The 115,343-nt window shown below is 48.3% G+C and carries 116 protein-coding genes and 1 riboswitch (2 of these 117 only partly in view); of the genes, 100 read left to right on the top strand and 16 right to left on the bottom strand.

The window, feature by feature from the left end:
- The 12 genes from coaBC to spoVM form a co-directional block, all read left to right on the top strand.
- Window positions 1-1,146, top strand: the 3' portion of a protein-coding gene (coaBC, locus tag AC1TPC_RS04355) for a bifunctional phosphopantothenoylcysteine decarboxylase/phosphopantothenate--cysteine ligase CoaBC (protein ID WP_482065626.1). Its footprint begins 69 nt before the window's first position; the window shows 1,146 of its 1,215 coding nt (coding positions 70-1,215); its start codon lies off the left edge, out of view; the stop codon is at window positions 1,144-1,146.
- Window positions 1,143-3,635 carry a primosomal protein N' gene (priA, locus tag AC1TPC_RS04350; protein ID WP_482065625.1) on the top strand — a complete coding sequence of 831 codons (2,493 nt, stop codon included), beginning with the start codon at window positions 1,143-1,145 and terminating at the stop codon, window positions 3,633-3,635. Before coaBC ends, priA begins: the two co-directional genes overlap by 4 nt.
- Window positions 3,636-3,677: 42 nt before the next feature.
- Complete coding sequence (gene def / locus AC1TPC_RS04345; protein ID WP_169083152.1) at window positions 3,678-4,163, top strand: peptide deformylase; 486 nt, start codon at window positions 3,678-3,680, stop codon at window positions 4,161-4,163.
- A gap of 4 nt (window positions 4,164-4,167) precedes the next feature.
- Window positions 4,168-5,121 carry a methionyl-tRNA formyltransferase gene (fmt, locus tag AC1TPC_RS04340; protein ID WP_482065624.1) on the top strand — a complete coding sequence of 318 codons (954 nt, stop codon included), beginning with the start codon at window positions 4,168-4,170 and terminating at the stop codon, window positions 5,119-5,121.
- A complete protein-coding gene (gene rsmB / locus AC1TPC_RS04335; protein WP_482065623.1) occupies window positions 5,118-6,635 on the top strand; it encodes a 16S rRNA (cytosine(967)-C(5))-methyltransferase RsmB in 1,518 nt (505 codons plus the stop codon). The genes fmt and rsmB overlap by 4 nt, the downstream gene beginning before the upstream one ends.
- Window positions 6,636-6,735: 100 nt before the next feature.
- Entirely contained in the window at window positions 6,736-7,782 is a 1,047-nt protein-coding gene (gene rlmN / locus AC1TPC_RS04330) for a dual-specificity RNA methyltransferase RlmN (protein ID WP_482065622.1), read from the top strand.
- 7 nt (window positions 7,783-7,789) lie between these two features.
- Window positions 7,790-8,551 (top strand): Stp1/IreP family PP2C-type Ser/Thr phosphatase, encoded by a 762-nt coding sequence (locus AC1TPC_RS04325; protein ID WP_482065621.1) that lies wholly within the window; start codon window positions 7,790-7,792, stop codon window positions 8,549-8,551.
- 5 nt (window positions 8,552-8,556) lie between these two features.
- The gene (gene pknB / locus AC1TPC_RS04320) at window positions 8,557-10,653 is read left to right on the top strand and encodes a Stk1 family PASTA domain-containing Ser/Thr kinase (RefSeq protein WP_482065620.1); all 2,097 of its coding nucleotides are present in this window, start codon (window positions 8,557-8,559) and stop codon (window positions 10,651-10,653) included.
- Window positions 10,613-11,578, top strand: coding sequence for a ribosome small subunit-dependent GTPase A (rsgA, locus tag AC1TPC_RS04315; protein WP_482065619.1), 966 nt, complete (start codon window positions 10,613-10,615; stop codon window positions 11,576-11,578). Before pknB ends, rsgA begins: the two co-directional genes overlap by 41 nt.
- Window positions 11,579-11,583: 5 nt before the next feature.
- The gene (rpe, locus tag AC1TPC_RS04310; RefSeq protein ID WP_482065618.1) at window positions 11,584-12,228 is read left to right on the top strand and encodes a ribulose-phosphate 3-epimerase; all 645 of its coding nucleotides are present in this window, start codon (window positions 11,584-11,586) and stop codon (window positions 12,226-12,228) included.
- An 11-nt stretch (window positions 12,229-12,239) separates the two neighbouring features.
- Window positions 12,240-12,503, top strand: coding sequence for a hypothetical protein (locus tag AC1TPC_RS04305; RefSeq protein ID WP_482065617.1), 264 nt, complete (start codon window positions 12,240-12,242; stop codon window positions 12,501-12,503).
- A 132-nt stretch (window positions 12,504-12,635) separates the two neighbouring features.
- On the top strand, window positions 12,636-12,716 hold the full coding sequence (gene spoVM / locus AC1TPC_RS04300) for a stage V sporulation protein SpoVM (RefSeq protein ID WP_010345573.1): 81 nt from the start codon (window positions 12,636-12,638) through the stop codon (window positions 12,714-12,716).
- 96 nt (window positions 12,717-12,812) lie between these two features.
- Here the strand turns inward: spoVM and rpmB are convergent, their stop codons facing one another.
- Complete coding sequence (gene rpmB, locus AC1TPC_RS04295) at window positions 12,813-13,001, bottom strand: 50S ribosomal protein L28 (RefSeq protein ID WP_053375639.1); 189 nt, start codon at window positions 12,999-13,001, stop codon at window positions 12,813-12,815.
- A 293-nt stretch (window positions 13,002-13,294) separates the two neighbouring features.
- On the opposite strand from rpmB, the gene AC1TPC_RS04290 reads away from it, so the two are divergent.
- From AC1TPC_RS04290 to AC1TPC_RS04270, 5 genes are all read left to right on the top strand, one after another.
- Entirely contained in the window at window positions 13,295-13,654 is a 360-nt protein-coding gene (locus tag AC1TPC_RS04290) for an Asp23/Gls24 family envelope stress response protein (RefSeq protein WP_482065616.1), read from the top strand.
- 56 nt (window positions 13,655-13,710) lie between these two features.
- Window positions 13,711-15,441, top strand: coding sequence for a DAK2 domain-containing protein (locus AC1TPC_RS04285; protein WP_482065666.1), 1,731 nt, complete (start codon window positions 13,711-13,713; stop codon window positions 15,439-15,441).
- 33 nt (window positions 15,442-15,474) lie between these two features.
- Window positions 15,475-16,329, top strand: a complete 855-nt coding sequence (locus AC1TPC_RS04280; protein WP_482065615.1) for a DegV family protein — start codon at window positions 15,475-15,477, stop codon at window positions 16,327-16,329.
- Window positions 16,330-16,336: 7 nt separating this feature from the next.
- Window positions 16,337-18,388 carry an ATP-dependent DNA helicase RecG gene (gene recG / locus AC1TPC_RS04275; protein ID WP_482065665.1) on the top strand — a complete coding sequence of 684 codons (2,052 nt, stop codon included), beginning with the start codon at window positions 16,337-16,339 and terminating at the stop codon, window positions 18,386-18,388.
- A gap of 70 nt (window positions 18,389-18,458) precedes the next feature.
- A complete protein-coding gene (locus AC1TPC_RS04270; protein ID WP_053375644.1) occupies window positions 18,459-18,746 on the top strand; it encodes a stage VI sporulation protein F in 288 nt (95 codons plus the stop codon).
- Window positions 18,747-18,807: 61 nt separating this feature from the next.
- Here AC1TPC_RS04270 and AC1TPC_RS04265 read toward each other — a convergent pair whose 3' ends face one another.
- On the bottom strand, window positions 18,808-19,503 hold the full coding sequence (locus tag AC1TPC_RS04265) for an SOS response-associated peptidase (protein ID WP_482065614.1): 696 nt from the start codon (window positions 19,501-19,503) through the stop codon (window positions 18,808-18,810).
- A gap of 174 nt (window positions 19,504-19,677) precedes the next feature.
- On the opposite strand from AC1TPC_RS04265, the gene AC1TPC_RS04260 reads away from it, so the two are divergent.
- The 5 genes from AC1TPC_RS04260 to AC1TPC_RS04240 all read left to right on the top strand — a co-directional run bounded on the left by AC1TPC_RS04260 (window position 19,678) and on the right by AC1TPC_RS04240 (window position 26,351).
- Window positions 19,678-20,982 (top strand): DUF2515 domain-containing protein, encoded by a 1,305-nt coding sequence (locus AC1TPC_RS04260; RefSeq protein ID WP_482065613.1) that lies wholly within the window; start codon window positions 19,678-19,680, stop codon window positions 20,980-20,982.
- A 119-nt stretch (window positions 20,983-21,101) separates the two neighbouring features.
- Window positions 21,102-21,833 (top strand): ABC transporter ATP-binding protein, encoded by a 732-nt coding sequence (locus AC1TPC_RS04255; protein ID WP_482065612.1) that lies wholly within the window; start codon window positions 21,102-21,104, stop codon window positions 21,831-21,833.
- On the top strand, window positions 21,790-24,312 hold the full coding sequence (locus AC1TPC_RS04250; protein ID WP_482065611.1) for an ABC transporter permease: 2,523 nt from the start codon (window positions 21,790-21,792) through the stop codon (window positions 24,310-24,312). The genes AC1TPC_RS04255 and AC1TPC_RS04250 overlap by 44 nt, the downstream gene beginning before the upstream one ends.
- Before the next feature lie 18 nt (window positions 24,313-24,330).
- Window positions 24,331-24,843, top strand: a complete 513-nt coding sequence (locus tag AC1TPC_RS04245; RefSeq protein ID WP_482065610.1) for a PadR family transcriptional regulator — start codon at window positions 24,331-24,333, stop codon at window positions 24,841-24,843.
- A gap of 188 nt (window positions 24,844-25,031) precedes the next feature.
- Window positions 25,032-26,351 carry an extracellular solute-binding protein gene (locus tag AC1TPC_RS04240; protein ID WP_482065609.1) on the top strand — a complete coding sequence of 440 codons (1,320 nt, stop codon included), beginning with the start codon at window positions 25,032-25,034 and terminating at the stop codon, window positions 26,349-26,351.
- Between the two features lie 138 nt (window positions 26,352-26,489).
- On the opposite strand, the gene AC1TPC_RS04235 is transcribed toward AC1TPC_RS04240, so the two are convergent.
- Genes AC1TPC_RS04235 through AC1TPC_RS04225 form a run of 3 tightly spaced genes read right to left on the bottom strand, consistent with a single transcriptional unit; the run spans window position 26,490 to window position 28,277 of the window.
- Window positions 26,490-26,816: a YolD-like family protein gene (locus AC1TPC_RS04235; protein WP_482065608.1), complete on the bottom strand. Its 327-nt coding sequence runs from the start codon at window positions 26,814-26,816 to the stop codon at window positions 26,490-26,492.
- Complete coding sequence (locus AC1TPC_RS04230; RefSeq protein ID WP_482065607.1) at window positions 26,813-28,078, bottom strand: DNA polymerase IV; 1,266 nt, start codon at window positions 28,076-28,078, stop codon at window positions 26,813-26,815. The genes AC1TPC_RS04235 and AC1TPC_RS04230 overlap by 4 nt, the downstream gene beginning before the upstream one ends.
- A complete protein-coding gene (locus AC1TPC_RS04225) occupies window positions 28,068-28,277 on the bottom strand; it encodes a hypothetical protein (protein ID WP_482065606.1) in 210 nt (69 codons plus the stop codon). The genes AC1TPC_RS04230 and AC1TPC_RS04225 overlap by 11 nt, the downstream gene beginning before the upstream one ends.
- 259 nt (window positions 28,278-28,536) lie before the next feature.
- Between AC1TPC_RS04225 and AC1TPC_RS04220 the strand changes: the two genes are divergently transcribed.
- From AC1TPC_RS04220 to AC1TPC_RS04175, 10 genes are all read left to right on the top strand, one after another.
- Window positions 28,537-30,105 carry a spore germination protein gene (locus AC1TPC_RS04220; RefSeq protein WP_482065605.1) on the top strand — a complete coding sequence of 523 codons (1,569 nt, stop codon included), beginning with the start codon at window positions 28,537-28,539 and terminating at the stop codon, window positions 30,103-30,105.
- Window positions 30,106-30,135: 30 nt separating this feature from the next.
- Entirely contained in the window at window positions 30,136-31,380 is a 1,245-nt protein-coding gene (locus tag AC1TPC_RS04215) for a Ger(x)C family spore germination protein (protein ID WP_482065604.1), read from the top strand.
- A 16-nt stretch (window positions 31,381-31,396) separates the two neighbouring features.
- Window positions 31,397-32,479, top strand: coding sequence for a GerAB/ArcD/ProY family transporter (locus AC1TPC_RS04210; RefSeq protein WP_482065603.1), 1,083 nt, complete (start codon window positions 31,397-31,399; stop codon window positions 32,477-32,479).
- A gap of 173 nt (window positions 32,480-32,652) precedes the next feature.
- On the top strand, window positions 32,653-34,269 hold the full coding sequence (locus AC1TPC_RS04205; protein ID WP_482065602.1) for a glycosyltransferase: 1,617 nt from the start codon (window positions 32,653-32,655) through the stop codon (window positions 34,267-34,269).
- A 72-nt stretch (window positions 34,270-34,341) separates the two neighbouring features.
- A riboswitch (TPP riboswitch) is annotated at window positions 34,342-34,454 on the top strand.
- Window positions 34,455-34,625: 171 nt separating this feature from the next.
- Window positions 34,626-35,672: an ABC transporter substrate-binding protein gene (locus AC1TPC_RS04200; RefSeq protein ID WP_482065601.1), complete on the top strand. Its 1,047-nt coding sequence runs from the start codon at window positions 34,626-34,628 to the stop codon at window positions 35,670-35,672.
- 75 nt (window positions 35,673-35,747) lie between these two features.
- On the top strand, window positions 35,748-36,050 hold the full coding sequence (locus tag AC1TPC_RS04195; protein ID WP_169083133.1) for a thiamine-binding protein: 303 nt from the start codon (window positions 35,748-35,750) through the stop codon (window positions 36,048-36,050).
- Window positions 36,040-36,813, top strand: a complete 774-nt coding sequence (locus AC1TPC_RS04190) for an ABC transporter permease (RefSeq protein ID WP_482065600.1) — start codon at window positions 36,040-36,042, stop codon at window positions 36,811-36,813. The genes AC1TPC_RS04195 and AC1TPC_RS04190 overlap by 11 nt, the downstream gene beginning before the upstream one ends.
- Before the next feature lie 3 nt (window positions 36,814-36,816).
- Window positions 36,817-37,611 (top strand): ABC transporter ATP-binding protein, encoded by a 795-nt coding sequence (locus AC1TPC_RS04185; protein WP_482065599.1) that lies wholly within the window; start codon window positions 36,817-36,819, stop codon window positions 37,609-37,611.
- A gap of 35 nt (window positions 37,612-37,646) precedes the next feature.
- Window positions 37,647-38,471: a TatD family hydrolase gene (locus tag AC1TPC_RS04180; RefSeq protein ID WP_482065664.1), complete on the top strand. Its 825-nt coding sequence runs from the start codon at window positions 37,647-37,649 to the stop codon at window positions 38,469-38,471.
- Between the two features lie 169 nt (window positions 38,472-38,640).
- Window positions 38,641-39,420: a glucosaminidase domain-containing protein gene (locus tag AC1TPC_RS04175; protein WP_482065598.1), complete on the top strand. Its 780-nt coding sequence runs from the start codon at window positions 38,641-38,643 to the stop codon at window positions 39,418-39,420.
- A gap of 54 nt (window positions 39,421-39,474) precedes the next feature.
- Here the strand turns inward: AC1TPC_RS04175 and AC1TPC_RS04170 are convergent, their stop codons facing one another.
- Together AC1TPC_RS04170 and AC1TPC_RS04165 are read right to left on the bottom strand one after the other, a co-directional pair.
- The gene (locus tag AC1TPC_RS04170) at window positions 39,475-40,065 is read right to left on the bottom strand and encodes a nucleotidyltransferase family protein (RefSeq protein WP_482065597.1); all 591 of its coding nucleotides are present in this window, start codon (window positions 40,063-40,065) and stop codon (window positions 39,475-39,477) included.
- A 117-nt stretch (window positions 40,066-40,182) separates the two neighbouring features.
- Window positions 40,183-40,341: a hypothetical protein gene (locus AC1TPC_RS04165; protein ID WP_197286097.1), complete on the bottom strand. Its 159-nt coding sequence runs from the start codon at window positions 40,339-40,341 to the stop codon at window positions 40,183-40,185.
- Window positions 40,342-40,773: 432 nt separating this feature from the next.
- On the opposite strand from AC1TPC_RS04165, the gene AC1TPC_RS04160 reads away from it, so the two are divergent.
- Window positions 40,774-41,076, top strand: coding sequence for a WGxxGxxG family protein (locus tag AC1TPC_RS04160; protein ID WP_482065596.1), 303 nt, complete (start codon window positions 40,774-40,776; stop codon window positions 41,074-41,076).
- Window positions 41,077-41,181: 105 nt separating this feature from the next.
- Here the strand turns inward: AC1TPC_RS04160 and AC1TPC_RS04155 are convergent, their stop codons facing one another.
- Window positions 41,182-42,039 carry an MBL fold metallo-hydrolase gene (locus AC1TPC_RS04155; RefSeq protein WP_482065595.1) on the bottom strand — a complete coding sequence of 286 codons (858 nt, stop codon included), beginning with the start codon at window positions 42,037-42,039 and terminating at the stop codon, window positions 41,182-41,184.
- Window positions 42,040-42,189: 150 nt separating this feature from the next.
- Between AC1TPC_RS04155 and AC1TPC_RS04150 the strand changes: the two genes are divergently transcribed.
- From AC1TPC_RS04150 to AC1TPC_RS04140, 3 genes are all read left to right on the top strand, one after another.
- Window positions 42,190-43,722 carry an FAD-dependent oxidoreductase gene (locus AC1TPC_RS04150; RefSeq protein ID WP_482065594.1) on the top strand — a complete coding sequence of 511 codons (1,533 nt, stop codon included), beginning with the start codon at window positions 42,190-42,192 and terminating at the stop codon, window positions 43,720-43,722.
- Between the two features lie 62 nt (window positions 43,723-43,784).
- Window positions 43,785-44,981 carry an MFS transporter gene (locus tag AC1TPC_RS04145; protein ID WP_482065593.1) on the top strand — a complete coding sequence of 399 codons (1,197 nt, stop codon included), beginning with the start codon at window positions 43,785-43,787 and terminating at the stop codon, window positions 44,979-44,981.
- A gap of 885 nt (window positions 44,982-45,866) precedes the next feature.
- On the top strand, window positions 45,867-46,496 hold the full coding sequence (locus AC1TPC_RS04140; RefSeq protein WP_482065592.1) for an HAD family hydrolase: 630 nt from the start codon (window positions 45,867-45,869) through the stop codon (window positions 46,494-46,496).
- Window positions 46,497-46,612: 116 nt separating this feature from the next.
- Here the strand turns inward: AC1TPC_RS04140 and AC1TPC_RS04135 are convergent, their stop codons facing one another.
- Window positions 46,613-46,723 carry a YjcZ family sporulation protein gene (locus AC1TPC_RS04135; RefSeq protein ID WP_482065591.1) on the bottom strand — a complete coding sequence of 37 codons (111 nt, stop codon included), beginning with the start codon at window positions 46,721-46,723 and terminating at the stop codon, window positions 46,613-46,615.
- A 201-nt stretch (window positions 46,724-46,924) separates the two neighbouring features.
- Window positions 46,925-47,083: a hypothetical protein gene (locus AC1TPC_RS04130; protein WP_053375666.1), complete on the bottom strand. Its 159-nt coding sequence runs from the start codon at window positions 47,081-47,083 to the stop codon at window positions 46,925-46,927.
- Window positions 47,084-48,348: 1,265 nt separating this feature from the next.
- On the opposite strand from AC1TPC_RS04130, the gene AC1TPC_RS04125 reads away from it, so the two are divergent.
- The 3 genes from AC1TPC_RS04125 (at window position 48,349) to AC1TPC_RS04115 (ending at window position 50,336) form a co-directional block, all read left to right on the top strand.
- Window positions 48,349-48,636 carry a hypothetical protein gene (locus AC1TPC_RS04125; protein WP_482065590.1) on the top strand — a complete coding sequence of 96 codons (288 nt, stop codon included), beginning with the start codon at window positions 48,349-48,351 and terminating at the stop codon, window positions 48,634-48,636.
- 525 nt (window positions 48,637-49,161) lie between these two features.
- Window positions 49,162-49,794, top strand: a complete 633-nt coding sequence (locus AC1TPC_RS04120; RefSeq protein ID WP_482065589.1) for a RecX family transcriptional regulator — start codon at window positions 49,162-49,164, stop codon at window positions 49,792-49,794.
- Window positions 49,795-49,964: 170 nt separating this feature from the next.
- Entirely contained in the window at window positions 49,965-50,336 is a 372-nt protein-coding gene (locus tag AC1TPC_RS04115; protein WP_482065588.1) for a VOC family protein, read from the top strand.
- A 291-nt stretch (window positions 50,337-50,627) separates the two neighbouring features.
- Here the strand turns inward: AC1TPC_RS04115 and AC1TPC_RS04110 are convergent, their stop codons facing one another.
- The gene (locus AC1TPC_RS04110) at window positions 50,628-51,461 is read right to left on the bottom strand and encodes a copper amine oxidase N-terminal domain-containing protein (protein WP_482065587.1); all 834 of its coding nucleotides are present in this window, start codon (window positions 51,459-51,461) and stop codon (window positions 50,628-50,630) included.
- Between the two features lie 86 nt (window positions 51,462-51,547).
- Complete coding sequence (locus tag AC1TPC_RS04105) at window positions 51,548-52,657, bottom strand: hypothetical protein (RefSeq protein ID WP_482065586.1); 1,110 nt, start codon at window positions 52,655-52,657, stop codon at window positions 51,548-51,550.
- Window positions 52,658-53,564: 907 nt separating this feature from the next.
- Here AC1TPC_RS04105 and AC1TPC_RS04100 point away from each other — a divergent pair.
- From AC1TPC_RS04100 to coaD, 3 genes are all read left to right on the top strand, one after another.
- Entirely contained in the window at window positions 53,565-53,816 is a 252-nt protein-coding gene (locus tag AC1TPC_RS04100) for a YolD-like family protein (protein WP_482065585.1), read from the top strand.
- Between the two features lie 693 nt (window positions 53,817-54,509).
- On the top strand, window positions 54,510-55,103 hold the full coding sequence (gene rsmD / locus AC1TPC_RS04095) for a 16S rRNA (guanine(966)-N(2))-methyltransferase RsmD (protein WP_482065584.1): 594 nt from the start codon (window positions 54,510-54,512) through the stop codon (window positions 55,101-55,103).
- Window positions 55,090-55,593, top strand: a complete 504-nt coding sequence (gene coaD, locus AC1TPC_RS04090) for a pantetheine-phosphate adenylyltransferase (RefSeq protein WP_482065583.1) — start codon at window positions 55,090-55,092, stop codon at window positions 55,591-55,593. Before rsmD ends, coaD begins: the two co-directional genes overlap by 14 nt.
- Window positions 55,594-55,623: 30 nt before the next feature.
- On the opposite strand, the gene AC1TPC_RS04085 is transcribed toward coaD, so the two are convergent.
- Complete coding sequence (locus AC1TPC_RS04085) at window positions 55,624-56,856, bottom strand: nucleoside recognition domain-containing protein (protein ID WP_482065582.1); 1,233 nt, start codon at window positions 56,854-56,856, stop codon at window positions 55,624-55,626.
- 211 nt (window positions 56,857-57,067) lie between these two features.
- Between AC1TPC_RS04085 and AC1TPC_RS04080 the strand changes: the two genes are divergently transcribed.
- Window positions 57,068-58,123: a S16 family serine protease gene (locus AC1TPC_RS04080; RefSeq protein WP_482065581.1), complete on the top strand. Its 1,056-nt coding sequence runs from the start codon at window positions 57,068-57,070 to the stop codon at window positions 58,121-58,123.
- Between the two features lie 16 nt (window positions 58,124-58,139).
- On the opposite strand, the gene AC1TPC_RS04075 is transcribed toward AC1TPC_RS04080, so the two are convergent.
- The gene (locus AC1TPC_RS04075; protein ID WP_482065580.1) at window positions 58,140-59,387 is read right to left on the bottom strand and encodes a nucleotidyltransferase; all 1,248 of its coding nucleotides are present in this window, start codon (window positions 59,385-59,387) and stop codon (window positions 58,140-58,142) included.
- A gap of 162 nt (window positions 59,388-59,549) precedes the next feature.
- Between AC1TPC_RS04075 and AC1TPC_RS04070 the strand changes: the two genes are divergently transcribed.
- The 18 genes from AC1TPC_RS04070 to trmD all read left to right on the top strand — a co-directional run bounded on the left by AC1TPC_RS04070 (window position 59,550) and on the right by trmD (window position 76,239).
- Window positions 59,550-60,071, top strand: a complete 522-nt coding sequence (locus AC1TPC_RS04070; protein WP_482065579.1) for a YceD family protein — start codon at window positions 59,550-59,552, stop codon at window positions 60,069-60,071.
- 38 nt (window positions 60,072-60,109) lie between these two features.
- On the top strand, window positions 60,110-60,283 hold the full coding sequence (gene rpmF, locus AC1TPC_RS04065) for a 50S ribosomal protein L32 (RefSeq protein ID WP_006036546.1): 174 nt from the start codon (window positions 60,110-60,112) through the stop codon (window positions 60,281-60,283).
- Between the two features lie 270 nt (window positions 60,284-60,553).
- On the top strand, window positions 60,554-61,150 hold the full coding sequence (gene fapR / locus AC1TPC_RS04060; protein WP_482065578.1) for a transcription factor FapR: 597 nt from the start codon (window positions 60,554-60,556) through the stop codon (window positions 61,148-61,150).
- Window positions 61,134-62,123 (top strand): phosphate acyltransferase PlsX, encoded by a 990-nt coding sequence (plsX, locus tag AC1TPC_RS04055; RefSeq protein WP_482065577.1) that lies wholly within the window; start codon window positions 61,134-61,136, stop codon window positions 62,121-62,123. The genes fapR and plsX overlap by 17 nt, the downstream gene beginning before the upstream one ends.
- Before the next feature lie 9 nt (window positions 62,124-62,132).
- Entirely contained in the window at window positions 62,133-63,119 is a 987-nt protein-coding gene (locus AC1TPC_RS04050; RefSeq protein ID WP_482065576.1) for a beta-ketoacyl-ACP synthase III, read from the top strand.
- Window positions 63,120-63,255: 136 nt separating this feature from the next.
- Window positions 63,256-64,179 carry an ACP S-malonyltransferase gene (fabD, locus tag AC1TPC_RS04045; protein WP_482065575.1) on the top strand — a complete coding sequence of 308 codons (924 nt, stop codon included), beginning with the start codon at window positions 63,256-63,258 and terminating at the stop codon, window positions 64,177-64,179.
- A gap of 30 nt (window positions 64,180-64,209) precedes the next feature.
- Window positions 64,210-64,959, top strand: a complete 750-nt coding sequence (gene fabG / locus AC1TPC_RS04040; RefSeq protein WP_482065574.1) for a 3-oxoacyl-[acyl-carrier-protein] reductase — start codon at window positions 64,210-64,212, stop codon at window positions 64,957-64,959.
- A 91-nt stretch (window positions 64,960-65,050) separates the two neighbouring features.
- Complete coding sequence (locus tag AC1TPC_RS04035; RefSeq protein ID WP_053375686.1) at window positions 65,051-65,284, top strand: acyl carrier protein; 234 nt, start codon at window positions 65,051-65,053, stop codon at window positions 65,282-65,284.
- Between the two features lie 272 nt (window positions 65,285-65,556).
- A complete protein-coding gene (gene fabF, locus AC1TPC_RS04030; RefSeq protein ID WP_482065573.1) occupies window positions 65,557-66,798 on the top strand; it encodes a beta-ketoacyl-ACP synthase II in 1,242 nt (413 codons plus the stop codon).
- Entirely contained in the window at window positions 66,788-67,492 is a 705-nt protein-coding gene (gene rnc, locus AC1TPC_RS04025; protein WP_482065572.1) for a ribonuclease III, read from the top strand. Before fabF ends, rnc begins: the two co-directional genes overlap by 11 nt.
- 179 nt (window positions 67,493-67,671) lie before the next feature.
- Entirely contained in the window at window positions 67,672-71,250 is a 3,579-nt protein-coding gene (smc, locus tag AC1TPC_RS04020; RefSeq protein WP_482065571.1) for a chromosome segregation protein SMC, read from the top strand.
- A 41-nt stretch (window positions 71,251-71,291) separates the two neighbouring features.
- Window positions 71,292-72,299, top strand: a complete 1,008-nt coding sequence (gene ftsY, locus AC1TPC_RS04015; protein WP_482065570.1) for a signal recognition particle-docking protein FtsY — start codon at window positions 71,292-71,294, stop codon at window positions 72,297-72,299.
- Between the two features lie 166 nt (window positions 72,300-72,465).
- Entirely contained in the window at window positions 72,466-72,819 is a 354-nt protein-coding gene (locus tag AC1TPC_RS04010) for a putative DNA-binding protein (protein WP_482065569.1), read from the top strand.
- 34 nt (window positions 72,820-72,853) lie between these two features.
- Window positions 72,854-74,230, top strand: coding sequence for a signal recognition particle protein (ffh, locus tag AC1TPC_RS04005; protein WP_482065568.1), 1,377 nt, complete (start codon window positions 72,854-72,856; stop codon window positions 74,228-74,230).
- 33 nt (window positions 74,231-74,263) lie between these two features.
- Entirely contained in the window at window positions 74,264-74,536 is a 273-nt protein-coding gene (gene rpsP / locus AC1TPC_RS04000) for a 30S ribosomal protein S16 (protein WP_053375694.1), read from the top strand.
- A 25-nt stretch (window positions 74,537-74,561) separates the two neighbouring features.
- Window positions 74,562-74,792, top strand: a complete 231-nt coding sequence (locus tag AC1TPC_RS03995) for a KH domain-containing protein (protein ID WP_482065567.1) — start codon at window positions 74,562-74,564, stop codon at window positions 74,790-74,792.
- A 166-nt stretch (window positions 74,793-74,958) separates the two neighbouring features.
- Window positions 74,959-75,483 carry a ribosome maturation factor RimM gene (gene rimM / locus AC1TPC_RS03990; RefSeq protein WP_482065566.1) on the top strand — a complete coding sequence of 175 codons (525 nt, stop codon included), beginning with the start codon at window positions 74,959-74,961 and terminating at the stop codon, window positions 75,481-75,483.
- Window positions 75,484-75,486: 3 nt separating this feature from the next.
- The gene (gene trmD / locus AC1TPC_RS03985; RefSeq protein ID WP_482065565.1) at window positions 75,487-76,239 is read left to right on the top strand and encodes a tRNA (guanosine(37)-N1)-methyltransferase TrmD; all 753 of its coding nucleotides are present in this window, start codon (window positions 75,487-75,489) and stop codon (window positions 76,237-76,239) included.
- Between the two features lie 69 nt (window positions 76,240-76,308).
- On the opposite strand, the gene AC1TPC_RS03980 is transcribed toward trmD, so the two are convergent.
- Complete coding sequence (locus tag AC1TPC_RS03980; protein ID WP_482065564.1) at window positions 76,309-77,721, bottom strand: CAP-associated domain-containing protein; 1,413 nt, start codon at window positions 77,719-77,721, stop codon at window positions 76,309-76,311.
- 203 nt (window positions 77,722-77,924) lie between these two features.
- On the opposite strand from AC1TPC_RS03980, the gene rplS reads away from it, so the two are divergent.
- From rplS to AC1TPC_RS03945, 7 genes are all read left to right on the top strand, one after another.
- On the top strand, window positions 77,925-78,266 hold the full coding sequence (gene rplS / locus AC1TPC_RS03975; protein ID WP_053375699.1) for a 50S ribosomal protein L19: 342 nt from the start codon (window positions 77,925-77,927) through the stop codon (window positions 78,264-78,266).
- A 201-nt stretch (window positions 78,267-78,467) separates the two neighbouring features.
- A complete protein-coding gene (gene lepB, locus AC1TPC_RS03970; protein ID WP_482065663.1) occupies window positions 78,468-79,073 on the top strand; it encodes a signal peptidase I in 606 nt (201 codons plus the stop codon).
- A 9-nt stretch (window positions 79,074-79,082) separates the two neighbouring features.
- Entirely contained in the window at window positions 79,083-79,949 is an 867-nt protein-coding gene (ylqF, locus tag AC1TPC_RS03965; RefSeq protein ID WP_482065563.1) for a ribosome biogenesis GTPase YlqF, read from the top strand.
- A 21-nt stretch (window positions 79,950-79,970) separates the two neighbouring features.
- Window positions 79,971-80,585 (top strand): ribonuclease HII, encoded by a 615-nt coding sequence (locus tag AC1TPC_RS03960; RefSeq protein ID WP_482065562.1) that lies wholly within the window; start codon window positions 79,971-79,973, stop codon window positions 80,583-80,585.
- Between the two features lie 252 nt (window positions 80,586-80,837).
- Window positions 80,838-82,679 carry a hypothetical protein gene (locus AC1TPC_RS03955; RefSeq protein ID WP_482065561.1) on the top strand — a complete coding sequence of 614 codons (1,842 nt, stop codon included), beginning with the start codon at window positions 80,838-80,840 and terminating at the stop codon, window positions 82,677-82,679.
- Complete coding sequence (locus AC1TPC_RS03950) at window positions 82,676-82,984, top strand: EscU/YscU/HrcU family type III secretion system export apparatus switch protein (protein WP_482065560.1); 309 nt, start codon at window positions 82,676-82,678, stop codon at window positions 82,982-82,984. Before AC1TPC_RS03955 ends, AC1TPC_RS03950 begins: the two co-directional genes overlap by 4 nt.
- Window positions 82,977-83,393, top strand: a complete 417-nt coding sequence (locus AC1TPC_RS03945; protein ID WP_482065559.1) for a YraN family protein — start codon at window positions 82,977-82,979, stop codon at window positions 83,391-83,393. Before AC1TPC_RS03950 ends, AC1TPC_RS03945 begins: the two co-directional genes overlap by 8 nt.
- A 63-nt stretch (window positions 83,394-83,456) precedes the next feature.
- Here AC1TPC_RS03945 and AC1TPC_RS03940 read toward each other — a convergent pair whose 3' ends face one another.
- Window positions 83,457-85,025, bottom strand: a complete 1,569-nt coding sequence (locus tag AC1TPC_RS03940; RefSeq protein WP_482065558.1) for a YifB family Mg chelatase-like AAA ATPase — start codon at window positions 85,023-85,025, stop codon at window positions 83,457-83,459.
- Window positions 85,026-85,373: 348 nt separating this feature from the next.
- Here AC1TPC_RS03940 and sucC point away from each other — a divergent pair, with 348 nt between their 5' ends.
- From sucC to flhA, 32 genes are all read left to right on the top strand, one after another.
- Window positions 85,374-86,534, top strand: coding sequence for an ADP-forming succinate--CoA ligase subunit beta (sucC, locus tag AC1TPC_RS03935; protein WP_482065557.1), 1,161 nt, complete (start codon window positions 85,374-85,376; stop codon window positions 86,532-86,534).
- A 58-nt stretch (window positions 86,535-86,592) separates the two neighbouring features.
- Window positions 86,593-87,525 (top strand): succinate--CoA ligase subunit alpha, encoded by a 933-nt coding sequence (sucD, locus tag AC1TPC_RS03930; RefSeq protein WP_482065556.1) that lies wholly within the window; start codon window positions 86,593-86,595, stop codon window positions 87,523-87,525.
- 176 nt (window positions 87,526-87,701) lie between these two features.
- Window positions 87,702-88,835: a DNA-processing protein DprA gene (gene dprA / locus AC1TPC_RS03925; RefSeq protein ID WP_482065555.1), complete on the top strand. Its 1,134-nt coding sequence runs from the start codon at window positions 87,702-87,704 to the stop codon at window positions 88,833-88,835.
- Window positions 88,836-88,863: 28 nt separating this feature from the next.
- Complete coding sequence (topA, locus tag AC1TPC_RS03920) at window positions 88,864-90,969, top strand: type I DNA topoisomerase (RefSeq protein WP_482065554.1); 2,106 nt, start codon at window positions 88,864-88,866, stop codon at window positions 90,967-90,969.
- A gap of 360 nt (window positions 90,970-91,329) precedes the next feature.
- Window positions 91,330-92,649: an FADH(2)-oxidizing methylenetetrahydrofolate--tRNA-(uracil(54)-C(5))-methyltransferase TrmFO gene (gene trmFO / locus AC1TPC_RS03915; protein ID WP_482065553.1), complete on the top strand. Its 1,320-nt coding sequence runs from the start codon at window positions 91,330-91,332 to the stop codon at window positions 92,647-92,649.
- A 60-nt stretch (window positions 92,650-92,709) separates the two neighbouring features.
- Window positions 92,710-93,255, top strand: coding sequence for an ATP-dependent protease subunit HslV (hslV, locus tag AC1TPC_RS03910; protein ID WP_482065552.1), 546 nt, complete (start codon window positions 92,710-92,712; stop codon window positions 93,253-93,255).
- A gap of 100 nt (window positions 93,256-93,355) precedes the next feature.
- A complete protein-coding gene (gene hslU, locus AC1TPC_RS03905; RefSeq protein WP_482065551.1) occupies window positions 93,356-94,756 on the top strand; it encodes an ATP-dependent protease ATPase subunit HslU in 1,401 nt (466 codons plus the stop codon).
- Window positions 94,757-94,783: 27 nt separating this feature from the next.
- Complete coding sequence (codY, locus tag AC1TPC_RS03900) at window positions 94,784-95,554, top strand: GTP-sensing pleiotropic transcriptional regulator CodY (RefSeq protein WP_482065550.1); 771 nt, start codon at window positions 94,784-94,786, stop codon at window positions 95,552-95,554.
- Window positions 95,555-95,771: 217 nt separating this feature from the next.
- Window positions 95,772-96,185 (top strand): flagellar basal body rod protein FlgB, encoded by a 414-nt coding sequence (gene flgB / locus AC1TPC_RS03895; RefSeq protein WP_482065549.1) that lies wholly within the window; start codon window positions 95,772-95,774, stop codon window positions 96,183-96,185.
- A 3-nt stretch (window positions 96,186-96,188) separates the two neighbouring features.
- Window positions 96,189-96,638: a flagellar basal body rod protein FlgC gene (gene flgC, locus AC1TPC_RS03890; protein ID WP_482065548.1), complete on the top strand. Its 450-nt coding sequence runs from the start codon at window positions 96,189-96,191 to the stop codon at window positions 96,636-96,638.
- A gap of 39 nt (window positions 96,639-96,677) precedes the next feature.
- Entirely contained in the window at window positions 96,678-96,983 is a 306-nt protein-coding gene (gene fliE, locus AC1TPC_RS03885) for a flagellar hook-basal body complex protein FliE (protein ID WP_482065662.1), read from the top strand.
- Window positions 96,984-97,025: 42 nt separating this feature from the next.
- Window positions 97,026-98,600: a flagellar basal-body MS-ring/collar protein FliF gene (gene fliF, locus AC1TPC_RS03880; RefSeq protein ID WP_482065547.1), complete on the top strand. Its 1,575-nt coding sequence runs from the start codon at window positions 97,026-97,028 to the stop codon at window positions 98,598-98,600.
- A 23-nt stretch (window positions 98,601-98,623) separates the two neighbouring features.
- On the top strand, window positions 98,624-99,625 hold the full coding sequence (gene fliG / locus AC1TPC_RS03875; protein WP_482065661.1) for a flagellar motor switch protein FliG: 1,002 nt from the start codon (window positions 98,624-98,626) through the stop codon (window positions 99,623-99,625).
- The gene (locus AC1TPC_RS03870) at window positions 99,618-100,457 is read left to right on the top strand and encodes a FliH/SctL family protein (RefSeq protein ID WP_482065546.1); all 840 of its coding nucleotides are present in this window, start codon (window positions 99,618-99,620) and stop codon (window positions 100,455-100,457) included. Before fliG ends, AC1TPC_RS03870 begins: the two co-directional genes overlap by 8 nt.
- Window positions 100,444-101,769 carry a flagellar protein export ATPase FliI gene (gene fliI / locus AC1TPC_RS03865; RefSeq protein ID WP_482065545.1) on the top strand — a complete coding sequence of 442 codons (1,326 nt, stop codon included), beginning with the start codon at window positions 100,444-100,446 and terminating at the stop codon, window positions 101,767-101,769. The genes AC1TPC_RS03870 and fliI overlap by 14 nt, the downstream gene beginning before the upstream one ends.
- A gap of 8 nt (window positions 101,770-101,777) precedes the next feature.
- Entirely contained in the window at window positions 101,778-102,224 is a 447-nt protein-coding gene (gene fliJ / locus AC1TPC_RS03860; protein WP_482065544.1) for a flagellar export protein FliJ, read from the top strand.
- 37 nt (window positions 102,225-102,261) lie between these two features.
- The gene (locus AC1TPC_RS03855; RefSeq protein ID WP_482065543.1) at window positions 102,262-103,167 is read left to right on the top strand and encodes a magnesium transporter MgtE N-terminal domain-containing protein; all 906 of its coding nucleotides are present in this window, start codon (window positions 102,262-102,264) and stop codon (window positions 103,165-103,167) included.
- A gap of 55 nt (window positions 103,168-103,222) precedes the next feature.
- On the top strand, window positions 103,223-104,590 hold the full coding sequence (locus AC1TPC_RS03850) for a flagellar hook-length control protein FliK (RefSeq protein WP_482065542.1): 1,368 nt from the start codon (window positions 103,223-103,225) through the stop codon (window positions 104,588-104,590).
- A 41-nt stretch (window positions 104,591-104,631) separates the two neighbouring features.
- Window positions 104,632-105,144, top strand: a complete 513-nt coding sequence (locus tag AC1TPC_RS03845; protein WP_482065541.1) for a flagellar hook capping FlgD N-terminal domain-containing protein — start codon at window positions 104,632-104,634, stop codon at window positions 105,142-105,144.
- A complete protein-coding gene (locus tag AC1TPC_RS03840; protein WP_482065540.1) occupies window positions 105,144-105,521 on the top strand; it encodes a TIGR02530 family flagellar biosynthesis protein in 378 nt (125 codons plus the stop codon). Before AC1TPC_RS03845 ends, AC1TPC_RS03840 begins: the two co-directional genes overlap by 1 nt.
- 117 nt (window positions 105,522-105,638) lie before the next feature.
- Window positions 105,639-106,457, top strand: a complete 819-nt coding sequence (flgG, locus tag AC1TPC_RS03835) for a flagellar basal body rod protein FlgG (protein ID WP_482065539.1) — start codon at window positions 105,639-105,641, stop codon at window positions 106,455-106,457.
- A gap of 56 nt (window positions 106,458-106,513) precedes the next feature.
- Window positions 106,514-106,741, top strand: a complete 228-nt coding sequence (locus tag AC1TPC_RS03830) for a flagellar FlbD family protein (protein WP_482065538.1) — start codon at window positions 106,514-106,516, stop codon at window positions 106,739-106,741.
- Window positions 106,738-107,202, top strand: a complete 465-nt coding sequence (locus AC1TPC_RS03825) for a flagellar basal body-associated FliL family protein (RefSeq protein WP_482065537.1) — start codon at window positions 106,738-106,740, stop codon at window positions 107,200-107,202. Before AC1TPC_RS03830 ends, AC1TPC_RS03825 begins: the two co-directional genes overlap by 4 nt.
- 37 nt (window positions 107,203-107,239) lie before the next feature.
- Window positions 107,240-108,241, top strand: coding sequence for a flagellar motor switch protein FliM (gene fliM / locus AC1TPC_RS03820; RefSeq protein ID WP_482065536.1), 1,002 nt, complete (start codon window positions 107,240-107,242; stop codon window positions 108,239-108,241).
- Window positions 108,231-109,496: a flagellar motor switch phosphatase FliY gene (gene fliY / locus AC1TPC_RS03815; RefSeq protein WP_482065535.1), complete on the top strand. Its 1,266-nt coding sequence runs from the start codon at window positions 108,231-108,233 to the stop codon at window positions 109,494-109,496. The genes fliM and fliY overlap by 11 nt, the downstream gene beginning before the upstream one ends.
- A gap of 20 nt (window positions 109,497-109,516) precedes the next feature.
- Window positions 109,517-109,879 (top strand): response regulator, encoded by a 363-nt coding sequence (locus AC1TPC_RS03810; RefSeq protein WP_056637129.1) that lies wholly within the window; start codon window positions 109,517-109,519, stop codon window positions 109,877-109,879.
- 57 nt (window positions 109,880-109,936) lie between these two features.
- The gene (locus AC1TPC_RS03805; RefSeq protein WP_482065534.1) at window positions 109,937-110,536 is read left to right on the top strand and encodes a flagellar biosynthetic protein FliO; all 600 of its coding nucleotides are present in this window, start codon (window positions 109,937-109,939) and stop codon (window positions 110,534-110,536) included.
- Window positions 110,526-111,281, top strand: coding sequence for a flagellar type III secretion system pore protein FliP (fliP, locus tag AC1TPC_RS03800; RefSeq protein WP_482065660.1), 756 nt, complete (start codon window positions 110,526-110,528; stop codon window positions 111,279-111,281). Before AC1TPC_RS03805 ends, fliP begins: the two co-directional genes overlap by 11 nt.
- A 22-nt stretch (window positions 111,282-111,303) precedes the next feature.
- On the top strand, window positions 111,304-111,573 hold the full coding sequence (gene fliQ / locus AC1TPC_RS03795; protein ID WP_424765780.1) for a flagellar biosynthesis protein FliQ: 270 nt from the start codon (window positions 111,304-111,306) through the stop codon (window positions 111,571-111,573).
- A gap of 11 nt (window positions 111,574-111,584) precedes the next feature.
- A complete protein-coding gene (gene fliR / locus AC1TPC_RS03790; protein WP_482065533.1) occupies window positions 111,585-112,382 on the top strand; it encodes a flagellar biosynthetic protein FliR in 798 nt (265 codons plus the stop codon).
- Between the two features lie 13 nt (window positions 112,383-112,395).
- Window positions 112,396-113,493: a flagellar biosynthesis protein FlhB gene (flhB, locus tag AC1TPC_RS03785; RefSeq protein WP_482065532.1), complete on the top strand. Its 1,098-nt coding sequence runs from the start codon at window positions 112,396-112,398 to the stop codon at window positions 113,491-113,493.
- Window positions 113,494-113,515: 22 nt separating this feature from the next.
- A protein-coding gene (gene flhA, locus AC1TPC_RS03780) for a flagellar biosynthesis protein FlhA (protein ID WP_482065531.1) crosses the window boundary here: on the top strand, window positions 113,516-115,343 show its 5' portion. The gene runs 203 nt beyond the window's last position; only the first 1,828 of its 2,031 coding nucleotides appear in the window; the start codon lies at window positions 113,516-113,518; the stop codon falls past the right edge of the window.

The raw sequence follows: 115,343 nt of genomic DNA, 5'->3' as shown, positions 1-115,343 counted from the left end.
TGCAGCAAGCTGGTGCAGGCGGGCGCGGTTGTACATGTTATTATGACGGAATCAGCGACAAAGTTTATTACGCCGCTTACTTTGCAAACGTTATCGCGAAACCCGGTCTATACCGATACATTCGATGAGCGAGATCCCTCGGTCGTATCGCATATTCATTTGGCTGACCATGCGGATTTGATTGTTATTGCTCCGGCTACTGCCAATGCGATTGCGAAGCTGGCCGGAGGCCATGCCGATGACATGCTCAGCACGACGCTGCTGGCAGCAACTTGTCCGGTATTAATCGCTCCGGCAATGAATGTGCATATGTATGAGCATCCAGCCGTTGTGAGCAATCTGGAGCTGCTGGCAGCACGCGGCGTTATGTTCGTGGAGCCTGGCACAGGCCAGCTTGCCTGCGGATACGTCGCTAAAGGGCGTCTTGCGGAGCCTGAGGACATCGTTATGGCGATTGATTCTTGGTTCGGCAAAGGCGGCAAGCTGAAAGGCAAACAGGTGCTGGTAACTGCAGGCGGCACGATGGAGCGGCTTGATCCTGTAAGGTATTTGACGAATGATTCATCCGGCAAAATGGGATTTGCGATTGCAGAGGCAGCTCGTCTGATGGGCGCTGATGTGACGCTTGTCGCAGGCCGTACCTCGCTCGCTCCGCCTGCCGGCGTAAAGGTCATCCGAGTAGCGTCCGCGCAGCAAATGCTGGAGGCGGTAACGAGCGTCTATGACGAGATGGACATCGTAGTGAAGTCGGCAGCGGTGGCTGATTACCGGGCAGTAAACGTCAGCGATCAGAAGATTAAAAAGAGCGGCGAGAAGCTGGTGCTGGAGCTCGAGCGGACAACTGATATTTTGGAGACGCTTGGACAGCGAAAGAAGCATCAGTTTCTTGTTGGCTTTGCGGCAGAAACAGAGCAGATTGAGCATTATGCGATGGACAAGCTGCGAAGGAAGCATTGCGACCTCATTGTAGCTAACGATGTAAGCAAGGATGGGGCAGGCTTTAACGGCGATACGAATATCGTTAAAGTGTTTGCTTCAGAGGGACTTGTTGAGTCGATGCCGCTCTTGTCTAAGCGCGAGGTTGCCTCTCGTTTGCTGGAGTTGATTGCTGCGCGTCTTCCTTCCTCTGGAGGGAGAGGCGAATGATTGCTAAAGTCATTGTAGACGTGCCGAGCCGCCAGACGGATCGGCCGTTTGATTATGAGGTGCCTGCGGCGCTTGAAGACTGGATCGAGGTCGGAAGCCGCGTCGGCGTTCCGTTCGGACCGCGTGTATTGCAGGGATTCGTCACACATCTTGCAGAGACAACGGACGTAGACATGAAACGGCTGAGGCCCATATCGGAGCTGCTCGATCACGTTCCGCCGCTGCTGCCCGATCTCATCGAGCTTGCGAAATGGATGAGCGAGAAGTATTGCTGCTCTTGGACAACGGCGCTGCAAGCGATGATCCCGGCTGCTTTGAAGGGGAAGGCTGAGCGCCTTGTCGGCATTCAGGACGAGGAAGCGGCGAAGGAGGACCTCCCAGCAGCTATGACGGAATGGATAGGAGCGAGCGGACAGCTCGTAAAGCTGGAGGTGCTGCTGGAGCGATTTCCAGAGCATGCGAAAGCAGTGAAGGCTGCGCTTCGGGAGGGCGTGCTGGTAGAACAAACCTCGATCAAAGATCGGCTTGCGATCCGCAAGGTTCTAACCGTATTCGTACCTGATGATGCGGAGGAAGTCCGCAGGCAAATGGAGGCTTTGCCGGCAAGAGTGGCGAAGCAGCGCGAATTGCTGGCTTATATGCTTGATCACGGCGGCCCATTGCCAATGCAGCAGCTGCTCGCAGAGGCAGGGGGCTCAGCGGCAAGCGTACGCTCCTTGGCGGAGAAAGGGCTTCTTGTCATAGAGGAGATCGAGCAGCAGCGCGATCCTTATGCAGGGCGTTTATTCGAGAGAACGACGCCGCTCGAGCTAACTGAAGGCCAGAAAGACGTATTTGATCGGATTGCGAGAGCCGTTCATGCAGGCGAGCCGCAGACGATGCTTCTTCACGGCGTAACGGGCAGCGGCAAAACAGAGGTATATTTGCAATCGATTCAGTTCTGCTTGGAGCAGGAGAAGCAAGCGATCGTGCTCGTCCCGGAAATTTCACTTACCCCGCAAATGGTTGAGCGCTTTAAAGGACGATTCGGAGATGCGGTCGCGGTGCTGCACAGCAGGCTCTCGAACGGCGAGCGCTATGACGAGTGGCGCAAAATTCGCAGCCGCCAGGTGCAGGTAGCGATTGGCGCGCGTTCGGCGATTTTTGCACCGTTTGAACGGCTTGGGCTTATTATAATCGATGAAGAGCATGAATCGTCCTATAAGCAGGAGGAAAGCCCGAAATACCACGCGCGAGATGTGGCTGTGCGGAGGGCGAAGCAGCATGGCGCCGCGGTTGTGCTAGGTTCGGCGACACCTTCGCTTGAGTCGTTTGCGGCAGCGAGCAGACCGTTAACGGCCCGTGATGAGGGCCGCGAGCCCGCGCTGCTGCCAATGCCAATCCGCGTGGGCGGCAGGCCGCTGCCTCCCGTTGCGGTTATCGATATGCGCGAGGAGCTGAGAGAAGGCAATCGCTCTATGTTCAGCCGCTTGCTTCACAGCTCGCTTGCCGAGCGGCTTGAGCGCGGCGAGCAGTCGGTGCTGCTGCTTAACAGGCGCGGATACTCGACTTTCGTCATGTGCCGCTCCTGCGGCTATACGGCGGCTTGCCCGCACTGCGATATTTCACTTACGTACCATCAGAAATCGCGCGCGCTCCGCTGTCACTATTGCGGCCATGCCGAGCAGGCGCCAACGACCTGTCCTTCCTGCCAAAGCGAGCATATCCGTTATTTTGGCACAGGGACGCAGCGGGTTGAGGAGGAGCTCTCGAAGCTGTTTCCGGGCATTCGGGTGATCCGGATGGATGTGGATACGACGACGGAGAAAAACTCGCATGAGAAGCTGCTGAAGCAGTTCGGAGAGCGAAAAGCAGATGTGCTGCTAGGCACGCAAATGGTAGCGAAGGGACTCGATTTTCCTTACGTTACGTTAGTCGGGGTCATCGCGGCGGATACTTCGCTTAATTTGCCTGATTTTCGCGCAGCCGAACGAACATTCCAATTGCTTACGCAGGTTGCGGGGCGCGCCGGCAGACATCATTTGCCGGGAGAGGTCGTTATTCAGACCTATGCGCCTGAGCATTATGCGGTCGTAACGGCGCAGCAGCATGATTACGCGGCTTTTGTAAGCGAGGAGCTGCGGCATCGGAGCGCCATGGGTTATCCGCCTTATTGCAGGCTGATCCTCGTTACGATGTCTCATGAGCAGCTGCCGCTTCTATCATCGATCAGCGAACGATTTGCTGCGGATCTGCGCGAGTTGGCCGAGAATGAAGGCGTACTGCTTCCGCTGAACAGCGGATTTAGTAGAGCGCTCGAGGTGCTTGGGCCTGTTGCATCGCCCATTTCGAGAATGAAGGATCGCTACCGTTTTCAATGTGTGATAAAATATCGGGGGAACATCGATGCTTCGGCTCTCGTTCGCAAGGCGCTCACGTCATTCACGGACGGACCGCCGCAGCGTCAGGTGCAGTTCAGTATTGACGTAGATCCGCAAGTTATATTATAAATAGCTATTACTATTTTAATGAACGTAAAGGAAGGGAATACTATGAGTATCCGTATAATTGTGAAAGAACCAGACCCGGTTTTGCGGGAAGTAGCTAAGGAAGTAACGAAATTCAACTCTAATTTGGAAAAGCTGGTAAAAGATATGGCGGAGACGATGTATGACGCTGATGGCGTAGGCCTTGCAGCGCCGCAAATCGGTATTTCGAAGCGGGTTATCGTGGTTGATGTAGGCGATGACAACGGACTGATCGCAATGGTTAACCCTGTTATCGTTGAGCAGGATGGCGAGCAGCTTGGTCCTGAGGGCTGCTTGAGCATTCCAAACCTAAACGGTGATGTTCTCCGTGCGGACCGTATAGTCGTGACAGGTCAGCACATTGACGGCGAGTCGTTTACGCTTGAAGCACAGGGTTACTTTGCTCGCGCTTTTCAGCATGAGATCGATCATTTGAACGGCATTTTGTTTACCGATTTGGCGGAGAACATCTACGACATTTCGGAAAGAGCTAGAAAAGGCGGCGAATAGCTTCATGCGTATTGTGTTTATGGGAACGCCGGAATTTGCCGTTCCCTCTTTGAAGCTGCTCCTTGAGCAGCAGTACAATGTTGTCGCTGTTGTAACACAGCCTGATCGGCCGAAGGGCCGCAAAAAAACGCTGACGCCGCCGCCTGTTAAGGAAGCGGCGTTGTCGCTTGGCCTGCCTGTGCTGCAGCCAGAGCGGATGCGGAACAGCGAGGCCGTTGCAGCGGTGGCGGAGTTTGCGCCGGATCTAATCGTAACGGCTGCCTACGGCCAAATTTTGCCAAAAGCGCTCCTCGAAATTCCGCGGCTTGGCTGCATTAACGTGCATGGCTCCTTACTGCCGAAATATCGCGGCGGAGCTCCTATTCAGCGCTCGATTATCAATGGAGAGAGCAAGGCGGGCGTGACGATTATGTACATGGCGGAAGGACTGGACACAGGCGATATGATTAGTGTTGCAGAGCTCCCGATTACGGACGAGGATACGTCGGGAACGATGTTTGAGAAGCTGAGCATCACCGGTGCGGAGCTGCTTGGCAAAACACTGCCGTCTATCATCGCTGGGGAAGCGAAGGCAGTGCCGCAGCAGGACGAGCAGGCGACTTATGCGCCGAACTTGACTCGCGAGGATGAGCGAATCGATTGGACGAAGTCCGCTCGCGCCATATTCAATCAAGTTCGCGGCTTGTCGCCGATGGCGGGGGCTTTCACGTACTTGAATGGCGAGATTTTCAAAGTATGGCAATGTGCTGTGCCTTCGGCAGCTTCGATAGCAGCAGCTTCTGCCCCTGGGACTGTCCTAGCTGCAGACAGCAGCGGCATATCAATTCAAACTGGTGATGGCGTTCTGGTGCTGGAGCAAATTCAGCCAGCAGGCAAAAAAGCGATGAACGCATCGGATTGGCTGAAAGGTGCGCGTCTTGAAGCGGGCACCCTGTTTGGCGACGGAGGTGCTGTATGACGGAGAGCACGCAGAAGCCTAGCGCCAATCGCAACGGCAGCAATGGCGGCAAAGGAAAGCCTAAAGCTGGACATGGCCATAAACGCCCTGTCGGCGGCAGCAAGCCTGCCGGGGCCTCGCAACAGCAGCAGCCTGGTTCTCGCAAAGCGAAATCACCGCGCGAGCTGGCGATGGATACGCTGGTGAAGGTTGCGGGGACCGGCGCTTACAGCAATTTGCAGCTTAATCGGACCTTGCAGGATGCTGGTCTTCAGCGGGCTGATGCCGGACTTGTGACCGAGCTCGTATATGGCACGATTCAGCGGCAAGCGACGCTGGATTACTGGCTGAGCCGATTCGTTTCCAAGGGGCTGCATAAGCTTGAGCCATGGGTTCATCAGCTGCTTCGAATGAGCGCTTATCAGCTGCTGTACTTGGATCGCATCCCAGCGCATGCAGCGGTGAATGAAGCGGTCACGATTGCGAAGAAGCGAGGCCATTCCGGCATCTCCGGCATGGTCAACGGCGTGCTTCGCAGCATCGACCGCGGTCGCGGAGAGCTGTTGGCTTCCGAGATTAAGCATGCGGATCCTATCGTGCAAATCGCGCTTCGCCATTCCTATCCGGAGTGGCTCGTAAGCCGGTGGGTTGCCGCATATGGGGCTGAAACGGCCGAGGCCATCTGCGCTGCGGGCAACGATCATCCGCATTCCAGCGTTCGCGCGAATACGCTTCGCGGAACACGCGAAGCGGCAATAGAGCTTCTGAGGGAAGCTGGCTATGATGCAGAGCCGTCCGTGATCGCGCCTGCGGGCATAGCGATAAATCGAGGCGGCAATCTTGCCGATACGGACGGATTCCGTGACGGAATGTGGACGGTACAGGACGAGAGCTCCATGCTGGTCGCGGAGGTCGTAGCGCCAAAAGCAGGCATGCAGGTGCTCGATTGCTGCGCTGCCCCTGGCGGCAAAAGCACGCATCTGGCTGAGCTTATGGACGGCAAGGGCAAAGTATGGGCGAATGATCTGCATGCTCATAAGCGGGATTTGATCGTAACGCAGACCGAGCGTTTGAAGCTTCGCAACGTCGAGGCCATTACCGAGGATGCGCTTAAGCTGGCAGAAAGGTTCAAGCCGCAATCGATGGATGCCGTCCTGCTGGATGCGCCATGCTCTGGATTTGGCGTTATTAGGCGGAAGCCGGAAATCAAATGGACCAAAACCGCAGGCGATGTATCCGAGATTGCAGCCGTTCAGCAGCGTCTGCTTGGCGCAGTGTGTGATTTGGTTCGCCCTGGCGGCGTGCTCGTATACAGTACTTGCACCATCGAGAAGGACGAGAACGAGCGGCAAGTCGCGACCTTTTTGAAGGAGCATCCTGAATTTGAATTGGATCGCAATTGGCCCGAGGCCGTTGTAGATCAGCTCAAGAAAGCTGGCGCAATCGACGAGAAATTCGATGGACAAGCGCAGCTGCTGCCGCAGCATTTTGACAGTGACGGTTTCTATATTGCAAGGATGGTAAAGCGTCCATAACCTGCGCTTATGGCTGAACATGGGCGTTTGTGGTAAAATAAATCGATGGCGGCGACCGGAACGGTTTAGCCGCCCTACTATAAGGTACAGGTGTGATGAAATGAAACCATGCGTATATGACTACACGCTCGAGCAGCTTCAGCAATGGATGATAGACAACGGCGAGCCGGCATTTCGCGGCGGACAGCTGTTTGATTGGTTGTATGTGAAGCGAGTGAAGAGCTTTGAAGATATGTCCAACCTATCTAAGGGGCTTAGAGAAAAGCTTGAGGAAAGCTTTCAAATTATAACGTTAAACGAAATTACGAAGTTTGAATCGAAGGACGGGACTGTTAAGTTTCTGTTCGGCCTTCACGACGCGCATGCGATCGAAACGGTTATCATGCGCCATAACTACGGCAACAGCATTTGCGTCACCACGCAGGTCGGCTGCCGAATCGGCTGTACGTTTTGCGCATCGACGCTTGGCGGCTTGAAGCGGAACCTGACTGCGGGCGAGATCGTCGCTCAGGTCGTGACTGCGCAGCAAATGCTTGACGCTACTGGAGAGCGTGTTTCCAGTATCGTTATTATGGGCTCTGGCGAGCCGTTCGAGAACTATGACGCTACGATGGCATTCCTTCGCATCATGATTCATGAGAAGGGTCTAAACATTGGACAACGTCATATAACTGTATCAACTAGCGGTATTGTGCCAAGCATGTATAAGTTCGCGGAGGAAAATACACAAATCAACTTGGCGATATCGATCCACGCGCCAAATGATGCGCTTCGCTCGAAGCTGATGCCGGTTAACCGCCGCTTCCCATTTGATGATGTAATGGCTGCTTGCCATAACTATATTGCGAAGACCGGCCGAAGAATTACGTTTGAGTATGCCTTGATCGGCGGCGTCAATGACCGTGCGGAGCATGCGCAAGAGCTTGCGGACGTGCTTCAGGGAATGCTGTGCCACGTCAACTTGATTCCTGTAAACCATGTGCCAGAACGGAATTATGTCCGTACGCCGCGCGAGGATATCTTTGAATTCCAACGCGTGCTCGAGAAAAATAAAGTGAGCGTAACGATTCGCAGGGAGCAAGGGCATGACATTGCGGCTGCATGCGGCCAATTAAGAGCGAAACATATGGAGTCTCAGGCGAGGTGATGACTGATTGTTAACGGCAAACCGCAGTGACATCGGACGGGTTCGTCATGTCAATGAAGATCAATCTTGGGTAAGTCAATTGCATAACGGGATCACTCTTGCCATCGTAGCTGATGGCATGGGTGGACATCAGGCTGGAGACGTAGCCAGCCAGAAAGCGGTGGACGCGTTCCGCAGCATGCTGGAGCAAAGCGCAGCCAAGTCTGACCTGTCTCTTCAAGAAGGTAAAATGCTCATTAGGCAAGCCATTTCGCAAGCAAATGAGGCTGTTTTTGAATTGGCCTCGCGCAATGAGCAATATCACAATATGGGCACTACGATTGTCGCTGCTTTGGTTAAGCAGAATAATGCGATCATAGGACATGTTGGCGACAGCCGCGCCTACAAAATTACCGAAGGCGTCATCACGCAAATTACGAATGATCATACGCTGGTCAATGAATTGGTCAAATCCGGCCAGCTCAGCATAGAGGAGGCCGCGCACCATCCGCGCCGCAATGTGCTCACCCGTGCAATAGGCACGGATTCACATGTCGATATTGAAGTGCAATCGGTGGAGCTCTCTCCGCAAGACGTGCTGCTCCTGTGCAGCGATGGATTAACGAATATGGTGAGCGAGCAGGAAATGCTGCTAACGGTCACCACTGAGCAGCTGGAGCTGGAAGCTAAAGCTGATCATCTCATTCAGCTTGCGCTGCATGCTGGCGGAGACGACAATATTACGGTCGTTCTCCTGCAAGAAGCGGCTGGCACGAATCGAGAGGGGTGACAAGGATGATCGGACAGGATTTAGGCGGACGTTATGAGATTTTAACACGTATCGGCGGCGGCGGAATGGCGCTTGTATATAAAGCCCATGATGTGCTGCTTAACAGAAAGGTCGCAGTGAAGGTGCTGCGGCAGCAATTTGTGCATGACGAGGAATTCATACGCCGTTTCCGTCGTGAAGCCCAGTCAGCAGCTGCGCTGTCTCATCCGAATGTCGTCAGCATTTATGATGTAGGGCAAGAAGAGGACACGCATTATATCGTTATGGAATACATTGAAGGCCACAATTTGAATGAAATCATACAAGAGCGTGCGCCGTTGCAAACAGATGAAGCGGTGCGTATTGCCATGCAAATTGCAGATGCGCTTGATCACGCGCATCAGAACCATATTATTCACCGAGATATTAAACCTCATAATATATTAATTGGCAAAAACGGGCGTGTTAAAGTTACCGACTTCGGTATCGCGCGCGCGGTTACATCGTCAACAATTACACAGACCGGCTCTGTCATGGGCTCAGTTCATTATTTTTCTCCGGAGCATGCGAAAGGCATTAATACGGGAGAAAAGTCTGATTTGTATTCGCTTGGCATCGTGCTTTATCAAATGCTGACCGCACAGCTTCCGTTTCTCGGCGAAAGTCCGATTAGCATTGCTTTGAAGCATTTGCAGGAAAATTTCGAGGAGCCGCGTATCGTTAATCCGCATATTCCGCAAAGCGTGGAGAATGTCGTTCTTAAAGCGATGCGCAAAAATCCGAGCGAGCGTTACAACTCCGCGCATGAAATGCTGGTCGATCTGGATACTTGCATGCGTCCAGAGCGATTGAAGGAGCCAAAAATTACGTTTACGCATGTTAACGATCTGGAAGAGACACGCGTGATGCCTGCTATCCGCGGGGATATCGGACCTGTAGCTTCCCAGGAGCGAGAGCGGCCGATCAACGCGAAGAAGGAAGAGCAAATCCAAGATAAGGAGCTTGCTTCTAAGTCAAAGGGCTGGAGGAAACCGCTAACTGTCGTTGGTGTCACGCTAGCTGTGCTGGGTCTGATCATCTGGGGCTTTATCTCGCTGCTCGGCTTCATTGATGTAGCGGAGGTAGAGGTGCCTTATGTCGTAGGCAAGTCGGAAACCGTGGCGCGGCAAATGATTGAGGCCAAAGGTCTTAAGGTGGAAGAGCCGGTCCTTCACGAGCATAACAAGGAAATTCCGAAGGATCAGGTACTTGATCAGACTAAGTCGAACATGAAAGTGAAGGAAGGCTCCTTTATTCAAATTACAGTCAGCGACGGACCGGAGCTTGAGGAGCTTGGCAACTATGTAGGCAAGCCGCTGCAGGCTGCGATTGATGAGCTTGGCGCTTTAGGCATCATAATAGAGGATCAGATCGAAATTGAATCGGTGTTCAGCGAGGAGGCTGCGGATACGATAATTCAGCAGTCGCCAAAGCCAGGGGAGCAATATAATCCGGAATCGGTTGAATTTTATTTCATGGTCAGCAAAGGCCGCGAGACCGTTCCAATGCCGAATTTAATTGGCAAGAGCCTCGCCGAAGCCAAAGATCTGATCAAGGCGAATGAGCTGACGCTGGATGACGCCGATATTTTGTACGAACCTAGCTTTTTGCATCAGAAGGATTTTGTCATTAGCCAACACCCGCACAAACCGAAGGATCATGTATCCAAAGGGGCAAAAATTTCGATCCGAGTAAGCTCAGGGCCGCCTGCGGATGCAAAGGAGCATCAATTCAACATTACGATCTCGCCGGCTGTAGCTGGAAAGACAAGCGAGATCAAAATTGTATATTCCGATGCGCGCGGTGAAAATACCGAGTGGGATAAACGGCAAATTACGAGTACCCAAACATTCCCGGTTACCGTTCTTTTAGCGCCTGATACAGAAGCTAGAGTGACGGTTTACCGCGATAACCAGTTTATCGACACCAAAACGATTACGTACGATGAATTATTGCAGGGTTCGAATTCATCCACCTTGACCATTCCGGGTGAAGAAGTGCCGGCGACGGATGTTCCGGCACAAACGGAGGTTACCGAAAGCGATGAGCCAGTTGAAGAAGAGCAACAGCAACAGCAGCCATAACAGCAAAGAAGGTCATCTCAAAGGGACAATTGTAAAAGCGCTCAGCGGCTATTACTATGTGCGAGCGGAAAATACGGCATCGGACTCTATAACGGTCCAATGCCGTGCTCGCGGCGTGTTTAAGAACAGGGGCCTAACACCGCTCGTTGGCGACGTAGTTATGTACAGCTTAACGGAGAATGGGGAGGGAACCGTTGAGGAGCTCTTGCCTCGAACGTCGGAGCTTATCCGTCCTCCTGTAGCTAATATCGACCTGGCGATTCTTGTATTCTCCGTTACGGAGCCGGCACTGAATTTGCAGCTGCTCGATAAGTTTCTTGTCCATATCGAGCATGCGGGCATCCCGGCGGTATTATGCTTGAGCAAACAGGATTTGGAGAATGACGGTTTGGAGACAGAGGAGGCGCAGGCTGCAGCCTCCTCTGTTAATCGTATATACAGGTCCCTTGGTTACGAGGTATTTGGGACAAGCTCGCTGCTTGGCGAAGGGATTGCGCCGTTTCAAGAGAGGCTGAAGGGCCATTTGGCGGTTTTCGCTGGCCAATCGGGCGTAGGAAAGTCTTCGCTGCTAAATGCGATCGTGCCTGGTTTAGAGCTGGAGACGAATGCAATCAGCAACAGGCTAGGGCGAGGGAAGCATACAACTAGGCATGTCGAGCTCATTGAGATCGGCGGCGGCTTAGTAGCGGATACTCCAGGTTTTAGCCAGCTGGATTTTCAGGAGTTAGGGATTGAGGATTTGGGCTATTGCTTTATCGAGATGCGTGAGCTTTCTCCTAATTGCAAGTTTAGGGGCTGCACGCATGTGCATGAGCCAGGCTGTGCGGTGCTCGCAGCGGTTGAGAGCGGCGCAATCGAGAAAAGCAGACATGATCACTACCTCCTGTTTCTAGCTGAGATGAAAGAGAAAAAACGGAGGTACTAAACACAATGACTATTATTGCGCCTTCCATATTATCAGCAGATTTTGCAAGACTAGGTGAAGAAATTAAGGCCGTGGATGCGGCTGGAGCGGATTGGATTCACATTGACGTGATGGACGGACATTTTGTTCCCAATCTTACCTTTGGACCGCCTGTCATTTCTGCCATTCGTCCAGCGACAAAGCTGCCATTTGATGTTCATCTCATGATCGAGCGTCCAGAGCTTTCTATAGCAGACTATATAGCCGCTGGAGCTGACCGCATTACAATCCATGCCGAAGCGTGCGTGCATTTGCATAGAACGGTACATTATATTAAAGAAAAGGGGCTTCCGGTTGGCGTAGCCATTAATCCAGCAACGCCGGTTTCCGTGCTCGAGCCTATTTTGCATGATCTTGATCTTGTCCTCATTATGACGGTAAATCCAGGATACGGTGGACAAAAGTTCATTCCTTATTCGCTGGTGAAGCTGCGCCAGCTGCGCGCTATGCTGGAGGAGCAGGGCTTAGATGAGGTGCATGTCCAGGTTGACGGAGGCGTTAACAAGTCGACGGCAGCGGTCATCCGCGAGGCTGGTGCTAATGTGCTAGTTGCGGGGAATGCCGTATTTGCAGAAAATGATCTTGCCGCGGCAATCGCGGTACTGCGTTAGGGGCGGGCGCAATGAACGAGAAGTTGAAAACAACGTTTTGGCTGCTCGGCTACACCTTTCTAGCAGGTCTGATGCTGGCTCTTTTCTCGATGTTGACGGAAATTTATCGGTATCTATTCTCGTTGCTGGCCCTATACATAGGCATACGCTTCTTTCGGAGGTATGAGACGATCGGACTGCGAATTGCATTCTTCGTTCTTGCGATCATATTTTATTTGCTAATCGCTGTTGTTGCTGCTGCTATTATCTTTTTGAGAGATAATCCGGCACAATAATGGGCATGTCGTTCCCTCTCTTCACTAGCTCACGATGGAATAGGACGAACTGATAACGCATAGGATGGTTACATGAGCGTAGTAATTTTGTCACGGATTAATTCGATGAGCGTGTCTGAGGAGGGATGAGGCATGAAATTTTATACAATCAAACTGCCTAAATTTTTGGGCGGGTTCGTAAAGGCGATTTTGAATACCTTCCAAAAAAATTAGGTCAGATGCTGCAGGGCACCCTTCGGCCGTGATCGTGGAAAAGTAAAGAAAAGCACCTGAGCGCTCAGGTGCTTTTGTCTATGGCCAAAGCCATCATTATACGCGGGTAACTTTACCAGCTTTCAGTGCGCGAGTGCTGACATAAACACGTTTTGGCTTACCGTCAACCAAGATGCGAACCTTTTGCACGTTTACGCCCCAAGAACGACGTGTTTTGTTGTTTGCGTGGGATACGTTGTTACCTTTACCAGGTGCTTTACCTGTAAGAAAACATTTGCGGGACATGACTACACCTCCTTTAAGTCTTGCTAGAGCAAAACTGATTCCATTAACAATGGCTTCGTTATGCGTGAGGAAAACTTCATTCGTAAGCGAAATAACATTTAAACACACTTGAATATCGTATCATAAACATTGATTCTGTTCAACCTAAATATAAGGACAACATGGTTGTACATCGCTTTCAAAGCTAGAAATGACGCAGAAATACTGGATTTATTGAACGGACTTCTATAAAGGTCCCGTTTATAGTACAATGAACGTAGTCCATAATATATACAGTAAGGGAGTGTATTGCCATGCCTCTGCAGCTAAGCAACGAATTAGGTTCCATACATGTCTCAGACCATTGCATTGCCATTATTGCCGGCTCTGCTGCCATGGATTGTTATGGACTTGTCGGAATGGCTTCCCGCAAACAGTTGAAGGACGGAATTGCCGAGCTGCTCGGACGGGACAATTTGACCCGCGGCGTCGAAGTTAGACGCGAAAATGAAAAGCTGCATATTGACCTCTACATCATCGTGAGCTACGGAACGAAAATTTCCGAAGTAGCGCATAACATTCAATCCAAGGTGAAATATGTGCTGAATGACGTAATCGGTCTACAAGTGGAAGAAGTCCATATAATTGTGCAAGATGTCAGGGTACTCAAGTAACAGGGAGGGAAATTTCGTTGAGTAAGCGCTTTATAAACGGATCTGATTTTGCCGCAATGGCACTGCTCGGCGCGGATTATTTACAGCGCAACGCAGAGCACGTTAACGCATTAAATGTGTTCCCGGTGCCGGATGGCGACACGGGAACAAACATGAACTTAACGATGTCCTCTGGTGTTAGCGAACTCCGCAGCAAGCCGTCAAGCAGCATCGGAAAAGCGACGGAAGCATTATCGAAGGGGCTGCTGATGGGCGCAAGGGGCAACTCTGGCGTTATTTTGTCTCAGTTGTTCAGAGGCTTTTCCAGATCGCTTGCCGGTCTTGAAGAGGCGGGAACTGTGCAGCTTGCCGCTGCTTTGCAATACGGTGTTGACCTCGCTTATAAAGCTGTCGTGAAGCCAGTTGAAGGAACGATTCTTACGGTTGCGAAGGAAGCTGCCAAGCATGCGGTTCAATATGCCCGCAGAACGAATGATGTCGTTGAATTGATGCGCGAGGTGCATCAGAAGGCACATGAAGCTTTGCAGCGCACGCCTGACTTACTGCCTGTGTTAAAGCAGGTAGGCGTAGTTGATTCCGGCGGACAAGGCCTCGTATTTATTTATGAAGGCTTCGTACGCAGCCTTTCGGAACTAGACGGCAATTTGGATTCAGATTCGATGGGTTCAGAGGCGGCTCCTCCGGAAGAGGTCGCAGTGCCGAACACTGCTCCTCCAATCATCCGTAAGCAAGAGCTGTCATCGGCGCAATCACGCTTATCAACGGAAGCGATTGAGTTTTTATATGATATGGAATTTTTTATCAATCGCAAGCTAGCCGGGCATACAGGAGCGTTTTTTGATGAATCCGCTTACAAACGAGCGCTTGGAAAAGATGGAGACTCCATATTGGTTATTACGGAAGACGATATTATTAAAGTGCATGTTCACTCGCGCAAGCCTGGCGACGTGCTAAATCTTTCCCTTCCTTACGGTGAATTAACGGATATTCATATCCTCAACATGCGTGAGCAGCATCGTGATTTGCTGGAGCATGAGCAAGACAACTCTGCTGTTGCAGACTTTTCAGCGGCTGAGCTGCTCGCTGGGCAGGACGTAGAGGTTATTCCGCCGGGTCAAGTGTTCGAGAAGGCACCATTTGGCATCATTGCCGTTGCATTAGGCGAGGGTATCACGGACATTTTTCTAGAAAATGAAGTCGATACGGTATTGTCCGGCGGGCAGACGATGAATCCAAGCACGGAGGATTTCGTGAAAGCAATCGAGGCTTTGTCCGCGGAGCATATTTATATTCTCCCGAATAACGGAAATATTATTTTGGCGGCGGAGCAGGCAGCCGAGCTAAGCGAGCGCAGCGTCACAGTCATTCCGACACGCACGATACCGCAGGGGTTAGCGGCAGTGCTCGCTTTCAAGGAAGACGAAACGGCTGAGCGGAATAGCGCATGGATGAAAAACGCGGCGGAGCAGGTGATATCTGGACAAGTAACGAAGGCTGTGCGTGATACGACGATTGAAGGCGTTGATATACGCGCGGGCCATTTTATCGGGATCAAGGAAAAAACGATTGTCGTGTCTCATGCTGATCTGCTTGCGGCTTGCCAATCGCTTATTGCAAGCATGCTGAGCTCAGGCGGAGATTTGCTGACGATTCTTACAGGCGAGGAAGCTGATGCAGCAGAGACGGCATCGCTATGCGAGTGGACCTTGGAGCAGTATCCTGAACTGGAGCTGGAAGTGCAAAAGGGCGGACAGCCGCTGTATCCTTATGTTTTTGCATTGGAGTAAATTGCAATCGTTTTAATGCTGGGAGGGGTAACGTTGGGGAAGGTCAGAATAGTAACGGATAGCACGTCGGACGTTCCAAAAGAAATTAGAGAACGGTTGGGAATCACAGTAGTCCCTCTTAAAGTACTCTTCGGTGAAGAAACGTTTCTAGATGCCGTGACGATTACATCTGAGGAGTTCTATGAGAAGCTGGCACATTCTTCTGCGCTTCCGACGACATCGCAGCCATCGCCAATGGAATTCTCAGACGTATACGAGCGTCTGCTTGCGGAAGACGCTGAGTCGCCTATTATTTCGCTTCATCTCTCTGCGGCGCTCAGCGGTACGTATCAATCGGCTGTTATTGCGCAGTCTATGCTGGGTGGAGAGTCGGATATTACGGTATTGGACTCGAGATCAGCTTCCTTTGGCTTTGGGATGCGCGTCATAAAAGCGGCTGAAATGGCACAGGCAGGCGAATCGAAGGAACGGATTATCGAGGCTATTGAGCAATTAGAGCGCGATACGAATTTATATTTTCTCGTCGATACACTCGAGTATTTGCAGAAGGGCGGAAGGATTGGCAAAGCTTCCGCGCTAATTGGTTCGATTCTAAACATAAAGCCTATCCTGTCCTTGGACAAGGATGGCGTTGTGCTTGCGGTAGATAAGGTGCGCGGCTCAAAGAAGGCGATGGCGCGTATCGTCGAGCTGCTGAAGCAGTCGTACGGCGATGAGCCGGTTGGTCTCACAATGGCTTATTCTTTCCGCAAGGATGGGGCAGAGGAGCTGCTAGAGCTTCTGAAGAGCCAGTTCAATGTGCAAGCCATTGGCTGGACGACAATAGGCGCGGTTGTTGGCACCCATACGGGACCTGGCGCATCGGCCGTGTTTATGTACAGGATGTGATTGGATGATGACGCTGGACCAAATTTCTGTTCGGCAAATCAAAGGCGTGAGCGCTCCTAAGGAAGAGGAGCTTCACGCCTTTGGCGTGAGAACAGTTGCGGATTTGCTGGATTATTTTCCGTTTCGGTATGAGGATTACCGCATTCGCGAGCTCACCGACGTGAAGGAAGGCGAGAAGGTCACGGTGCTGGGTCATGTTCGGGGCGTTCCCCTCCTGCAGCGCTACGGGAAGAGCAAGTCGAGACTGACGTGCAAGGTGGAGGTTGGACAATGGCTGGTTACCGCCGTATGGTTCAATCGTCATTTCCTGCAGGATCAGCTTGTAATCGGACGGGAAATTATGCTCACGGGCAAATGGGAGCAGCAGCGGCTGCAAATGACGATATCAGACTCGGAATTTCCAGGAAGCGGCGGAGCAGCGAAGTCAGGAACGCTGCAGCCGGTTTATTCGGTCGGCGGAAGCATTACGCAGCCGTGGATGCGTAAGACGGTTCGTCAGGCGCTGACGCAGTACGGATCGATGATTGAAGAGATGCTGCCGCATGAGCTGGTTCGCCAGCATGATCTGATGGCAAGGCGCGATGCGGTGCATCGCATTCATTTGCCGGATGATACAAAGGAAGGACAAGCAGCCCGCAATCGGCTTGTGTATGAAGAGCTGTTTCTTTTTCAACTGAAGCTGCAGGCCTATCGGGCGCTTAATCGCAAGCGCAATGACGGCATTGCGCATCAGATTGAGAGCGAGACGATACGCAAGTTCGCTGCTACGCTTCCGTTTGAGCTGACCGATGCCCAGAAGAAGGTCGTTAATGAGATTTGCGTGGATATGAGAAGGCCGTCTTGCATGAATCGTCTGCTGCAGGGCGATGTTGGCTCCGGCAAAACGGTTGTTGCAGCCATCGCTTTGTACGTTGCGGTCAAATCAGGCCATCAAGGCGCGCTAATGGTGCCGACTGAAATATTGGCGGATCAGCATATGCGCTCGCTAACTAGAATGTTTGCTGAACTGGGCATCCAGGTCGCGTTGCTGACGGGGAGCCTGACGGAGAAGAAGCGGAGAGATGTGCTTGCCGGTCTTCAGATGGGAATCATCGATATCGTAGTCGGAACGCATGCTCTTATCCAAGAGGATGTTTTCTTTCGAAGTCTGGGGCTCGTTGTTGTCGATGAACAGCATCGCTTCGGCGTAAACCAGCGGAGCGTGCTGCGCCGCAAGGGAATGAATCCGGATGTGCTCACGATGACGGCAACGCCTATCCCAAGAACGATGGCGATTACGGCGTTCGGAGATATGGATGTATCGACGATTCGCGAGCGGCCGCATGGACGCAAGCCGATCAAGTCGTATTGGGTGAAGCACAGCATGATGGAGCGCGTGCTTGGCTTTATTCGCAAAGAAGTTAGCAAGGGGCGTCAAGCGTATATTATTTGTCCGCTGATTGAAGAATCAGAGAAGCTCGATGTGCAAAATGCAATTGACCTGTACGTGCAAACGCAGCAATCGTTTCCGGATTTGCGGGTAGGCCTGCTGCATGGCCGGCTTTCTGCTGCCGAGAAGGAAACGGTAATGGGCGCTTTCGGTGCGAACGAGACGCATGTGCTTGTCGCGACGACGGTTGTCGAGGTTGGTGTCGACGTTCCGAATGCGACGCTCATGATCATTATGGATGCTGAACGATTTGGCTTGTCTCAACTGCATCAGCTTAGAGGCCGGGTTGGCCGGGGCGAGCATCAATCGCATTGTATTCTCGTTGCCGATCCGAAATCGGAAACCGGTAAAGAGCGGATGAAGGTTATGACGGATACGGATGACGGCTTTGAGGTATCGCGGCGCGATCTTGAAATTCGCGGCCCAGGCGACTTCTTTGGCACAAAGCAGAGCGGGCTTCCGGAGTTCCGATTGGCGGATATGGTAGCCGATTACGAGGTGCTTGAGCTTGCAAGGGACGATGCCGCGGAGCTAACGGAGCGAGACGATTTTTGGACGAATGAGTCTTTTGCCAGAGTGCGCAGCGTGCTTGCGAAGGATCAATTTTTTCAGGGAGAACAGCTGGACTAGGCAATAATTTCCTCCATACGGCATATAGTTTAACGATGTGATTGGATTGCCGGATGGAGGTGTCAGGACAGTGAGTTACCAAAATTATGGAATTCGGCCGCAGCTGGTCGAGCGCGTTAAATACAAAATGAAAAATCCTGTCGTGAAGGACAAAATCAGGCAGCTGCTTGGAAATGTGACGAAGTATGATTTGCAGGACCGGCCAAAGGTGAGGAAGCTTGTGAAAGCAGCGGCCGTTATTTTGCAGGAGCAGCTGACGGATACGCAGGAGGATCAAATCGTAGCCTTCGTTATGGGGCAAAAAATCGATCCCAACAACACGTTTCATTTGTTGAAGCTGTGGGGAATGTTTCGCTGACCGCTTACGGTCAGCGATTTTTTTTTGGTTTGCAGCAGGGTCGCAGCATTCTTGCTTCCGCTTACCATAGCTCTAGCTGCTCGTCCACATTACAGGGCTCGATTAACATTGACTCGTCATTGCGGACACTCCCAACTGCTGTTGAAACGGGATAGGCCTCAAGTTCTTGTGCCGAGTAAGGCTTCAGGAGCGGCGTGATCGCACTAACGTCCGTCACCGTGCGGTTTAGCCACAGTTGCTCATCCTCTGGACGCAAAATGACCGGCATGCGGTCGTGGATCGGCGCAACAAGTTCGTTCGGCGTTGTCGTCAGTATCGTGCAGCTATTGATTTTGGTTCCGTCTGGCGAAAGCCATGTCTCATAAAGTCCTGCCATACTGAAAATAGAGCGGCTCTTCAGTACGATGCGCATCGGCTGCTTGCCATTCGCCGTCGTTTTCCATTCATAGAAGCCGTCTGCCGGGACGAGGCACCGCTTGTGGCGCAGCGGCTTCTGGAAGGCAGGCTTGCTCGCTGCCGTCTCTGAGCGCGCGTTAAGCATCTGAAAGCCGATCTTTGGATCATCAGCCCATGGCGGCACAAGTCCCCATTTTAGCTCCCCGAGCCGGTTGTGGTGCCCGTCATTAATGACCGTCAGCACCTGCTGGCTGGGAGCTACGTTATATTTTGGCCGGTGAAACGGAACCATCGTCTCCTCGATCATATATCTGACCATTAACTCCTCCAGCGTGACGGTGAGCGTATATCTTCCGCACATGACTCCTGGCTCCTTTCCTTTCGCATGCTCTTATTATACATCTTGGGAAATAGAAGCGCATATGTTGCTTACACGGTATGACAAGAGGCGCAGTGGCAGATACTGGTTCATATAGGCATGCAGCTTTGTATCATCTCCTACATAGGCAATGACGTTGAACAAGGAGCGCTGACGATGGGCAAAAATAATGGAGTAGGGACATATCGCCGTTCATTCGGCTACTGGCTGCGGCAGCTGCTCGCGCTTCCCGGCGCAGCGTTTGATTACGCGTTGGGCAAATGGGGCGCAATGAGCGCCTCGCATGCGATGATGGCAGAGTCGATTCCGCTGCAATTGTCGCCTGCCGCCGTAGCGAAGCTGATGTACGCATGGTCAAAGCCTATGGTCTTGCCCGCGGCTGGGCCATCGGGAAGCTGGAGCATGGAGGAGTTGGCGCTTATTGATCGAATCCGCTCGGAGACGGCAGTCGGCAACCGCAATAATGTGACGCGAACAGAGGCGTATCGCAGCATCTATTTTCGCACGCCTGAGCTGCACTGGGCGTTTCTAGCCCATATGGTATCGCGCAATGGCGGCTGGAACATGACGGATTTGCAGGGGGAGTGGCTCCCATTGCTGCTCACGGCAGAGCAGCGGGAGGCGGTGTTCCGGTTTTTGGAGCAGGCGAATGCCTTGATCTTTCAAGATGCATATCCGCAGCTGCTATTGTACGAATGGAGCAGGCGCGAGGGGAGAAGCTTATTCCATCTGCTGCCTGCATTTGGCGTATCGGCTTTTATGGCGCCGGTCTGGAAGCAGTTTTGGCGTGACCGCGATGCGGTGCCGCTGACGATAGCGTTAATTGTAAACGAGCAGCATTATATCGAGCAGCGTGTCGTCCAGCAGCCGTATTTCCGCGAAAAGGTGCTTCATACGTTATTTTTTGGACTGCAGTCGCTTCTTCAGTTGAACGGCGTTATATTTCCATATGGGAATGGGAATGGGAATGGGCAAGGAAAAGGAAATGAAGCTGACGTGCTTAGGCTCTCCGGCCTTATTCTGGAAAGCTTCGAAAATTTGCAGGAGCGAATTGAATTCGGCAAGCGTCTCTATGCGATGCTGTTTGGCATCCCGCGTGTCTATGATGGTGCAAGATGCTTTGCAGGAGCGGTCAAGCATAGCGGCTCGCGCGCGGATTATGCGCCGCATATGTTCGCTCGCGTTCGTCAAAGGCCGCCGCAGCGCGTCTATGTGGAGCGACTGCTTGGCGGGCGGCTAAAGCCTGGAGCAGAGCCGATCTATAGTCCGGAGCTAGGCGGAGCGTGGGGCGATCAGCCGCTGGAGCCGCCGGAGCTTGGCGATTGGTTTAAGTCGGCAGCCGATATCGCGCCTTATTTTGAGAAGCTGCCGCTGCCGCATTCCTTTGAAATTACGAATGAATACGGGCTTATGCTCAATAAGATCGAGCTGGCCGTGCTTGCGATGCAGCGCGGCAAATGAGTTTGCCTCAGCTGGTTCTTACAGCTTTTTACAAAATTGAATATTGACAACCTCCATTCTCTGATAGATACTGAGTATATATACTCAGTATCTATTCTTAGTTATTAGGGGGAAGAGAATTGATTCAAGCAAAGCAGATAATCAAGTCCTATCCATCGGATGGTCAAATCCAAACGGTGCTCCATGGCATCGATCTCCAAATTAATCAAGGTGAATTTGTCGCTATAATGGGCTCCAGCGGCTCGGGGAAGAGTACGCTGCTGCAACTGCTTGGAGGACTTGACAAGCCTACGCAGGGTGAGGTCATTCTGGATGATGTTAATCTGTGCAGCTTGAGCGAAAGGGAACGCGTCTTATTTCGTAGACGAAAAATTGGTTTTGTGTTTCAAAACTATCAGCTCCTGCCGACTCTTACTGTAGAAGAAAATATAGCATTTCCTTTGTATTCGGATGGCGTGTCCAAATCGGAAGCAGCAAGCCGTGTTAATCTGCTGCTGAGGCAGGTTGGACTGGAGGAGTGGAGGAAGTCGTTCCCGTCGAAGCTGAGCGGAGGCCAGCAGCAGCGGGTGGCGATTGCGCGCGCGCTTTCACTGAGGCCGAGGTTGATCCTGGCGGACGAGCCCACTGGCAATCTTGATCGGAAACGGGGACTAGAAATTTTGCAGTTGCTCGCGAAGCTCCATCGTGACGATAGGCTTACCGTTGTGATGGTCACCCATGATATGTATGCCGCCGGCTTTGCTGACCGAATCATTACGATGCAAGACGGCCGAATTATTCAGGAGGTAGGAATGGGGGCGAAGGGCAATGATCAATTCCTGGAAAATCTCGTGGCGAAACTTAACTCGTAAGAAGCTGAGAACGCTGTTTACTTTTTTGGCAATCACAATCGGCGTAGCCGCTATTTTGGCTGTAACCAGCACAGTAGCGACAACTAAGCAAACGGTTGCCGATTTCGTCAATTCTTTTAACGCCAAGTCGCATATGCAAATCAAAGGTACGGATTCCACGTTTGCTTATCCCTTTCAGAATGAGCTAGAGAGCGAAGAAGGCGTTCTTCATGCGATAGCGCATTTATTTGTGCCTGTTAGGCTGGAGCTGAGCTCCTTGCAAGTTGTCACTGATAAACCGGAACCGAACATTAAGGCTGTGCTGCACGGCTATAGCAGCTTCGATAATGAAGTGCTTGATTGGCAGCTTGTGGATGGGAGCCTGAAGGAGCGCGGACTTGTTATAACGACCAATACAGCGGAAAAATGGCATGCTTCCGTCGGTCAGCTTGTTGCCTTTCAGGTTGGGGGCAATAGACGTGAAATTGCGGTTTCGGCCATTGTACGCACCAACGATGAGCTGCCATCTCCATCAAGCTGGGATTCGCTGCGAGTGAGCCGGTGGCATGCAGCCATCCCGCTTGATTTGCTTCAGGCTTGGTCCGGCATGAGCGGCGAAGTGCGTGATGTTCAGCTTCGAATTGCAGAAGGACAAGAAACGGTGACTGCTTCTCGTCTGGAAGCGCTGCTGAAGGCGTATCCGGATACGTATTTGGACCCGATTATTTTGAATGAAAATGATGTGCTGTACGGATTGGATGATATCTTCTCGAGCTTATATATGCTCGGCGGGCTTGGACTGCTTATGAGTGCGATGATTTTGTTCAGCACGCTTTATGTGAGCGTAGTGGAACGGCGGCGTGAATTCGCCGTTATGAAGACGATCGGCTGCACATCGGAGCAGGTTGCCTCTATCGTACTGCGCGAGGTGCTGCTGCTCGCTGTTATGGGAACGGCTGCCGGCATCGTCCTGGGCACCTTGCTAGCTTATGGCATGACAGATTTACTCATGCAAATGCTGGATGATGTAGAGCAGCAAGGTCAAGCGGTTGTCGCCATTTCCTGGCAATCTATCTGTTTTGCAGCAGCGATTGGATTGATTGGTTCTTTGCTTGCTGCATTGATTCCGCTCTATAAAGCTTCAAAGGTAGATGTATCCCATACGCTAAGGCAATCGGTCGCAGAAGGGGAGGGAGCAAGAGGGTATGCGGGAGCTGCTATCGGTCTAGCGCTTATCGGAAGCGGCTTATGGCTGTCAGGATCATGGCGAATATTGCCTATCTTTGCAGGCTTGCTGCTCGTATTTCCCTATTTGATGCGAATCATTCTGATGCTGTTGCGTCCGGTGGTTCGATTGCTGTTCGGTTTCGAAGGGCAGATTGCTTCCACTGGCGTTGCCAGACAGCTTCGCCGAATGTCTCTAGCCTCTGCCATTTTATGTATCGGTCTTGCGTTCTTGCTGGTGATGGGCTTTCTTCGCGATTCCTTGGAGCGGAGCGTCGAGCAATCGGTACGCTATATGGTAGGAGGCGACATTGTGCTGAATACAGCCGTCCCGCTGACAGAGAAGGATAGGCAGGAAGCGATGGCGGTTAACGGCATTGCCGGTGTCTCCATGATTAAGGAAACTTCGGTTGTTTGGAGAGGAAAGGCTGCTGCGAGGAAAATGAGTCTAATCGGTGTCAAGGAGCAGTCGAGCGATTCGATACCGATGTTTACTTCAAGCAAGCCTTCCATTCCAGATGTTGTTAAGCTATTGCAAGAGCCGCATACGATAGCCCTCGGCCATTCGATATATATGGCATGGGGCGGGCAGGTTGGCGACAGTATAACACTAGACACTCCTACGGGGAACCAAACACTCCGAGTGGTTGCTGCCGTAAATGCGACACGGGAGAATGGGAATATCGCCTTCGCAGCGGATGAGCATATGCAAGTAGAGTTTGATATTATAGATAGCATGAGCATGTCTATGCTGCTTGAGCCGGATGCTTCGCAGGAAGCGATTAAGCGTCAGATGGTCGTACAGTTTGGGGAGAGACTCTCCGGCGTACGGATGGCAGACGAGTATTTGGAGAGCCGCAAGGAGGATCTTATTATTCCATTCACGATGATGAATATATTGATCGTGTTGATCGTGCTAGTCTCGGGTGTAGGTATATTAAACACGCTGCTGATGAACGTATTTGAACGAACGAGGGAATTCGGTACGATGCGTGCGATAGCCAGTACGCCTTGGCAGGTGCGCAAAATGGTGCTTTGCGAAGGGATGATCGTTGGCATTTGTGCTATTGTAACGGCAATTGGGCTTGGGATTTCACTCTCCTATGCGATGTCTTCTAATCAGATGATTGCTGGATTTCCGTTAACCTTCTATATTCCGTGGCAGTCGATCACGCTCACAGCGGGATTTGGGCTATTGCTATCGCTACTCTCATCGTGGCTGCCTGCAGCATTGGCGTCGCGTATTCCACTTAATGAAGCGCTGCGTTATGAATAAATAAAGGCGGAGGGGCTTATGTCTATCAAACATGCGATACTTGGGCTTTTGCATCAGAAGCCTCGGCATGGCTATGAAATAAAAACCGAATTTGAACAAATGGTGCATAAGCAATGGCCGCTCAACACGGGCCAGATTTATACGACAATAGAACGGCTTGTTCGCGATTCGCTTGTCGAGCCAGTTGATGGGGAAGAGCAGGATCGGAAGCCATATAAAATTACGGCTAAAGGGACAAAGGAATTGCTTGATTGGCTGCTTCAGCCTGTCGAGCGTTCCTTGTTCAAGGATGAGTTTTATTTCAAGCTGCTTTGCGCCAAGCAAATCAATTTCGAGCAACTACAGCCGATGATTGATGGACAGAGACGGCTGCTGCTTATGTCGGTGCTTCAAATGACACATTTGAAAAATGAGATGGATAGGGAGCACGATGCCGCCATGGTGCTTCTGCTCGAGGGCAGCCTTCTCCATCTGGAAGCGGATATTAAATGGCTGGAGCTTGTCGAGTCCCTCCTTGCAGACAAGCCTTGAAAATTCATCAAAGAACAATTAAATACACAAATATACAAAAAACAGGCTATACATCTTATCGAATGAGATGATAGAATGTTAATTATCATTCTGTATAAAATTTCTAAATTATCATGATAAAGGTCACTTTGGTGGCCTTTTTGATTTTCTGCGCGATTGCCAATCCGTTAGAATCGAGGTTTTATGTCTTGAAAAAAAGCTATTTTATTTTAATATTAATTTTTATTTTGATTTTAACGGGATGCCAAGCGCATCAAGTCGAGATGAAAGAGGATGCATTCGTAAAGATACTTGCTACGAATGAAAGTAGTTTTTACGAAGAGTATGGAAAAGTATTTCTCGCTACGCACCCTAGTTATACATTAGAGGTGATCTCTATCTTCGATCATCATACCGCTGGTACGGATATATCGAAGACTATTGAGGATCTTATTTTGAAGGAAAACCCGGATGTACTATCTGTTCCAATGGAAGCTTACTCCGTCTTGCAAGAAAAGGGGAAGCTGGCATCGTTCTCCGATTGGATCAAAAGAGATAAATTTGACCTAAAGGGCTATACGCCAGCTGTTATTGATTATTTGAAGGATGAGCAGGGCAGCCTTTATGGATTAACGCCTACTTTTGTTGGACAAGCACTTTATTATAACAAAAAGATTTTTGATCAGTCAGGCATCTCGCATCCTGTAGACTTTATGACTTGGGATGAGGTTTTTGAGCTGGCACAGAAGTTTGCTGTCCCTATTGATCGTGCTCCTGTGCAGTTTGGCTTATACCATAAAAACGTGCTAAACCCTTTCATGATGGCTCTGACTATCGGAGAAGGCAGTGGTTTGTCATTCTATAACAATGAGAAGTTTACATTCAGCTCGCCAGCTTGGGACAATGTATTTTTGAATGTAACCAATTGTTTCAAGTCAAATGCCTGTTACGATGCAAGCCGAGTTGAAAAAATGGACTCGATGAAAAGGGATGAAGCAGCGAAGAGCACGTATCCATTTCTAGTTGGAAATATCGCCATGGCAGTCGAGGAATCAGGCATGTATCAACATTTAATGAAAGCTGGGGAAGAGGATCATGGCTTTGATTGGGGAGTGGTTACCCTTCCAGCTAGTTCTGAAAATCCAGATATGGGAAATGGTATTTATTTAAAAAATATTTTTGCTATTCTATCGGATGCACAAGAGCCGGAAGGCGCCTGGGAGTTTGTAAAATATTTAGCGGGCGATGATTATGCAAGACTCCTTCCTCAAATAAATGTTGATGATCTGCCTGCGCGGCCGAATCCAGCTTCGCAGGACGAGAAGCTGGCGCCTTTTTATCAATTAGAGCGTGTAAATAACAAGCTGATCAATCAGCTGCGCAGTCTTCCTAGGCCTATGATCGCTAAGCTGGACGAAGTGACTCCAACGTATATTGCTGACATCTTCTCGGATAAAAGTTCAGTTCCTGAGGCTTTAAAAGCAATGGAGGAGGAGCTGCAGGCTGCGCTTGCGCAGACTATGGAATAACTCAAACCTACTCTACTTGTTATGGAGAACTCGACTTCTGAAATTGGAAATGTTGGTTCTTATAGTGAAGCTGCCCAGCCTTCGAGCAGGGCAGCTCCTTATTATGAAATGCGTGTTTAGAAAAAGGGGCTCGCCTCGCTATTCCTCGGCCGCAGCGCCTTCGATATCACGAACCATAAACCATTCGCCGTCGACCATAAAGCGGCCCTTCAGCTGATCGACCCGATCGACGATGCCGACGACGGTCAGCTCCTCAAGCGGATGGAACAGGCGGAGCGTGATGGAATGGCGCTGCTGCAGCGATTCGGTGACGAGGCGGGCAACATTTTCCCATTCCTGCTCGTCAAGCTCTACGCGCTCTCGATGCCTCAGCGTCTTCTCGTGCTCATTAATGGCGACTTTATGCTCGGGCAGCATCATGCGGCTCGACTCCCAAAGCCCGTTGCCTTCAAGCTTCTTTCTCATTTGTAATGTCCTCCGATCTTCTCCGAGCGATGCAGCGCTTGCCCGGCGGGAGATACGGACACGGCTCTTAAAATAACGGCGTCCCCGTACTTCTGCTTCAGGGCATCCGTTGCCCTCTCAAGCGCCATCGTCTTCTCGCGGTTTGGGTCAAACAGCGAAAGCTGGTACTCGTCATCCTGCGAAAATTGCGTCAGGCTGACGCCGACCTTTCTCACGGGATAGCCGTCCCAGTGCCGCAGCACCAGCTGCACCGCAGCGCGGTAAACCTGATTGGTGACGTTGGTCGGATCGTCCATTTTCATTTGTCGGCTAAAGCCGGTCGGCCGGTCATAGTCAGCTCCCATTAATCCCACGGACACGACATGCCCCATATACCCTTTGCCGCGGCAGCGCTGGCAAACAAGCTCAGTCAGCTCAAGCAGCACGACCTTGATTTCCTCCAGCTTGCCATAGTCGCGCGGCAGCGTCATCATATGTCCTACCGCCTTCGGAGCGACCTGATGCGTTCCCGGCGTAACGGGGCTGTCATCGATTCCGTTCGCAATCCGCCAGTACAGCTCGGCGTTGATATCAGAGTTTTTGCCGAATTTGCGGCGCATCATCTGCTTCAGCTTATCGAGCGGCGTTGCGGCTATTTTGCCGATCGTATCGAGTCCCATCGCATTAAAATGCCGTGTCATCCGGCTGCCGACCATGAACATTTTGGTGGTGGGCAACGTCCATAGCGTATCTTGAAGCTTATCCTTCGAGAGAATATAAATGCCCGATTCATTTTTCTTCGCGTAGTTGTCGCAGGCCGTCTTCGCCAAAATTTTATTTTCCGCGATGCCGAAGCGGGTGTATATGCCAAGCTCCGCAGAAATGCGGGTTTGGATATGATGCGCGAGCTCCTCAGACGATCCGTACAAATGCAGCGAGCCGGTCACATCTAGAAACTGCTCATCGATCGAATAAGGCTCGACAAGATCGGTATACGACTGATAAATGCGCGTAATGATCATGGAAATATCGATGTACAGCTGCATGCGCGGCCTAATGATCACTAAATTCGGACACTTGGCAAGCGAATCGCCGAGCCGCTCGGCAGTCGTTACCCCAAATGACTTGGCGATGGGGCAAGCGGCAAGAATAATGCCGGATCTGCGTTCGGGATCGCCCGCAACGACAACCGGCAAATCGCGGTACTCCGGATGCTCCGCCTTCTCCACTGACGCATAAAACGATTGGCAATCCGCCAGCATAATGACTTTGCTAAGAGACATTTCGGCTCACCAGCTCTGCCGCTAATACATTTGCCGCGAGAAAGACGCGCTGCGCGCCCGAGTCGATACAGAAGGCTCTGACGTAGCCGTCCCTAACGGATAGAACCCGAATTCTTCGTTTCGTAAACTTGCCTTTTTTGCTCATATAAATCACATCAACGACACAACCGATTGCGCTGAACCATTTTTCCAATGTCATGATGCATCCCTCCATAATAAGAACGTCTGTTCTTATTATATACAGAACACCCGTTCTTATACCACTGGTTTTTTGTGGATGTTTTTTACAAGGTATATCCAACTGTCCCGTTGCAAACGCGATGCATGGCGAGAGAGGAGGATGCCGTTATATAAACGGCCTGTTTTGTCTTGCGTGCAAACGTAGCTGGAACGCTTATAGCCGGGCAAATATAACGCCGTACATATTTACATCCATAATGCGCCAAAATAGAAGCAACATGGAAACGAAAGGTGCCGTTATGAACAAACAAAATGAAGGGACGTCAACGCCGTTCAGTCCATCTTTGCATGCGAACGTCGAGACGATTCGCGACCGCTTCGGCGGCAGCTCGGATATCGTGACCCGAATGTTTCGCAGCGATGCCGCGCCAGATCGCGAGGTCGCGATTATCTATGTAGATGGAATCGTAGATTCGGAGACGATTAACGAAAGCGTCATGGAGCCGTTGATGTCGATGAGGCTGCCGGAGCATGCGTACGTGAAGGGCAGCCAGCTGCTGGAGGCGCTTCGCAACTGCATCGTTTCAATCGGATCGGTACAGCACATCCATTCCTTGGAGCAAGCTCTCCAATTTATGGCGGAAGGGCTATGCGTCATTATGGCGGATGGAAGCGCATCGGCATTGACTGCGGATACCGGCGGAGGCGAGCAGCGCAGCGTCACCATTCCGCAGACCCAGACCGTCATTCGGGGGCCGCAGCATGGCTTTGTTGAAAGCATTCGAACCAATATCAGCTTAATTAGGCGAATTATACGCTCCTCCGACCTTCATGTGCAGGTGCATAAGATCGGGCAGCAGACGCATACGAACGTGGGCGTGCTCTATTTGCACGGGGTAGCGGATGAAGGGATCGTGAAGGAGGTTTACCGCAGGCTGGCGGCAATCGAAATCGATGGCGTGCTGGAGAGCGGATATATAGAGGAATTTATTCAGGACGAGACCTTCTCGCTGTTTCCGACGCTGCTCAATTCAGAGCGTCCGGATACGGTAGCGGCGGCGCTGCTTGAGGGAAGAGTCGCGGTTATGGTTGACGGATCGCCGATAGCCTTGATGGCTCCAACCACTTTTTTCACCTTCTTTCAGTCGCCCGAGGATTATTATCAAAGGTTCGATATTGCAACATTCGTTCGCATGATTCGTTACGGTGCGTACGTCATTTCGATTCTCCTTCCTGCCCTGTATATCGCAGTCACGACTTATCATCAGGAGATGCTGCCGACAACGCTGCTTATTAGTCTAGCGGCGCAGCGGGAAGGCATCCCGTTTCCGGGACTGCTCGAAGCGCTTCTCATGGAGGTCACGTTCGAGGTGCTTCGCGAGGCGGGACTACGAATGCCGCGGGCAATCGGGCCAGCCATTTCCATCGTCGGCGCTCTCGTGCTGGGGCAGTCTGCCGTGCAGGCGGGCATTGTTTCGGCGGGTATGGTTATCGTGGTATCCTTCACAGCGATTTCAAATTTCGTCATGCCGGAATTCAATATGGCGGCGACCTCGCGCATTATCCGGTTCCTCTTCATGATTATGGCGGGTTTTTTAGGTTTTTTTGGCATCTTCGTTTCGGTGCTGTTTATGCTCATTCATCTCGCATCGCTGCGATCATTCGGCGTGCCGTATATGTCGCCGATGGCGCCGGGACCAACGAAGCAAGGCATATGGAGAGATGTGTTCATACGGCTGCCATGGTGGGCGATTGTGCTTCGGCCCCTTGATTTGAACCTGCGTAATCCGAAGCGTCGGCCAAATGGCAAAAAACCGCCGGCCCAGCGTCATTCCGGCAAGCCGTAAAAAAGCCGTAAAGAAAAGGGAGGAACGGCAATGAATAAATGGAAGTTGCTGCTGCCGCTGCTTGTATGCTTGCTTGCTGCCGGCTGCTGGAACCGGGTAGAGCTGAATGATATTGCCGTTATTTCCGCAACCGGCGTTGACTGGAAGGACGGGAACTGGGTGCTGTCGTATCAGGTTGTTATTCCGCAGGCGATTTCCAGTCAGGGCGCTGCCGGCAACTCGGCGGCGGTCAATGTGTTTTCCACGAAAGGCGAGAGCATTCGGAGCGCAGTCAGCAAAGCCAGCCAAGAAACGTCGCGGCGTCTCTACTTCTCGCATACTCAAATTATTATTATTGGGCAGGAGGCTGCCCGCAAGGGTCTGGGCCCGCTGCTCGACACTTACCTTCGCAACCATGATTCCCGTGAGACGGTCAGCGTCTACTTGGCGAGAGGCAGTGCGCGCCGGATGCTGGAGCAGCTGATCCCGCTTGAGAAAATCCCAGCTGCAGCCATTCAGCGGATGATCACCAATGAAGAGATGAACAGCTCTATTTTTCGGGAGATGACGATCCACCAAGTGCTGATAGACTTGCTCGGCACGACACACGCTACGGGCATACCGGGATTGGTCGTGGCAGGCACTAAGGAGAGCATGGATAAGGCGGAAAAGCTGACCCGCACCAATACGCCCTCCAAGGTTAGATTATCTGAATTGGCATTGATTAAAGATGATAAGCTGGTAGGCTGGATTAACAATGAGGAGAGCCAAGGCGCGATGTGGCTTACGAATCACGTGAAGAGAACGACGATCCCCTTTGCTTGTGCGAAGGACGGAAAAGGAGAGCGGGGCTCCTCTATACGCATTACGCATGCGAAGACAAAGCTGCGTCCTGAGCCGTCAAACGGCAAGTGGATTATGCACGTGAATGCAAGTGCGGAAGGGACGCTGATGGAATACAATTGCGGCAGCAATCTCAGTGAGCCTAATCAGGTGGAGAAGGTCGAGCAGCTTATTGAAGGTGAGATTGCCGCCATAATGGAGAAAGGCTGGAAGTCCGTTCGCAAGCATCGAGCGGATGTGCTGGGCTTTGGCGATGTCATCCACAAAAAATATCCGAAGCAATGGTCGCAGTCGGAAAAAAACTGGACGGAGCAGTTTCCAAACACGGAAGTGAAAATAGCGGTAAAAGTAAAGATCGTATCGACGGGTATGAGCGGAAACGGTATGAAGAAGGTGCAAGAAAAGGAAAAGGAAAAGGAAAAGGAAAAGGAAAAGGAAAAGGAAGGCTCATAGTCGGAAAGGAGACCGTATGCAGCAGATCGGGAAAAATCAGCTTTCCATTTTGATCATCGTTTTTTTGCTGGGAAGCACGCCTTTGTTCGAGCTCGGCATCAAGGCAAAGCAGGACGCATGGATGGCAATGACGCTGGCAGCGTTTGCCGGCCTGCTGCTTACTGTCATGTATATTCGCGTACAGAAGCGGTCCCCTGAATCGGAGCTTGCCGAGCTTTACATCATGCATTTTGGCAAATGGATCGGCGGCTTTGTCGGCATTCTTCATGCTTTGTGGTTTGCCTACGAATCGATGCGCAACGTGCGGGATGTCGGCGAGCTTACGATGATGGCACTGCTTTCCTTCACGCCAAAATGGATTATTATGCTGTTCATTATGAGCGCTGCGGCTTACACCGTAAGCAAGGGGCTTGAAGTGTTTGTCCGAGTCGTACAGCTGCTGTTTCCCATTACAGCGCTCAGTTATTTTTTCATTATTTTACTTTTACTCATAGCCAGATTGCCGAACATAACGCATCTGCTTCCGCTCATGGAGCATGGGCCGATGCCTGTTGTGAAGGCGGCATTTCCCGACCTGCTGTCCTTTCCTTTTGGACAAATGATCATTTTTTTCGTGTTCTGGAAGCATGTCAGCGAGAAAAAAATGATCGGGCGCGTCTCTTATTGGGCTTACATCGGGGTATCGGCTTTTCTTATTCTCATGAATGCGCTCACGCTTTGCGTGCTTGGGCCGGAGATCGCTTCACTTACCGCGCTGCCGCTGCTTGAGGTCGTGCAATTGATCACGCTGGCTAATTTTCTGGAGAGGTTGGATGTTATTGTAACGCTGCTTTTGTTTATCGGGCTCTATGTGAAAATGACGGCGCTCTACATGGCATCGGTATTTACGTTTAACGCGGTAACAGGCATCGCCTATCGGTATTGCGTCATGCCGATCGGGCTGCTTATCTATGCAGCGTCGTTTGTGGAGAGAAATAACACGGTACATATTTGGGTCGGTCTCGACATTACGCTGAAGGTCGCTCCGCTATTTCAAATTATACTGCCGCTGCTTATGCTTATCGTAGGCATACGAAAGAAGTATAAAACAGCGGCATAGCATCGGTTAGTTGTTAGGCACTTCTACTCCTCACCGAAAAGGCTGCGCCGACATATTTTATGGGTACAGCTTGAAATATGAGCATAGATGAGCTGCTTATATTTCATCGCGGAACGAGCTTTTGCCGCCGAAGGACTGCGTAAGCCGTTTACGCTTGCTTGAGGGGGATACGCGTGAGCGATGCCAATAGGTGCATGACAAGCATTATTCTTATTGCCTGCAATAAGCTTGATTACACGAAGCAATGCGTGGAGAGCATTCGGCGGCATACGCAGCGTGGCTGCTATGAGCTGATTATTGTAGATAATGGATCGATGGATAATACGGTGGAATGGGCAAAAAACGAAAGCGACCTCATCGTAATCGACAACGGTTTCAATGCAGGTTTTGCCAAGGGCTGCAATCTGGGGCTTGCCGCCGCTTCGGGCGAGCTTCTCATGCTGCTTCATAACGATACGATCGCAACGCCAGGCTGGCTTGAAGGATTAAAGCGCTGCTTGCTAAGCGATGAACGGATTGGAGCGGTTGGCCCCGCAACGAATTCGGCATCCTACTGGTCGACTATTCCGACCGCATATAAGACGATAGAGGAAATGGAGCTGTTCGCTTCCGCGCTGCATGCGTTTCCCGACAAAACGAAGTGGGAGGAGCGCGTGAAGCTGGCTGGCTTCTGCCTGCTTATGCGGCGGGAGGCGTATGAGCGGGTCGGAACGTTTGACGAGAGCTTCGGCATGGGCAGCTTGGCGGATGACGATTATTGCTTGAGACTGCGGCTTGCAGGCTACAAGCTTCTGCTGTGCGGAGATACATTTATTCACCATAACGACGGCAGCGCTCCCTTTAGCTCCGAGCCGGAGCTGTTGCTGCAAGCCTACAGGGGCAATGCGAACGTGTTTAGGGCGAAATGGGGCTTTGATCCAGATGGTGCGACGCAAATCAGAATGGATTTTAGTACGGTTATACAACGAGAATCCTATGAATACAAGCGCGAAAATAGCTCCATTATGGAAATTGGCTGCGGCTGCGGGGCGACAATCCATCATCTAAAAAATCATTTTCCAGCAGCCAAATGGTACGGTGTCGAGCGGAGCGAGCTTGCGGCGAGTGTTGCCGAGGCATCAGGAATAACGGTGTTCCGCTCGAACGAGCCGAAGGATTGGGCGCTGCCTTCCGAAGGACTGGACGGCATCCTGATCGGAGATGCTCATGCTTACGGCATGCCGCAGTCGATGAAGCGATTAGTCAGCCTGCTGCGGCCCGGAGGCTGGATCATCGGCGGCTTCGCGAATCGATATTATTTTGAAAATATCCGGCAATACTTAGATCCTTCAAATGTATTCGCGCAGCGACAAGCGGCGATCCAGTATACGCTCCAGCAGGTGAAGCAGCTGTATGCCCAGTCAGGCTTTGCATACGTGAAGGCGACGCTCGCAGAGCATAAACCGCAGGAGCAGCTTGGCTATATCAGGCTGCTTGGACAATTGACGAATGAAGCGATAGCGGATGAGCTTACGGCCGCTTATCTGCTCGTGTTCGGCAGAGTTGCTTCCGCAGCAGAGGCGCAGGCTGCCGAGGAAGCAGAAGACATTGCAGAGGAAGAGGATGTTTCCGCATTAGGAGCGGATACGTCATTAGTCACAGGCGTACAGTCTATTGGCTCCCCGGATAGCGGCGAGGAGCTAAGTCTGTCATGGAAGCCGAGTGAGCGGATCCCGCTTCATGCGCTTAGGAGCGTCGAGCCGATGTATATCGTCGACATATGCAGGGAGTCAAAGGGCAAACAGGCTTGATGATAATCATTTTCAAAAAAATACTAGCATAATGATCGGGTTTTGCTATACAATTGGTAGTGTTGACGAACCGAATATGTTCCGGGGAGCTGGTTAGGCCGGCTGAGAGGGAATTATCTGTACAATTCCGACCCGTTAAACCTGATCTGGATAATGCCAGCGTAGGGACAGAAGCACTGTTTATTCAGCAAGCTCGATCACAGCGATCAAGTTTTGCTGCAAGCAGCTGCACAGCCGATTTATATGGCGTCCTCCGGATTAGGGGGACGCTTTTTTGTATGTGCTGCTGTACCGGATACGGATACGGGCTCGTCATCTTATACAAATAGAAGCAGTGAGAGGGGAACTAACACATCATGAATCAGAAGAAAAAAGGGCAACAGTCGTGGAGGATCGTAGCTGCAATGCTTGTGTTCGTCATGGCGCTTGCAGGCTGCGGCACTAACAACAGCGCGCCGGAAGCGAGCAAGGAGCCGCAAGAGCAAGAGGGAGCAGCGGACAAGCCGCTTGAGAAGGTGCAGGTCGTACTGGACTGGACGCCGAATACGAATCATACCGGGCTTTATGTTGCTAGAGATAAAGGCTTTTTTAAAGAGCAGGGGCTTGATGTTGAAATTATTCAGCCGGGCCAAAGCGGCGCTGATCAAATGGTAGCGACGGGCAGCGTACAGTTCGGCGTAAGCTATCAAGAGTCGATCACGATGGCGCGGATTGCGGGCGTGCCGCTCGTGTCGATCGCAGCGGTTATTCAGCATAACACCTCAGGCTTCGCATCTCCGCTTGCTAAGGGGATCGATTCGCCGGAGAAGTTCGAAGGCAAAACCTACGGCGGCTGGGGCGCTCCTGTCGAGGAAGCGGTCATTCAATCCATTATGCAGGAGAAGGGTGCGGATGTCAGCAAAGTAAACCTGATCAGCATCGGCGACAGCGACTTCTTCACGGCAGTTAAGAAAGATATTGATTTTGCATGGATTTATTATGCATGGACAGGCGTGGAAGCGGAGCTTCGCGGCGAGAAGATCAACATGGTTTATTTGACCGATTACAGCGACAAACTGGATTATTATACGCCAGTTCTTGCGACGAACGAGACGATGATTAAAGATAAGCCGGAGGTGGTCAAAGCGTTCACGGCTGCCGCAGCAAAAGGCTACCAATACGCAATTGACAATCCGGAGGACGCGGCAGAGATTTTGATTAAAGCCGAGCCTGATTTGAACGCGGAGCTTGTGCGCGCAAGCCAAAAGTGGCTAAGTCCGAAATATCAGGATGATGCGCCGCGTTGGGGCGAGCAAAAGCTTAGCGTATGGGAAAATTACGCGAGCTGGATGTTTGATCACAAGCTGCTTGAGAAAGAGCTTGAAGCGGACAAAGCCTTTACGAACGAATTTTTGCCGGAATAAGCATTTTAAGAAAATCTAGAGAGGCGGCAGCATCTGCCGCCTCTCGCCAACAACGATGAGAAAGAAGGAATTCTGATGGCAAACGCATTGGTAAGCATTCAAATACTGCCGACAACGCCGGGCGGCGAGAGCGTCATTCCTTACGTGGATCGAGCAATCGAGATCATCAAAGCAGCGGGTGTCCCTTACCGCGTAGCACCGCTTGAAACGACGATGGAGGGCGAGCTTAGCCATCTGCTGAGCGTCGTGCAGTCGATGAGCGAAGCGATGACGGAGATGGGCTGCCCGTCTGTAATTTCACAAATCAAAATTTACTACAATCCGGCAAGCGGCGCTTCGATGGGCAGGCTGCTTGAGAAATATCCAGATGGGCAATAAGAGAACGCTCTGGCCCCAAATATGGCCTCCAGCCGCAGTGCTTATCACGCTGCTGGTTTGCTGGCAGGCGGCAGCCTCGCTTGGATTATTTCAAGAATGGCTCATTCCGTCGCCGATTTCAATCGTAAAGGAAGCGATAGAAATATGGCCGAGGCTTATGGAACATACGGGAGCGACAGTGCGAATCATGCTGCTTGGCTTTGTGGGAGGATCGGCGGTGGGCTTCGTGCTCGCCGCTTTGCTGCATTTAATTCCCGGCGTACGTACGGCGGTGTATCCCTTGCTTGTCTTGTCGCAAAACGTACCCATTATTGCGATTGCCCCCATTCTGACGATGCTGCTAGGCTATGGAATGCTGCCAAAGGTGCTGCTTGTCATCATGGTGTGCTTCTTCCCGATAACGGTTGCGATGCTGAGCGGATTAATGAATACCGATGCGCAGCTTCGCAATTATTTGCAGATGATCGGCATTCGCAAATGGCAGCTGTTTTGGCGATTGGAGCTTCCGCATGCGATCGTCCATTTATTTTCCGGATTAAAAATCGCGGCCTCCTACAGCGTGCTAAGCGCAGTTGTGGCCGAATGGATAGGCACGAACAAAGGTCTCGGCGCATTCATGATCATTTCGTTCAAAGGGTTTATGCCTGATCGCGTGTTTGCGGCAGTCATTATTATCGTTGCAATCAGCTTGACGTTATTTGGGCTGATCACCTTAGCGGAGCGTCTTGTCATTCGTTGGCGCCCTAAGAAAGAGGTGAGGTAGCGAATGAGCAATAAAGGCGAGAATCTACACGCTACACTGCAGGTGCAGAACATTCGGAAGCAATTTGGCCGAGGCTCCTCCAGCAAAGAGGTGCTGGCTGGCTTATCATTCTCCGTTGCTGATGGAGAATTCGTGTCCATTGTAGGGCCCTCAGGCAGCGGGAAAACAACCTTGTTTCAAGTCATTGGCGGCTTAGAGCGGCCATCGGAAGGCGAGATCTGGATCGACGGCAAGCAGACGACAGGCGAACGCGGACATATCTCTTATATGCCGCAGCAATCATCGCTGCTGCCGTGGCAAACCGTTGCGGGCAATATCGAGCTGTCGCTTGCGATCTCTGGCGTTGATCGCAAGACCGCGAAGGAGAAAACGAGAGAGTGGCTTGAGCGAATCGATCTACATGAATATGCGGATTCCTATCCCCATGTCCTATCCGGCGGCATGCAGCAGCGCATTTCCTTCCTTCGGGCTTTGCTTGCGCCGCGGCGCCTGATGCTGCTGGATGAGCCGTTTGGCGCATTGGACGCCTTGACGCGTCAGCAAATGCAGCAGTGGCTCATGTCGATCTGGGAGCAAAATCGCAGATCGGTGCTGCTCGTTACGCATAGCATCGAGGAAGCTTTGTATCTGTCAGACCGGATTATCGTGCTGTCCGCTTCACCTGCTGTGGTGCTAGAGGAATTCCAGATCCCGTTCGAGCGTCCGCGCCATGAGGCTTTATGGACAGATCCACGGTTTAATACATTGAAGCAGCAGATTTATGAGCTGCTTAAGGTCGGCGCGAAGGAAGGGAGCTAACGATGGCAAGAACATTAAGGGCAGATCACCTTGAAATGCAATCGGACTTGAAGGCTGCTTCATCAGCTGGCTTATGTATGGATGCACATCTTCACGTGGATTTGTATGCGGAGGAGGAGCGGGAGGCGCTGCTGGCTGCTGCCTTCGCTGAAGGCGTTGAGGCGGTGGTTGCGGTCTCCATGCATCTGCAATCCTCGGCCTTGAACCGCGAAATCGCTTTGCGCCATGCCGGACGGGTTCATCCGGCTTATGGCTTTCATCCGGAGCAGCCGCTTCCAGCCGAAGCGGAGCTGGACGAGCTGTTCGCATGGATTCGCTTGCGTCATGCAGCGGGAGAGCGGTTTGCGATCGGAGAGGTCGGACTGCCGTATTATACGCGTTTAGAAGCATCACAAGCGGGAATGCCATTTGACGAAAAGCCGTATTTGGAGCTGCTTGAGCATTTCGCAGCACTTGCCGGTGAGCTCGATCGCCCGATTGTGCTGCATGCAGTATATGAGGATGCAGGCAAAGCTTGCGACATATTGGAGAGGCATGGCGTTCTCAGGGCGCACTTTCACTGGTTCAAGGGCAGCGAGGATGTTATTCGCCGCATGGCAGACAGCGGCTATATAGTTTCGATAACGCCGGATGTTGCTTACGAGGAGGAGATTCAGCGACTTGTCGCGCAATATCCAATCGAGCAGTTGATGGTCGAGACGGATGGACCGTGGCCATTCGAGGGGCCGTATGCAGGCAAGCCGACGCGCCCTGCCATGGCTGCCGATGCGGCGAGACATATAGCAGATATTAAACGGATGCCCGCTCAGCAGGCTTCGGCAATCTTGCTGGCGAACACGCGGCGTTTTTATGGACTCTAATTGCTTAAATGAAGGCTGCCATGTAGAATGAATGATTCTACAGGGCAGCCTTTGCTTTTGTTTGCGGCAATCGTACCGCTTTGTCCATTGCGAGTGTCGCTCCCGCAGCATACAAATAAGGATAGGGTAATAAGACAGGCCACATAGGGCTGCAGAAGGGAGCCAAACGATGGCAAAGCTAACAAAGGAACAATTTATCGCGACATTGGCGCCGACTGTCATACGGGTAAGGAGAGAAGGATCGCCGATGTTTCCATCCGTGCGGTTAGCGCAAAATCTCCTCGAAACAGGAGGAGTCATTCATTCTTGGAATAATTTAGGGGGGATTAAGGTTGGCAGCGGCCAGACGAATGCTTATTGGCATGGCAAAGCGGTCGTAAAAGGAACTTGGGAGGTTATGGATGGGCGCAGCATAAAAACAAAAGCCGCATTTCGAGCCTACGACAGCGTATATGACTTTTATAAGGATTTGGATTTGCTGCTTGCAGCGCCGCGATATGAGCGCGTTCGCCGTGCTGTAACGCCTGAGCAGCAAGCAGATATGCTGTATGCATGCGGCTACGCAACGGATCCCGCATATCCAGCTAAATTAAAAGCTATTATTATACAGTATAATTTGAAAAAATATGATGCTTTAAGCGTTCAGCAGATGGCAAAACCGGATCAGCTCAAGGATGCAGAGCATGTTGCTGTTGAATACAAGGGGAAGGTTATAGCCGATGGCTGCTTGCTTAATGGCGTAACTTGGGTACCTGCAAGGGTGCTTGGCGAAGCGTTAGGTGCGAAGATTAGTTGGACAGGGACACATGTGGCTGTAAATGGCAAAGAGCTCGAATCCATTTTGTCCGAAGGAACGGGCTATGTTCAGGTACGAGCATTGGCATCGGAGCTTGGATTAGCCGTAAGCTGGGACCCGGCAGCGCGGGAGATATTGCTGACCTCAGATTGATCGGAGAACAAAAAAAAGCTTACGGGCAGCCGTTAGCTTTTTTTTGTGTACGGACTATTCGAATGAATGAAACCGCTCCGGTTCGGCAATCGTTACCCTCGGCCATGTCTTTTGCCAGTTTTTGTTCGCGATACGGGACTTGTACTGCTTCATTTTCTCCTCCGAGCTAGCAAAAAAAGGAGTAGGCTTGACTCGCATCTGGATGACATCGTCTATTCCGCACGGGGCGGTCAGCACAACTTGATGATCACGATCCAGCGTGAGGCCAAGCGCGGTAGCCGTCTCCGGAAACTTGGAGATGGCATCAACAGAAGAGGAGTAAGGCGGCGCCTGACCAATGAGATGCATTCTTGCTTCATTTTTGACAGACCAAGGAATGCCCGGTTTCAGCCTCTTAAGCTTCTCCTCCAGCTTCTTCTCCTCGGCTTCATCCAGATTTCCGGCATCGTAATAAATAACATCCACGTCTGGTGTAGCAGTTCGTTCTTGAAAGCCATGAAGCATGTCCCAAATTTTTGAACGGATAAACCCCGCGCAAACCCACCAATCCGGCAATTGCAGCGTTTTCGCTGTGCTCAATACGTCCATCATCCACTTATCTTCACGAACTAGCCTGATTATGTCTTCTTCATTCTGAATGATCAAAGGGAGTCCTCCACATTTAGAAATAGGTTTATACAAAAGCGCTGAGCGCAATGAAACCGGCATTCGGCCCAGAGCCGCTGGAATGCCGGTTTCATTGATTTACTTACAAAACACAGCTTATTTGCCTTTCTTGGATGCAGCCCAGAAGGCGAGTATGATAAGGGGGATGAGAATGTACCATGGAATGGTAATCGTGCCTCCGACGATAAAAGCGAGCGCCATAACGATAATGACACCAAAAATAATGTACAGACAGCCTCTGCCGAATGTTTCCATTGTCAAACGCCTCCTAAGCTTAGGTTTTGCATAGCAAAACCCTCTTCGCAAGCAGCCACTACCAGAAAGTATATTCGGTTAAAACGTTTTTATGGGTTGTATGGTTCCAATATTGTGCTGCAGGAGAGGTCGCGGACAAAAAAATGGCCCACATCGCTGTGGGCCGGTGTCCTAGAACTATATATCAACAGTGGGGTTGATGTCTCTTATTATAAAAAATGAACCTTAACGCAGGATTAAAAATGTTTGTCGGTTTGTTGAAAAACCGAACATGGTAACCTTATCAAATAAGTACTCGGTTTTTCGATTATGTATTCAGATTATGGCATTTTTACGGAACAGGTATGTAAATGATTATATATGCTCGTATAGATTAATTGAGTTTGAGACAAAATAAAATGCACGAAACTAATGAGCAAAGGGGACGAGTACATGAAGAAGTTTTGGACGATTTTTAGTGTGGTTGTTTGCTTAACATTCGTAATGGCTGTACCCGCTTTTGGAGATAACGCGAAGTCGGGCAATGCTGGGCCAGCAACAGAACTGCGCACGGATGTCGAGCGTGGCGTTAATAACACGGCAAGAGCACTCGATGTGAATGACCGCAACAACATGAATGCAAATCAGTATCGTACAAACGCAGCTGATGATAGAGATATGAATTGGAGCTGGCTCGGTTTACTCGGTCTGTTAGGCTTGATCGGTTTAAAAGGCCGTGACCGGGAGCGTACTTGATTTCGTGTTTCTTGAGTGCTGACAGAAGCGGCATGCAACATGAATTTAATGCTTAACTATAGAGCCCCTGCCTTAGGCAGGGGCTCTATATGATGATTGCTGGTGCTACTGGACAAAGCGTCCTTGCTTCGGCACAGCAATTTCTTTGAATTTCTTCGTCAGAAGCGTTAGATTATCTTTCAACGTCTCGCCAAACATCGGTTCACCATGCCCTGTAATAGCCAAGTATGGATCGAGGTCTGCCAGCTTCTTCACGGATTTCTCTGCGGATGCCCAGTCCGTTGTAAAATATTTTGGCGGACCGCTAATTTCCTGCTCCTGCGTCATCACTTTATAAAGCGATTCCTGTTTAACCGTCACAAAAGCATCGCCGGCAATTAACGTGCCGTCCTCCTCGCGAAAGAGCGAGATATGGCCGGGCGTATGACCTGGCGTATGAATGTATTTCCAACCCGGAAGCCCAGGTACCACGCCTTTGTCCGGGAGCGCCTTTACGCGATCGTCAAGATTAATGCCGTCGTGGGGAAAGTAGGAGGACATTTCAGAGATGAGTCCGCCATGTACCGATGGGTCAGCAGGCGGGTAGTCAGACTTTCCGGTCAAGTAGGGAAGCTCCAGCTTATGGGCGTAAACAGGAACATTCCAACGCTCAATCAGTTCAATGATGGCACCAACATGATCAAAATGTCCATGCGTCAAAATAATAGCTTTAGGCGCACAATCGAAACGTTCCTCTGCCTCTTTAATGATCTTCTTCGCCGATCTTGGCATGCCGGCATCGACGAGAACCCAGCCGTCTTGCTTGTTATTCGGATCGCCAATAAAACAAACGTTTACGATTTGGATCGGGTAGCAGTAGATATCAGGTCGATAAGCAAGACCATCTCCACTAGTAAAAGTGGTTATCGGCATAAAAGATTGCTCGAATGAGCTCTCCAAGCTAAGCGCCTCCTTTGTTATCATTCTCCTTTATAAACTGTCCTAATGTCAGGTGCTTATTCTACTCAAAGGCGCAGCAAAGCTTGAAAAATGTATCGGGACCGAATCACGCAGAATGAAATGTAATCAATTGGCACAAGTTAATATTCTATATCAATTAGGAGGAGATCAGGCATGACAAAAAAGGACCATATCCCCAAGTTTCCAGAGTCTTATTGGATCGAATCTTCGCCCGAGTTTCCTACTTACCCCGCGCTCGAGCAAAGCATCGAAGCTGATGCTGTCGTCGTCGGAGGGGGCATCTCTGGCATTACAACGGCGTATTTGCTTGCTAAGGAGGGGCTTAGCGTCGTGCTTGTCGAAGCGGGACGGCTTCTAAACGGTACTACGGCACATACGACGGCCAAAATAACGGCGCAGCATGATTTGATCTATGACGAGCTTATCCACCAGGAAGGAGAAGAGAAAGCATCGTTATATTACAAGGCTAACCATGATGCCCTCCAGTTCATGAAGCAAACGATTGAACAAAACAAAATCGATTGCGGATTTTCAGTGCAGGACGCGTATATCTATACGAATTCGGATGATTACATAAAAAAGCTGGAGAAGGAAATGTCCGCCTACGCCACTTTAGGCATACCGGGAGGCTATGTGGAACAAACGCCGCTGCAAATACCTGCAAAAGCAGCTGTCATTATGCATAATCAAGCACAGTTCCATCCGCTGCAATATTTATCTGCATTAACGCTTAAGTTTGTAGAAGCGGGTGGAAAGATCTATGAAAACACAACAGCCGTAGATGTCGAGCCGGGTATCCATCCTGAGGTTATTACGAGCAAAGGCCATCGCATTGCATGCAAGCATGTCGTATCCTGCACACACTTTCCGTTTTATGATGGGCTGGGCTTTTATTTTGCAAGAATGCATGCGGACCGCTCTTACGTGCTTGGCGTCCATGTTGAGAATAAGTGTCCAGAGGGCATGTATTTAAGTGCTGAGGACCCGAAGCGATCTATTCGTTATGCTGAAACGGCGAAGCAAGGCAAATTGCTGCTTATAGGCGGCCAGAGCCACAAGACGGGGCAAGGGATTTGCACGATCAATCATTACGAAGAGCTGCGAAAATTCGCGGAGACAAATTTTAGGCTGAAGGAAATTGCTTATCGCTGGTCTGCCCAGGATCTCGTTACAGGAGATAAAATACCTTACATCGGCCGTATAACGGCTTCTTCTCCAAACGTGTACCTAGCTACCGGCTTTCGCAAATGGGGGATGACCAATAGTACGGCGGCTGCTCTGCTCATTCGAGATTTAATTATGGAAAAGGACAGTGCGTACGAGGGGCTGTATGCTCCATCGCGCTCGATCGGGCTTGGGACCATCAAAAATCTTATTGTCGACAATGCTGACGTGGCGAAGCATCTTATAGCCGGCAAGCTTGAAATGGTTCACAAGCATCCCAAGGATTTAGCGCCGGATGAAGGCAGTGTCGTTAAGCTTCATGGCAAGAGAGCAGGGGCTTACAAGGATTCCGAAGGAAAGCTGTTCCTTGTGGATACGACCTGCACCCACATGGGATGCGAAGTGGAATGGAATAATGGGGATCGAACTTGGGATTGTCCATGCCATGGCTCAAGATTTACTGTTAGCGGCGAAGTAGTCGAAGGCCCGGCAGAAATACCGCTACTGACCTTGCACCTCTAATTGCGATTGCGACTATTGTGTAGTCCATTTATAGTGAGCCAAAACGAGAGAGGGGAGTATTTGTGAAACAAAAGTGGGATTTAGCTGCCTTAGCATCCATTCCTTTAATTATGACGCTCGCTAACTCTATGTTAATTCCCGTGCTTCCGTTAATGCAGAAAAAATTGCATATCACCTCCGTACAGTCGAGCTTAATCATTACGGTATATGCTGCAGTCTCTATCCTCTGTATACCAATCGCGGGGTATTTGTCGGATCTCTATGGACGGAAAATCATTATAGCGACCGGCCTCTCCATTGCAGCCGTTGGAGGCTTGGTTGCTGGATTAGCTGCATGGTTAATGGATTCTCATGCGTACGCGGTCATCTTGGCAGGCCGATTCATTCAAGGAGTTGGCGCTGCGGGAGCATTTCCGGTCGTCATTCCTTTGGTTGGGGACATGTTCAAGAGCGAGGAGGAAGTAAGCAGCGGGCTGGGTATGATTGAAACCTCCAATACATTTGGAAAAGTACTCAGTCCTGTGTTAGGCGCGGCGCTTGCGCTTGTCGTATGGTTTCTGCCGCTAGCCGTCATTCCGTTCATATCCCTGCTTGCCATAATTGGAGTCATCTTTCTTGTCAAGGAGCCGGAGCGAGATCAGAAAGAGGGTGGCAATCTTAAGCTTTTTTTTCAATCGATTAAACAAATACTCGCTGAAAATGGACGATGGCTGTATGCAACGTTTGCAATCGGCGGTATTGGCATGTTCATCATGTTCGGATTCCTCTACGACTTGTCATCGGTCCTTGAGGATCGGTATCACATTGATGGTATTAGGAAGGGGTTGCTGCTTGCCATCCCATTGAGCGCAATCTGCCTGGCTTCATTCATTACTGGTAAAATCGTTGGTGAAAACAAGGGGAGAATGAAGTGGTTAATCGTCATGGGAATGGCTATCTTAGCAATCATGATGCTGCTATGCGGAGTAATGAGTTCGAAAGGGATCGTTTTTCTTCTTGCCTTCATGTTTGTAAGCGGCGCTGGAATCGGTCTATCGCTTCCTAGCTTAGACGCATTAATAACAGAAGGAATCGAGAAGAAGGAACGAGGCACGATTACCTCGCTTTATAGCAGCGCTCGCTTTATAGGTGTAGCAGCGGGTCCTCCTGTTGCGTCTTTACTTTTGCAAAATGAAGCTTTGTTATTCTACTTGTTTGCCGGGTTCGGAATTCTTTGCTGTTTGCTTGCTTTGCTTGCCATCAAGCCAAGCAACCCGTGAGCTAGCCCGCTGCAGGCAGAGGAAAGAGACCCCGTCACATGGAGCCTCATACCGAGCGCGTATTAAGCCAAAACTGCTATCCGCGTTGCAAAAGGAAATACCCTGATACGTCTGTTGTTTTTTTGCTGACGACAATAACAAAACCGTTCTTCTTCAAACATTTGATAGCAGGGACTAAAAGTGAATTCGGTTTCAGCTTACGGCCGCAGGGTCTAGCGCTGCCAATTACGCGAGAAGCTGTTATTCGACGGGCTGAGCCGGGGGCAAGCGGGTTTCTTGTCCAAGAAACTAATACTAAATCTGGCTCAAGCGGAATACCTACACGAGACATATCGATCACCTCACTTTCAAGAAGCTCTATATATCAAATGCAGATAGGAAGCGGTTTGCTATAAGCTAAAAGCCTTTTTTGATAGATTTGATTGATACTCAGCTAAAAAAAGATTGCTAGATACGATTGCTTTCAACCGACTTAAGAGATGGTGAAAAGGGAAAAGGCCCATGCTATGGGCCTTTTCGGAAATTTTATTTGGGGGTGTTAGCAGCTTGAATGCATGGTGGGCATCCAGAGTCTTTATTAGTAGCCTTTATAACCTCCGAATACGCCACAACTACAAGCAATGATCACCAGCAAGATGAATAGCACCAAAATTGTGCCAATGTTTGTAAAAGAACCACCTACATGACCGGACATTGTATAAATGCACCTCCTTGCGAGTTGAATACTCTGTAATTTATGCATTAAAGTTGATTTGTGCTTGGGTATTTGTCTCGGAGGCATATTATAACGGTTATTGGCCCAAAGACGAAATCTGTTAAAATAGGTACGGCATTCGTAGTATAATGGATATACAATTACTCGATTTCTGAAGGGGAGAATCCACGATGTATAAGACAATCATTTTTGATGTTGACGGCACATTAATCGATACCGAAACAGCTGTAATAGGATCGCTGCAAAAAATGCTTAAAACAGATTACGGTCATCTTGTTGATAAGCAGGACTTGACTTTTGTGCTCGGTATTCCGGGATCGGTATCATTGCCGAAATTAGGAATTGAAGAAGAAAATGTGGATAAGGCTAATGATCGATGGAATTATTTTATGAGAGATTTTTTCAGCTCAATTAAGGTGTATAGTGGAATTCATGATTTGATGGATGCCATTAAGCAAAAAAATGCCGTTCAAGGAATCGTGACTTCCAAGACCAATGAGGAATTAACTAATGATTTTGTACCATTCGGATTAATGGGTTATTTATCATATATAGTTTGTGCGGACGACACGTTAAAGCATAAGCCTAACCCTGAACCATTGTTAAAGTTTTTAGAAATATCGGGCTCTGACCCTGCAGCTTCTATTTACATAGGTGATACGATTTACGATTATGAATGTGCGAGGGATGCTGGCATTGATTTTGGCTTGGCATTATGGGGATGCAAAAATCATGAGAGCATAAATGCAAAGTTTAAATTTGAAAGACCGCAAGATGTAATCGAATTGCTTGGGGAATAGGGAGATAGTCAATACCAAAAGGCCCATAATATGAGCCCTTCGGCAAAGCATGAGAAATGAACGGTTAACGCATGGAGGGGTTGCAATTAGATATTAAAGTTCAAGTACTATTCTTATTAACCGCCGAAGCCGCCAAATCCACAACTGCAAGCGATAATCACCAATAAAATGAAGAGCACAAGAATAAAACCAATACTGTTGTTAGCACCACCAACGAATCCAGACATTAAACATTCACCTCCCAGCATCTTAAGTACCCTGTAAGTTATGCGTGGCGGCTGTTTAGTGATTGGATGTTTGTCACGGTTGCATTTTATCAAGTCCAAATGCCTAGACTTAAAGAGAAGAGAAGTATTTATTCACATGAAGACTTTATAAGACGTGGAAGGAGGGAGGCAAAGAAAGCCTCCCCGTTTATCTCGCCAAATTTACCGATGTTCAACCAAATCGATCGCTCCAAGAATAACGTGGGCAAGACCAAAGCCAAGGACACCGACACCAACAAGTTTGTACTTGCTATTCAGCATTTTTGCACCAGAAGCAGAAACTACAGTTCCAAGAACGGCAGGTATCAAACCTTCGCGCATAAACAGCACTCCTTTTGGTTTTGTTTGGCAAGACATCTTATTGTGCTTCAAAATAATTTTCATATTCATCATCGTCTTTGGAGCTCAGCGGAATCCTAAATCAGAATGTATAAGCGTATGTAAGAGCGCTTGGGAACCAAGCGCTCCATATTGATTAGTAGCCGAAATGTTTACACGGTTTACATGTGCGATGATGCTTTTTTTTGCCGATAACAAGAACTTTTTGACCAGGTTTTACAAATACAACTTTAACGTCTTTCTCTTTGTCTTTTTTCCAGCAGCTTCCGTAACCCATTCAAATCAACTCCTCTTATCAAGATAATATATTATATTCATAAATGATAGATTTGATTGGACATTTGGTTTTTTGGAGGAAATTGGGTATTATGCAGTTCTTATGAGTCAAAGAGATATTTTCTTCATGAAAAAAGAAGAGGTTACCCTCTTCCTTAGATAAGTATGTAAGAGCGCTTGGGAACCAAGCGCTCCATATTGATTAGTAGCCGAAATGTTTACATGGTTTACATGTGCGATGATGCTTTTTTTTGCCGATAACAAGAACTTTTTGACCAGGTTTTACAAATACAACTTTAACGTCTTTTTCTTTGTTTTTTTCCAGCAGTTTCCATATCCCATTCTAATCACCTCCTGCGTTTCAAGATAATCTAGCATATTCACAGATTAATAGATTCGATTGGACAATTGATAGATTGGGGAAAATTGGGTTATACTTCGTGGCGTAAAGCAAAATTATAATAAATCCTTCAATTATACGATGTGAGTAAATTATTTGCGTAAATTTGATCGATGAGGTCATAAATGAATAAACCAACTTAATTTAAAACCAACGTAGAAGAATAGCGCTATCCATCCCCAAAGAAGCAATAAGCGTATTGAACGGGGAATAAGCAGGTACTCCGAATACAATCTAGTAAGTAGACTTTTCACCGAAACCTCTCCCTGGATTCATATGACTTACAAATGTTAGGACAAATTATAAATAAAGTATAGATTATTAAATTGATGGATGTAAATGGGGAGAATGAACGATTGGGTTGTCAGTAGATGGAGTGTAAGAAGGATCTCTTTTATATAGTTATGATATGACCATTTTTTGAGTGCAATAAGTGCCAACTTTATATAGTACCGTGAGAATAGAGTCTAATGTAAAAAGAAATTCAATTATCGCATAGAAACATGTTATTAAGAGCACCATAATTATTGGTCAATACGGGACTAAAACAAAAATATGGGAGGCTCGTGTTATGATAAATCAAAATCAACAACAGTTAGCGGATGATCTTCTGGAAAATCAACAGCTAAAGCAGGCACAACAAGAAGTTCAAGCGGCACATCAACTGCTGCAGGCAGAGAGTCAACAACTGCTAGAGGCGGGGCTTCAGTTGCAAACAGAGACTCAACAAGTCTTACAAGCACAACAACAAGTGAAGCAGGAGCAGCAAGATGTTCAATTGGCACAACAAATACTTCAACAGGCTCAAGCCGATGCAATGGCACTTCAAAACAATCCTCTTCAAGACTCTAATGGTTAGATTAGATGAAATGAAAATGAAATAAGCGAAGATGAATAACGCCTTCAAAAAACGCGAGGCACAAAAAAAAGACCTCAATCCTCTAAGAAATAGAGAATTCAGGTCTTTTTCTTGCTTTATTAATTGTTCATTTAGAGCGCTTGAATGAAAAAGAACTCCACGAAACGATTAGTAATAATGTTTACATGTCCGGTGCTGCTTTTTGCCGATAACAAGAACTTTTTGACCAGGTTTAACAAAAATAACTTTAACATCTTTTTCTTTCTCTCTTTTATTACAGTTACAGTAACCCATTCAAATCATCTCCTCTTCTCAAGTTAATCTACAATATTCAAAGATTAATAGATTTGATTAGACGATTGGCATTTCTATGGAAAATGGGTTTTCGGACTTTTTAATTTATCGTTGTTAATCAAACGGACACAGGAATATGGCATGAAGTTACATGGTATGATAAGAGTTTAAAATATATATTAGTTTTGCATCCATGTAACCATGTAAAACCTAATAGTGCAGGAGGCAATCATGCCGAAGATCACGTGTATAGAAGTTCAAAAGCGAAATAAGGATCGTGTAAATGTATATGTAGATGATCAATTTCTTGTGGGAGTTTCTGCATATGCAGCCGCTAAACATAAGCTTCAGGTGGATCAGGAAGTAGATCCCGTAAAATTGGAGTCTGTTTTGTTTGAAGACGAGCTCGAAAAAGCGAAAGGGTATATTACGAACTATTTGATGAATAAAACGCAACATATCCTAATTGAGAAATTGACCAAAAAGGGATTTGATGAGGCTGTCGTTAAGAAAGCATTGGAATGGGCAAAAAACTATAAATTCGTGGATGACGAAGATTACGCGCGTAAGTTCGCAAAAGACGGGTCGAACCTAAAGAAGAATGGGAAACGAATGATTGCTCAAAAATTAAAACAAAAAGGGGTTGAACAAACGAGTATTGATAAGGCACTTAGTGCAATAACAGAGTCGGATGAACTGGCGTCTGCCGCCAAAGCGCTCAAAAGTAAAATCGAAACCTATAAAAGAAAGACAAAATCAGAACGAGAGTGGAAACAAAAATGTATTCAATTTCTGATGGGGAGGGGTTATGGGTTTGACATCGCAAAAAAAACGATGGAAATGACAACATACGATGAAGATTAATTTAGGAGGCTAGCGCACCCTCCTACTCGATTTAACGAGCAGGATAGTTTAATCAATTAGCGAATAATTAGCGTATGTAATTTGCGAAGTTGTCAGATTAATGTGTTCATCAATTTAATGTTGAATCTTTGTAATAAATCTTCTGAAAATAAATTTTTATTGGAGGAAATATGAAACTGGGCGCATTCTCGGTAAGTTTAAATGTAAAAGACATTCACAAATCAAAATTATTTTACGAAAATCTAGGATTTCAAGTGTTAGGAGGCGATATTACTCAAAATTGGCTCATTCTGAAGAATGAAAGTTGTATAATTGGTCTATTCCAAGGAATGTTTGAAAAGAATATTCTGACCTTTAATCCAGGATGGAATGAAAATGGTGAAAATCTTAATTCGTTTACGGACATTCGAGATATTCAAAAACAGCTTAAAGCAAAAGGAATTAAAATACTGTCTGAAGCAGATGAAACAAGCGAAGGCCCTGCAAGTTTAACAATTGAAGATCCTGATGGTAATCCCATTCTTTTAGATCAACACAGATGAAGTAGAGAATGGAATAGGGATGTGCATTAGAGCATTCAAGCAAGGATGCGTTAAGCTATTTTGCAACGATAGTTTAGAATTGACCGCCTTATGATAGGGCGGTTTTTCTTTTGGTCAGAAATCAACAATCCAGGGATAACTTTAATAACACAGTGTGAAAAATAAGTGTGAAAAATCAGTTCCTATTTTGCAATAAAGTAGAAACGGAAGCAATACATCACTATAATAGTGACTGTTTTGCTTCCGTTTTTAGATTAAACCTTTAATAAATCCTAAATTCCTATTTATGAATTATTTATATTTGTAGAATCTAACGAATGCATATTGTGGATAGTCTAATTGAAGCTGCTTTTGGTCAAGTCTTCCCACTGGAAGATAATATTCATAGGTATTATTAGAATCAATTTTTGTAATTAATCGAAGATCTGATCGATCACTATTTGTTTCGCCTTTTGTGCCTTCTTCAATTACGTTTTTATTATCGACCAAAACTAATAAATGGTCTTGAAGTTCTCCTTGTTGATATGCATAATTTGAATTATTGTAAATTTTTATTTTCAATAATTCATTACCGTCTTTAGTACCATACGACATATTCAAAGGTATAATATTCGTATTAAATTTTGTATCTACATGTTGCTCATTATTCATTTTTTCTAATGGTCCCGTTTGAAAGAATTTCTCATAGTTTAATGAAACGACTTTATTTTTTTTATCCCAGTTTATTGAGATTCCTAACCCATCTGCTATCCATTTGGCCGGCACCATAATACTTCCGTTTTTGTTTACTATGGAAGTATCTAATTTCACATTTTTCCCGTTAATAATTGCCTCCTTTTTATTGAGACTTGCTATGATTGTTAGTTTAGATGTTTTCAATTTGACTGATTTTGCAGTATTATTCCATGTAATTTCGCCATCAAGTACATCTGAAAAAACTCTTAATGGAACTAATGTTCGATTGTTGTCATCAATATATGGCATTGTTCCTTTAAAATATATAAGAAACGCACCATTAAGTTTCAATTTTAATGAATTACTTTGTAATACTCCTGCTGATGCAGTTGACAGAGGAAGTAACAAGAAAAGTATCGCAACCAAGGTTATAATAATTTTTTTATTCATTTTAATACCTCCATTTTATTTATCTTACTAAAAACAATAAACTATCACTCGATTATCTCGAGTGATAGTTCATAATTATGACTCAATCAAGGTAATGTACCTGCTTTTATTTTAATTGTTTCTTCGGCCCAAGATACCCAATCAATTAAAACATTAGAAGTTTGATAACCGCAATGTTCCGAAATATGAGATGCATTCCAAGCTGTCTCAGTTCCAGAAGTTGTACCTATATTAATATTACTCCATTTAGCATTGTTTAAGTAACTACCTGTTGTAAAATCTTGATAACCATCTGTCTGCGCAATTGAAGTAACTCTTTTCACCTGCATATTTGATCCTGTAGGTGTGAAACCCTTTGACGAACTCACATTCCATACCAGTGTTTGTTCAAGAGCTGTTCCATCTTTGGCAGTTCCACTTACATATAATGCTGCTTGGTTATTAGCAGGAACATAAAACTTCATAAATGCGGTTGTTCCCATTTTAAAGTTCGCAGGACTTCCACTATAAATTGAGCCCATTCCAAGTGAAGTCATTGCCCAGGTTTCTTCAGTTGGATAAACTGGGGCAATACCATCACCATAATTTAATGATAGGCCAGCATCTACTTGATAAATTGTAGAGCCAATAGTATTTAATGCACCAACGTACATATAAGCTGTATCCCCTGTAGGTTTTGTTACACCGTTAACAGTCTTTTGCTTAGGAGTCATCACTGCTTCAGTTCCTTTTTCCGGCAAATAAACATACGTGTTTAAACGAGAATATCCTTTTACAGATTTAACTCTACGATATGGACCTGAATTTGCATTTGCACATGCATTAGAAGGAGGTAAATATGATAATGTATTAACAAGACCTGTCTCTTTTGTTATTGTACTTATCTGATCTACATATTCAGGGTTTTTCTTTAACTTACCCTCAGAATCAATTATATTTTTGTATGTCTCTTTATATTCGTTTAATGCTTTCGAACTATTTGCTGTGAAAAATCCATCCTCTTCATTAATGTAAAACACATTCTTACGATCTTCCTTATCGAGATTCTTCATGACATCTCTCAGAATTTTTTTATCTTTCTCTGGTAGAGATGGATCAATATATGTCTTTTCTTCTAATATTTCGCTAGCAGCAGTCACTATACTAGTTGGGATTAATAGGATCAATATTAATAATAACGAAAAATATTTCTTCATGTTATTACCCCTTATTCTTAGTTTTTTTATCCTTATTCCTTAATCTTATAAACAACAAATATAATCCTTCACCTTAAGATATGATAGTTCATTTTGAATCCAACTTTTATATAAAAAAGATATGCGTATACATTCCCTCCTTTTAATGTCAATTTGCTATATTTAACCATCTGTACCTTTTTGATGATAATTTAGGCGAGGCCGCAAAATCAATTAGTATTTTACGAAATGACGTTTGCGTCCCGCAAATTAAACGATGAACAAAAGAAGACTCCAGTGACGCTGGAGTTTATTTTAACTTGAAACCGAACGTGTGTTTGTAATAAAATAAGAACAAATATTCGCATTGGAGTGATGGCCATGATCGAAAACCATATCGGCCGGACAGTACAAATTATATACAATGACCGTAAACGAAATATCTCGATACGTTTAATTCAAGTGCTCTCCGTCCGAAATGGAAAGGTTAGAGCTTTCTGCCTTAGTGCGAATGCGCCACGTGTGTTTAATGTAGAAAGCATAATTGATGTGGAGTTGATTAAACAGCATGCTTGATGATAATGCCAGAAAAGTTTAGATCGTACTTTGGAACACATTTCAACACAAACCTTCCATAATTAATGTGCCATATCTCAGCCAACGATCACAGAGAAGCGAAGATCAGATAATAGATGCAATTAATCTTTTGGTCAAAGAAGGGTTTGTTTTATGGGACAGAAACGCCAATACATTTCAAATCCTCTATTCGAGAGAACATTTGAAACCTAGATCGTCATGAGGATGGAAGAATGAAGAAAGTTTACCGACTAGATCCACAAAGCAACAAAATGTGGTCGAGTAGTAGAATGATGCTGCCTGAGCATGTGGTTGCCATAAACAAGCAGCATCTAGAATGGAGGAAATCGACTTGGCAAAAGCAAAGGGACCAAAACGACCGACGAGGGACGAATTTGAATTAGAGGAATTAGTCGAGCGCCTGGTAGAAGCTCAGCAGGAAGAATTAGAATTAAAATTAATTGTTTGGAATTGGGATCAACCTGTTAATGGGAAAATAACGAAGTTGGACTCCCGAACAAAGACAGTTCATATTGAAAATCTTGGGGACATAACAAAGGTTCCTTTTATGGACATTATGAAGGTTCAGACAAGTGATACTTAATAGAAGAAACATTAAGCCCTTATATTACGTTAGGGGCTTTATTTATTTAAAAATACCGTGTGTAAAAAATGTGTAAAAAAAAATCAAAATCTATCGTATTCTATCGTATTCTCAATTTCGTTTTGTGAAAAAGAAAAACCCGCAATTCCTTTGTACACAAGGGATTTGCGGGTTTATGTAAATCATTAGAATGATATAGGTTGACCTTAATGGCGTCCCGGAAGAGATTATTTGGAACCTAGAAGTTTGTGAATATGAGAGCATTAAGAAACTAGAAGCACAAATGTGATCGAGTAGTGGATAGATCTGATTTGGGTTTCAAAAATTATAACGACAGTTCAACGACAACTACTAAATGGAACAAGACTAAAGTGTTTAAAACCCTTGCTATATAAGGCTTTAAACAAAAAATCGGGCGCCCCTTTCGGGGCGCCCTTTTCATGGGAGAGGAGAAACCGGACGAAGAGCTTATGGGGAAACGTAAGTCTTCTCCGCGGTTGTCTACGACATCTTGCGACGCCGATGAACTTATCATGTCCGGTTTGCTGGGAAATATACATCATCAGACAATTGAATATTTACGTCATTCTTTCGAACGGCTACGTGCCAATCATTTTTTGATAGGCGCCGCTTTATTGTGAAAGGGATTCTATGGTACGATAGGCGGGAATGAGATAGAAGGGGGCAATTGCAGTGAGAGTCATTGCGGGCGAGGCCAAGGGCCGCACGCTGAAGGCTGTGCCTGGCATGAACACGAGGCCGACAACGGATAAGGTGAAGGAAGCTATTTTCAGCATGATTGGACCTTACTTCGACGGCGGAGTAGCGCTGGACCTGTTTGCTGGTACAGGCGGTTTGGGCATAGAAGCTTGGAGCAGAGGCATAGAGCGTACTGTGTTTGTTGATCGGGAAAATATAAGCATCGATATTATTCGTCAAAATGTTCAAGCGGCGAATATGGGCAGTGCTGCTGAAATTTATAGGAATGATGCGGAGCGCGCATTGAAAGCGCTAGCGAAGCGGGGGCAGAAGTTCCGGCTTGTTTTTCTTGACCCGCCATACAAAATGGTCACGATGGATAGTCTGATAGCACAGCTCGTTGAGAAACAGATGCTGGAGCTGGATGCGATTATAGTCGTTGAGCATGACGCCGCTCACCGGTATTCGGAGCAGCTGGACCATTTTGACCAGTTGAAGCATGCGAAATACGGGGATACCGCCGTGTCCATATATCAATATAACAGCCTAGATAGCTGCGACGGGAGTGAAGCTGATGTCAACGAATAAACAAGAGCGAGTAGCCGTTTACCCAGGTACCTTTGATCCTGTTACTTATGGTCATCTGGACATTATTCGCAGATCCGCGAAGCAATTTGATCGGCTCATTGTAGCCGTTTTGAATAATTCAAGCAAAAATCCATTGTTCAGCGTTGATGAGCGCAAGGCGCTTCTTGCAGAGGTTACGCGAGATATTCCGAATGTAGAGATCGACAGCTTCAGGGACCTGCTCGTTCGTTTCATGAAATCCCGGCAGGCAAACGTTATTATTAGAGGGATTCGCTCAGTAACCGATTTTGAATACGAGCTGCAGCTCGCTTCGACGAACCATTTGCTCGATAATGAAATTGATACGATGTTTATGATGACAAACCCTAAATATTCATATTTAAGCTCCAGCATCGTAAAAGAAATCGCCCAGTTCCATGGGGCTGTGCATGAGCTGGTACCGCCGGTTGTGGAGACGCAATTAAGGGAGAAATACAAACCCAAAAATTAAACGAATTTTCTTAAAAAGTTATCCTATCACTTATAATGTTCGGTCAGCGCGGCGATACGGCAGCAGTATGATGGATAAGATGAGTCCGAAGAGGGCCAGGAGCACGCATGCCGATATGGAGAACTGCCATAATAACGGCAAATCACCGGCTTTGACAGCAACGGCAACAGCTTGATCCGGCGTGTTGGACGTGTCTGTGAAAGTCGGTCTGGCGCTAGGAGCAAGCAGAGGACTCAGCAGCGTGGTGATCGGCTTCCAGAGCAGCAGTATAAATAGGAGAGCGTGCAAGGCGTGAGCAATTCTCCATGCGACGAATGGGAGCAGCTTGAGATCCGTTCCAGTAATCGAATAGCCCGCTTGCAAAATACCGCTGAGACCGCTCCATGCAAGTACGGCAGCGATCGCGGCGGCGTTGCCAATCGATCCGGCTCCAGGCGCATCCCATATAGCTGCTGCGTAAGCGCCTAAATGACCTTCAAATAAGGCTTGGCTGATGAAGCTGAGTCCGGCTTTAGCTAGAAGCGGGGACAGCAGCGGCTCTGACAATTTAGCAAGAACTGCGGCGAAAATCATAAAGCCGCCGATCATCATAAGTTTTTGAACGCTGGCTGCGACGGAATCGCCAAGCGCCTTGCCAAAGGTGCGGCCATCCTGCTCCCTGCCGATGCGAAGCGCCTCAGCAGCTCTCTGAAGCATACCGCCCTTTTGCTCTGAACCGTTTGCGTTCGCTGACGTAACAGGCGTGTCTACATCCTGCCCTTTACGGCTGATCAGTGTCATTAGAAGCATCAGCCATAATGCGGAAATCCATACAGCAGCAGCGATGATTGCACCAACAATGGGCTTATGCAGAAAGCCAGCGCCAACGACGACGAGCATGAACAATGGGTTAGGCATGTGGGCAAGGGCTAGCAATCGCTGGCCCTGTTGTTTTGAGACGAGACTTTTTTTGCGCAAAGAGGCCACCGCTTCCGCGCCAGCAGGGTAACCTCCCATCCAGCCTAAAACGATAGCAATCGCTGCTTCCCCGGGCAGCTTGAACAATTTGCTCATTACTGGCTGGAGCAGCGATCCAATGGCGTTCGTAAGGCCGAAGGCGGCAATGAGTTCATACAATACGAGAAACGGCAGCAAGCCGGGAAATACGATGTTCCACCACACGGTAAGTCCTTGCAAGGAGGATTGAAAAGAAGCATCCGGCTGGAGGATGATAGATACGACAAGCAATACGGACAGGAACGCTAACAGAACCGTTTTAGCCAAGTGCTGCTCAACTCCTTTCATACGCTGGTAAAAAAGAATAAACGTGTCATTTAGATAAACGCCCTGATGTCAGGAGGAAATGGACAATCCTATACGTTAAATAGTACGCATGCATAACGATTGATAGACCATATGAGAGTGCATGTCCATGAGTAGAAGCTGTTTCCGGCATTTCAGAAATAGAAATTGGGGGCTTGAAGGGGAGTGGCGGATGCAAAAGCAACGATCTGATTTGCGCAGAATGGCTATGATTGCGGTATCGACCGCGGCATTAATGTGGGTGTTATTGTATGCGCCGACGCCTTATGTCGTTTATGAACCGGGAATTGCTGTACCCGTTAAGTCAATGGTCTCGATTGAAGAGGGCGATCGTCTGGGCGAAGGTTATTTTTTGCTGACAGCGGTAAAATTAACGGAGCCGAATTTTTTACGAGCTTTCTCGTCAATGCTCAATTCAAATATGGAGGTCCATCTTAAACGGGACGTGCTGCGAGGTTATTCGAAGGAGCAATATGCTGAACGTCTGAATGTGATCATGGAGGGCTCGCAAAATAATGCGATCGAGGCAGCTTACCGCTACGCAGGCCTGCCCTATGAGAGCAAGCTGGACGGTTTAGTAGTGTCTGACGTTGTTGTGAAGGATCAAGCCGATTCCGGCTCGTTTCAAGCGGGAGACAAGCTTCTAAGCATAGCTGGCGGACAGCTGATTGACAACACGGATGATATGATTGACATGCTGCAAGCGCTCAGCAAGGATAAGCCGATCCAGATCAACATCGACCGCAGCGGAGAAAAGCTAAGCGTAAATTTCTCGGCCAATGCTTTTCATTCAGACATGTCGGATGAGCAGCTCATGGAGGCGCTTGGCATTAAGAGCTTAACTGAGCTGCGCAGCTTAGTGCCAGCGGATCGCGATAACCGTCTTACCATAACAGCGGGGGATATCGGCGGTCCATCGGCTGGTCTTGTCTTTGCTCTTCAGTCATTGGATCTGCTTACGAAAGGCGATCTATCGGGCGGCCATCGCATTGCGGCGACAGGTACGATTACAATTGACGGGAAAATTGGCGCGATCGGCGGCATCAAGCAGAAAATTGTAATTGCAAGCGAAGAAGGCGCTCAGCTGTTTCTGGCGCCTGCCGATAATTTTGAGGCTGCAAGCGCCAAAGCAAAAGCGTTAGGCACCTCGATGAAGGTAGTCAGCATCGGTACGCTGCAGGAAGCGATGGACCAAATACAAGCCTTCCATGCTGCAAATGCCCAATAATTTTCCAGGCCGCAACCTATTCGAGCGCAATCGGTTTATCCGTATAGTCGCGGAACAACGGCTGCGGGGCAGATGTCTTGGAAACACCGAGCATATAGACGCTGCTTGCTTGCGTGTCAAGCTCTAGGAAGCGCAAAGGCTTAGGCGGCCTTGCAGCGCTTAGCAGCACGGGCAATGAAGCGGATTTTCGCATACGGCGCAATAAATGCTTGCCTTTTTCCGTAAAACCGAGCACTCTTATATATTCAACACCCGATGCGAGCTTTTCTTGTGTGAGGTCGGCTTTGCTATGTCCAAGCAGAATGGCGAGCAGCGCGCGTTGAAGCTTCGTTCGCGTGTAGCGCTTCGTTTTCAATGCTTCCAATAGGTCTTCGAACTCTCGTGACGCCAGCTTCGGAAGAGCGTTCAGCAAACGATGCTCCAAGCCCTCTGATATTTCATGGATTTGTGCTAGCTCCGCCGGTGAGCGAGTGACAATGGCATGCAGCAAAGCGTCGGTAAACGGCTCCCAACTGATCGGGCAGCGGCCTGCCGACCATTCCTGCTGCAGAATGCGATAGGTTGTCTCTGGAACGTAAGCACGGGCTTCCCTAAGCGAGCGCTGCTCCAGCAGCAGCTTGCGAATCGCAGTCGCACTTGCGATCAGGCTGTCGGTGGGCGTATCCTGATTATATTGCGCTTTCTCTCGGGTGATGGTGAAGGGCTCCATTTTGCCGCCTAGCCGTTTCAAGGCAAGCAAATAGTGTAGCGCTAATGTATGATTAGGAAGCGAGAACGGGAAATTAGCAGCAGAAGCATATCCTAGCTCCGACAAATAGGCTGTTATGGCGCTGGAGTAAGCGCTTGGGTAGCTGATGCCTGTTTGAAGCTGCTGCTTCAAGAGCGCTTTGAAGGGCTGCGGCTCGTTTGCAACGATCTCGGCTGCCAGCAGCAGCGGCTCAAGCTCGCCGTATTCCGTTCCGAAGCAGAAGCTGTCAACGACGCCTGTCGCTTCAAGCAGCGATACTGCGCCATAGGCGAACCATTCGGCAGCTTGCGTCGCGTAAGCGACTGGCAGCTCGATTACGAGATCGCAGCCACCCTCAAGCGCCATGCGCGTTCTTGCCCATTTGTCGAGCAGGGCAGGCTCGCCTCGCTGAAGAAAATGGCCGCTCATGACAGCAACGACTGCGTCAGCTTGCGTTATTTTACGTGATTGTTGCAAATGATACAAATGACCGTTATGAAACGGGTTGTACTCGACAATAAGTCCGACTGTGCGCATTCACTTGGGTCCTCTCTCTGTTAAATGTTGGTTGTTTCACTATAGCATAGAGAAGGCGTTCAATCACGGACTGCTCAAAGACTTATGGAAAAGCAGTGTGAAAATGTTGACAAAACGGTAGTCTGATAGATATAATAATCTTTGTTTGTTTGGGGTGATCTGATGCAGTTTCATATTCAAGAAACAATGTCCAAAGGGTTAAAAACGACAATCGACGAACAGTTGGAAGTCAGTGACCTTTTTAAAGGACGCCAGGATGTTTATCGTACGGGACCGCTCCATGTATCGCTTCAGGTAACTGGGCATGAAGGATTCATTGAAGTCGACGGCAAGCTTGCCATCGATCTCGAGCTTCCTTGCTCGCGTTGTCTCGAACCGGTGAAGGACCATACGGTTATTCGATTCTCGGAAGTATTCAAACGGCCTTCGGATACCGAAGAGAACGATGAGGATATGGAAGAGGAAGAGAATGACTTCATTGAGGTGAATGGAGAAAGACTGGACTTGAGGCCTTATGTGGAAGAAGCGCTTCAATTGTTCATGCCTTTTGCACCGCTTTGTAGCAATGACTGTAAAGGTCTCTGTCAGACTTGCGGACAGAACTTAAATGAGCACAAATGCAGCTGTTCGAACGAGAAGATTGATGTTCGTTTTGCAGCGCTAAAGGATCTATTTAAGGAATAAGCGTAATGTTGATTGAATTTTTGAAGGAGGTGTTAAATATGGCAGTACCTCAGCGTAGAACATCCAAGACTCGCCGTGATAAACGTCGTACGCATTTCAAACTTGCAGTACCGGGCATGGTGAAGTGTGAGCAATGCGGAGAGTTGAAATTGGCTCACCACGTATGCAAAGTTTGTGGATATTACAAAACAAAAGAGATCATTTCCCAATAGTGGATTGATGTCAGAAATAGCACTTCATCAGTGATGAGGTGCTATTTTTTGCTGTAATAAGGCGAGGCTCCAATCATGGAATACTCGAGAAGCCTTATATCCTTAAGCTACATTGCGCTCGGGCGTATTTTTTTATATACTTTATTAGTACCAGGTGATAATATCAAGCAGCATACATATACTAATCGTACTGGTGCCTTAAACGGCTAAGGCGCAATAAGAATCGTTTATGTCACTATACGGTAAAAGGTGGTGCCGAACATCGAACGAATGCCCAAACGGCAGCGGCATCAGCAGCTTGCCAGACACATTGATGAAAATCCTTTTATAACCGATCGGGAACTCACGCGACTGCTGAAAGTAAGCATCCAAACGATTCGGCTTGACCGAATGGAGCTTGGTATTCCGGAGCTTAGAGAGAGACTTAAGCTCATGGCTGAACGTTCTTATGATTCCGTTCGATCGTTGCCATTGCATGAGGTAATCGGTGACATCGTCGATCTGGAATTGGACAAGAGCGGTATCTCGGTGTTCGAGATTCGCGAGGAGCATGTATTCTCCAGGACCGGAATCGCAAGGGGCCATCACGTATTTGCACAAGCGAATTCACTGGCAGTTGCTATTATAGATGATGAAATTGCGCTAACCGTAACAGCGGACATCCGATTCATTCGCCCTGTTAAGCTCGGGGAGAAATGTATTGCCAAGGCTTACGTTCGTTCTATCTCGGGCGAAAGAAGCAAGGCGAAGGTAGAGCTGTTTACGTATGTTGGCGATGAAATGGTGTTCCAAGGTAATTTTGTAATTTTTCGGTCCGCGGGAGACACAGATACTGAAGGAGGCAACGAACGTGCGGATCGCTATTGATGCTATGGGCGGGGATAACGCTCCAAGCTTAATTGTGCAGGGAGCGCTTGAGGCGGCGGCGCAGTGGCCGGATACGGAGCTGCTGCTCGTCGGCGATACGTCTGTCATTGAACCGCTCATGAAGGGGCAGAAGCCTGCGAACATAACCATTTGTCATGCGGATGAGGTTATCGGTGCCGATGACGAGCCGGTTAAAGCGGTGCGCCGCAAGAAAGGGGCCTCCATGGTTGTTGCCGGGCAGCTCGTTCGCGAGAAGCAAGCGGATGCGATGCTCTCTGCCGGCAACACAGGCGCTCTGATGGCAACGGGACTTCTTGTTGTCGGAAGAATGGATGGCATTGAGCGTCCGGCGCTTGCGCCTATGATGCCAACGATGGACGATGTCGGCATACTGACGCTTGATTTGGGAGCGAACATGGACGCAAAACCGGAGCATTTGCTCCAATATGCGATTATGGGCAGCATCTACCGTGCTAAAGTACACGGCCTAGAGAAGCCGAGGGTTGGCCTTCTGAACGTCGGTACCGAAGCGATGAAGGGAAACGAGATGTCCAAAGCGGCATATGCTTTGCTACAGCAGGCGCCGATTCATTTTATCGGGAATGTCGAGGCTAGAGATGTTCTCAACCGCAATTGCGATGTGCTTGTTTGCGACGGCTTTGCCGGCAATATTATGCTGAAAGCGATGGAAGGCGCGGCGGGTACGATTTTTACATCGCTCAAGAATGCTTTCGGTCAGTCGTTATTGACAAAGCTTGCAGCGGCGATCATGATGCCGAATCTGCGTTCATTGAAGAAAAGAATGGACTATAAAGAGCATGGCGGCGCTCCATTGCTTGGCCTGAACGGCCTCGTCGTCAAATGCCACGGCTCATCGGACGCTCTTGCCGTTAAGAACGCAGTAAGGCAGGCGCGAAGCGCTATCCAAGGTCAATTGATCGAAACGATAGCAGCAGAAATAAACGGGAAGTGAGAGTGCGAAATGAGTTTGCATCCTGTAGGCATTATCGGAACAGGCAAATATGTTCCAGAACGCATTTTAACAAATAAAGAGCTAGAAGCTATGGTAGAAACGAACGACGAGTGGATCGTAACGCGCACAGGCATCAAAGAACGCCGCCTTGCGTCCGCTCAGGAAGCGACGTCAGACCTCGCGCTGAATGCTTCGCTTAAAGCAATTGCTGCGGCTGGATTAACACCGGAAGATATTGATCTTATTATTGTTGCTACGATTACTCCCGATATGTTTTTTCCATCGACAGCATGCTTGCTTCAAGATAAGTTAGGCGCCAAAAAAGCTGCCGCATTTGACCTCTCTGCCGCTTGCTCAGGCTTTATTTACGGACTGGCTACTGGATCGAGCATGGTAGCCAGCGGCATGTACAAGCATGTGCTTGTCGTAGGCGCTGAGACGCTGTCCCGCATTACAGATTACACGGACCGCAATACATGTATTTTGTTTGGAGACGGCGCCGGCGCTGTAGTGCTCGGTCAGGTTGAAGAGGGCCGCGGCTTCCGTTCGTTCCAGCTTGGCGCAGACGGCAGCGGCGGAGAATTGCTGAAAGTATCGGGTGGAGGCTCCCGCATTCCGGCGACGGAGGAGAGCATACAGACGAAGCAGCACTACATTCATATGGCAGGCAATGATGTTTTCAAATTTGCCGTTCGAATTATGGGAAGCGTGGCTGAAGAAGCGCTGCTTAAGGCTGGACTTGAGAAGGATGATATCGATCTTCTTGTGCCGCACCAAGCGAACATCCGCATTATTCAATCTGCTTTGAACCGTCTTAATCTGTCAGAGGATAAAGCGATGATTAATCTTGATAAGTATGGCAACATGTCCTCGGCTTCCATTCCGGTTGCGCTCGCCGAAGCGGTGGAGCAGGGCCGTTTGAATGATGGAGACAAGCTGGTGCTCGTTGGTTTTGGCGGCGGCTTGACTTGGGGCGCTTCGGTGCTGGTTTGGTAGTATTTGTACTTACGCAGCTTATCTCTATAAAATAAGTCGTGGTAAGCTTTCCTATCGGCTTACATTACAACGCGCTGACAAGCTCGGTTGCCACTTTAGTGGTACAAGCTATTGACATGCGCAAGGGGGAAACACTTTGAGTAAAACAGCATTTGTTTTTCCAGGACAAGGCGCTCAGGCAGTCGGGATGGGCAAAGATGTGTATGAGGCTTTTGATCGTTCAAGGTCGATCTTTGAGCAAGCGGATGAAGCGCTTGGCTTCTCCCTAAGCAGCATTATATTTGAAGGACCCGATGAGGCGCTTAAACAGACAGCCAACACCCAGCCTGCATTGCTTACCGTCAGCGTTGCCCTTCTTGAGGCGCTTGCGGGACGCGGCTTGAAGCCTGATTATGTTGCGGGCCACAGCTTGGGCGAATACAGCGCGCTTGTCGCAGCTGGCGTATTGTCTTTCGAGGACGCGGTCCGTACGGTTCGCGCGCGCGGACAATTTATGGAGCAAGCCGTTCCGAGCGGCCTTGGCGCAATGGCGGCAGTGCTTGGCGCGGAGCGCGAAACGCTCGCAGCGCTTTGTGCGGCTATTACAGCTGAAGGATCTGCTGTCGAGCTGGCCAATGTGAACTGCCCTGGTCAAATCGTAGTCTCAGGCACGGCTGCAGGCGTTCAAGCGGTTGTAGAGCGCGGCAAGGAGGAAGCTGGAGCGAAGCGGGTACTTCCGCTTGAAGTAAGCGGTCCATTCCACTCTTCGCTGATGAAGCCTGCTGCGGCTAATCTTCAAGAGACGCTCGCAACTATTGATATGAAGAATGCGTCTGTTCCTGTTGTAGCTAATGTAACAGCAAATGCAGCTACTGCAGCAGATGAGATTCGCTCATTGCTCGTAGAGCAGGTTTATTCACCCGTGCTTTGGGAAGATAGCGTGCGTTATTTGATTCTGCAAGGCGTAGACACGTTTGTAGAAATCGGATCAGGCACGGTGCTTGCCGGCTTGATCAAGAAGATCGACAAAAACGTTCGTGTCATTTCGATAAACAGCATCTCTGCGCTTGAAGCGCTGTAGAAGATTGATCATTAGGGTGGAGGGGATAGCATGTTTGCCAGCTTGGAAGGGAAGAAAGCGCTCGTAACCGGAGCGTCGCGCGGAATAGGCAGATCGATTGCAATTGCACTTGCCGAGGCAGGCGCAGATGTAGCGATTAACTACTCCGGCAGCGAGGCTGCGGCAGCAGAAACGGCACAAGCCGTTGAAGCGATTGGTAGACGCGCATTAGTCATCAAAGCTAATGTCGGCAAAGTGGACGAGTTTGAAGCGATGGTCAAGGAAGTCATCGAGCAATTCGGAGCTGTAGACATTTTGGTGAATAATGCGGGTATTACTAGAGATAATTTAATCATGCGGATGAAGGAGGACGAGTTCGACCAAGTCATTGAGACGAACCTAAAGGGCGTTTTCAATGGCATTAAGGCGGTTACTCGTTCGATGATGAAGCAGCGTTCCGGCCGCATCATTAACATTTCTTCAGTTGTTGGTGTGCTCGGAAATCCGGGGCAAGCCAACTATGTTGCAGCGAAAGCTGGCGTAATTGGCCTGACGAAGGCTAGTGCCCGCGAGCTTGCTTCACGCGGCATTACCGTTAACTGCGTAGCCCCTGGATTTATTCAGACCGAAATGACGGATAAGCTTCCGGAAGAAATGCGCCAATCTTTGTCCGGCCAAATTCCGCTTGCCCGTCTCGGTGATCCGAGCGACATCGCAAATGCGGTCCGTTTTCTTGCTTCAGATGCTTCAGCCTATATGACTGGACAGACGATTCATGTGGACGGCGGCATGTATATGTAGCACCAAATAATTCTGTTAAATGGAATTAAGACGGTTACGTATGGCATTTTATCTTTAATTCTCGTATAATACCATGGAGGAGGTGAACCGGATGTCCGAAGTAGTAGATCGCGTAAAACGTATCGTCATCGACCGACTAGGCGTAGACGAAGCGGAAGTTACACTAGAAGCTTCATTTAAAGATGACCTCGGCGCTGACTCTCTTGATGTCGTTGAATTGGTCATGGAGCTAGAAGACGAGTTTGATATGGAAATTTCAGATGAAGATGCTGAGACAATCACCACTGTGGGAGAAGTAGTTAAATACATACAATCTCATACGTAAAATGGACAAGTCCCGTTTATGACAAACGGGACTTCTCTCCATCTAGGTGATCTCCAATATTTACGATTATGCACCTCGTTATAGCTTGATATACGCAACGACTTTATACCTCCTTATATTTCGAGCGTAAAGGCTCACTCCGTTCACGAACGGCATAGCTTGGATTTACCGAGAAATATAAGCAGGGTATACGCATCACTTTAACATCGACTAATATTTGACAAGATGATGCAGCTTGCACATCTATATTGCAGGACATAGAGGTGAATCGAATGAAACAAAGAGTTGTCGTTACGGGCATGGGGGTTATTACTTCGCTCGGTTCCGATTTGGAGCAATTCTGGGGTAACCTGCTTGAAGGAAAATCCGGGGTATCGGTTGTTGAGGCTTTCGATTTCTCAGAATACCCAACACGTATTGCCGCTGAAATAAAAAATTTTAATCCCGAAGATTATGGTTTGGATAAAAAAGAAGCACGCAGAATGGACCGCTTCGTACAATTTGCAGCTGTAGCTAGTCAACTGGCGGTAAAGGATGCAGATTTGCAAATTGGTCAAAATGCAGACGCTGAGCGCGTTGGCGTTATGGTTGGATCCGGTATCGGCGGACTTGGCACATGGGAAGACCAGCACAACATTTTGCTGGAGAAGGGTCCTAAGCGCGTCAGCCCGTTCTTTATTCCTATGATGATCGCAAACATGGCATCAGGCCAAGTATCGATGCTAACCGGCGCAAAAGGCCCGAACAGCACGGCAGTTACGGCTTGTGCAACAGGAACGCATTCGATTGGCGATTCGTTCAAGCTGATTCAGCGAGGCGATGCCGACGTGATGATCGCAGGCGGTGCGGAAGCGACGATTAGACCGACGGGTATGGCGGGCTTTTGCTCGATGCGCGCGATGTCTGTTCGCAATGACGAGCCGGAAAAAGCAAGTCGTCCGTTCGATACGGACCGCGATGGCTTCATTATGGGAGAAGGCGCTGGCGTGTTGGTTCTGGAATCGCTTGAGCATGCGCAAGCACGCGGAGCAAAAATTTATGCAGAGGTCATTGGCTACGGCATGAGCGGCGACGCTCATCATATGACTGAGCCTGATCCTGATGGCGCAGCTCGCTGCATGGTGAAGGCGCTAAAGGATGCTGGCATCGAGCCTTCAGAGATCGATTATATCAATGCGCATGGCACATCGACTCCGGTCGGCGATCGTTCGGAAACGAAGGCAATCAAGAAAGCATTTGGCGATCATGCATATAAAGTAGCGGTGAGCTCGACAAAATCGATGACAGGTCATTTGCTTGGTGCTGCCGGCGGGGTTGAAGCTGTTATTCTAGGCCTTACGCTCAAAAACGGCATCATAGCTCCGACCATTAATTTGGACAACCAAGATCCAGAATGCGACCTTGATTACGTTCCGAACAAACCGCGTGAAGCGAATGTGAAGACAGCATTGTCTAACTCATTTGGCTTCGGCGGCCACAATGCCTCGATCGTGATGAAAGTTTATGAAGCGTGATTCCTTTTATGAACTGCAGCAGCGGCTGCAGCTCAGTTTTAAGCGGACGAAGCTGCTGAGACAGGCCTTTACCCACACCTCTTATGTGAATGAACATAAGCGCGGGTCTGCTCAGGACAATGAGCGTTTGGAGTTTCTGGGAGATGCTGTTCTGCAGCTGCTTGTGTCGGAATATTTGTTTGCATCTTATCCGCAGCGTCCAGAAGGCGAGCTGACGAGAATGCGTGCATCGATCGTCTGCGAGCCATCCTTGGCACAATTCGCGGATCGTTTAGAACTCGGCTCTCACGTGCTTCTAGGCCGCGGTGAAGAACAGCTGGGAGGCAGGCAGCGCCAGGCGCTGCTTGCAGACTTGTTTGAGTCTTTTGTCGGCGCGATCTTCCTTGATGCGGGCATAGAGCAAACGAGAGCATTTCTGAATGAGCATATGTTTCCATTCGTTGAATCTAACGATTACGGCCTGCTCGTAAAGGATTCCAAGTCGAAGCTGCAGGAGCGCTCGCAGCATCATGGGCTTGGCGCTGTTGAATATCGCATAATTGAGGAACGCGGACCTGCGCATGACCGTGAATTTGTCGTTGAAGTATATCTCGGGGAAGAACGCTTTGGCGTTGGAAGCGGGAGAACGAAGAAGGAAGCGGAGCAGCGTGCTGCGGCTGAAGCATGGCGTACGCTATCGCAAGAGCAAGTTTAGTCAGCGAAGAGAGTGTCCAGGACAGGCCAATTGGCCTCCGGACGCTCTCTCTTTTTTTAAAGAACAAATATTGCGAAAAACAACGAAAGTCGATTGGGCGGGGGTTGTTTTTAACCGCTGTAATGGTTATCAAGGCCTAGAAATTGTGGTACAATGAGGGGTGAGGTGAAAACCAAGACATGTTTCTGAAACGGATTGAATTATCAGGCTTTAAGTCTTTCGCCGATCGAACGGAAATGGAGTTTGTTACCGGTATCACTGCGGTGGTAGGGCCAAACGGCAGCGGTAAAAGCAACATTTCGGACGGCATACGATGGGTGCTGGGGGAGCAAAGCGCGAAAAGCTTGCGCGGCGGCAAGATGGAAGATATTATTTTTGCCGGCAGCGACGCTCGCAAAGCTGTTAATTACAGCGAAGTTTCGCTTACCCTCGACAACGCAGATGGTGCGCTTCCTCTCGAATACAATGAGGTAACCGTAACGCGGCGCGTACACCGGAGCGGCGATAGCGAATATTTGATAAACAAGCAGCCATGCAGGCTAAAAGATATTACCGAGCTATTCATGGATACCGGTATCGGTAAAGAGGCTTATTCCATCATTGGACAAGGCCGGATTGAAGAGATTTTGAGCACGCGCTCGGAGGACCGCCGCGGTATTTTTGAGGAAGCCTCAGGCATCGTCAAATACAAGTCGCGCAAGCGCGAGGCGCAGAGGAAGCTCGATGAAACCGAGACGAATTTGCTCCGCATACATGATCTTGTTACAGAGCTGGAGGATCAGGTTGGTCCGCTGCGCAAGCAGTCCGAGAAGGCCATTCATTTCAAGGCGCTTAAGGAGCAGCTCAAAACAAAAGAAATATCCATGTACGTACATAACATAGAACAAATCCACGGGACATGGACGGAAGCGAACGGCAAGCTGGAGCGCTTGACACAGGAGCAGCTTCAGTTATCCACTGTTGTCAGCAAGCATGATGCGCATTTGGAGAAGGATCGCCAGCAGCTGCGGGAGCTTGAGCAGGCGCTGGATCAGCTTCATGAATCGATGCTGCAGATTAGCGAGGATTTTGAGAAATGCGAAGGCTACGGCGAGGTTTTGAAAGAACGCAAGCGTAATTTGGAGCAGAATAAGCGGCAGTTGGAAGAATCCATAGCGGCGCAGGATGCCAGAATTGGCACGATGACGCAGGAGGAAGCGGAATTCCGCAGCCGTGCAGCTGCGCTTCAATTGCAGCTTGCCGATCTTCGCGCGAAAATCTCCGAAGAGGAAGCTCGCTTGCTCGGCGTTGCAGGCGGAGCGGTTGCTGATGCAGAGGAGACGCTTAAGAGCGAGCTGCTCGAGGTACTCAGCGCAATGGCTCAGCATCGCAATGAAATCAGGTACGCGGCACAGCAGCAGGAAACACTGCAGCGGCGTATGGTGCGAATTAGCGAGGATGAGACAAAGTGGCTGGAGCAGCAGGAGCGACTGGATGAGAGACGCTCGGAGCTAGCGGAGGCGCTTGAGTCTACGCTTGCGCGGCTTGAGCAGGCAAGAAGCAAGACGCTTGCCGAATCCGAGCAAACGAGAGCGATTTCGCAAAGTCTGGAAGAGGTTACGCTAGCGATTCGGAAGTGGGAGCAAAAGCTCGACAGCCATGTTTCGAGGCGCGATACGATGAAGGAAATGCAGGATGCGCTGGATGGATTCATGCAAGGCGTTAAAGAGGTGCTCAAAGCTTCAAGGCGCGGCAACGGAGGCATCAGCGGCGTCCATGGGGCAGTAGCAGAGCTTGTGCGAGTGCCAGAACGGATTGAGACAGCTGTTGAGACTGCGCTCGGCGGCGCTTTGCAGCATATCGTCATGGAGGATGAGAAAACGGCCCGTACCGCGATCGCCTTCCTGAAGCAGCGCCAGCTTGGACGGGCAACCTTCCTGCCACTCGATGTCATTCGTGGGAGACAAGTGCCTGAGCATGACAAGCGGACTGCGGAGTCTATTGAAGGCTTCGTCGGCGTTGCGGCTGATCTGGTCAGCTCGGATTCACGTTATTCTGCAATCGTCAACAATTTGCTTGGCAACGTTTTGCTTGCAGAAACGCTTGAGCAAGCGAATCGCATCGCATCGAAATGCCAATACCGCTACCGTGTCGTCACGCTTGAGGGCGATATCGTCAATGCGGGCGGATCGATGACGGGCGGCAGCTTGCAGAAGAAGGGCGCCAGCTTGCTTGGACGTCAACGTCAGATCGACTCGCTGGATAAAGAAATTGCTGATTCCAGCAGCATGGTTGAGCAGCTGCGCAGCAAGCTAAGCGATTTGCGCAAGGAGCATTCGATACGCACGCATAACATTGAGGAGCTTCGCGCTGAAGGCGAGAAAAGCCGCATTGAAGAGCAGCAAATCAGAGCCGAGCTGCAGCAGCTTCACAATGAAGCGAAGCATTTGGATGAGCAGCGGCAGCTATATTCGGCGGACCGCAATACGCATTTATCCGAGCAAAAGGATGTTCAGGCTGCGACTGCGGCGGCAGAGCTTCGGCTAGAGCAGCTTGTGGTAGACGAAGCAAGGCTGCAGGAAGCGATTCGCATGGCGGAGGAACGCCGCAAAGCGAGCGAATCCGCTAAGGAAGAGCTGCAGGGTCAGCTTACCGATATTAAGATCGCAGCAGCTAAGACGGATCAGGAAAAGCAATCGTTCGAGGACCAATCGGCGCGGGTTCGCGCTGATATTCAAAGGGCGAAGCAGGAGCTGGAAGGGCTGCGCTCATTATCTGTCCAGCAAGAGGAAGAGATTGCAAGACATGCGAATGAGACGGTTCAGCAAATCGAGCAGCTCAATCACCTCCGCATTAAGAAGCAGCAATGCGCGGAGCAGACGGATCTGAAGCGATCCGCGCGTGCACAGCGCATTGCCGAGCTCGATTTGGGCGAGAGTGAGACGAAGGAGCAGCGGGCTCAGCTAAGACAAGTCGAGGAGCAAATGAGGCAAACCGAAATCGCTGCTAACCGTCTGGACGTTGAGCTCGACAATTTGCTTCGCAAGCTTAGCGAGGAATACGAGCTGAGCTATGAGCTGGCCAAGGAGCAGTATCCCGTTCCGGAGGATGTTCTTGGAACGCAGAACGAGGTTCGAGATATTAAGCGCCAAATTACGTCGCTCGGCGAGGTTAATCTTGGCGCTATCGAGGAATATGAGCGGGTCAGCGAACGGTTTGAGTTTTTATCGGAGCAGAAAAATGATCTGATTGAAGCGAAGACAACGCTGTACCAGGTCATCCGTGAGATGGACGATGAGATGTCAAAGCGGTTTAAAGCGACGTTTGAAGCGATTCGCGGCCATTTTGTCGTCGTATTCGCGAAGCTGTTCGGCGGAGGCAGGGCTGATCTTGTGCTCGTTGAGCCGGATCGCGTGCTGGATACAGGTATAGACATCGTTGCGCAGCCGCCAGGCAAAAAGCTGCAAAACCTGCAGCTGCTCTCAGGCGGAGAGCGCGCGCTCACGGCAATCGCATTGCTGTTTGCGATATTGCAGGTGAAGCCCGTTCCATTCTGTGTGCTCGATGAGGTTGAAGCTGCGCTGGATGAGGCAAACGTATCGCGTTTCGCTCAATATTTGCGCGAATTCTCGGAGCTGACGCAGTTTATCGTCGTTACGCATCGCAAAGGTACGATGGAAGAAGCAGACGTTCTGTACGGCGTTACGATGGAGGAAGGCGGGGTATCGAAGCTGGTATCCGTACGCTTAGAGGATGAGGAAGAGCCGGTATCCGCATAAATAAAGACAGACCGGCAATGTGAGGATAGGGAGTTGAAACGATGAGTTTTTTTAAGAAGCTGAAGGAAAGCATTGCAACGAAAACCGAAGCAGTGACGAATATTTTCAAAGAGGGCTTGTCGAAGACGCGTACGGCGTTCGTAGAGAAGGTCGAGGAGCTAATTACTCGCCGGAAGAAAATCGATGAGCAATTTTATGAGGAGCTTGAGGAAATTCTAATTGGCGCGGACGTTGGCGTTAACACCGTCATGCATCTGATTGACGAGCTGCGCGTCGAGGTGAAGAAGCGCAAGATCGAGGATGCTGCAGATTTGCAGCCTGTCTTATCCGAGAAGCTTATTCAGCTTATGAAGAGTGACGATGAATCCGGTTTGCGCATGGCGCCAAGCGGGATTACTGTTATTTTGTTCGTGGGCGTTAACGGCGTCGGCAAAACGACAACAATCGGAAAGCTTGCGCATAAGTTCAAAAGCGAAGGCAAAAGCGTGCTGATGGCAGCTGGCGATACGTTTCGAGCAGGGGCGATCGAGCAGCTTGAGGTATGGGGCCAGCGCGTAGGCGTTGATGTGATCAAGCAGCAGTCGGGATCAGATCCGGCAGCCGTTATGTTCGATGCCGTTCAAGCTGCTAAGCAGCGCGGCGTAGATGTTCTTCTATGCGATACGGCTGGAAGACTGCAAAATAAAACGAATCTAATGGAAGAGCTGAACAAAATTTTCCGCGTCATTCAGCGCGAGCTGCCGGATGCTCCGCATGAGGTATTGCTAGTGCTTGATGCAACGACAGGTCAAAACGCGCTTAGCCAAGCGAAGCTGTTCGGCGAGAAGAGCGGCGTTACCGGCCTAGTGCTGACGAAGCTGGATGGAACGGCTAAGGGCGGCATCGTCATCGCGATTCGCAATGAGCTCAGCTTGCCTGTTAAGCTTGTTGGTCTTGGCGAGAAGATGGGCGATCTGCAGCAGTTTGATTCGGAGCAATTCATTCATGCGCTGTTCGCTGGATTAATCCAGCGCGAGGAAACGCAGGATGAGGAAAAAACGGCGGAATAAGCTGTGTTTGAGTCAGATTAAGCGGCAGTCGGAGCTGTTTGTAATGGTGACAAGGGGAAATGCTTGACAGCTGCCTATGGCGTCATGTATGATAATAAACGTTGTCAGGTGTAAAGGTGTTTACCTTGTCGGTGACACAAGCTTAATAACAGGAGGGGCTGACGGGATGAAAGCAAATGAACCAGATGCCTTATCCAAAACGACCCGTATAAACTTGTTGTTCGACTTTTACGAGCCGCTCTTGACTGAGAAGCAGCGGACGTTTCTCAAATATTATTTTCACGATGACTTCTCCCTTGGGGAGATCTCAGCCGAGTTCGGCATTAGCCGGCAAGCGGTATATGAGCATATCAAGCGTGCCGAGCAGATGCTTGAAAGCTATGAAAGCAAGCTAGGCTTGCTTGTGCGGCATGAATCTTTCCAACAATTAACTGTGCAGCTCGTGAACAGCGTAAATGAGCTATCGATTGCCGAGCAAGACAGGCAGGCGCTAATGAGTGTGATCGCACAATTTCAATGAACCGATTAAATAAAATGAATGGAGGTGACGGTACATGGCAGCATTTGAGAGCTTATCAAGTCGGCTTCAAAATGTGTTCAGCAAGCTGAGGGGCAAAGGCAAGGTTTCCGAGGAAGATGTTAGCGAAGCAATGCGCGAGGTGCGATTGGCGCTTCTCGAGGCGGACGTTAACTTCAAGGTCGTGAAGGACTTTATCGCGAAAGTGAAGGAACGGGCAATCGGCCTCGATGTTTCAAAGAGCTTTACACCCGGCATGGTCGTCATCGATATCGTAAATAAAGAGCTGACCGAGCTTATGGGCGGCACGCAGAGCAAGCTGGTGAAGGCGAACAAGCCGCCAACAGTCATTATGATGGCGGGCTTGCAGGGTGCCGGTAAGACAACGACGTCAGGCAAGCTGGCTAAGCTGCTTCAGAAGAGCAACAATAAACCGCTTCTTATCGCGTGTGATATTTATCGTCCCGCTGCGATCAAGCAGCTTCAGGTACTCGGTGAGCAAATCAATGCGCCGGTCTTTTCCTTGGGCGATCAGACATCGCCTGTAGAGATTGCGCGCGCTGGACTCCAGCATGCCAAAGAGAACGGCAATGATTATGTCATTATCGATACCGCGGGGCGCTTGCACATCGACGAAGAGCTGATGGAAGAGCTCAAGCAAATTCATCAAGTTACGAAGCCGGACGAAGTGCTGCTCGTCGTTGATGCAATGACTGGGCAGGATGCGGTTAACGTAGCCCAAAGCTTCCACGAACAGCTCGCTTTAACGGGCGTTGTACTGACGAAGCTTGATGGCGATACCCGCGGCGGCGCGGCGCTTTCGGTTAAGGCTGTAACAGGCTGCCCGATTAAATTCGCGGCGATGGGTGAGAAGATCGACTCCTTGGAGCCGTTCCATCCGGAGCGTATGGCTTCCCGAATTCTCGGCATGGGCGATATGCTCTCTCTGATCGAGAAGGCGCAGTCGAACATCGATGCGGAGAAAGCGAAGGAAATGGAACGTAAAATGCGTACAGCAGAATTTACGTTCGATGATTTCCTTGAGCAGATGGAGCAGGTTCGCAATCTTGGTCCGCTCGATCAAATTATGGATATGCTGCCCGGCATGAACAAGATGAAGGGCATGAAGGATATGAAGGTCGACGAGAAGCAAATCGGCCGAGTCGAGGCGATTGTCCGCTCCATGACGAAAGAGGAGAAGCAAAAGCCCGAGCTGCTTAATCACAGCCGTCGCAAACGTGTAGCTGCTGGCAGCGGCACGACGATCGTAGAGGTTAACCGCCTCATTAAGCAGTTTGACGACATGAAGAAAATGATGAAGCAATTCTCATCAATGATGGGGCCGAAAGGACCGAAGGGCGGCAAGAAAGGCCTGAAGGGCATGCTCGGCAAAAATATGAAGTTCCCGTTTTAATCGCAGTTTACTCTTTGAAGGAGGTGAATTTTCATGGCAGTACGTATTCGTTTGAAAAGAATTGGTGCTCACAAAGCTCCATTCTACCGCGTAGTAGTATCGGATTCCCGTTCGCCGCGTGACGGACGTTTTATCGAAGAGATCGGCACTTATAACCCGGTTGCACAACCGGCTCAAGTTAAGATCGATGAAGAGAAAGCGTTGAAATGGCTGCAAACAGGAGCGCAAGCTTCTGATACAGTTCGTGACTTGCTTTCCAAAGCTGGTGTTCTTAAAAAGTTCCATGAGCTTAAGCAACAGAAATAACTGTTGAACAGCGGAGGGCCTTGAGATGAAAGAATTGATTCTTGTCATAGCGAAGGCATTGGTTGATCATCCTGAACAGGTGCAAATCAATGTGAGGGATGATGACCGTGGCACGATATACGAGCTTTCGGTTCACCCCGAGGATATCGGTAAAATCATCGGTAAACAGGGACGCATTGCGAAAGCGATGCGTACGGTAGTGACATCTGCTTCCGTCAAATCGCAAAAGCGCGTCATCGTCGACATTATGTCATGATGCACGTATTGGAAGAGAGAAGGTTAGGATGCATGTCCTAGCCTTTTTTTTAATAGGCAGCTATTTCAAGACACTGCGCATATCCAAACGGCTTCGTTCTCCAACGTGGAACGATGCCGTTTTTGCATGTATAATAGGAAGATACACATATGAAGGGCTGGTTGTAATGAGCGAAAAATGGTTTACAGTCGGGAAGGTTGTTAATACTCACGGTATTCGCGGAGAGCTGAAAATACTATCGCAAACGGATTTTGCGGATGTTCGATTCGCAGCCGGAAGCAAGCTGCTCATGCTGAACGAGGAAAGCGGAGCAAAGCTTGAAGTGAAGGTCGTTAGCGCTCGTGAGAACAAAAACGTATACATACTGAAGCTTGAAGGCTTCACTGATATTAATCAGGTAGAGAAATATAAGGGCTGGGTGCTCAAGGTGTCCGAAGCCAATTTGGTTGATCTAGACGAAGGCGAGTATTATTACCACGAAATCATTAGCTGCCGAGTCGTTACAGAAGAAGGCGAAGAGCTGGGCACCATTTCGGAAATATTAAGTCCCGGCGCAAATGATGTATGGGTGGTTGATCGTCCGAAAGGCTCTGGCAAGCAGCTGCTATTGCCTGTTATCGATGATGTCCTGATCAGCGTCAATACGATAGAGAAAATCGTAACGGTCCGGTTGATGGAAGGATTGATTTAACCGATGAAAATAGATGTGTTAACGCTGTTTCCTGAAATGTTTGACGGTGTGTTTAATGCCAGTATTTTAGGGAAAGCGAAGGAGAAAGGGATCGTTACCCCTCAAGCGATCAACTTTAGAGCTTATTCGGGCAATAAGCATAATACGGTGGACGATTATCCATACGGAGGCGGAGGCGGCATGGTGCTCAAACCAGAGCCGGTTTTTGCAGCTGTTGAAGATCTAAAGCTGGATGACAACATGAAGCCGCGCGTCATCTTGCTGTGCCCGCAGGGTGCTCAGTTTACGCAGCAGAAGGCGGAGGAGCTTGCAAAGGAGCAGCATCTGGTTCTCATATGCGGACATTATGAAGGCTATGACGAGCGAATCCGCGAGCATCTCGTAACGGACGAGCTTTCCATCGGCGATTATGTTCTAACTGGCGGCGAAATTCCGGCAATGGTGCTTATCGACAGCGTGGTGAGATTGCTTCCGGGCGTGTTAGGCAACGAGACTTCTGCTGTAACAGACTCTTACAGCACGGGCTTGCTCGAGCATCCGCATTATACGCGACCTGCTGAGTTTCGCGGCTGGCCGGTTCCGGATGTCCTTATTTCCGGCCACCATGCGAATATTGAGGTGTGGCGGCGCGAGCAATCGCTGCTGCGGACGCTGCAGCGCCGTCCTGACCTGCTGAGAAGCGCAGCGCTTACAGATAAGGAACGGAAGTGGATCGCTGCACAGCTGAAGCAGGAGCCTAACAAAGCTGGCAAATAAGAGCAGCCTAAGTAAGAAACAAAGCCGCAACGGATTCCGTTGCGGCTTTCTATATATAGTTGAGTGAGATTATGGCGTATAAAAATTTTGGGTATAATAGACATTATAGCTTCCTCCAACGGCAACGCCTGTGCCAAGCTTGGTAAGCTTGCTGTCGAGCAGTGTTTCGCGATGCCCATCTTTGGAATTAATCCATCCGTAGTGTGTAAAGATGCTGTCTTGGTACCCGGCGGCGATATTCTCTGCTGCGGAGTGGTATTTGACACCCTTCGCCTTCATGCGATCAAAGGGAGAAGAGCCGTCCGGATTTGTGTGATTAAAAAAGCTTCGCTTACTCATATCGCCGCTATGGCTATTAGCAGAGGCGGCAGCGAGCTTGTCCCACTCAAGGATTGGGATGCCGCGTACAGCACGTTCCGCATTTGCCAGATCAAATAGCTGCAATTCAAACGCGGCTGCAAGCTTGCTCGTATAGGATGCTTTTATTGGATTGGAAACGGCCAGATTCATACGCAACATGCCGGCAATTTTGTTTCCGTCTTGTCGGTCGATGAAAAGGGTCGTACGTTCGCTGCCGGTTGTAAAGGCATAATAGTTCTCATTCGTCTCGGCGTTTACAGCTTGACTAACAAGCTTCTTTGCCTCTGTAATTGATTGACCGATATGAATTCCGTCCGAGCTCGCCCAGCTGTCGCCGTCATTTGCGAAGAGCGCCATAATACGATCATTTTGAACGCCAAACATCATGTAATGCTTGTAGTTGCTGTTGTAGACATGCCAAGAAAAACCATATTCGCTAGCATCGATACGTGCAGGTTTTCCATGCGTCTTTTGGAGCTGCTGAAGCGTGTCGTTTAGAGCAATTCCTCCAAGCGAGTTAACCAATTTCGGAATTTTCGCTTTAGATAGAGTGCTTGAATGCTGCTTGAGATTGTAGAAGAAGGTTAGCGCCTCTGCACGGGTAAGCTTGCCGTCCGGGATAAAGCCGCTTACGGTTGCGGATGTACGGCCATTGGATATTTTCTCATTCAGCAGCCATTGAACAGCGCTTTGCTCTGTATAGGCTTTGCCGCTGGCAGCGGAAGCAAGAAGCATTGCAGCCTGTCCGCGACGAAGTTCACTATTTTGCAGTGAATTGATTACAGGCCACCCAAGACGATTGGCATAATCATAATAGGGCTTGAACCATGCGCTGCTGCTTGAGGGAGATTCGGTAACAAGGCCGTATGCTCGGAGCAGCATGGCTAGAAACTCAGCTTCATTAACAAGCTTGTCAGGCTTAAAGGAGCCGTCGCCATAACCTTGCGTTAGATTTTGTTCAATCGCCCATGATATGTAGACGCCCGCCCAATGTTCTTTTGTGTCCTTGAAGACCAAAGACTCGGCGCTTGCGCGAGTAGGCACTGACAGGGCTAAAAACAAAAGTACTGCAATAATCCCCCCTTTTTTTATGGTAAAATATTGTTTTTTATCGGGAATCAAATTATTCACCTCTTTTTGTCGGTATGTGTCATTATTTAGTATACATGAATAGTGAATAAAAAAAGCATATTGTATTATTAGGCTGGCTGTGGTAAAATTTCTAATGTTGTTCGTAAAGTCGGACGGTCCGCTATAAGCGATGAACCGGTTCAGAGGAACTCGGTGAGCTTATAAGAACGTCTATGGTGGAAGGAGTGAATCAAATGAATCTTTTGCAAACTATTGCGCAAGAAAACCTGCGCCAAGGTCTACCGAACTTTCGTCCTGGTGACACGCTAAAAGTTCATGTAAAAGTTATCGAGGGAACTCGTGAGCGTATCCAATTGTTCGAAGGCGTTGTAATCAAACGTCGCGGCGGTGGAATCAGCGAAACTTTTACAGTGCGTAAAATTTCCTACGGTGTAGGTGTGGAAAGAACTTTCCCGCTTAACTCGCCTAAAATCGAAAAAATCGAAGTGGCTCGTCGTGGTAAAGTACGTCGCGCGAAATTGTACTACCTACGTAGTCTTCGCGGAAAAGCTGCTCGTATTAAAGAAATTCGTTAAGAACAAACGACAAGAGGGGCTTGCGCAAACAAGCTCCTTTTCGTTTTTTCTCAAAGGTCATTTACATATTACAGCATATGGAAGAAGGCGGGCAAAGTGGACTCACAGCAGCGTAATGACGGGCTGGACAACGGGAATGATAATGAATTGAAAGATACGCCAAATCATACAGACTTTCAGCAAAAATTACCAGACCGTGCCGTGGCCCACGGATCCGGCTCAGGCAATCAGGGTGGTGCGTACAAGGAAATCGTGGAATGGATCAAAGCTTTAGTCATTGCGGTCGTTCTCGTATTTCTTATTCGCCAATTTTTATTTTCACCGTTTATTGTAGACGGAGATTCTATGCTGCCTAACTTCGAGACGGGCGAACGGTTAATTGTAAATAAAATTTTATATAAGGTCCGCGATCCGAAGTTTGGAGAGGTAGTTGTATTTGACGTTCCGGAGCAAGACCGCAAATTCATTAAACGGGTGATTGGCGTTCCGGGCGATACGATTAGACTCGAAGGCGATGACCTTTATATCAATGATAATAAAATCGATGAGCCTTATATTAAAGAAGCGATCGAGGAAGCACATGCGAGTGGCAAGCTGTACAATGGCGACGGACCAAATTTCCCGAATGCCGAAGTGCCTGAAATGACGGTTCCGGAAGGCATGATATTTGCTCTTGGCGACAATCGCAGCGACAGCACGGACAGCCGAATAATCGGCTTTGTAACGGATAAAGAAATAGTTGGGCGGGCTGATATTATTTTTTGGCCGCTGGACAAGCTAGATATTATTAAGCACTGGACAAAATGAGGTGAGTAAATGGCCATTCAATGGTTTCCGGGTCATATGACCCGGGCGAAGCGGCAAATACAAGACAAGCTCAAACTAATCGATCTTGCCATCGAACTATTGGATGCTCGGGTACCGCTTTCGAGCCGCAATCCGATGATTGAGGAAATTTTGAACGGCAAGCCAAGACTGATCGTCTTGAACAAATCCGATTTGGCTGATCCGAAGACGACCGAGCAATGGATGGCTTACTTCCGAAGCGAAGGCCATGAATCGATTGCAATCGATTCCTCGACGGGAACTCGTGTCAATGAGGTTCCGCTAAAGGCGAAGCAGATTTTGCATGACAAAATAGCGCGTCAAATCGCCAAAGGAATAAATCCGCGCGCAATTCGCGGGCTTATCGTCGGCATACCGAACGTTGGAAAGTCTACGCTGATCAATAAGCTGGCTGGACGAGCGATTGCTTTAACGGGCGACCGTCCAGGCGTAACAAAGGGTCAGCAGTGGATTAAGATCGGAACGGAAATGGAGCTGCTTGATACGCCGGGTATTTTGTGGCCGAAGTTTGAGGATGAGCTGGTCGGCTACCGCCTTGCGATGACAGGCGCGATAAGAGAGCAGATTTTGAACGTTGACGATATCGCCTTTTTTGCGATGCGTGAGCTGGTGGATCGGTACTGGCCGAACATGAAGGAGCGGTATGAGCTTGATACGCCTCCGAAGGATGTTTCCGATTCGGATGAAATCGTACGAGTAATGGAGGATATCGGACGTCGGAGAGGTTGTCTGCTTAGCGGCGGTCGCGTCGATTTGGAGAAGACGTCAGGCATCATTTTACGTGATTTGCGTGCAGGCAAGCTTGGACGCATCACGCTGGAAGCTCCACCTTATTGATGTGAAACGGGGGAACGTAACGTGCTGCAATATGAACAGTCGTTATGGCAAGATGGCTACATGGCGATTGCTGGAGTGGATGAGGTAGGACGAGGCTGCTTGTTCGGAGATGTTGTGGCAGCAGCTGTTATTTTGCCGCCAGGACTCGTGATTGAGGGAGTCAATGATTCCAAGAAGCTGTCCGAGAAGAAGCGGGATCAGCTATATGATATTATTTTGCAGGAATGCGTGGCTTGGTCTGCTGCTCGTGTCGACGCGGAAACGATTGACCGCATCAATATTAAGCAGGCGGCTAGGCTTGCGATGAAGTATGCTGTGGAATCCTTGCAGGTTCCTTCCGATTATTTGCTTATCGACGCGGAGAAGGTGGACGTATCACTGCCTCAGCAGTCGATAATCAAAGGGGATGCAACGAGCCAGTCTATCGCCGCGGCATCGATCGTTGCCAAGGTTACTCGCGATAGGCTTTGCGCGGAACAATGGGAGCAGGAGTATCCAGAGTATGGGCTCGCTGTACATAAAGGCTACGCGACGAAGCTGCACCGCGAGCGATTGCTTGAGAAAGGGCCAAGCCCTTTGCATCGCAGATCGTTTCTCGGCAACTTGTTTTCGGAGGAGCAGCTCGTGCTCTTCTAAAGAAATAGCTTCTGAAAAATAAGGAGCAATAACGCTTGATTGATGGTACGAGGCAGAGGAATGCCTCGTGTATTGATCAGGCGTTTTTTCGTTTTAAACATGTTTTTGGCTGCTATCGCTTCATGCTGGATGAATTGCGACCGATATATGGTTTATAGGTTCAACAGAGTCGTGTGACGATAGAAAGCAGAACGATAAGCGCGTACGTAGAAACGCTCAGATAGGCGCTAGCGCAGCGGAGGCGAATGAACAGTGAATATTAGTCAAATGATGCGAAGCTTCCTAGGAGAAGCGTCAAGCACGGATACGCGGGCGATGGAGCTTAAGGTGGGACAGGTCGTGCGGGGCGTCATTCTTCAGGTGATGGAAAATAATGAAGCGCTCGTTCAAATAAACGGCGTGCAGGTGCGTGCGAAGCTTGAGGCTCCCCTTCAAGTAGGGCAAACAGCCATGCTTCAGGTACAGCCGCAATCAAGCGGTGCGCTTGTGACGTTGAAGCAGGTTGAGCCCGGTGCAGTGGGGCTGCCAGAGGACACATTCAAGGAATGGGCAAAGCAGCTCGCACTGCCTGAGCAGAAATGGGCGGCGCATATTGTAAAGGATTTGCGCAAAGAAGGCGTCATTCTAAACCGCGAGGTAGCGCAAGCCTTCCAGCATGCCGCAGCCGCGATGCCGGCAGGCGGGGATGCTGAGCAATGGATGCAGGCTGCCGCGGCTACATTTAAACGGGGCTTGCCCATGACAGGCGCAACAATAGGCGCGATGCAGCAGGTTATGTTCGGACGCAGCGCGCATGAGCTGCTAGAAACGATGCAGCAGCAGCTTGCCGAGTTTACAAGCGGCGATATAGACGGCGGAGAGGCACAAGCGAAGCCATTGATACAAGCGGCTGCACGAGTGCAAGCGCTGCTGACAGAAGGCATGGAGCTGCTTCGGGCCGCTTCAAATGAGAGCGAGCTTGTAAGCATGTCAGGAATCGGAACGAAAGAGACTGCAGCTGCTGCAAAAACACAGCCTGCACAAATGATTAGAACGGAACTGCTGCCGCAAGGGCAGTCCCTTGCAGGCGGACTTGCATCAGCCGAAGAGGGATCGGCTGATCAAGCGACACCACAAGCGGGCAAAGCTGCTGCTCAGCCGAATTGGCTCGGGCAGATGATGAAATGGATGGGCGTGGACCACGAACAGCAGCTGGCTAAGGCAATTATAGCGGCGACGGATACGTCCGCGAGCCAGACGACAACAGCGCCACAGCCGACTCAAGCAGATGAGGCTGCGGTTGCAGTGAAGCCTGCAGCGGCTGCTCAGCCTCAGCCCGCCCCGCAGACAGGTCAAACCGTTGAATTGACTAGCAAGGAAACGCCTTCAACGAGCGTACCTCCTCAAGGAAGCACGGACGATCTGGATGAGCAGCCGTCGATAAGACATCATGATTCGAAGCATAGTGTCGAGCGGACAGCAGCAGCCATCATATCAGCAATAGCGGACGGTATTCCCGTTTCAGATCATACTATGCCTGCACAGCAGGAGTCATTAAAAAGCGCGCTGCTTGCGTTAGTTTCTTCCGATCAAACTCCGCCAGCCATTAAAGAAACCGCGCAGCAGCTCGTTCAGCAAATTACGGGACAACAGCTTTTGCTGACGCCGGAGCGCAACAGCTCCGTGCTAACACATGTAACGATGTTTATTCCGCTTAATAGTCCGGATGGCAAACAGACCGCTTCGGTTCATATCCAGACAAGAAGAGGACGAAAGGGAGAGTTGGATTCATCCAACTGCAGGCTGCTGTTCCATTTGTCTATGAATACATTAGGAGACACGATGGTAGACGTTAATGTGATGGACAAAATCGTTAGCTTGAATCTATGGAATGATCATCCTGCCATTTCCATGCTGGCTGAGTCTTCCCGGAGCGAAATTGCGAGCAGCCTTCAGCAAGCCGGCTTTCAGCTGCTTTCTCTTCGCACTACGCCTTTGCCAAAAGCAGGCGCTCAGGCGCCTGAGGAAGCGGCAGCTGCAGCAAAGAGTCTTCAAGTGCCGGATATGACCGCTTTTTCCTCCAATCGTTACAAAGGAGTCGATTATCGCATATGAGCAGCGATCCAGCGAACGATCAGCCCAAACTAAAAATTAATAAGGCTGTAGCATTAAAATACGAGCCAGGTGAACGTTCAGCACCGGTTTTGGTAGCCAAGGGAAAAGGTCATATAGCCGACCTCATACTAGAGAAAGCGAAGGAAAACGGCATACCTGTCCAAGAGGACTCTTCGCTTGTTGAAGTGCTCTCGAAGCTTGATGTCGATCAGGAGATTCCGCCAGAGCTCTATACGCTCGTTGCAGAGATATTAAGCTTCGTTTATCGCTCTGACCGTAAAGCGAGGGATATGAAAAATGGTTGATCGCAAAAGCGAGAGCGAGCGTACTCCGATTGAAAAAGAGAAGCGAGACACCAGAAGGCAGACGGGCATGATTGGCGAAGCGGCCGCATACGACTACTTGATTCAGAATAGCTATTCCATTCTCGAGCGCAATTGGCGCTGCCGCAGCGGCGAGATCGATATTATCGCGGAGCAAGCAGGAAGGCTTATATTTGTTGAGGTTCGGACAAGGAAGATGGGCGGCAGATACGGCACAGCTGCCGAATCTGTAGACCTTCGCAAACAGCAAAAGGTGAGAAGTACGGCTCAGGTTTATTTGCGGAGCGCGGGACATTCTAATGCTGCCATTCGGTTTGATGTCATTGCTCTAACCATCAACCGAATGGATGAGACGGTCGTTGAATGCAAGCATTATGAGGGTGCTTTTTGAAGCATGCTTAAAAAGGGCTTTCCGCAAGGTAGTTAACCTAGAGGAAGGCCCTTTGCTAAGTGTTTACGGGTGCTGTCTATCAAGACCGCGATATTGAATAGCTTCAGCTACATGCTCCACTGAAATCGATTCGCTGGCCTCAAGATCGGCAATGGTTCGGGCAAGCTTCAGCATGCGATCATACGCACGCATGCTGATGCCTAGCGCATCAAAGGCATGCTCCAACAGGCGGACTGCATCGGGCTTAATATTTACTGATTTACGGAGGGCAGCTCCCGTTAATTCGACCTTTCGTTTAGAACCGTAATCAGCGATTCGGGCATTTTGAAAAACGATTGCATCTCTAACAAGTGCCTTCATCTGAGCGGTGTTCAACGATGGGCCAGAGGCGGCATTATCGAGCGAAATCGGACGTGGCACCTCCAGCTGCAAATCGATGCGGTCGAGCAATGGGCCGGATATTTTGGATCGATACCTGCTAATAATGCTCGAGCTGCAGGTACAGCGCTTATCTCCGTATTCATGACCGTAATAGCCGCAAGGACACGGATTGTAAGAAGCGGCGAGCATAATGCTGGCGGGAAACTGGAACACGGCTTTGGAGCGGGATATCGTGACGATTCGGTCCTCTAGCGGCTGTCTAAGAACCTCCAGCACCTGCCTAGGAAACTCCGGCAATTCATCAAGGAAAAGGACGCCGCGATGTGCAAGGGTGACTTCTCCGGGCTTCGGTATAGAACCGCCGCCGATCAATCCGCCTGAGGAAATCGTATGATGTGGAGCACGGAAGGGAGGCTGCGTAAGGAGGCCATGAGAGCTGCTCGGCAGCTTGCCTGCCACGCTGTAAATTTTCGTTACCTCAAGCGCTTCCTCCTCATTTAGAGACGGCAAAATGCCTGGCAGCCTTCGGATCATCATTGTTTTACCCGTGCCTGGAGGCCCGCTCAGCAAAATATTATGTTTGCCGGCGGCAGCGATGAGCATCGCGCGTTTGGCCTGATGCTGACCGATGACGTCTCCGTAATCGCCGGTATTATCCTGACTATCCAAGGCAGCAGTAGAACTGCTCTGATTATAGATGGGATCATTAGCGTGAATGACGCGAATATGCTCCCAGCCTTCTTGTTTCTTTTTGTATAAATCCAGCTCATTCAAATGACTTAAAGCAAACAGCTCCATCCCAGATATCCAGCTTGCTTCCTTAACGTTTCCGATTGGCAGCAAGACACGAGTAAGCCCAAGTCGCTTTGCTTGTTCAAGCATCGCCAAAACGCCTGCTACCGGACGAACGCTGCCATTTAGTGAAAGCTCGCCCAATAGGATCGTATTCTCGAAGAGAGCAGCGCTAATTTGGCCGCTTGCCGTCAAAATGCCAGCAGCAATTGCTAAATCAAACGAGGTCCCCTCTTTACGCAGGTCAGCCGGAGCCAAATTAACCGTAATTCGGTCCATCGGAAAGGTGAAGCCGCTGTTTTTGAGCGCTGCCCTTACTCGCTCGACTGACTCGCGGACGGCAGGATCAGGCAGGCCGACGACGCTTATCTGCGGCAATCCGCTTGCAATATCTACCTCAACCGATATCCCTTTGCCGTCAACGCCATATACGCTTGCACTCTGAATTAGACTAAACAAGACAAAAAGCACCCCCAAAATGATGGATGAAGGTGCTTCCTTACGATTCCGTTCACAGATATGAATTTGCCAATATCATAGTGGAGGCCGCTTCTTGTTGTCAATGTTTAAAATGTTTCGGGTAAAGAAAAGGAGTTTGGGTCATACTAGATGGCGTATTCAAAGCACCGTCAAATGGCCGCCGCAAAAGGTTTCACTCATTTAATCTCAATTTGAGATGAAACCCATATCAAAAAAGCCGTATTAATTATGTATTAAAATAAGGTAACGGATGGGGAAAGGTGCTACAATAATAGAGGTTTGTGTACATATGACTGATTTCAGTCTGTGAAATGGAGGATTTCAACAATGAATATCCATGAGTATCAAGGGAAAGCGGTCCTTAAACAGTATGGTGTCGTCGTACCAGAAGGTAAAGTAGCCTTCTCCGTAGACGAAGCTGTTGAAGCGGCTAAAGCGCTCGGAACACCGGTAGTTGTCGTGAAAGCACAAATTCACGCAGGTGGCCGTGGTAAAGCGGGCGGAGTTAAAGTAGCAAAAAGTATCGACGAGGTACGCGCATACGCTAGCGAAATTTTAGGCAAAGTGCTCGTAACGCATCAAACTGGCCCAGAGGGCAAAGAAGTAAAACGTCTTCTGATTGAGCAAGGCTGCGACATCAAAAAAGAATATTATATCGGCGCCGTATTAGACCGCGGTACGGGTCGCGTCGTTATAATGGCTTCGGAAGAGGGCGGCACTGAGATTGAAGAAGTTGCTGAGCACTCCCCGGAGAAAATTTTCAAAGAGATCGTTGATCCAGCTGTCGGCTTGCAAGCTTTCCAAGCGCGCAAATTGGCTTATGCAATCAACATCCCAAATGAGCTTGTTAACAAAACGGTTAAGTTCATGATCTCGCTCTACACAGCTTTCGTAGAGAAAGACGCTTCCATTGCAGAAATCAATCCGCTTGTCGTAACTGGCGACGGACAAGTTATTGCGCTTGATGCGAAGCTTAACTTCGATTCCAACGCTCTTTACCGTCACAAAGATATCGTTGAGCTGCGCGACCTGGAAGAAGAAGACGCAAAAGAAATTGAAGCGTCCAAATTCGACCTTAGCTACATTGCACTTGACGGCAACATCGGTTGCTTGGTTAACGGTGCAGGTCTTGCGATGGCGACAATGGATATTATCAAATATTACGGCGGCGACCCTGCCAACTTCCTAGACGTAGGGGGCGGTGCTACAGCTGAGAAGGTAACGGAAGCGTTCAAAATCATTTTGTCCGATGAGAAGGTTAAAGGTATTTTCGTTAACATTTTCGGCGGCATCATGCGTTGCGACGTCATTGCTAATGGTGTTGTCGAAGCAGCGAAGCAAGTCGGTCTTGACCGTCCGCTCGTTGTTCGTCTAGAAGGTACGAACGTAGACCTCGGCAAAAACATTTTGAAAGAATCGGGATTGAACATCGTGGCTGCGGATTCCATGGCGGACGGCGCGCAGAAGATTGTCGCTCTCGTGAAATAAGATAACTTGCTGTGCGGCAAGGCTGCATACGAATTCATTCAGGGGATGTGAGTTAAGAGTGAGCATTTTGGTCAATAAAGATACAAAAGTCATTACCCAAGGTATTACAGGCGCTACTGGCTTGTTCCATACCAAAGGCGGATTGGAATACGGCACGCAAATGGTAGGCGGCGTAACACCTGGCAAAGGTGGCACGAACGTTGACATTACACTTGATAACGGCACGCTCGTATCATTGCCTGTATTCAATACGGTTGCTGGGGCTAAAGCTGCTACTGGAGCTAACGCTTCGGTAATCTACGTTCCACCGGCATTCGCTGCCGATGCGATCATGGAAGCGGTTGACGCTGAATTGGATCTTGTCATCTGTATAACAGAAGGCATTCCGGTGCTTGATATGGTAAAAGTAAAACGTTACATGGACGGCAGCAAAACCGTTCTTATCGGACCTAACTGCCCAGGCGTTATTACGCCGGATGAGTGTAAAATCGGCATTATGCCTGGTTACATTCATACAGCTGGACATGTTGGCGTTATCTCTCGCTCAGGCACATTGACTTATGAAGCGGTTCATCAATTGACGACTCGCGGAATTGGACAATCATCTGCAGTAGGTATCGGCGGCGACCCTGTTAAAGGCTCCGAGTTTATCGATATCTTGAATCTCTTCAATGAAGATCCTGATACCTATGCGGTAATCATGATCGGTGAAATCGGCGGTACGGCAGAGGAAGAAGCTGCTGAGTGGATTAAAGCCAACATGAAAAAACCGGTTGTCGGCTTCATCGGCGGCGCGACAGCGCCTCCAGGCAAACGGATGGGACATGCAGGCGCAATCATTTCCGGCGGTAAAGGTACAGCTGCTGAAAAAATCGCAACGCTTGAAGCTTGCGGCATTAAAGTAGCTCCAACGCCATCTGAAATGGGTTCAACGCTTGTTAGCGTTCTTGAAGAGCAAGGCTTGCTAGAAAAATGCATTACGCGTAAATAATGAAATAGATCAAACAAGGTAAGCAACCTTTCGACTACCCGATAACGGGAGTTGGAAGGTTGCTTTTTTTGTTGCCGGTCGCCATTATTTTAAGGGTTGACTTGCATTCTTATGCTGTGTAACGCACAATAGATAAGAATGCAAGCCACCCCTATTGAAGAAGGGGTTGGACGAGGATGGAACAAAATATCGATATCCGCAGGCAAATGATTATGGCTTTGCATGAGATTCCCGGCATTGGATGGCATGCTATTCAGAAGGCCGTCCGGCATCAATTTTGGAATAAGCCATTATGGAGTATAGAGGATTTACTTGCGATTGGCTTGCATCGCGGCCAAGCAAACGCTGCGGCGGAGCGTTATGCTGAGCAGTCATGGATGCTTGCAGAGGACCGGGCTGAAGCAGTAACTAGATTGAACGCAGTTGCGCTAACGCCCTATGATTTGGCATATCCAGCTATTTTAAGGGAAATTGCTCAGCCGCCTTGGGTCTTATATGCAAAAGGCAGGTTAGAGCTGCTGCATCGACCCGCCATTGCGATTGTTGGAACGAGAGTGCCAACCGCATACGGCAGGCATTCGGCGGCTGCGCTTGCACAGGAGCTATCCTCCGAGGGCTTGACGGTCGTAAGCGGCTTAGCGAGAGGGATAGATAGCAAAGCTCATGAAGCTGCACTCTACGAAGCGGGAGGGACGATTGCCGTCCTTCCGACACCGATTGATAAGTGTTACCCGCCAGAGAATCTCTCTTTATTTCACAAAATCGCGGAGCATGGGTTGTTGGTCTCGGAAACCCCGATCGGTACTCCGCTGCATCCTGGTCAGTTCCCTCAGCGCAATCGGATTATCGCCGCCTTATCTGTCGGAACCGTTGTCGTGGAAGGCGCAACAAAGAGCGGCTCGCTTATAACCGCTCAGCATGCATCTGACATGTCGCGTGAGCTGTTCGCCATACCAGGTCCGATCTCATCGCCTAAGAGCGAGGGTCCAAATGAACTAATTAAGCGCGGCGAAGCTAAGCTGATAAGCAGCGCATATGACATTATCGATGAGCTGAAGTGGCTGCCAGCTGCATTAGAAGCTTACAAGGATGCAGAGAAAACAAGTGATCCCAAACAGAAGGAAGATGGCGCTCGACTAACACTGGAAGAGAGCAAATTGATCGCTTTTTTGAGAGATCAGCCATTATCTATCAATGAATTGCATGAGCTTTCGGCCATTCCGTTTGGACATTTGAACGCACTTCTGCTAAATTTATGTATAAAACGCAAAATTGAATTGCAGCCCGGATCAATATATATTGCTTTATAGCTTGCAATGGAGAGAGGAGGCGCCTTATATGGCAGATTCTTTAGTTATCGTCGAATCACCCGCAAAAGCCAAAACGATTGGCAAATATCTAGGCAGCAAATATATCGTTAAAGCTTCCATGGGTCATATTCGCGATTTGCCCAAAAGCCAGATCGGCGTCGAGGTTGATAATGATTTTAATCCAAAATACATAACGATACGCGGCAAAGGCAGCATCCTTAAGGAATTGAAGGATGCCAGCAAAAAAGTGAAACATGTCTTTCTAGCAGCCGATCCGGATCGCGAAGGAGAAGCGATTGCTTGGCATTTGGCACATTACTTGGAGCTGGATGAAACCGATACCTGCCGCGTAGTATTTAATGAGATAACGAAGCAAGCGGTTAAGGATGCTTTTAAAACGCCGCGCAAAATTAATATGGATCTTGTCAACGCACAGCAGGCGAGACGTATTTTGGATCGTTTGGTCGGTTACAAAATTAGCCCGCTGCTATGGAAAAAAGTGAAAAAGGGCTTGTCAGCCGGCAGGGTCCAGTCAGTTGCGGTTAAGCTTATTATTGATCGTGAAAATGAGATCGATGCCTTCGTGCCTGAAGAATACTGGTCGATCACTGCGAAGCTGAGTCATTCCGGAATCCCATTTGATGCTAAATATTATTCTATTAATGGAGAGAAGCGCGAGCTTGGCAAGGAAGCGGAAGTTCAGGAAGTACTCGCCGCGATGAAGGGCAGCAAATTTACCGTATCTGAAGTGAGAGAGAAGGAGCGCCTGCGCAATCCTGCGCCGCCGTTCATCACAAGCTCGCTTCAGCAGGAAGCGGCAAGGAAGCTCGGCTTCCGCGCTTCTAAGACGATGTCTGTCGCACAGCAGCTATACGAAGGCGTGGAGCTTGGCAAAGAAGGAACCGTTGGATTAATTACTTATATGAGAACGGACTCCACTCGTATATCGCCAATTGCGCAAGAGGAAGCAAAGGAATACATTACGGAAAAGTATGGTGCGCCATTCGTGCCTGAACAGCCGCGCGTTTATACGAAGAAAAACAGCAACGCGCAGGATGCGCATGAAGCGATCCGTCCAACATCCATTTTGCGTGATCCCGAAACGATGAAGCCTTTTCTCAGCCGCGATCAGTTTCGTTTATACAAGCTTGTATGGGAACGCTTCGTATCGAGCCAGATGCAATCTGCGGTTCTGGATACGATGACAGTTGATTTGCAAGCTGGCGAGACGGTGTTTAGAGCTACCGGTTCTAAAGTGAAGTTTGCAGGCTTCATGAAGGTATACGTAGAAGGCAATGATGACGGCACGGTTGAAGAGCATAAGTTTTTGCCTCCGCTCGCTGCGGGCGATGAGATCAGCTCGGAATCCGTTGATCCGAAGCAGCATTTCACACAGCCGCCGCCGCGGTTTACAGAGGCTCGGCTTGTGAAGACGCTTGAGGAGCTCGGTATAGGGCGTCCAAGTACGTACGCGCCTACGCTCGAGACGATTCAGAAGCGCGGTTATATTGCAATGGAAGAGAAAAAATTTATGCCAACGGAGCTTGGCGATCTCGTCATCCAGCTTATGGAGGAATTTTTCCCTGAAATTCTCGATGCCGAATTTACAGCCAACATGGAAGGCAACCTTGACCATGTGGAGGAAGGCACCGAGGACTGGGTAAAGGTTCTTGCTAATTTCTATGAATCATTCGAGAAGCGGCTGGAAGTAGCCGAGGATGAGATGAAGGAAATTGAGATACAAGATGAAGTTTCTGATGAGCTATGTGAGAAATGCGGACGTCACTTGGTCTACAAAATGGGGCGCTTCGGTAAATTTCTAGCATGCTCAGGCTTTCCTGAATGCCGCAATACGAAGCCGATCGTCAAGGACATCGGCGTAACTTGCCCGAAATGCGCCGAAGGCAAGATTATTGAGCGTCGGAGCAAGAAAGGCCGTATATTCTACGGCTGCGATCAATATCCTGGATGCGATTACGTATCGTGGGACAAACCAACGAATAAGCCTTGTCCGCAATGCGATTCCAAGCTCGTAGAGAAGCGCAATCGCAGCGGAGTGAAGCTGCTCTGCCCGACTTGCGACTATTCCGAAGAGGTTCTGGACGAAGATGAGCAAGGTACGGATACCGATTAATAAGTCATGTGATGTATTTAAAACGACATGACACAAGCATCGAGCATTAACTGCCTGCAAACGAAACGAATGATAACGCCGTACTCGTCCTCCCTCCAACAGGGAGGACACCGTTGTTAAACGGGCAGTTAAATCACTTTAAACCCTCCTAAACGATAGGAGGGTTTAACCAACGTTTATATGTTGCTGCCGTCGTATTTGATTATAATTGCGCAATTGGGATTTAGAGCTTTGACAAAAAAGCTAACAAATGATGAAACATGTCAACAATGGTTTTATTTCTAAATGACTATACAAACCGCGTATTACGAGGTTTTCGATGTATAAAGAGAATGATATTTTGAAAGGATTGAATACATTTTGTCACAACCACAAAAAGTAACCGTCATCGGAGCTGGACTAGCAGGAAGCGAGGCGGCTTGGCAAATTGCATCGCAGGGAGTGCCCGTCGTATTATATGAAATGCGTCCAGTCACGAAAACACCTGCACATCATACCAATCAATTTGCTGAGCTCGTCTGCAGCAACAGCCTGAGAGCAAACGGACTTGCCAATGCCGTAGGCGTCCTAAAGGAAGAAATGCGCCAGCTGGATTCGCTTATTTTGAGCTGCGCCGACTTGCATGCTGTTCCAGCAGGCGGAGCTCTTGCCGTTGACCGCGACGGATTCTCGGGAGAAGTTACGCGCAGACTGTATGAACACCCGTTGGTTGAGGTTCGCAATGAGGAAGTTACGGAAATTCCGAAGGATGGTATCGTTGTCATTGCAACTGGTCCACTAACGGCACCCGGCTTATCCTCCCAAATTCAAGAGCTGCTTGGCGAGGAGTATTTTTATTTCTATGATGCTGCCGCTCCGATCGTTGAAAAAGATTCAATCGATATGAATAAGGTTTATTTAGCTTCCAGGTATGACAAAGGGGAAGCAGCCTATTTGAACTGTCCGATGACAGAAGAGGAATTTGAAATTTTCCATGAGGCGCTGACGACAGCTGAGAAAGCTGAAGTTAAAGATTTTGAGAAGGAAGTTTACTTTGAGGGCTGCATGCCAATTGAAGTAATGGCAAGCAGAGGCAAGCAGACGGTGCTGTTCGGACCAATGAAGCCTGTAGGCCTAGTTAATCCGCATACTGGCAAGCTGCCGCATGCGGTTATTCAGCTTCGCCAAGATAACGCCGCAGGTACTTTATATAATTTGGTCGGCTTCCAAACTCACCTGAAGTGGGGCGAGCAGAAGCGTGTATTCTCGCTAATTCCAGGACTTGAGAACGCGGAGTTTGTCCGGTTCGGTGTGATGCATCGAAATACCTTTATCAATTCGCCGCGTCTGCTTAAGCCGACGTACCAGCTTAACAATCGCGACACCCTGTTCTTCGCGGGTCAAATGACTGGGGTTGAAGGCTATGTGGAATCGGCGGCATCTGGATTAATCGCTGGTATTAATGCTGCTAAGCTAGCCCGCGGCCTTGAGCCGGTAGTTCTGCCCGAGCATACAACGCTTGGAAGTATGGCTAACTATATTACGACTGCAGATTTTAAGCATTTTCAGCCGATGAATGCTAATTTTGGTTTGTTCCCGCCGCTGGAGAAGAAGATTCGCAGCAAGAAAGAAAAGAACGAAATGATTGCAAATCGGGCGCTTGAAGGCATTGAGCAATTTAAACGGGAACATTTGCAATAGTATTTCGTAATGATGACATGGCATTCTATTTTCAATATGGAACCTTGAGGAGGCAACGCAATGGAAATGCAATTTCACGCAACGACTATTTGTGCAGTTCGGCATGAAGGGAAAGGCGCGATTGCCGGAGACGGACAGGTAACTTTCGGGAACAGCATGGTCATGAAAAATACAGCGAAAAAAGTGAGAAGGCTTTACCGTGGTCAAGTTGTCGCAGGCTTTGCAGGCTCGGTTGCAGACGCTATCACTTTGTTCGAGAAATTTGAGGCAAAGCTGGAGGAGCATCATGGCAATTTGCAGCGTTCAGCTGTTGAGCTTGCTAAGGAATGGCGCTCGGATCGCGTGCTGCGCAGGCTAGAGGCTATGATGCTGGTGATGGACAAAACCGGATTGCTGCTTATTTCGGGCAATGGCGAGATTATCGAGCCTGATGATGGCATTTTAGCGATTGGCTCGGGCGGCAGCTTCGCATTGTCGGCTGCTAGAGCGCTAAAGCGCCATGCGCCTCAGATGGGTGCAAAGGATATTGCGCGTTCGTCGCTAGAGATCGCTTCTGAAATATGCGTCTTCACGAATAGTAATATTATCGTAGAAGAAATCGAATAAATTTAAATGTGCAATAAATTGACATGTGCTGCTTTGCTTGGAATAGATGAATTTGCTTCGGAAAGTCATAGCGAAGAATAGATATCGGAGGGATTTTATAATGGGAAATGATGCACTGACGCCGCGTCAGATCGTAGCGGAGCTTGATAAATATATCGTTGGACAAAAGCCGGCTAAACGTTCAGTAGCCATTGCTCTTCGCAATCGTTACCGTAGAAGTTTGCTCGATGAAACGCTGCGCGATGAAATCGTTCCGAAAAATATTTTAATGATTGGACCAACCGGAGTCGGTAAGACGGAAATCGCTCGCCGTTTGGCGAAGCTGGTCAAAGCCCCTTTTGTAAAGCTAGAAGCGACAAAATTTACGGAAGTAGGCTATGTCGGCCGCGATGTTGAATCGATGGTTCGCGACCTAATTGAAACGTCGATACGTATGGTAAAAACCGAAAAAACAGAAAAGGTTAAAGATCGCGCCGAGAAGCTCGCTAACGAGCGGATCGTAGCTTTGCTGGCACCTTCTGCTGCGAAGGCCAAGTCCTCCAAAAATCCATTTGAGATGCTCTTTGGCAATCAACAGCAAGCGGATGAACCGAAGGAAGCGCCTGAGGTAGAGAATGAGCTCTACCAAAAACGATCACAACTCAAAGAGCAGCTGGCCGCAGGCAAGCTTGAAAATGAAGTGATCGAGATCGAGGTTGAGGATTCCTCTCCGAATATGATGGATATGCTATCCGGCCAGGGACCTGAGGGCATGGGTATGAATATGCAGGAGCTAATCGGACAGCTTATGCCGAAGAAGCCTAAGAAACGCAAGCTGCCAATTAAGGAAGCTCGCAAGGTGTTGACGCAAGAGGAAGCGAATAAGCTGATCGACATGGATGATGTTATATCGGAATCGATAACGCGAGCTGAACAATCAGGCATTATTTTCATAGATGAGATTGATAAGATCGCGAGCCCTTCACGCGGTTCAGGCCCGGATGTTTCCAGAGAGGGCGTTCAACGGGATATATTGCCAATCGTTGAGGGTTCAACGGTCATGACGAAGTATGGCCCTGTCAAAACGGATTATGTGCTGTTTATTGCTGCAGGGGCATTCCATGTCGCGAAGCCTTCTGATCTGATTCCAGAGCTTCAGGGACGGTTCCCTATTCGGGTCGAGTTGACGAGCCTAAGCTTGGATGATTTTGTAAGCATATTGAAGGAGCCTAAAAATGCTTTAACGAAGCAATATGCAGCGCTGCTTGAGACAGAGGGCATTCAAATCGAGTTTTCGGATGAAGCGATTCACGAGCTGGCATCAATCGCGGCTGACGTAAACCGGAATACCGAAAATATTGGCGCACGCCGACTGCATACGATTTTGGAGAAGCTGCTGGAGGATCTTTCGTTCGAAGCGCCTGAGCTGTCACTCGAGAAAATGACGATTACACCGGAATATGTACGGGAAAAGCTGGGAAGCATTGCACAAAATCGCGATTTGAGTCAATATATACTGTAGTTGTTATGAGTTTTGGGAGGCAATAGAATGACTTTACTTACAAAGACAAGAACGCTAAACCGATTGCTGCAACGTGCTGCCGGCAAAGCGCTCAGCTTCAGGGAAATGGCAGAAGTGCTATGCACAACGATACAGACAAATGTGTTTGTCGTTAGTCGCAGAGGGAAAATACTTGGCTGTTCTGCTGTTGATGCATATGACCATGATTTTATGCGAACGTTATCGGCAGATGAGCTTCGTTTTCCGCAGGAGAGCAATGTCCGTTTTCTTGATATGCAAGAATCCATGACAAATGTCAGGCCTGATCCTGGCATCTATGAAACATTCCCTAGGCTCGGCGATCAAGAAATTATGACGGTCGTGCCAATCATCGGCGGGGGGGATCGTCTAGGAACTTTGGTGCTGACCCGCTTGTCAGGCACATTCGATGATGATGATCTTATTTTGGCTGAATATGGTTCTACGATTGTAGGCATGGAGATTTTGCGCGAGCGGACAGAGGAAATTGAGCAGGAGGTTCGCAGCCGTGCTGTCGTTGCCGTTGCGGTCGGATCTTTGTCGTTTAGTGAACTCGAGGCAGTGGAGCATATCTTTGAAGAGCTGGATGGTAAGGAAGGCCTGCTTGTCGCATCAAAAATCGCGGACAGAGCAGGCATAACACGTTCAGTTATTGTAAACGCGCTTCGCAAGCTGGAAAGTGCTGGAGTAATCGAGACTAGATCATTAGGGATGAAAGGCACATACATTAAAATCTTAAATCACCAACTGTTACAGGAATTGGATAAATTCAAGTCCTAATTATAGGACATTAAGACCATATTCGCCCTATCTTCTTACAAAGATAGGGCTTTTTTCTTATTGTTATATTTTAGGAAATTGTTGAATATTATCTTGTCGGCAAAAATCGACACAACCATCTCATTTTTTTAATTATTTACTGTCGAACAAAGAAGGATTGAGGATTAATCTGTTGAATACGTTATGATGATCTTCTATGTGAAAGTGGTGAAACTACGTGAATTTGTTGAATGGCGCTGCATTTGGAAGAATGGAAGGTGCGCTTCAAGCAGCTGAAATGCGTCAGCGCGTCATTTCTAACAATGTGGCCAACGGTGATACGCCGCATTTCAAACGGTCTGAGGTTGTGTTTGAGGAATTATTAGAACAATCGATGGGAAATCCGCAAGGACAATTGGTCGGCAAGCAAACGAATCAAAGGCATATTCCGATCGGATCAGGATCTTCTAATCTACCTATACCCAAACTTATTACCGATGAAACAACTTCGATGAACAACAATGAAAATAATGTTGATATCGACCGTGAAATGTCTTTGCTAGCCAAAAATCAATTAAGTTATAACTTGTATATCCAACAAATTAATCATGACTTTAGAATGATGCGCACAGCGATTGAAGGGAGATTCTAAAAGGTGAAGTTGTCAACAGGATTTGATATTAGTGCTTCCGCCTTATCGGCACAGCGTCTTAGAATGGATGTCATTTCTTCTAATATCGCTAATGCGGAAACGACACGCGGCAGTTTCGTAAACGGACAATTTCAGCCCTATAAACGGAAAATGGTCGTAATGGAGCCTATACAGCAGTCATTCTCAAGTGTGCTCTCTCAGCAATTGAGCGGTAACTCAGCTTCACAGGGCGTTAAGGTTTCGAGAATTAAGGAAGATCACTCGCCGAATAAGCTGATTTATAATCCGACGCATCCTGATGCTGATGCTAATGGCTATGTAAATATGCCTAATGTGGATGTTACGAAGGAAATGGTGGATATGATTGCGGCGACGCGTTCTTATGAAGCGAACGTAACAGCTCTGAATGCAACCAAATCCATGTTCATAAAGGCGCTCGAAATAGGGAAATAATTAGGTGTAAACATCATTTGAAGTATTGGAGGAATAATGTTGATTCAATCGATGTCGCTCGGTCCTGTTCAGCCTGCCAAACTCATTGAAACTCAATCGATTCAAGAAGCTACTCCGGCGCAATTAACACAATCTTTTGGACAGTTTTTGCAAACGGCTATTGATAATGTAAGCAATCAAGAGCAAGGCGTACATAAGCTCAATGACAAATACCTGATGGGTCAAGTGGATGTTACGAAGGTTCTGATTGCTTCCGAGCAATCGCAGCTCAGCTTGCAGCTTACCTCACAAATCCGCAACAAAGTAGTCGAGGCTTATCAGGAAATGATGCGGATGCAAATTTAATACAACTTTTGACCTAGCATAGTATTTGGGTGAGGTGACAATGTGAACGAGAGAATCGCCCAATTTAGAGGCAGGCTTACTCAATTTTGGGGCCATATGGGCAGAAAACAAAAAATATGGCTGGGGGCATCCATTAGTGGAATTTTGTTAACAATTATTTTGTTGACAATCGTATTTACGAGAACAGAATACGAGATTGCTTTTCAAAATTTGGACACAACCGATGCAGCAGCCATAATGACTTACTTAGACAGTAGCGGAATTCCTTATCAGCTTAGCGACAATGGAAAAAGCATTTCAGTTCCCAGCACGGAGGCATCGCGAATAAAGGTCGATGTAGGTTCACAAGGGCTGGTTCAGAACGGATCAATAGGTTTTGAAGCTTTCAATTCAAGCTCCAGCCAGTTTGGAACGACTGAAAATGAATTCAATGTTAAATATTTGAATGCTTTGAATGGCGAAATTCAGCAGCTGTTAAGTGCGATGCAGGGGGTAGAAAGCTCTAAGGTTCTTATTAATTTACCAGAAGAGAGCGTGTTTCTATCAGCAGAGGAAGCAGAGCAGGCTTCAGCTTCTATCATGATGAAATTCATGTCGGGCTATCGACCTAGTCAAAAAGAAATCGATGGTTATTATAACCTAGTTAAAACGGCAGTTCCTAATTTAGCCATTAAGGACATCACGATTTCTAGCCCTCAAGGTGAACTTACATATTCTGAAGTGGATGGCGGTTTAGCTAATAGCGCTGATGCTGTAGAATCGCAATTCATCATTCAACGGAAATATGAAACAGAGCTTAAGAAAAACATACAGCAATTTCTTGGACCAATCGTTGGTGCAGACAATCTAGTTATTCAAATATCCAGCAGCATGAACTTCGACAAGAAGACATCGCAAGAATCAGTTGTGAAGCCGTTAGACAACAACAACAATAACGGAATAGTTATAAGCGAACAAATTGATAGCAGTACATCAACGGGAGGCGCTGGTGACGCTGGCGGTGTTGCAGGTACTGGGGAGACTGATGTACCAGGATATACAGATGGTTCAGCAGCGCAAGGGACTTCGGAAACAAATTCACAAATTCGAAATTATGAAGTAACTCGAATAAACAATAATATCGTTTCGGGCCCGTTTGTTCTTAAAGACCTCTCAATTAGTATCGGCATTGAGCAAACAGAAATGAATGATGAAGCTAGCAGAACAGCAATTATGACTTATTTGACAGCTTTGGTGAGAGCACAACTCGCAGATTCCGGTCAAGATGTAAATGATGACGCGTTAATGGCCAAAAAGGTTGCATTGATTGCTAGAACATTTTCTGGCAGCAGCGAGGCTAATCAAGCTAGCGTACTATCTATGCCTTGGTTAATCGGTATCGGTGTCGCTGCTCTTGCAATAATTGGCGGATTAATTTATGTAATAGCGGCCCGCAGACGCAAGAAAGAAGCTGAAGAAGAAATTGAATTGGCTGCTCCTGCAAAAGTAGAATTCCCTACGCTTGATTTGGAAAGTGTCAGTAATGAAAGTCAAGCACGTAAAAATCTTGAAACACTCGCCAAACGCAAACCGGATGAGTTCGTTAATCTTCTTCGCACATGGCTTGTGGATGAATAGAGGTGGTTTCATTGTCAAAATCAATGCAAGGCTTGTCAGGTCGTCAAAAAGCAGCTATTTTGCTCATAACGCTTGGACCTGAAGTATCGGCACAAATATTCAAGCATTTACGCGATGAAGAAATTGAGCAGCTAACGCTTGAAATCGCGAACGTCCGTAAAGTGGACAGTCAGGACCGCGAAACGATACTAAGTGAGTTTCATCAAATTTGCTTGGCTCAAGAGTATATCACGCAAGGCGGTATTTCGTACGCTAAAGATATTTTGGAAAAAGCACTTGGCGAATCAAAAGCGCTTGAAGTCATTAATCGACTAACGGCTACCTTGCAGGTAAGACCATTCGATTTTGCTAGAAAAGCAGAGCCTACACAAATATTGAACTTTATTCAAAATGAGAATTCGCAGACGATCGCATTGGTTTTATCGTATTTGCAATCCGAGCAATCCTCGCATATTCTTTCCTCGCTTCCGCAGGAGAAGCAGGCAGAGGTCGCAAGGCGTATTGCGCTCATGGATAGCACTTCGCCAGAAGTTATCTCTCAGGTTGAGCGTGTTCTAGAGCAAAAGCTATCCGCTACCGTTACACAGGATTACACGAATGCCGGCGGTATCGATTCAATCGTACAAATTTTAAATGGTGTCGATCGCGGAACAGAGCGTACCATACTCGACGCGCTTGAAATTCAAGATCCAGAGCTAGCAGAAGAAATCAAGAAGCGTATGTTCGTATTCGAGGATATTGTCAACATCGACAACCGCTCGATTCAACGAATCATTCGGGATATCGAGAATGCAGATCTTCAGCTTGCGCTCAAAGTGGCGAGCGAAGAGGTTCGAGAAGCGATATTCCGCAATATGTCGAAGCGTATGGCCGAGACCTTCAAGGAAGAAATGGAGTTCATGGGTCCAGTACGCCTTCGCGACGTGGAAGAAGCGCAAACTCGTATCGTTGCTACTATTCGCAGACTAGAAGAGTCAGGAGAAATCATCATCGCCCGCGGTGGAGGAGACGATATCATTGTCTAATTTGATAAAATCTTCGAGCGTGATTACTCTTGAACAGTTAAAGCAGCTTGAATTGCTGCATCAACGGAATCTAGAAATCGGCGAACCGCAAGAACAGGAAGCGGATATCGAATCTGTTCCGGATGAAGAGACAATCTCCTTAAGAGATCAGATTTTGAATGATGCTCAGCTCTACGCAGAAGAACGTCTTCGCGAGGCAGCACAGGAAAGCGAAAGGCTTCTGGCTGAAACGCAGCAGCAAATCGAAGTTTGGTGGCTGCAAAAGCGTACCGATGACGAAGCAGCCTCCGAAGCCTCGAGGCAAACCGGTTATGAGCTTGGTTATGCGGAAGGTGCAGCAAGCTCAGAAACGGAAATGCGCGAAATTTGGGAGCAGAAGCTCACTGAAGCATCGGATGTGCTAAAAACTGCGTTCCAAATGAGAGAACAAATCATTCAGGAAGCTGAACCCTTTCTTGTGGAATTAAGCTGTGCGATCGCCGAGAAGATTATTGGGCAGCAGCTTACGTTAGCTCCTGAGATGGCGATTGAATTAATTCGCAAATCATTGTCTCGCCGTAGAGAGCAGGGAGTCATCACGCTCTGCGTCGCTCCTGGCCAGCTCGCTTTCGTACAAGCTGCAAGGGAAGAACTTCATTTCGCAATCGATTCACAAGCGGAATTGCAAATTTTGCCTGACTCGACGGTGAGAGATAACGGCTGTGTCATTCGTTCTTCATTTGGCAGCATTGACGCTCGCATCGATACGCAGCTTGCTGAGATTAAACGTGAGTTAATCCATCTTGCTCATCATAGCGGCGAAGAGCGAGGTCACTACAATGATAGTGAATAACTTGGATGTGCTGAAATATATTGAGCATCTGCAGCCACTTGATCCGGTACGAATAAACGGAAAAGTTACGCAGGTCATCGGTCTAACGGTCGAATCGGAGGGGCCGGATGCGAGCATTGGAGACGTATGCTTCATCTATCCATCCAAAGGCGCGAAGCCGATCAAAGCTGAAGTCGTCGGATTTCGAGATAACAAGGTTATCTTGATGCCGTTAGGCGATCTTCACGCGATAAGCCCTGGCTGCGATGTCGTTGGTACGGGCAAGCCACTAACGGTGCAAGTCGGGTCAGAGCTGCTTGGAAAAGTGCTCGACGGCTTAGGCAATCCGCTCGACGGTTCTTTTTTGCCAAGCCGCATGCCTCATTATTCAACACATAATGAACCAAGCAATCCGCTCATGCGTCCGCGAGTCGTTGAACCGCTAGGGATTGGCGTTAGAGCTATCGACGGTCTACTAACCGTAGGTCGCGGCCAGCGTGTAGGCATCTTCGCAGGCTCCGGCGTTGGAAAGAGTACGCTGCTAGGCATGATTGCTCGGAACACATCTGCTGATGTCAACGTTATCGCCTTAATCGGCGAGCGCGGACGCGAAGTGCTGGAATTTATCGAGAAGGACCTCGGTCCTGAAGGCTTAGCGCGTTCGGTCGTTATCGTCGCTACTTCCGACCAGCCAGCCTTAATTCGTATGAAAGGCGCGTTGATTGCGACATCTATCGCTGAATATTTTCGCGATCGCGGCCTGAACGTCATGTTGATGATGGATTCGGTGACGCGGTATGCGATGGCGCTGCGTGAAGTTGGACTCGCGATCGGCGAGCCGCCTGCTACACGCGGCTATACGCCTTCTGTATTCGCAGCGCTGCCTAAGCTGCTTGAAAGAGCAGGAACAGGACCTACAGGCTCGATAACAGCGTTCTACACCGTGCTCGTTGATGGCGATGACATGAATGAGCCGATCGCGGACGCTGTCCGCGGAATACTGGATGGTCATATCGTTTTGAGCCGTCAACTCGCACATAAAGGACATTTTCCGGCAATCGATGTACTTGCATCTGTCAGTCGCGTTATGAAAGAAATCGTGACTGAAGAGCAGCAGGATGCCGCCAATGAATTGAAGAAAATGCTTGCTATCTATAAAGATTCGGAAGACTTAATCAATATAGGGGCGTACCAGCGAGGATCGAATGCAGAAATTGATAAGGCGCTGCAATTTATTGAACCCATTCAGAGCTTTACGAAGCAGAAGACCAATGAAAAGGTAAGCTTAGAGGAAGCACAAAATCGTTTAATTACCGATTTTTATAGGAGTTGAATCGATAGATGGCATCGTTTAGGTATTCATTTCAGAAGGTCATAGATTTGAAATCGAGTGAGAAGACTCAAGCAGAATGGTTGCTGTCAACGGCAATTGGCGCTTTAGCTGCAGAGGAGCTGTCGCTAGAGGAGCTGCGTGCGAAGCAGCAGGAATGGGAAGTGAAGCTTCAAGAAGCTTCAAGTATAGCCGTTCCTCTATCAGAGCTGCAGCTCATACAGCAATACTTGGACTATTTAGTAGCTTGTATTACGAGTAAGTTGAAAGATGTATTGCATGCACAGAAGGCGGTTGAGCAAAGCAGGCTTAGACTTTCCGATAAGATGAAGGATGAGAAGGTATGGCTTAAAGCTAAAGATCATGCGCGTGACCGGTTCCAGTATGCGATGCAAATTAAAGAGCAGAACGAATTGGATGAGATGGCAAGCGTCCGTTTCATGATACCAACCCCATAAAATGATGCGATATACCGGCTAGAGGGAGTGAGTGGAATTGGCGGGTACGGAAAATGAAAAGCAAGGCTACAGCACACTTGAACGAATTATGTTTTTGATGACGCCGATTTTATTCGCAATCGTTTTGCTCGGCGTATTGTATACCTTGTTCAATATTGACTTTCGCAATAAAATGCTGGAAACCGGAAATTCTATCCCATTCCTTAAAGACGTGCTTCCGGAGCCAAAGATTGCAGGCGGAGCGTTAAATGATGATGATTTGAGAACAGCAAACATGTCTGCGAAAATTGCGGATTTGCAAGCTCAACTTACTGCGATTGAAAGCGAGCTAGCAGCTGCGAATCAAACGAAGACGATGCTGGAGCAAGAGGTAAAAGTTCTAGAGAGCGATAATACGCAGCTCAAGAGCTCTAATGATGATCAATTTCTTGAGGATGAGCAGTACCAGTCAAAAATTCAAGAGTTAGCGAGCATGTTTTCCAAAATTTCGCCAAGCAAAGCAGCACCTATTTTGCAAAGCATGACTTTGGATGAAATGGTGCTGGTGTTTGCGAATATGCGAGCTGACGACAGAGTTCGCATTATGGAGAAAATGAATCCGCAGACGGCTGCTGATGCAGCGATGAAGCTAAAGGATAATGTGAAGGCCAAGGATCTGCAAATTGCAGCACTGCAAGCGAAGCTGGATGCACAGAAGACGCCGCAAAAGGCGCAGGCTTCCTCTGTCCTTGATCAAGAGCAGCTTAGCGCGACATTTACAGCTATGGACCCTAAAAGCGCAGCTGAATTGTTGGTCAAAATGGTCGACGTGAGTCCTAGTAAAGTGCTTCGCATTTTAAATGCGGTTGACGACGCGAGCAGATCAACGATTTTAGCCGAAATGTCAGCTCTTAATAAAGCGATCACAGCACAGCTGGTATCGAAGTTGATGCCTGGGAGTTAATGGCTCTGATCAAGTGTCTATTTAAGCCCCCCTATATTGAAAGGAGGTGAGAAAAATGGAAATGATAGTATCTCAAGTCGCATCTACCCAGCAACAGGCACAATCGACTGCAAGTGGACAAGCAAGCAAAAGTGCAGGCGGAGTTGAATTCCAAAAGACGTTAGTGCAACAAATTAACAGTGAAGCCGCTAGCGGCACTGGAAATACACAGGGTGTTCAACTTGTTGCGAATGTACAAAAGGAAGGAACGGTTGAAGCGGAGATAGCTGCGGCTGCACCTGCTATATCCGATCTGATGTCAATCATTGATGGATTGCTTGCTCAGCTTGAAGCTCCGGCAACAGAAGACGGTGAAGCGCGAGAAGTAGATGAGCAGCAGTTGAAGCAGCTTGAGGCCGTACTAGATCAGATGGATGCACTGCTTGCGCTTTTAGGAATTCCAGTGCCAGTTATTCAGCAAACCAATAACCAATTGCAGGCTGAAAATGGAACCCTATCTGTTCAAGAGTCTGCTGTAAATGTTTCTAATGTGAAGTCAAACCTTCAGGACACATTGCTTCAATTGCAGTCGATGCTTCAGCAAGGAACAACAAAGATGATTCAACAGCAAGAGCCTACCGTGCTAATAGCGGAGCAGCTTAAAGCGTTAACAGCGATTTTGGAAGGCGAACCGGTGGATACGAATAAGCCTCAGACGAAATCGATTGCCTTCACACAACAACTGTTTACACAGCAAAATGCTCCACAAGCTGAGGTTAGCACGCTGCTTCAGCGTTTATCGCAGCAGTCTGTTCATCCAGCATTATTATCTACGGCTGTACAAAGCACCGAACAGGCAGTCGAAGCAGAAATCGCGATTTCACCAATCGAGCCGAACGCGCAGCTGCAGCTCGTCGCAAGTCAATCGGAAACACTTCGTGGACTTGCACCGCTTGCCGCTAATGCAGCAGCTACATCATTTGTTGTTGCGGACGATTTTGCCAAGTCCATGACAGGAATGATCGTGCAGAAATTTGACCTGACGACAGTGAACGGTGTATCAGAAGCTAAAATCATGCTTTTTCCTGAACATCTAGGTCAAGTGGATGTTCGAATTACGATGCAAAATGGCTTGTTGACGGCAATCTTCCAAACTGATACAGCTATGGCCAAGGATATGCTGGACAATCAGATGGCACAGCTTCGATCTGCTCTACAAGCACAAGGCTTAATGGTTGATAAGCTAGAAGTATCGCAGGGTCAGTCGACAGCGCAGCTTTCTCAGCAGCATCAAGGCCAAGGAAGCAGAGAGCAGCAATCTTCCAGCCGACATGCTTTTACCGGCGATGAAGGTGCAGGCGAAGCCCAATTCGAAACCGAATTGATTGAACAAGCCACTATTCAAGGTCTTGGGTTCGGTAGAGGAATAAATGTTAAGGCCTAGCTGAACGATATGATCGCTAAAGAGGATGGAGGTGATCGGGAATGTCAGACAGCATGTCTACTCGCGTAGTTTGGCCGAATTACAGTCAAGCGAACGTGCAAGCGGCAGCAAGCAAAAAGGATTCTGGAACATTAGGCAAGGATCAATTTCTGAGCATCCTAGTTACGCAGCTGCGGAATCAGGATCCCATGCAGCCGCTGCAGGACAAAGATTTTATTGCGCAAATGGCACAGTTTACATCGGTAGAGCAGCTTATGAACATGGCGACCGAGTTAACCTTAATGCGACAGAGTATAGGTTCCGCTTCCACCATGATCGGAAAGACGATTGAATGGAACGAGTACAACGAAGCCGGGGAAGTAACTACCGCAAGCGGAGTTGTCAATTCCATTATTTCGAAGGAAGGCAAACTATATGCAAGGGTAAGCGGCGCGGAAATAGCTCTTGATTATGTCACATCGATTTCGGAGACAAATGGCGATCATACGCAGCCAGACGAATCGGTCGACAAATCTTCTGAAACAGCGAATGCTGAGGAGGAGGTTGAGGTCTAGTGAATGACGGCGTGAGAATCGGGCATATTTTTCCGGTTAAGTCCACACCTCTACAGCCAAGCAAAGCAGCAGTTAGCCGTGCTTCGCAGCCAACACCATTTCAAGAAATGCTTGATGCGAAGGTGCTTAAGTTCAGCCATCACGCTGAGGTGCGCATGCAGCAGAGAGGCATTAAGCTGCAGCCGGAATCTTTGACGAAAATTATGAATGCTGTTGAAGAGGCGGCATCAAAAGGCGCGCAGGACTCATTAATTGTTTTTCGAGATATAGCAATGATCGTAAACGTGCCAAGCCGTACGGTTGTAACGGCAATGGATGGCGGGCAAATGAGGAGCAATGTATTTACGCAAATAGACAGTGCTATTATTTTATCGTAAGGCTGGACCTATCAGGAAGCCTTAAGCTGTGGACCGAATGAAGCAGCTTTATGATAGTGCGTACATCCTTTTCAAGCCAAATGAGTCTAATCCATATTCCAGGAGGAATAACAAACAATGCTAAGATCGATGTATTCGGGCGTATCCGGTATGCGCGGCTTTCAAACAAAGCTTGACGTAATTGGTAACAATATTGCGAACGTCAACACGGTTGGTTTTAAAGCTGGCCGCGTCATGTTCAAAGATATCTTAAGCCAGACGGTGGCGGGTGTTACTGCGCCTGAAGATGGCGTGCGCGGCGGTGTAAACGCGAAGCAAATCGGTTTAGGCGTGTCCATCGGTTCCATCGATACGGTACATACCGCAGGCAGTGCAATGACGACGAACCAACCGACGGATCTTCGAATCGATGGCGATGGCTTCTTTGTAGTAAGAGCCAATGAGGAATCAGAAATGCTTCTTACGCGCGCGGGCAATTTTACTCTGGATGCCAACAGACAGCTCGTTACAGGCGATGGTTACTTTGTTCTAAGCGCTGACCAAGCGCCGATCGTGCTTGATGAAGCGATCACTGCTTTCTCCATCGGACAGGATGGAACCATTATGGGGGTTACTGCTGATGGAACGGAACCTGTTGCGCAGCTTGGCGTTGCCAAGGTCGTAAACCCAAGTGGACTTGAGAAGCTTGGCGGCAATATGTATCGTGTGACGGCTAATGCTAACCCCGACGCTTCCATTGAAGACTTTTTGACCTTCGCTGGTGACCCGGAGCTAGGGACGGGCGCTATCATTGCGGGTCAACTTGAAATGTCTAACGTTGACTTAACGGCTGAGTTTACGGAAATGATCGTTGCGCAGCGCGGCTTCCAAGCCAATTCACGTATCATTACGACTTCTGATGAAATATTGCAAGAGGTTGTTAACTTAAAACGATAGGTAAGTCATAATGAGCGGGAGGCTTCATGCCTCCCCTAGGTGTGAGGGGGTAACTGATGATTACCGTAACACGTTTGAATGGAACAAAAGTCACGATTAATGCATTGCTCATTGAATTGATTGAAGAATCTGCTGATACGGTTATTGCGCTTACGACAGGAAAAAAGCTGGTAGTCAAAGAAAAGACAGCTGAACTGTTGCTGCTTAATCAACAGTATCTTCGAACAATAGGCCTCATTGCGGCGGCCCAGAAGAGTGAACAAACGGAGGGTCCCTCAACATGAAAAAAATGCTTCCTTGGCTAATAACGATTTTATTATCCATAACGTTAATCGCAGTTGTTGCCATTATTTTATTTAAGTCCTTTTTTACTGATCCGAAGGAAACGGCGACAGAAACCAAAACAATCGAGGTTAAAGTGCTGTCGGCAGATGAGCGGGTGGAGGTTACATCCGAATTAAAAGATTTCAGAAGAAACCTAAAAGATCCCGAATATGTTGTGGTTCTAAGCTTCGCATTCCAGCTTGACAGCAAGAAAACAAAGGAAGAATTCGACAAGCTGCTCGAAATTGAAGTTCGACCTATCATTAACCGTACATTAGCGGATATGACTGCTGCAGAGTTTCAAGGCTCGCAAGGCGAGGATGCGCTTGAATCGAAGCTCCTTAACCTAATTACTCCTATTATTCCGAAAGGTAAATTGGTAAAGGTTGAAATCACCAACTTCCTAATTACCGAGCTTTAACTGACTACGCAGACATTCCTCGAAGGAGGTGAGATATTTGGTTGATGTTTTATCGCAAAATGAAATTGATGCGCTGCTAGCTGCATTGGACTCCGGTGAAATGGATGCAGAGGATTTAAAAAAGGAAGAGATAACGCGTAAAGTCAGTTTATATGATTTCAAACGCGCCGTTCGCTTCTCCAAGGATCATATTAGAAGCTTGACTCGGATCCATGAAAATTTTGCGCGATATTTGACAACCTATTTCTCAGCGCAACTTCGCACTTTTGTTCAAATAAATGTCGTGCAGGTCGAGCAATTGCCTTATGACGAATTTATACGTTCGATTCCTAAGATGACAATCTTGAACATATTTGAAGCGGAGCCGCTGGAAGGTCGAATGGTGCTTGAGGTACATCCAAACGTAGCATACGCTATGCTGGATCGAATGTTAGGCGGACAAGGCATTGCGCCTTCCAAGATTAACAATTTAACGGAGATCGAAACGATCATTATGGAGCGTATCTTTAGCCGAACATTCGAAAGCCTGCAGGAAGCATGGAGAACAATTATTGATATCTCTCCAAGGCTTGAAGCCCTTGAGACGAATCCTCAGTTTATGCAAATCGTTTCTCCGAATGAGACGATTGCGCTTATCTCATTCAGCACTAAGATAGGCGATACAACAGGCATGATTAACTTATGTATTCCGCATGTTGTTATCGAGCCGATCATGTCAAGACTTTCTGTTCATCATTGGTTTGTTTCGCAGAAGAAAGCACGTGCGCCTGAAGAGGTTGAAATTTTGGAGCAGCGCGTAAACAAAGCGAAGCTGCCTATCGTAGCAGAGCTTGGCGAATCTGCGATTACAATAAAAGAGTTCTTAGGGCTGAATATTGGCGATGTGATCTCCTTGAATAAGTCAGTCGATGATGGGCTGAAAATTAAAGTTGGAGAGAAGCTTAAATTCATTGGCAGTCCAGGCTCCGTTAAAGGACGACTGGCTGTACAAGTTGATGAGATCGTCAGCGAAGGAGTGGAAGAAGATTATGACGAGTAAGGACTATTTGTCGCAAGAGGAAATTGATGCATTGCTTCGTCAATCCTCCAATGAGCCGGAGCCTGCGCAGTCCTCTGAGGGTGGAGCTCAGCTTGCAGACTTCTTAAACGAAATGGAACAGTCTGCACTCGGCGAAATTGGAAATATCACCTTTGGCAGCGCCGCAACAGCATTGTCAACGCTGCTTGGCAAGAAAGTAGATATTACGACGCCGCAAGTTACCATTGTAAAGAAAGATGAGCTCCCTGACATTTTCCCTAAGCCGCATGTAGCGGTTAGCGTGCAGTATGTCGATGGCTTTCAAGGCATTAACTCCCTCGTCATTAAGACGAAGGATGCACAAATCATAGCTGATCTCATGCTAGGCGGCGACGGTAACAACATTACGGTAGAAGCGCTGAATGAAATCCATATTAGTGCTGTACAAGAAGCAATGAATCAAATGATGGGTTCTTCCGCTACTTCTATGTCGACGATCTTTAATAGATTTGTAAATATATCGCCGCCGGGAATTGATATTTTGGACGTAAACAAAGGCGATGGCATGGAGCATTTGCCGCCGGTGGATTTGTTTATTAAGATTTCATTCCGGTTGACGATTGGCGATTTAATCGATTCGACGATTATGCAGCTGCTCCCAATCCCATTTGCAAAGCAAATGGTTGATATTTTGATGGGGGTAGTAGAGGAAGAACCTGCGCAGCCAGCTGCTCTGGCTTCGCCAGCGCCTCCTGCAGCGTCCGCAGCACAGCAAGCTACAGCAATGCAGGAAACGGCAGCGACGGCTCAGATGAGCGCTGCACCGCCGCAGATGCATATGGCACCGCCAATGCAGCAAATGCCGCCTATGCAGTATCAAACGCCAGCCGCTGGCTACGACATGCCGATGCAGCCGCCTGGACCGCATACATATGGCCATTCAGCAAATCGAAACGTAAACGTGCAGCCTGTGCAATTTGCTAATTTTGGAAATGCACCTTTTAATCTGCCAGATGAAACAAACCTCAATTTACTTCTCGACATACCGCTTAAGGTCACGGTAGAATTAGGAAGAACCCAAAAGCAGATAAAGGATATTTTGGAGCTGTCGCAAGGCTCGATTATCGAGTTGGACAAGCTTGCTGGCGAGCCAGTGGACATCCTTGTAAACAACAAGCTAATAGCAAAAGGCGAGGTTGTTGTCATCGATGAAAACTTTGGTGTTCGCGTTACCGATATCGTAAGCCAATGGGACCGCATTCAAAAATTACAATAGTATCCTAGGAGGATAAAAAGATGGCAAACCGCATTCTAATCGTAGACGACGCAGCTTTCATGCGCATGATGATTCGAGACATTTTATCAAAGAACGGCTACGAAGTCGTCGGTGAAGCCCCAGATGGCGCTCAGGCGGTTGAGAAGTACAAGGAATTGAAACCTGATTTGACAACGATGGATATTACGATGCCAGAGATGGACGGAATCTCCGCACTGAAGGAAATCAAAAAGCTTGATAGCAACGCAAAAGTAATTATGTGTTCAGCAATGGGTCAGCAAGCAATGGTAATTGATGCGATTCAAGCAGGCGCAAAGGACTTCATCGTCAAACCGTTCCAAGCTGATCGCGTTATTGAAGCGATTAAGAAAACGCTCGGATAACGGTAGGACATTATGCTTAACATACCTTCGCGCATTTCAATGGTGTCTGCTCTTGGGATGGCGATATGGCCTCGTTTTGCGGCTGCTGCTGCAATTGACGGCAGCAGCGCAAATCAAGATGAACAGATGGTTTTTACCGGATCAAAGGATCTAGCGGGCAGCTTGGTTTGGGTGATCATCTCGCTTGCCATCGTTATCGTGCTGATAATTATCGTTATAAAATGGCTGTCTCAGCGCAACCGTACGTGGGGAACGAATCGATCGCTTCGTTCACTCGGCGGAATTGCGCTAGGACAAAACAACTCGCTTCAAGTCGTTGAAATTGCTGGTCGGATTTACATCGTTGGCGTTGGAGAGAACATTACTCTACTCGATAAGCTTGATGATCCAGAGCAAGCTGAGTCCCTTATCTCGGCGCTTGAGCGCCAGCAAGAGTCAGTCTGGTCAAAGGATGCAATCTCTCAATTGCTTAGCAAACTAAAAAACCGAAATGAGAAAGCAAGTCCCGAGCCGTCAAACGAGCAATGGAACAAGGAATCTTCTTTTTCGGATTTGTTGCAAAGCAAGCTAAGCAAGCAAGCGGACCGCAAGCAACAACTTGAATCGTTGTTACAAGACTCAAAAACAAATGAACGGTTGATCGATGATGAAAAATAAATGGTGGTTATCAATCGTTGCTGTACAGCTGCTTGCGCTACTCTTACATAATCAAGCATTTGCGGAACCGTTGCCCGACGTATCCATCAATATTGGCGACGGTAGCGGCGAAACGTCCGGTACTAGCGCTATATCCATTCTTCTATTAATAACAGTACTAAGCATCGCGCCAGCGATTATGGTTCTTATGACCAGCTTTACTCGTATCGTTATCGTTCTTGGCTTTGTAAGAACATCACTCGGAACGCAGCAAATGCCTCCCAATCAAGTGCTAATAGGACTTGCGATGTTTTTAACCTTTTTCATCATGGCTCCGACATTCTCGCAAGTAAATGAGGTTGCGCTTCAGCCTTATTTAAAAGGTCAAATCTCGCAAACTGAAGCCTTTAAAGAAGCATCCGTGCCAATGAAGAAGTTTATGTTCTCTCATACGAGAGAAAAGGACTTGATGCTCTTCATGAATTACACCAAAACGGAGAAGCCGGCTTCATTCGAGGAGATTCCGATTACGGTATTAATACCTGCTTATGCAATAAGCGAGCTCAAAACTGCGTTTCAAATGGGCTTCATGATCTTTATTCCGTTTCTAGTCATCGATATGATCGTTGCAAGCACTTTGATGGCGATGGGGATGATGATGCTTCCTCCCGTTATGATATCGTTACCGTTTAAATTGCTTTTGTTTGTTTTAGTTGATGGATGGTATTTGATTGTTAAATCATTATTGTTAAGCTTCAACACGTGATACTTGCAGGGAGGGACGTTCGATGAGTACTGATTTCATAATCGGATTGGCCGGCGAGGCCGTATTCGTGGTTTTGAAAGCCAGTGCGCCAATGCTCGTTCTTGCTTTGGTTGTAGGGTTAATTGTCAGCATATTTCAAGCAACAACACAGATTCAGGAGCAGACGCTTGCTTTTGTTCCGAAAATTGTAGCGGTCTTCGTGTCCATCATTGTTTTTGGCCCATGGATTCTTAATACGGTTATCGACTTCACTTACAATCTGCTGAACAATCTTCATAATTACATCGGTTAGGTTGTGAGTGGATGAACGCGATCGTACAAGGTTTTCCTATTTTTTTGTTAATCTTTTGTCGAATTACAGCGTTTTTCGTCGTTGCGCCTGTCTTTTCTTCGCGAGGCGTGCCGAATGTATTTAAGATTGGGCTTGGCTCATTCATCTCATTTACTGTTTTCTTGACGTATGGGATGAATCAGACGATCGTACCGGATGCAGAGTATGTGCTTGTTCTGCTGCGAGAAATATTGGTCGGCGTACTGATGGGTTATGTGGTCTATTTGTTTTTTACTGTCGTACAAACCGCTGGCGCATTTATGGATTTGCAGGTTGGTTTTGCAATGGCTAACATCGTAGACCCTCACACAGGTACGTCAGCCCCATTGCTCGGCAATTTCAAGTACATGCTGATTATCGTCATTTTTCTAATGATGAACGGCCATCATTTTATGTTGACTGCGCTTATGGATAGCTACAAATGGATGCCTTTGTCAAACGAACTTTTCAGCAAATTAATGAGCGGCAGCGTGACCGACTTTTTGACGAGAACCGTAGGCAACACCTTTTTACTGGCTATTCAAATAGCGTCACCATTAATCGTTGCCATGTTTTTGACGGATGTTGGATTAGGTTTCTTGACCAAAACAGCCCCTCAATACAATGTGTTTGTAATCGGTATCCCGCTTAAGCTGATCATTGGCATGTTTTTGCTCATTTTGTTAATGCCAAGTCTTGCTGGCATATTCGAAAGATTGTTTTCCATCATGTTTGATGCTTTGGAGCAGTTATTCGGAATCGTGCAAGGACCGCCGCCTGAGGGACAATAGGAGGATGCTGCCCATGCGTAATTACCGACTAAAGCTTGATCTTCAGCTTTTCAGTCAGGAGAAGACCGAGGAAGCAACTCCGAAGAAAAAGGACGAAGCTAGGAAGAAAGGTCAAATTGCTAGATCCTCTGACCTACCCGGTTCATTAATCATGCTGTTTACATTTATGGGATTCATCATGCTGGGCGGATTTTTTAAAAAGAATACTATGATGCTGTTTGGAAATCTGTTTGAAGATTGGTTGCTGATGGAGCTGACGACCGAAAACGTGATGTCGCTTTTTACCGATGTAACCATTCAATTACTGCTCATTTTGATGCCGATATTTGCAATAGCCATGGTCATTGGGATTCTAGGGAACATCATCCAATTTGGTTTTTTGCTCACCGGCGAACCTCTTCAAATGAAATTAAGCAAGCTCAACCCAATTAATGGCTTTAAACAAATTTTTTCCGCAAAAACGATCGTTGAATTTCTGAAAAGCGTACTGAAGTTGCTTATTATAGGCGTTCTAGTTTATATGGCCATTTCAAAAGAGTGGGACCGCATATTGGTGTTAGCAAGCTTGCCTGTCCAGCAGATCTTTAGCTTTACAGCTGGTTTGACGGTTAGATTAGGCATTGAAATTGGTGCGGTGCTTACTGTACTCGCATTTGCAGATTTTTTCTATCAACGTTTTGAGCATAACAAAAGTCTCAGAATGTCCAAGCAAGATATAAAGGATGAACACAAGAAATCGGAGGGTGATCCGATCATCAAAGGCAGAATTCGTGAGCGCCAGCGCAGAATGGCCATGCAGCGAATGATGCAGGAGGTTCCTAACGCAGATGTCATCATCACCAACCCTACACACTTTGCTATCGCATTGAAATATGATGCGACGAAGATGGAGGCGCCAAAAATAATTGCCAAAGGCATGGATCATGTCGCGCTTCGCATTAGAGAAATAGCCAAAGAGAACGGCGTTGTTACTATGGAAAATAAACCACTGGCCAGAGCGCTTTATGAACGTGCTGAGATAGGGGATGTTATTCCTCCAGACTTGTTCCAAGCTGTGGCCGAGGTGCTCGCATACGTATATAAGATGAAGGGCCGAGTAAAATCATCATAACGCTACGAGAGGAGACGGCATCATGAAAGCAAAGGACTTTGTAGTACTATTTGGCGTAATTGGTATTGTGCTCATGATGATTATCCCGATCCCAGTCCTATTACTAGATATTCTAATTATTTTAAACATTTCGATAGCCCTGATGATTTTGCTAATCGCTATGAATACGAAGGAAGCGCTGGACTTCTCTATTTTTCCGGCCATTCTATTAATAACCACACTATTTCGTCTCGCACTGAACGTTTCTACAACAAGAAATATTTTATCGCATGCTGAAGCAGGGGAAGTCGTTGCTACATTCGGCAGCTGGGTTGGCGGAGGGCAAATCGCAATCGGATTTATCGTCTTCCTCATCCTTGTCGTCGTACAATTTATCGTAATTACGAAAGGCTCCGAGCGGGTGGCAGAGGTCGCAGCAAGATTTACGCTAGACGCGATGCCCGGCAAGCAAATGAGTATTGATGCCGATCTAAACGCTGGCTTGATCAATGAGCAGCAAGCGAAAGATCGCCGGTCCAAAATTGAGCGGGAAGCTGATTTCTACGGCGCCATGGATGGTGCCAGTAAATTTGTAAAAGGCGATGCGATTGCCTCGATCATTATTCTAGTGATCAACTTGGTCGGCGGTTTCATAATCGGGATGGCCATTCATGATTTGAGTTTTGGCGAATCGTTATCAACCTTCTCCATTCTTACGATCGGTGACGGTCTCGTCAGCCAAATTCCAGCTTTGCTTATTTCAACAGCTGCGGGACTTATCGTAACAAGGGCGGCATCGGACGGCAATTTGGCCGAGGATGTTACTGCGCAATTGTTCAAATACCCTAAGTTGTTATTTATCGCCGCTGGAACGATCGCTTTGCTAGGTCTTACGCCGATCGGTCCAATTCGGACTTGGCCATTCGCCATCATGCTTGCATTCGGCGGCTGGTATATGCAGAAGGCGATTCATAAGCAGCAGGAGCAAGAGGAAATGATGGTTGAGGAGCAACAGATCGAAGAGGTTAGAAGTCCCGAGAGTGTTATCAGCCTCTTGCAGGTTGATCCGATCGAATTCGAATTTGGCTACGGGTTAATCCCGCTTGCCGATACACAGCAGGGCGGAGACTTGCTGGATAGGATCATTATGATTCGCAGGCAGTGCGCTTTGGAGCTAGGACTTGTTGTCCCTGTCATTCGGATCAGGGATAATATCCAGCTTAAACCAAATGAGTATGTGATCAAAATAAAAGGAAACACCGTTGCTCGCGGCGACTTGCTGCTCAATCATTATCTGGCAATGAGTCCAGGGTTCGAGGACGATTCTGTCGTCGGTATTGAAACGACAGAGCCAGCCTTCGGATTGCCAGCCATTTGGATTGATGAGCAGATGAAGGAACGTGCAGAGCTGTCAGGGTATACGGTCGTTGATCCGCCGTCTGTCGTTGCCACTCATTTAACGGAAATTATAAAACGTCACGCGCATGAGCTCATTGGCAGGCAAGAAACGAAGCAGCTTGTGGAAAATGTCAAAGAATCATATCCAGTTCTTGTTGATGAATTAATTCCTTCTATTCTAAGCATCGGCGATGTACAGAAAGTACTAGCCAAGCTGCTTCGAGAGAAAGTGTCCATTCGAGATCTTGTTACGATTTTTGAAGCATTGGCTGATCATGGAAATTATACGAAGGATTCGGATATTTTGACCGAGTATGTACGTCAATCCTTATCAAGACAAATTACGCAGCAGTTTTCTTCTGGCGGCGATACGTTAAAAGTTATCACGGTGGGACCGCAGCTTGAGAAAAAAATTGCAGAATCTGTTCAGCAATCCGATCAAGGAAGCTATATCGCATTAGATCCGATATCTA

The organism is Paenibacillus sp. Y280, from assembly GCF_056786335.1.
This window is presented reverse-complemented; position numbering and strand designations above follow the sequence as displayed.

What these genes read in the sequence shown, in the direction of transcription:
- AC1TPC_RS04140 (WP_482065592.1), top strand. Translation starts at nt 45,867, where the DNA reads ATGTATAAGACAATCATTTTTGATGTTGACGGCACATTAATCGATACC.
- coaD (WP_482065583.1), top strand. Translation starts at nt 55,090, where the DNA reads ATGTCAACGAATAAACAAGAGCGAGTAGCCGTTTACCCAGGTACCTTT.
- AC1TPC_RS04245 (WP_482065610.1), top strand. Translation starts at nt 24,331, where the DNA reads ATGTCTATCAAACATGCGATACTTGGGCTTTTGCATCAGAAGCCTCGG.
- AC1TPC_RS04105 (WP_482065586.1), bottom strand. Translation starts at nt 52,657, where the DNA reads ATGAAGAAATATTTTTCGTTATTATTAATATTGATCCTATTAATCCCA.
- AC1TPC_RS04250 (WP_482065611.1), top strand. Translation starts at nt 21,790, where the DNA reads ATGATCAATTCCTGGAAAATCTCGTGGCGAAACTTAACTCGTAAGAAG.
- AC1TPC_RS04075 (WP_482065580.1), bottom strand. Translation starts at nt 59,387, where the DNA reads ATGCGCACAGTCGGACTTATTGTCGAGTACAACCCGTTTCATAACGGT.
- AC1TPC_RS04070 (WP_482065579.1), top strand. Translation starts at nt 59,550, where the DNA reads ATGCAGTTTCATATTCAAGAAACAATGTCCAAAGGGTTAAAAACGACA.
- fabG (WP_482065574.1), top strand. Translation starts at nt 64,210, where the DNA reads ATGTTTGCCAGCTTGGAAGGGAAGAAAGCGCTCGTAACCGGAGCGTCG.
- AC1TPC_RS03995 (WP_482065567.1), top strand. Translation starts at nt 74,562, where the DNA reads ATGAAAGAATTGATTCTTGTCATAGCGAAGGCATTGGTTGATCATCCT.
- AC1TPC_RS04180 (WP_482065664.1), top strand. Translation starts at nt 37,647, where the DNA reads ATGCAATCGGACTTGAAGGCTGCTTCATCAGCTGGCTTATGTATGGAT.
- rpsP (WP_053375694.1), top strand. Translation starts at nt 74,264, where the DNA reads ATGGCAGTACGTATTCGTTTGAAAAGAATTGGTGCTCACAAAGCTCCA.
- AC1TPC_RS04285 (WP_482065666.1), top strand. Translation starts at nt 13,711, where the DNA reads ATGGCACTGCTCGGCGCGGATTATTTACAGCGCAACGCAGAGCACGTT.
- AC1TPC_RS04230 (WP_482065607.1), bottom strand. Translation starts at nt 28,078, where the DNA reads ATGTCTCTTAGCAAAGTCATTATGCTGGCGGATTGCCAATCGTTTTAT.
- pknB (WP_482065620.1), top strand. Translation starts at nt 8,557, where the DNA reads ATGATCGGACAGGATTTAGGCGGACGTTATGAGATTTTAACACGTATC.
- fliR (WP_482065533.1), top strand. Translation starts at nt 111,585, where the DNA reads ATGAACGCGATCGTACAAGGTTTTCCTATTTTTTTGTTAATCTTTTGT.
- flhB (WP_482065532.1), top strand. Translation starts at nt 112,396, where the DNA reads ATGCGTAATTACCGACTAAAGCTTGATCTTCAGCTTTTCAGTCAGGAG.
- fmt (WP_482065624.1), top strand. Translation starts at nt 4,168, where the DNA reads ATGCGTATTGTGTTTATGGGAACGCCGGAATTTGCCGTTCCCTCTTTG.
- AC1TPC_RS03805 (WP_482065534.1), top strand. Translation starts at nt 109,937, where the DNA reads ATGGCGATATGGCCTCGTTTTGCGGCTGCTGCTGCAATTGACGGCAGC.
- ylqF (WP_482065563.1), top strand. Translation starts at nt 79,083, where the DNA reads ATGGCCATTCAATGGTTTCCGGGTCATATGACCCGGGCGAAGCGGCAA.
- fliI (WP_482065545.1), top strand. Translation starts at nt 100,444, where the DNA reads ATGATAGTGAATAACTTGGATGTGCTGAAATATATTGAGCATCTGCAG.
- AC1TPC_RS04175 (WP_482065598.1), top strand. Translation starts at nt 38,641, where the DNA reads ATGGCAAAGCTAACAAAGGAACAATTTATCGCGACATTGGCGCCGACT.
- AC1TPC_RS04120 (WP_482065589.1), top strand. Translation starts at nt 49,162, where the DNA reads ATGCCGAAGATCACGTGTATAGAAGTTCAAAAGCGAAATAAGGATCGT.
- AC1TPC_RS04215 (WP_482065604.1), top strand. Translation starts at nt 30,136, where the DNA reads ATGAATAAATGGAAGTTGCTGCTGCCGCTGCTTGTATGCTTGCTTGCT.
- AC1TPC_RS04290 (WP_482065616.1), top strand. Translation starts at nt 13,295, where the DNA reads ATGCCTCTGCAGCTAAGCAACGAATTAGGTTCCATACATGTCTCAGAC.
- AC1TPC_RS04150 (WP_482065594.1), top strand. Translation starts at nt 42,190, where the DNA reads ATGACAAAAAAGGACCATATCCCCAAGTTTCCAGAGTCTTATTGGATC.
- AC1TPC_RS04265 (WP_482065614.1), bottom strand. Translation starts at nt 19,503, where the DNA reads ATGTGCGGAAGATATACGCTCACCGTCACGCTGGAGGAGTTAATGGTC.
- AC1TPC_RS03950 (WP_482065560.1), top strand. Translation starts at nt 82,676, where the DNA reads ATGAGCAGCGATCCAGCGAACGATCAGCCCAAACTAAAAATTAATAAG.
- AC1TPC_RS04125 (WP_482065590.1), top strand. Translation starts at nt 48,349, where the DNA reads ATGATAAATCAAAATCAACAACAGTTAGCGGATGATCTTCTGGAAAAT.
- rsmB (WP_482065623.1), top strand. Translation starts at nt 5,118, where the DNA reads ATGACGGAGAGCACGCAGAAGCCTAGCGCCAATCGCAACGGCAGCAAT.
- fliY (WP_482065535.1), top strand. Translation starts at nt 108,231, where the DNA reads ATGACGAGTAAGGACTATTTGTCGCAAGAGGAAATTGATGCATTGCTT.
- codY (WP_482065550.1), top strand. Translation starts at nt 94,784, where the DNA reads ATGACTTTACTTACAAAGACAAGAACGCTAAACCGATTGCTGCAACGT.
- fliG (WP_482065661.1), top strand. Translation starts at nt 98,624, where the DNA reads ATGCAAGGCTTGTCAGGTCGTCAAAAAGCAGCTATTTTGCTCATAACG.
- dprA (WP_482065555.1), top strand. Translation starts at nt 87,702, where the DNA reads ATGGAACAAAATATCGATATCCGCAGGCAAATGATTATGGCTTTGCAT.
- AC1TPC_RS04195 (WP_169083133.1), top strand. Translation starts at nt 35,748, where the DNA reads ATGGCAAACGCATTGGTAAGCATTCAAATACTGCCGACAACGCCGGGC.
- AC1TPC_RS04260 (WP_482065613.1), top strand. Translation starts at nt 19,678, where the DNA reads ATGGGCAAAAATAATGGAGTAGGGACATATCGCCGTTCATTCGGCTAC.
- fabF (WP_482065573.1), top strand. Translation starts at nt 65,557, where the DNA reads ATGAAACAAAGAGTTGTCGTTACGGGCATGGGGGTTATTACTTCGCTC.
- def (WP_169083152.1), top strand. Translation starts at nt 3,678, where the DNA reads ATGAGTATCCGTATAATTGTGAAAGAACCAGACCCGGTTTTGCGGGAA.
- hslU (WP_482065551.1), top strand. Translation starts at nt 93,356, where the DNA reads ATGGGAAATGATGCACTGACGCCGCGTCAGATCGTAGCGGAGCTTGAT.
- AC1TPC_RS03845 (WP_482065541.1), top strand. Translation starts at nt 104,632, where the DNA reads ATGTCAGACAGCATGTCTACTCGCGTAGTTTGGCCGAATTACAGTCAA.
- AC1TPC_RS04220 (WP_482065605.1), top strand. Translation starts at nt 28,537, where the DNA reads ATGGAAACGAAAGGTGCCGTTATGAACAAACAAAATGAAGGGACGTCA.
- smc (WP_482065571.1), top strand. Translation starts at nt 67,672, where the DNA reads ATGTTTCTGAAACGGATTGAATTATCAGGCTTTAAGTCTTTCGCCGAT.
- fliJ (WP_482065544.1), top strand. Translation starts at nt 101,778, where the DNA reads ATGGCATCGTTTAGGTATTCATTTCAGAAGGTCATAGATTTGAAATCG.
- AC1TPC_RS04135 (WP_482065591.1), bottom strand. Translation starts at nt 46,723, where the DNA reads ATGTCTGGATTCGTTGGTGGTGCTAACAACAGTATTGGTTTTATTCTT.
- ffh (WP_482065568.1), top strand. Translation starts at nt 72,854, where the DNA reads ATGGCAGCATTTGAGAGCTTATCAAGTCGGCTTCAAAATGTGTTCAGC.
- rpmF (WP_006036546.1), top strand. Translation starts at nt 60,110, where the DNA reads ATGGCAGTACCTCAGCGTAGAACATCCAAGACTCGCCGTGATAAACGT.
- AC1TPC_RS04200 (WP_482065601.1), top strand. Translation starts at nt 34,626, where the DNA reads ATGAATCAGAAGAAAAAAGGGCAACAGTCGTGGAGGATCGTAGCTGCA.
- fliQ (WP_424765780.1), top strand. Translation starts at nt 111,304, where the DNA reads ATGAGTACTGATTTCATAATCGGATTGGCCGGCGAGGCCGTATTCGTG.
- AC1TPC_RS04035 (WP_053375686.1), top strand. Translation starts at nt 65,051, where the DNA reads ATGTCCGAAGTAGTAGATCGCGTAAAACGTATCGTCATCGACCGACTA.
- AC1TPC_RS04225 (WP_482065606.1), bottom strand. Translation starts at nt 28,277, where the DNA reads ATGACATTGGAAAAATGGTTCAGCGCAATCGGTTGTGTCGTTGATGTG.
- fliP (WP_482065660.1), top strand. Translation starts at nt 110,526, where the DNA reads ATGAAAAATAAATGGTGGTTATCAATCGTTGCTGTACAGCTGCTTGCG.
- AC1TPC_RS04110 (WP_482065587.1), bottom strand. Translation starts at nt 51,461, where the DNA reads ATGAATAAAAAAATTATTATAACCTTGGTTGCGATACTTTTCTTGTTA.
- spoVM (WP_010345573.1), top strand. Translation starts at nt 12,636, where the DNA reads ATGAAATTTTATACAATCAAACTGCCTAAATTTTTGGGCGGGTTCGTA.
- AC1TPC_RS03850 (WP_482065542.1), top strand. Translation starts at nt 103,223, where the DNA reads ATGGAAATGATAGTATCTCAAGTCGCATCTACCCAGCAACAGGCACAA.
- rpe (WP_482065618.1), top strand. Translation starts at nt 11,584, where the DNA reads ATGACTATTATTGCGCCTTCCATATTATCAGCAGATTTTGCAAGACTA.
- AC1TPC_RS04115 (WP_482065588.1), top strand. Translation starts at nt 49,965, where the DNA reads ATGAAACTGGGCGCATTCTCGGTAAGTTTAAATGTAAAAGACATTCAC.
- topA (WP_482065554.1), top strand. Translation starts at nt 88,864, where the DNA reads ATGGCAGATTCTTTAGTTATCGTCGAATCACCCGCAAAAGCCAAAACG.
- AC1TPC_RS04050 (WP_482065576.1), top strand. Translation starts at nt 62,133, where the DNA reads ATGAGTTTGCATCCTGTAGGCATTATCGGAACAGGCAAATATGTTCCA.
- recG (WP_482065665.1), top strand. Translation starts at nt 16,337, where the DNA reads ATGACGCTGGACCAAATTTCTGTTCGGCAAATCAAAGGCGTGAGCGCT.
- rimM (WP_482065566.1), top strand. Translation starts at nt 74,959, where the DNA reads ATGAGCGAAAAATGGTTTACAGTCGGGAAGGTTGTTAATACTCACGGT.
- AC1TPC_RS03810 (WP_056637129.1), top strand. Translation starts at nt 109,517, where the DNA reads ATGGCAAACCGCATTCTAATCGTAGACGACGCAGCTTTCATGCGCATG.
- sucC (WP_482065557.1), top strand. Translation starts at nt 85,374, where the DNA reads ATGAATATCCATGAGTATCAAGGGAAAGCGGTCCTTAAACAGTATGGT.
- AC1TPC_RS04155 (WP_482065595.1), bottom strand. Translation starts at nt 42,039, where the DNA reads ATGATAACAAAGGAGGCGCTTAGCTTGGAGAGCTCATTCGAGCAATCT.
- AC1TPC_RS04305 (WP_482065617.1), top strand. Translation starts at nt 12,240, where the DNA reads ATGAACGAGAAGTTGAAAACAACGTTTTGGCTGCTCGGCTACACCTTT.
- rlmN (WP_482065622.1), top strand. Translation starts at nt 6,736, where the DNA reads ATGAAACCATGCGTATATGACTACACGCTCGAGCAGCTTCAGCAATGG.
- AC1TPC_RS04165 (WP_197286097.1), bottom strand. Translation starts at nt 40,341, where the DNA reads ATGGAAACATTCGGCAGAGGCTGTCTGTACATTATTTTTGGTGTCATT.
- fapR (WP_482065578.1), top strand. Translation starts at nt 60,554, where the DNA reads ATGCCCAAACGGCAGCGGCATCAGCAGCTTGCCAGACACATTGATGAA.
- AC1TPC_RS04210 (WP_482065603.1), top strand. Translation starts at nt 31,397, where the DNA reads ATGCAGCAGATCGGGAAAAATCAGCTTTCCATTTTGATCATCGTTTTT.
- AC1TPC_RS04160 (WP_482065596.1), top strand. Translation starts at nt 40,774, where the DNA reads ATGAAGAAGTTTTGGACGATTTTTAGTGTGGTTGTTTGCTTAACATTC.
- AC1TPC_RS03830 (WP_482065538.1), top strand. Translation starts at nt 106,514, where the DNA reads ATGATTACCGTAACACGTTTGAATGGAACAAAAGTCACGATTAATGCA.
- rsgA (WP_482065619.1), top strand. Translation starts at nt 10,613, where the DNA reads ATGAGCCAGTTGAAGAAGAGCAACAGCAACAGCAGCCATAACAGCAAA.
- rnc (WP_482065572.1), top strand. Translation starts at nt 66,788, where the DNA reads ATGAAGCGTGATTCCTTTTATGAACTGCAGCAGCGGCTGCAGCTCAGT.
- AC1TPC_RS04235 (WP_482065608.1), bottom strand. Translation starts at nt 26,816, where the DNA reads ATGAGAAAGAAGCTTGAAGGCAACGGGCTTTGGGAGTCGAGCCGCATG.
- priA (WP_482065625.1), top strand. Translation starts at nt 1,143, where the DNA reads ATGATTGCTAAAGTCATTGTAGACGTGCCGAGCCGCCAGACGGATCGG.
- AC1TPC_RS04010 (WP_482065569.1), top strand. Translation starts at nt 72,466, where the DNA reads ATGAAAGCAAATGAACCAGATGCCTTATCCAAAACGACCCGTATAAAC.
- rpmB (WP_053375639.1), bottom strand. Translation starts at nt 13,001, where the DNA reads ATGTCCCGCAAATGTTTTCTTACAGGTAAAGCACCTGGTAAAGGTAAC.
- AC1TPC_RS04130 (WP_053375666.1), bottom strand. Translation starts at nt 47,083, where the DNA reads ATGCGCGAAGGTTTGATACCTGCCGTTCTTGGAACTGTAGTTTCTGCT.
- hslV (WP_482065552.1), top strand. Translation starts at nt 92,710, where the DNA reads ATGGAAATGCAATTTCACGCAACGACTATTTGTGCAGTTCGGCATGAA.
- AC1TPC_RS03825 (WP_482065537.1), top strand. Translation starts at nt 106,738, where the DNA reads ATGAAAAAAATGCTTCCTTGGCTAATAACGATTTTATTATCCATAACG.
- AC1TPC_RS03945 (WP_482065559.1), top strand. Translation starts at nt 82,977, where the DNA reads ATGGTTGATCGCAAAAGCGAGAGCGAGCGTACTCCGATTGAAAAAGAG.
- AC1TPC_RS04080 (WP_482065581.1), top strand. Translation starts at nt 57,068, where the DNA reads ATGCAAAAGCAACGATCTGATTTGCGCAGAATGGCTATGATTGCGGTA.
- ftsY (WP_482065570.1), top strand. Translation starts at nt 71,292, where the DNA reads ATGAGTTTTTTTAAGAAGCTGAAGGAAAGCATTGCAACGAAAACCGAA.
- AC1TPC_RS04190 (WP_482065600.1), top strand. Translation starts at nt 36,040, where the DNA reads ATGGGCAATAAGAGAACGCTCTGGCCCCAAATATGGCCTCCAGCCGCA.
- rplS (WP_053375699.1), top strand. Translation starts at nt 77,925, where the DNA reads ATGAATCTTTTGCAAACTATTGCGCAAGAAAACCTGCGCCAAGGTCTA.
- trmD (WP_482065565.1), top strand. Translation starts at nt 75,487, where the DNA reads ATGAAAATAGATGTGTTAACGCTGTTTCCTGAAATGTTTGACGGTGTG.
- flgG (WP_482065539.1), top strand. Translation starts at nt 105,639, where the DNA reads ATGCTAAGATCGATGTATTCGGGCGTATCCGGTATGCGCGGCTTTCAA.
- AC1TPC_RS04185 (WP_482065599.1), top strand. Translation starts at nt 36,817, where the DNA reads ATGAGCAATAAAGGCGAGAATCTACACGCTACACTGCAGGTGCAGAAC.